The sequence below is a fragment of the Thermocrispum municipale DSM 44069 genome, assembly GCF_000427825.1.
GTDB classification, from domain to species: Bacteria; Actinomycetota; Actinomycetes; order Mycobacteriales; family Pseudonocardiaceae; genus Thermocrispum; species Thermocrispum municipale.
On sequence record NZ_ATYT01000009.1, the window covers coordinates 111,895 to 193,006 of the forward strand.

Sequence of the window (81,112 nt, forward strand, 5' to 3'; positions counted from 1 at the left end):
GCACCGTCGGCACGGCCGCCCCTCTCGGCCGTAGACCCACAGCGACCTGCGCCAGTCGCCGGTGGTCACGCGCTTTCCCGGACGGCGGTTCGCGCGCAACAACGTCCGCGATCGCTCGGCCATCGCACGCAGACGCTCGAACTCCAGCGTCCCGATGGACTGCATGGGGTTCAACCGCTCCAGGAACGCCACTTCGTTCTTGTAGACGTTGCCGACGCCCGCCATGACCCGCTGATCCAGCAGGAAGTCCGCAACGCTGATGTCCGGGCCTGCCTTCCGCGCGCGACGCTCGAAGTCGGTCCAGTCGAACTCGTCGGCGATCAGATCCGGGCCCAGCGGCTCGAGCACGCGAGCGTCGAGTGCTGGGGTGCGATCCGCCTCGACGTCCTTGGTCCCGGAAACGGTGACGATGCCCTGCTCGGTCACCAGCACCAACCGCGCCGGTCCGGGCCGTACCGGGCCGGACGAGCGAACGCGCAGTGTGCCGTTCATCGCCAGGTGAACGTGCACGCTGTAGCCGGAATCGAGATCGACGAACAGATGCTTGCCGTACGTGCGCACCTCGCCGACCGTGCTGCCCACGATCCGCGACGAGTAGCGGCGGATGGACGGCGCCGAGCCCTCGACCGCGACGATTTCCTCATCGAGCAGGATCGGACGCGCCGCGTACGCGGCATGCACGTACGAGTCACCCTCAGGCACGGGGACTCCACCGCATGCCTCGCGCCGTCGGGGCGAAACCGTGTTCGGCCAGCACGGCGGCGAAACTCGACTTGCTCACCGGCTCACCGTCGACCGTCGCGACGGTGAACCGCCGGGAGCGCCGGGCCAGCCCGGCCAGGGCGGCCGCTACCTGCTCATCCGCCTCCGGTTCGAGCCGCCGCAGCGTTCGGCCACCCCCTTCGGCGAACGCCACCAACCGGCCGTCGACCAGGACGACGTAGGCACCTGCCACCCGGGCCAGCCTGCCGGTGGACGCCGGCGGCCACTCGAGCGTGGCCCCGTACGGGTTCGCCGGATCGGTCGCCGCCAGCATCTGCACGGCGCTCTCCCCGCCCTCCGCCGATCGCAGCCGCCCCACGGCACCGGGCAGCGCGAACTGCGCGCCGCCGAGGCCCTCCACGAAATAGCCGCGCCTGGCCCGCCCGGTCTCCTCGAGCCGGGCAAGCACCGGGTACAGACCACTGAATCCGCCGCGCACGCCTTCCGCGGCCACTGCTGCGCGGGTGACGACGCCGTGACGTTCCAGCAATTGTTCCGTCCACGCCGCGGCGAACTGGGTCTGCGACGTCTCCGGGTCCCTCAGGTCGGCCACCAGCGTCCACCGCCCAGCGGCCTTCGGTGGGACGGTGCCTCGTCCCCGCCCGCGGACGGCTCGCCCGCGGGAAACGAAGGCTCGGACCGGCGCGAACGTGTCGTTGCTGACCACACCGGCCCACACCAGGTCCCACAGCGCCCGCAGGTTCTCTTCCTGATCACCGCCGACGGCCCGCTGCAACTGGGGGAAGAAGCTGGCGCCGCGATTGGTCAGGTGGCGCAGGATGGTCGCATGCGGCTCGCCCTCCGGGGGCTCACCCGGCGCAGCGAGCAGCACCTCCGCCTGATCGCGCAGGTACAAGGTCACTTTTCCGTCGCGCGAGCCCAGCGCACCGGAACCGACCCAGACCACCGCGCCCTCGGCCATCAGCGCATCCAGCGTCGGGGCCGGGTCCGCCACCCGGGCGGCCAGCACCTCCGACTCGAGCACCGAGGCGGGGATCGGCACCCCCTGCAGCTTCTCGATCGCCGCAAGCAGCGCCTCCCGGCCGGACGGCGGGTCGTCGCTCACGCCGTGCCACGCGGGCAGGAACTTGCCGAGCGTCTCCGCAGGTACCGGCTCGATCTCGCCACGGAGCGCGGCCAGCGAGCCGCGCTTGATCCGACGGAGAACCTCGGCGCCTGCCCACTGTGCTCCGTCGCCGCGCGGGTCGAACGCACCGCGGAGTACCGCGCCGGCGGTGGCGAGCCGCTCCAGCGTCGACTCCACCACCGCAACGGGTAGGCCAAGGGCTTCGGCCGCGTCCGTCACCGCGAAGGGCCCGTGGGTACGCGCGTAGCGGCCGACGAGATCACCGAGGGGGTCGGGCACGGGCTCCAGCAGCGCCTCCGGCACCCCTTGCGGCGGCTGAATGCCGAGCCCGTCACGCAGGCGCGCGATGTCTTCCGCGGCCGCGATGTGGACCTCGCCGCCGATGCGCACCTCGTACACGCGTCGCGCGTCGAGAAGCTCGCCGATGTAGGTGTCTGCCGCGGGCTCGGCACACCGCACGGCGATCGCCTCCGGCGTCAGTGGACCGAGGTGCCGCAGGAGGTCGGCGACATCCTCGGCCGAGCGGGCCTTGCGTTCCTCGGTCAGTCGCTGCAGATCGCGTTCGACGTTGGCGATGACCTCCGCCGACAGCATTTCCCGCAGTTCGGACTCGCCGAGCAGCTCGGCCAGCAACTCTCGATCCAGCGTCAACGCCATGGCTCGGCGCTCGGCCAACGGCGCATCGGCCTCGTAGAGGTAGGCGGCGACAAAGGCGAACAGCAGCGACGAGGCGAACGGGCTCGCCGACGGCAGTTCGACGTCGACCAGTTTGATCCGCCTGCTCTGCATCTCGCCGAGGATCTCCAGCAAAGCGGGGAGGTCGAAGTCGTCCTGCAGGATCTCCCGGTAGCACTCCAGCACGATCGGAAACGAGCCGAACTGTCGTGCGACGTTCAGCAGGTCGGCGGCCCGGCGGCGTTGCAGCCACAGCGGGGTGCGCGAGCCCGGCCTGCGGCGTGGCAGCAGCAACGACCGACCCGCGGCCTCCCGGAAGCGAGCGGCGAACAACGCTGTGTCGGCCAGGTGGTCGATCAGTAGCTGTTCGACCTCGTCCGGCGCCAGCTGCAAGTCCTCCAGCGACGGCACCTCGTCGGAATCCGGGAAGCGGAACGCGATGCCGTCGTCGGAGTAGATCATGTCGACGTCGTAGCCCAGGCGGCCGCGCAGCCGCTGGGTCAGCGCCATCGCCCACGGCGCGTGCACCTTGGCGCCCAGTGGCGAGAGGATGACCACCCGCCAGTCGCCGATCTCGTCCCGGAACCGCTGCACGACGATCGTCCGGTCGTCCGGCAGCACGCCGGTGGCCGCCTTCTCCTCCGCCAGGTAGGCCAGCAGGTTGGCCGCGGCGTACTCGTCCAGGTGGTACTCGTCGCGCAGCAGCGTGGCGGCCTGCTCGGCGGACAGCGATCCCAACTGCCGGATGAAGCGGCCCACCGCGCGACCGGCCTCGATCGGACGCCCGGGCTGGTCACCGTGCCAGTACGGCAACTGCGCCGCGGGCTCTCCCGGCGCCGGGGTGACGACCACGGTGTCCGGCGTGATGTCGGCGATGCGCCACGACGTGGAGCCGAGGACGAACACATCGCCCTGGCGCGACTCGTAGACCATCTCCTCGTCGAGCTCGCCGACCCGGGCTCCGTCCGGCAGCGTCACGCGATACGTGCCGCGATCCGGAATCGTGCCCGCGTTCGTACTGGCCAGCACGCGGGCTCCCGGGCGGGCGGTGACCGCGCCGGTGATCCGGTCCCACACCACGCGCGGCCGCAATTCGGCGAACGCATCGGACGGATAGCGGCCGGCGAGCATGTCCAACGTGGCCTCGAACGCTGCGCGCGGCAGCTGCGCGTACGGCGCGGCGCCGCGAACGAGGTCGTAGAGTTCGTCCGCGGTGAACTCGCCGGTGCAGACGATGGCCACCAGCTGCTGGGCCAGCACATCGAGGGGATGCCGCGGGATGGTCGTGCGCTCCACTGCGCCCTCGGCCATCAGCTTGCCGACCACGGACGCCACCAGCAGGTCACCGCGGTGCTTGGGCAGGATCTTCGCGCGGGACACCTCGGCCACCTGGTGTCCGGCGCGACCGACCCGCTGCAGACCGGACGCCACCGACGTGGGGGCCTCGACCTGCACCACCAGATCGACCGCGCCCATGTCGATGCCCAGCTCGAGGGAGGACGTCGCCACGACCGCTTTCAGTTCACCACGCTTGAGCGCCTCCTCGATCTGGATGCGCTGCTCACGGGCGATGGAGCCGTGGTGCGCGCGGCTGACCTCCTCTCCGGCCAGCTCGTTGAGTTCGCCGGACAGCCGCTCCGCCTGCCGGCGGGAGTTGACGAAGACGATGGTGGACCGGTGCGCGGCGATCAGGTCGAGGATGCGCGGGTGAATCGCGGTCCAGATGGTCGTGCGGCGGGGCGTTTCCTCCACCGGGGCGTCCGGATCGATCGGGGCGGTCATGTCCGCGACCGGGACGGTCAGCTCCAGCTCGAGTGACGGCGCGGCGCCGGCGTCGACCACGGTGACCGGGCGCGGCTGCCACATCCCGGAGTCGTTCAGCTCGCCGCCGCCGAGGAACTCGGCGATCGTCTCGATGGGGCGCTGGGTCGCCGAGAGGCCGATGCGCTGCAGCGGCTCGACCGGGCCGGTTTCGCTGCGGCGACGGCGTTCCTCGAGTCGTTCCAGGCACAGCGCCAGGTGCGCACCTCGTTTGGTACCCGCGACGGCGTGCACCTCGTCGACGATCACCCACCGCACCGACTCCAGCACCTCGGCGGCTTGCGACGTCAGCAGCAGGTGCAACGACTCCGGTGTGGTGATGAGGATGTCCGGCGGCTGTCTGCGCATCCGGCCGCGATCCGCGGACGGGGTGTCCCCGGTGCGGACGAACGTGCGCAGCTCGGGCAACGGGCCGGCGCCCATGCGCTCCGCGGCGTGCCGGATGCCTTGCAGCGGGGCGCGCAGGTTGCGGTCGATGTCGTGCGCCAGCGCCTTCAACGGCGACACGTACAGCACGCGGCAGCGCTGGTCGTCGGGCACGGACGGCTCGGTGTAGAGGCGGTCGATCGCCCACAGGAACGCGGCGAGGGTCTTGCCGGAGCCGGTCGGGGCGTGGATGAGCGTGTGAGTGCCCGAGCCGATCGCCGCCCAGCCTTCGGACTGGGCTTTGGTCGGCGCGTCGAACGACGACCGGAACCACGCCGCGGTCGGCGCGGTGAACTGCTCGAGTACCTCCACCGACTCGAGACTACGGCAGCGGTACGACAGTTGCGCGGGGCGGAAGTTCGCTGGTCAACGCGGCGAACCCGGTGGGGCGGCGATGCGACCGGTGTGGCGCCGGCTCTGGTCGAGCTGTCTCGTGCTCGACCGCCCCAGCTCGCGTGGGTGCCGCCCGATGGCCCGTGCGCTCACGCGCTCGCGGGCGGCAGGACAGCGCGAAGCGCCAGAGCCGACGCGGCAGGCGGGGCGGCCACGCCCGAGCACGGCGCCACGCGGTCATGCCCGAGCACGGCGCCAGTTCGAGACGCCGGGGCCGAAGGCCTGTGCGCTCACCCATCCGCGGGCGCCAGCACGCGCAGACCGACACCCATGCCCACGCTCACCCATCCGCGGGCGCCAGCACGCGCAGACCGACACCCATGCCCACGCTCACCCATCCGCGGGCGCCAGCACGCGCAGACCGACACCCATGCCCACGCTCACCCATCCGCGGGCGCCAGCACGCGCAGACCGACACCCATGCCCACGCTCACTCACCCGCCGGCGGCAGAACCCGCGGACCGACGCCCATGGGTTCGCTCACCTACCCGCGAGCGCCAGCTCGAGCCGTCCAGCGCGGTGCAGTTTCAGCAGCGCGTCCACGGTGGCGTAACCCCGCCACTCCAGCGCGGCGATCGGCGAGAAGCTCGCGAAATCCACCGACCATCCGCCGTCGGAATGTTGCTGCTCGGCCAGCTCGTCCAGCTCGGCCTCGATGACGCCCTCGTCCAGCAGGCGGCTGGCAGGCGACCCCGGCACGGGCGCGAAGTCCAGCGCGCGCATCGTCTCGCCTTCACTGCCACCGGCAACCGGTACCCGGCCGTCGCGCGGGACGAACCGGGCCAGCCGGTCCAGCAGCTCCTCGGCCTGCGGATACTGCGGGACTGCCGCGTCGAGGAACCGCACGGTGAACGACAGCGCGATGGCGTGGGGCTGTTCGTCCAGGGCCTCCACCGCCGCGAAGCAGTACTCGCACGCGCGGCGCAGCCACGGGTGCCGTGCGACTGCGGGATCGTGTGCGGCGACGCGAAGCGCAGCGCCGGCGGCGAACGCGGTGCTCTGCAATGCGGACTTCGTAGGGTCGGCGTTCGCCCAGAACGGAGCTGTCGCCGCCGCGTCCTGCACCGGGAGCGCGAACGGCAATCCGCCGTCCGGCAGTGTGACCGACTCCAGCCAGTCGCACAGTTCGACCACGCGGGGGGACGTGTGCGGCGCGATGTCCTCGAACACCTCGAACGCGTGCAGGGCACCGCCCGGCTGGCTCTCCGCTGCGCGCAGGTCCGGCTCGAGGCCCCGGCCATAGCCGCCGTCGGGGTTGCGGTAGGCCTCCAGGGCGGCCAGCACCGCTTCTGCACTACCCCTGCCGACGAGCAGCTCGAACCGTCGCCGATCCAGCAGGCGCGCATGGCCGGCCATGAACGACGCGGCGAGCTCGAGATCGACACTCATGTGGGCAGTCTGGCACCGGGCCCCGACATTTTCGCGGCGCCGATCAGCCGGCGGGGCGCTCGGTACGTCCTTCAGCCGGATGCAGACCCAGCATGTCCAGCAGCATCGCGCACTCCTGCGCGTCGTTGGACAGCGCGGCGACCGCCCGGGTGGCCCGGCGGCGTTGTTCGGCGTCGATCGCCTCACCCGCACGAAGCACTACGTCCGAGAGGCGTTCCTTCGTCGCACTCATGCCGCCCGGCTACCCGCAACCGCGCGCACTCACACGTGCGACGGCGGCAGGCTTTCTCAGCCGTCGCTGACCGCGGACTCGACGATCAGCGTCCCGGCGTCGGCATCCATGGTGGCCATCGACCCCAACGGAATCGTCAGCTGTCCCGGACCGTGACCGAGTTTGAGCCCGCCCAGCACCGGAACCCCCAGCGCACCCAGTCGGTCCTGCAGCACCCCGACGGCGTCCCACTCTCCTTCGTCGTGCGAGCTGTCGGTGATCTGTCCGATGACCACCCCGGCCACCTTGGGCAGATCGCCACAGCGCAGCAGCTGCGTGAGCATGCGGTCGATGCGGTAGTTGGCCTCGCCGACCTCCTCGACGAAGAAGATCGCGTCGCGCAGATCGAGCTGGTCACGCGCCCCCACCGACGACGACACCAGCGACAAGTTGCCACCGAGCACCACGCCGGAGGCCTTCCCGGGCACCAGCACCGGAGCCGTCGTCTCCTCCGGATCACGCTCCAGCTTCACCTGATCCGTGCTCATCACCGCCGCGCGCAGCGCCTCGATCGACTCCGGCCCGGTGCGCTCGTCGTCCCAGTTGACCATCGGACCGTGCACGGTGGCCAGCCGGGTCGACTCCCACAGCATCGCTTGCAGGCTGGTGATGTCGCTGAAGCCCACCAGCACCTTCGGGTCCCGCCGCACCGCGCGCAGGTCGATCCCGTCGGCGATGCGCTGACATCCGTAGCCTCCCCGCGCGGCGAAGACACCACGCACCTCCGGGTCGGCCAGTGCCGCGTTCAGGTCGGCCAGCCGGTCCTCGTCCTTGCCTGCCAGGTAGCCGTACTCGTCGTAGACGTGCTCGCCGAGTTCGACGACGAGCCCCCAGCTCTGAAGGATCTCGATGCCGCGCGCCATGGACTCGCGGTCAGGCGTACTACCAGGAGAAACGACGCGCACCTTGTCGCCAGGACGCAGCTTCGGCGGGTGCACCGTGCGGCCTTTGCGCAGCCGGTTCAGGTGCTCGGGCAGCCTGCTCGCCGCGGTCTTGCCCGGTTCGGCCGCCCCCGCGACGCCCGAACCCGTCATGACCACGGCCGCTGCCGCCGCAGACGTGCCGATCAGTCTTCTCCGAGTGACCTTGCCCGCTGCCACACTCGCCATCTCTGGGCCCTCCCTTGACCGCCCGCCTTCGCACAGACGGCTGGACCCTACCGTCAGATCTCGCCGTGCGGCAGCCGACGAATTCAGGAGTTTTCCGCCGGGGCGTAGACCAGGTGCATGACGCCGGTGGAGAACGTCGTCGACGACAGCAGCCGCAACGGCACGGTCGGACCGTCGTCGAACAGCCGCTGCCCCTTCCCCACCACGATCGGGTGGACCAGCAGGTGCAGCTCGTCCAGCAGCCGCTGCTCCAGCAACCACCGCACCAGCACGACGCTGCCGGTGATGCCCAGGTTCATCTCCTGCTTGAGCTTGCGCAGCTCGTCGGCCACGTTCTCGTTGATCAACGTGGTGTTCTGCCACGTCGCCTCCGTCAGCGTGCTGGACACGACGTACTTGCGCGCGCTGTTCATCTGCTCGGTCATCGGGTCGTTCGGGTCGGCGTTGGGCCAGTAGTCCGCGAAACCTTCGTAGGTGACCCGGCCGAGCAACGTCGCGTCGGCGCCGCCCATCAGCTCGCCGACCACGGCGCCCATCTCGTCGTTGAAGTACGTCAAATGCCACTGCTCCGGCGACTCGACGACACCGTCGACCGAGACGAACAGGCCGGACTTGATCGAACCCATGATTTCTCCCTGCAATTCGGTAATTAGCGGATATTTCGTGCAAATCGACGGCCGACGGTACCTGAAAAACCCGGTCGCCACGGGCGGGATGGCTTCGTATCGTGGCGGGCATGCGAGCCGCCCTTCGTGCTGACCTGACCGCCGCGATCAAGGCCAAGGACCGCGTCGCCGTATCGGCGTTGCGGTCGGCCCTTGCCGCGATCGACGACGCCGAGGCGGTTGCGGCGGAACCCGTGACGGGCCCCGGTAGCGAGCACGTCGCGGGCGCCGCCGCTGGAGTGGGCTCGGCAGAGGTCGCTCGGCAGCAGCTCACTACCGCAGACATGCGCGCCGTGGTGGAACGGGAGCACCGGGAGCGCGTCGCGACCGCGCGCGAGTACGCCGAGCTGGGCCGGGAGGACGCCGCCGCCCGCGTCCGCGCCGAGGCCGGCGTCCTGGCCCGCTACCTCTCGTCAGACACCGGCCGATAAGCCAGGTACAGCACGCCGTTGTCGTAGACCTGCGCATCGCGCCGCTCGAGCTTTGCCGGCGGCACACCCTCGGGGAACAGCCGCGGCCCGGCACCCCGAGTCACCGGGAAGACGCACAGGTTCAACTCGTCCACCAAACCGTCGGCCAGCATGGCGCGCACCAGAGTCGCCGAACCACTGACGTACAGATCGCCGACCTCGTCCTTCAACGCTCGGATGCGCTCGGGGTCGTAGGGGCCGAGCACCTCGCTGTTCTGCCACGCGCTGGTGTCGGTCAACGTGGACGACACGACGTACTTCTGGGTGTCGTTGAAGAACGGGGCGCCCTCGTCGTCCTCGACCGTCCGCTCCCGCCAGGCGGGCGCGAACATCTCCCACGTCGTCCGCCCCAGCAAGATGCCCTTGCACGTGCTGAACACCGCACGCAGCGCGTCGCCCATCTTCGGATCCCACGGATAGTCGAACGTCCATGTCGGGGCGTCGATCACGCCGTCAAGGCTGACGAACTCGTGGACGTGAATCTCACCCATGGCCAACCTCCGTCACTCTGTCCAGTTCGCCGGATAGGACCGGCTCGGCATCACCAACTCATCGCCATCGGACAATCTGTGACTCACATCACAAGATGACCTCCGGTGACGGTCCGTCCGACCGCTGACGGCGGTGTGGCAGGCTGCGACCATGGCCATCCCCACGGTGATCGTCACCGGGTTTCTCGGCTCGGGTAAGACCACGCTGCTGAACCACTTGCTGCGCAATCGCCAGGGCATGCGGATCGGCGCCGTCGTCAACGACTTCGGCGCGGTCGGGATCGACGCCATGCTCGTCTCCGGCCAGGTGGACGCCATGGTGTCGTTCGCCAACGGATGCTTGTGCTGCGCCGTCGACGCCAGCGGCCTGGACGCGATGCTGGGCAAGCTGGCCGACAGCGGCGCGGTCGATCTGATCGTGATCGAGGCCAGCGGCCTGGCCGAACCGAAGGACCTGATCCGGCTGATGGCAGGCAGCCAGCACTCCGGAGTGGCTTATCAAGGCCTGATCGAGGTGGTCGACGCCGCGGAGTTCACCGCCACCCGCGAGCGCCACCCGCAGTTGGACAACCATCTCAAGGCCGCCGACCTGGTCGTGCTGAACAAGATCGACCGCGCCGAGGACCCGGACGGCATCACGGCCACGGTGCGGGAACTGGCCGCAGGAACGCCGGTCGTCCCCGTCGAGTACGGGCGGATCGACCCGCAGATGCTCGTCGACCTGCCTCGCCGGGAGGAACCCGACGAAAAGCAGCTGTCGTTCGCCGACCTGCTGGAATCCGAACCGGAGGACGACCACGACCACCTGCACGCCGGCTATGAGTCGGTCGAGGTCGTCACCGACACGCCGTTGGATCCGCGGGCGCTCATGGCCTTCCTGGAGGACCAACCCGCGGGGGTCTACCGGATCAAGGGGTTCCTGCACTTCGCCGTGCCCGGCCACGAGCAGAAGTTCACCCTGCACACCGTCGGCGGCTTCGTCCGCCTCGAGCGGGAGAACTGGCGGCGCGACGAAGATCCGCGCACCTCGCTGGTGGTGATCGGCGCCGGGATGGACACCATGGAGGTGCAGCAGCGACTGCGGGCGTGCGAGCACCACGGCGCCTGCGCGGTCGACGAACAGGGCATGCTCGGCATCCTGCGCTTCCTGTGAGCCGACAGGGCGGACTGTGAGCCGACAGGGCGAAGCAATCCCGTCTCCTGGCGAGCCCATCCGCGGTCCACGAGCGATGCTGCCGGGACTCCTGCGCGTCCTGTGAGCAGGTGGGTCGCAGTGAGGCTCGTGCCGAACCTTCCGGCCGCGGGGCTCAACCCCGTCGCACCGAATGAGCCCGGCCGGGGTACGCCCGGAACTCCGGCGACCTCAGCCGCGGCCGACCGACCGCCCGGAGAAGGCGGCGATCCGCTCGTAGATGTCGGCGTCGGCGGGCGCCTGCTGCTCGGGACCGAACGCGCTCCCCCGCCGCTCCGGCGTCAACGCGCCCCGCATCGCCTCGAACCCGCACTCGGCCACCCAGGGATCCAAGTCCGACGTGCCGCGGCCGAGCGCGCGGGCGAGATCCCACGAATGCACCGCGAACTCGGCGGCTTGGAACCCGGCCATCGGCGGCACCTCACCGGCCGACGGCAACTGCGACCGCAGTTCGTCGGCGCCGCGGCGGTAGGCGGCCAACCAGTCGTCGTGGCGCGGGGTCGACGACCAATCGACTTCCTCCCCGCGCATCATCGTGGCGAAATTCGCCGGGGCCTCCACCACGTGGTCGACCAGATCGCGCACCGTCCACTCCGCGCACGGCGTCGGATCGTCGAATCGCTCCGGCCGGACTTCGGCCAGGAGCGCCTCGAGCTGGTCGAGCCCGCTCAGTACCGCATCACGCACACTTTTCTCAGTCACCTGGGCCACCTAACCACGCAACACCGACAGTTACGAGGCCCCCGGCAGCTGCGAGCGGACCGCGACGGTGCTGTCGATGCTCAGCTGCAGGAAACGCATGATCGTGGCGCGCTCGTCGGCGTCGAACTCCGCCCAGGCCCGGGAGTAGGCCTCGCCGAGCGGCCCGAACAGCTGCTCCCCGAGGCGCGCCGTGCGTTCCGGCATCACCAGGTGCACCCGCCTGCGGTCCGTCAGATCGCGATCCCGGCGCAGGTGCCCGGCGTTCTCCAGCCGGTCCAGCACCGCCGTCGTCGCCGAGGCGCTCAGGTTCAGCGCCCGCGCCAGCTGCGTCGGAGAGATCGACTCGCCGCGCCGGCTCGCGTCCATGATCACAACCAGCGCGTTCAGGTCGGTGCGGTACAGGCCGTGCGCCTCGCCGAACATCTCCGCGAACCGATCCAGCTCGATGTTGAGCTGACGGATCAACCGACCCAGTTGCCGGTCGGACTCGGCCTGCTCCGGCTGCGCCCCCGGCTGAGACGCCCGCGACAACCGCGACACCCGCATGAACCGAGCCTAACCGGTGTAGGTAGTTTGAACATCGAATAATTCGGGCAGTCGCCATATCTCGTCACTACTCGGGCGGCGCACATTCGGAGGGACAGTGGGCGCACAGGACACGCGGCGGCCAAGCAAGGCGCGATGGCTACTGCCGGCACTGTTGGTCATCGGGTGGTTGCTCATCGGCGGCGTCGGCGGCCCGTACGCGGGCAAGCTGAGCGAGATCGCCGAGAACGGCAACGAGGCGTTCCTGCCGGAATCGGCCGAGTCGACCGACGCCAATGCGTTGGCCGAACAGTTCTCCGACTCCAACTCGATCCCGGCATTCGTCGTGGCCGAGCGCGAGGGCAAGGTGACCGAGGCGGACCGGGGCTACCTGGCGTCCGTCGGGCAGCAAGCCAAAAACATCGACGGCGTCGAGCAGTCGTCTCCGCCCATTCCGTCGAAGGACGGCGAAGCGCTGCAGATGATCGTGCCGATCGCGGCCGACGGGGACTTCACCAACGCGGTGGACGAGCTGCGTGAACTGACCGAGCAGAACCGGCCGCCCGAGTTGACCGTCAAGGTCGCAGGCCCGGCCGCGCTCGGCGCCGACGTGCGCGAGGCGTTCGGCGGTATCGACGGGTTGCTGCTGCTCGTGGCCGGCTCGGTGGTCGCGGTCATCCTCATCCTGGTCTACCGCAGCCCGCTGCTGCCGTTCCTGGTGCTGCTCTCCGGTGTGTTCGCGCTCGGCCTGGCCAGCCTCGCGGTCTACCTGCTCACCGACGCCGACGTCATCGACCTGAACGGCCAAAGCCAAGGCATCCTGTTCATCCTGGTCTTCGGCGCGGCCACGGACTACGCGCTGCTGTTGGTCTCCCGCTACCGCGAGGAACTGCGCGACACCGAGGACCGGCTCGCCGCCATGCGGACCGCGCTGCGGGCGACCATCGAGCCGATCGCCGCGTCCGCAGGCACGGTCATCGCCGGTGTGCTGTGCCTGCTGATCAGCGACCTGCGCTCCAACTCGGGGCTCGGGCCGGTCGCCGCCATCGGCATCGCCTCCGCGCTGCTCGCCTCCGTGACGTTCCTGCCCGCGCTGTTGGCCTTGTTCGGGCGGGTGGCGTTCTGGCCGTTCCGCCCGACGGTCGGGTCGCCGCACCCGGAGGCCGGCAGCCTGTGGGGCCGGATCGCCCGCGGCGTGGACAAGCGACCCCGCGCGGTGTGGGTGGCGAGCACGCTGGTGCTGCTCGTCGCCGCGGCCTTCCTGCCTCAGCTGAAGGCGTCCGGCACCGCGGAGACCGACATCTTCCTCAACGACGTCGACTCGGTCGCCGGCCAGCAGATTCTCAACGACCACTTCGTCGCGGGCAGCGGCAACCCGACGGTGATCATCGCCGACGCGGACCGGGTCGACGAGGTCACCGAAGCCGCCAAGGTCGACGGCGTCGCCGAGGTGCAGCCGGTGACCGAGCGGAACGGTCAGCCTCGGGTGGAGAACGGCCTGGTGATGCTGGAAGCCACGCTGACCAGCCCGCCGGACTCCACGCAAGCGGTCGACACCGTGGAGCGCCTGCGCGAGCAGGTGCACGCGGTCGATGGCGCCGACGCCAAGGTCGGCGGCCGGACCGCGGTGCTGCTGGACACGCAGAACATCAGCAGCCACGACCGGACGGTGATCATCCCGCTGGTGCTGCTGGTGATCTTCCTGCTCCTGGCGGCCCTGCTCCGGGCGCTGCTGGCTCCCCTGCTGCTGATCGCCACCGTGGTGCTGTCGTTCGCCGCCACGATGGGCATATCGGCGCTGGTGTTCAACGAGATACTGGGCTTCCCCGGCGCGGATCCGGTGGTGCCGCTGTACGGTTTCGTCTTCCTGGTGGCGCTCGGTATCGACTACAACATCTTCCTGATGACGCGCGTCCGGGAAGAGACGCTGCAAGTAGGGAACCGAGAGGGCGTCCGGCGCGGACTCACCATCACCGGCGGTGTCATCACCTCCGCGGGCGTGGTACTGGCCGCCACGTTCGCCACGCTCGCCGTGCTTCCGTTGCTGTTCCTGGCGCAGCTGGCATTCATCGTGGCCTTCGGCGTCCTGCTCGACACGTTCCTGGTGCGGTCGCTGCTGGTCCCGGCCCTGACCTTGGACATCGGCCCGAAGATCTGGTGGCCGTCCCGCCTGGCCCGCGCTGGGCAGCCGGAGCGTCCCGAGCCCGAGGAGGAAAAAGCCGCCGCCGGCGAGACGTCCCGTTGACGGGTGCCCCGACCGGCGGCGGCTGAGGTCGTTCGATCAGCGCCCGGTGGCGTGCAGCTCGGCCACCTCGCGGTCGGACAGCGCGCGGTCGTAGACGTGCACTTGGTCGATCGCGCCGCGCCAGTGGTCGACGTGGTCACCGCCGAACTTCGCCCGGCCGATCACCGTGTTCCCGGTCGCCTCACTGCCGGTGCACGCGCTCGCGGTGCCCGCGAGTTGGCCGTCGACGTACAGCTTGATCGTGTCCGACTTGCTGTCGCGCACGCCGACCAGGTGGTACCAGCGTCCGGTCTCCGGCTGCTGGTCGGCCAGCGCCCGCACGCCGACGAAGCTGAACGCGAACCGGCGGTCCTCCAGCGAGTACTGCAGGAAGAACGCGCTGTCGGTGGCGCCGTCCTGGCTCACCGCGGTGGCCCAGTCGTCCAGCGAGTCCAGCTTCACCCAGGCGGCGACCGAGTAGTCGCCGGTGGTGTCCAGCAGCGACCGCCCGGTGTCCACGTAGGCCTCGCCGCCGAACTGCAGCCCACTGCCCTGCTTGCCGGTTGTCCACGTCGGCCCGTTGACCAGCGTCGCGTCGGCCGGGTTCTCCCGGCCTGCTTCGTCGGCGGTGGTCGAGCCGGAGCCCTCGCTGAACGGGTAGTAGTGGATACCGGTCAGGCCGGGCGTGCCCGGCGAAGGATCGTCGCCGTCACCGGAGCCGTCCGCGCCCGCGATGATCTCCTCGTTGATCTTGCGTGCCTGCGCGAAGTCCATCTTCTTCACCTGTCTGTCGTAGGTGAAGAAGCCGTTGACCTCGTGCTCGACGTCGGTGATCTGGGTGTAGACCGATCCGGAGATGCCGCAGCTCTGTGCGGACGCCAGCACGTCACGCTGGTTCTCCACGTAGCGGCGGGTCAACGTGGCCGAGTCCGGCGTCATCTCGTACGCGTGGCCCTCGCCGAACCACATGTGACCCTCGACCTCCAGGCCGAAACCACCGTGCTCACCGTCCACCGCCACGCGGTTGTCGTCCGGAGCCACCCGGGCCGGACCGACGTAGGCGTGGTGGTCGATCATGTCGCCGCGCCCGGAGTCGCCCTTGGAGAAGCAGCAGTTCACGCCGCTGTGCGCGTTCACCAGCCGGGTCGGGTCCTGCGCTTTGACCTCGTCGGCGATGCGGCCGGTCTCGGCGCGGTCCCATTCGCCCCAGCCTTCGTTGAACGGCACCCATACCACCACCGACGTCCACGCGTCGTTCTGGTCGATGATCCGGTGCAACTGCCGCTCGAACTCCGCACGGTCCTGCTGCGGCGGGACCTCGTTCTCCACGTTCTTCATCGACGGCATGTCCTGCCACACCAGCAGCCCGAGCCGGTCGGCGTGATAGAACCAGCGGTCCGGTTCGACCTTGATGTGTTTGCGGACCGCGTTGAAGCCCAGTTCCTTGTGCTGCTCCAGGTCGAACGCCAGCGCCTCGTCGGTCGGCGCGGTGTAGATGCCGTCCGGCCAGTAACCCTGGTCCAGCGTGGCCAGGTGGAACAAGATCTCGCCGTTGAGCGTCATGCGCAGCTTGCCGTCGGCGCCCCGCTTCGTGCCGATCTCGCGCATGCCGAAGTAGGAGTCGACCTCGTCCACCGTCTCCTCGCCGTCGAGTACTCGCACCTTCAGGTCGTAGAGGAACGGCGAGTCCGGCGACCACAGCTTCGGGTTCGGCACCGGCAGTTGCAGCGGGCGGTTGGCTTGGCCGCGTACCGATCCGACCTCGGCTTGCCCGTCGTAGGCGATCGCCTCGACCGTGGCGTCGCTGGGCGTGTGCACGGTCAGCTCGAGGCTCTCGTCGGCCGGCTTCGGGGCCATGTCCAGCTCGGTGACATGGTTGGCCGGCACCGGCTCGAGCCACACGGTCTGCCAGATGCCGGAGGCCCCGGTGTAGAAGATGCCGCGGTCGGGCACCTGACGCTGCTTGCCGACCGGCTGCCAGGTCTCGTCGGCCCGGTCGGCGACCCCGACGATCAGCTCCTGCGGTCCCGAGCCGGTCAGCGCGTCGGTGATGTCGACGGAGAACCGGTCGTAGCCGCCGCGGTGCGTGGTGACCTGCTCGCCGTTGACCCAGACCGTGGTGTCGTAGTCGACCGCGCCGAAGTTGAGCATCAGCCGCCGGCCGCCACCGACGTTCCAGTCCGCGGGCACCTCGAACGTCCGCCGGTAGAACATCTGATCCTCGTTGCGCTGGATCCCGGACAGCGCGGACTCCACCGGATACGGCACCAGGATCCGCTCGCCGAGCGTCTGCCCGACCGGCGGGTTCGACAGGTCGCTCGCGGAGGCGAATTCCCACACGCCGTTGAGGTTCTGCCACGCGTCGCGCACCAGTTGCGGCCGCGGGTACTCGGGCAGGGCGTTGTCCGGGCCGACCTGATCGGTCCACGGCGTGGACAGTGGTGGATCACCCGGCTGCCACCCCGGATCGGCCTGCGCCGGTGCCACCGCCAGCGCGGCGACGACGATCGCCGCGCCGATCACCCCGAGCAACTTCTTCGACTTCCCCACGGGCCGACCTCCTTGTGGCGCGCGTGATCGCAATCGATCAAATTCAGTCACCCGCGAAAGAAATCTGTCAAGAAATGTCACGCACGCAGCGCAATCGGTGAGTCAGGAACGGCCCTTGTGGGCAGATTTGACCTGCGCGACGTGCACTTCGACACCCCGCTCGCGCAACGCGGCGAGCTCGTCGGGGTCGGCCCGGTCGTCGGTGACGAGATGGTGGATGTGCTCCGTCGCCACGGTCTGCAGCAGCGCGTCAGCGCCGATCTTCGTGTGGTCGGCCAGCACCACGACCTCGGCCGCGGCGGCGGCCATGGCACGGTCGACCCCGGCGACGGCGAGGTTCGGCGTGGACAAGCCGCGCTCGGCGGTGAGCCCGTTGCCGGACAGGAACGCGCGGGTACCCCGCACGCGGCCGAGCGTCTCCTCGGCCGTCGTGCCCACCAGAGCGTGGATCGAGCTCCGCAGCAGCCCGCCGGTCATCACGACGTCGACACCGCCGGCGCCCGCCAGGCTTTCGGCGACCCGCAGCGAGTTGGTCACCACGGTCAGCTCACTGCACCTGCGCAACCGGGCGGCGAACGCCCGAGTGGTCGTCCCCGCACCGACCACGATCGCGTCACCGTCGCTCACCAGCTCGGCGGCAAGACGGCCGATCGCCGCCTTCGCGTCCGCCGCGACCAGCGATTTCTCCGAGTACGACTGCTCGTGTGCCAGGCCACCCGGCACGACCGCTCCGCCGTGCCGCCGGTCCAGCATGCCTTCGGCCTCCAGGGCCTTCAGATCACGCCGCACGGTCACGTCGGACGAGCCGACCTCCTCGGCCAGCTCACGCAGCGAGATGGCGCCGTTGGAGCGGACCAGCTCGAGGATTCGTTGCCGTCGTTGCGCCGCGAACACGTGACGAATCTAGCGCCGATCCCGCCGACAGGCGGTGGCTCGGTTTTGCCCGGCGCCTCGTCGAGGGGATCGAACGGACGTGGGCTGTGTCACGATAGGGCCGTGACTGCACCGACGTACCCGAGCACGGTGGGCCGCATCCTCGAGCGAACTGCTCGCCGCCTACCGGACAAGCTGGCCCTGACCTTCGCCGATCGCCGCTGGACCTACGCGCAACTGGACCGAGCCGTCAGCCGTGTTGCGGCCGGCCTGCTGGCGCAGGGGCTCTCCCCTGGCGATCGGGTCATCGCGTTCGGCAAGAACTCCGACGCGTACTTGCTGTCCTATCTCGGCTGCGCCCGCGCCGGCCTGGTGCACGTGCCGATCAACTTCAACTCCCGGGGCGAGGAGCTGGCGTACCTGCTCACGCAGTCCGAGCCGTCGCTGGTGCTGGTCGACCCGGCGCTGGAGCCACTGGTCGACGAGGTGGCCGATCAGATCGGGTCGTTGCGCCGCGGCACGCTGCGGGACGGCGACGGTGAGATCGACCTGCTGCGCTGGGCGTTGGACGACAACGCGCCCGAGCACACCGAAAGCGGCGTCGACGACGACGATCTGGTCCAGCTGCTTTACACCTCGGGCACGACGTCGCGCCCGAAGGGTGCGATGCTGACCCACCGTGCGCTGGTGCACGAGTACGCCTCCAGCATCGCCGCGCTCGACCTGCGCCAGGACGACGTGCCGTTGCACTCGATGCCGCTGTATCACTCCGCGCAGATGCACGTCTTCCTGATCCCCGGGCTGGCCGTCGGCGCCACCAACCACCTGGTCCCGGCTCAAGACCTGGACGAAATCTTCCGCCGGGTGCCGCAGGACGGGATCACGTCGTTGTTCTTCCCGCCGACGGTGTGGGTCGGCATGGCCAATCACCCGGGCCTGACCACCGCGGATCTGAGCAGCCTGAGCAAGGCGTACTACGGCGCGTCCATCATGCCGGTGCCGGTGCTGCAGAAGCTCCAGCAGGTGCTGCCGGACGTGGGTTTCTACAACTGCTTCGGCCAGTCCGAGATCGGCCCGCTGGCGACCGTGCTGCGGCCGGAGGAGCACGAGAGGCGGCCGGACTCGATCGGTCGTCCGGTGCTGTTCGTCGAGGTCCGCGTGCTGGACGAGAACGGCAAGGACGTCGAGCCCGGCGGGCGCGGCGAGGTCGTCTACCGCTCCCCGCAGTTGTGTCGCGGCTACTGGGGCAAGCCGGAGGAAACCGCCGAGGCGTTCACCGAGGACGGCTGGTTCCGCTCGGGCGATCTGGTCCGGGTCGACGAAGAGGGCTACCTGTACGTGGTGGACCGGATCAAGGACGTGGTCAACACCGGCGGCGTGCTGGTGGCCTCCCGCGAAGTGGAGGAAGCACTCTACGGCCACCCGGCGGTCGGCGAGGTTGCGGTGATCGGGTTGCCGCACGAGCGCTGGATCGAAGCCATCACGGCGGTCGTGGTGCCCAAGGCCGAGGTCGGGCCGGACGAGTTGATCGCTTACGCCAAGGAGCACCTGGCGCCGCACAAGGTGCCGAAGGCGGTCTACCTGGTCGACGAGCTACCCAAGAACCCGTCGGGCAAGTTACTCAAGCGCGAGCTGCGGGCGAAGTACGGCGGCTCGCCGGACGCGGTCGGCTGATCCGCCACCCGGTCGTACGAGAAGTGCCCGCTCACCGGACTGGTGAGCGGGCACTTGTCTGCCTGGGATGTCTCAGTCGGTCTTGACGGCCGAGATCTCGAACTCCAGCACGACCTTGTCGCCGACCAGCACGCCGCCGGTCTCCAGCGTGGCGTTCCAGGTGATGCCGAACTCCTTGCGGCTGATCGTGGTGCTGCCCTCGAAGCCGATCCGCTTGTTGCCGAACGGGTCCAGTGCCGAGCCCTCGAAGGTCAGCGGAATGGTCACCTGCTTGGTGACGCCCTTGATGGTCAGGTCACCGGTGACGTCGAAGGTGTCCTCACCGGTCTGCTTGATCTCGGTGGAGGAGAAGGTGATCTCCGGGTACTTGTCCAGCTCCAGGAAGTCACTGCCGCGCAGGTGGGCGTCACGATCGGCGTTGCGCGTGTCGATGCTGTCGGCCTTGATCGTCACCGAGGCGCTCGACTTGCTCGGGTCGGTGCCGTCGATGGTGGCGGTGCCGGTGAACTCGTTGAACGCGCCGCGGACCTTGGTGACCATCGCGTGCCTGGCCACGAAGCCCAGGCGGGTGTGCGTGGGGTCCAACTGGTAAGTGCCGGTCAACTCGGCCCGATCGATCTGCGTTGCAGTCATAGTGTGGTGTCCTCCAACTCGTTGATGCGTCATCTACATTACGGCCAACATTGGTGACACGTCAACTATTTCGCTACACTGGATCGTGTGATGGCGAAGACACGGTGGCTCACCGACGAGCAGCAGTGCGTGTGGCGCACGTACCTGCTCATGAGCAAGCGGCTCAACGCGGCGTTGGTGCGGCAGATGCAGGCCGACTCCGAGTTGTCCATCGCGGACTTCGAAGTGCTGGTCGCGCTCACCGACACGCCTGAAGGCCGCGTGCGGTACGCGGAGCTCGCCCGCATCCTGACCTGGGAGAAAAGCCGCCTGTCTCACCAAGTCGCGCGCATGCAGAAGCGCGGGTTGGTGGAACGGCGCGCGTGCACCGAGGACGGGCGCGGCGCGTACGTGGCCATCACCGAGCGCGGCAGAAAGGCGATCGAGCAAGCCGCGCCCAAGCATGTCGAGACGGTGCAGCAGCTGGTGTTCGACAAGCTCAGCGACGACGAGGCCAAGCAGCTGCAAGCCATCAGCGCCCGGATCCTGGAGGGCCTGGACTGCCCCGACTGAGCGGGCGTCACAGCGAACGGACCGGGATGGCCGTCGCTGTTCGCCGAATCCGGGAGTCGGCCGTCGGGGTCCGGCCGGAGGGCCGGCGTGGGCGAGCGCCGCACGCCGACCCGTTCGCCGTGACGAGTCAACCGATCCGGTCGTAGGCCGGCAACGTCAGGAAGTCGACGAACTCGTCGGCGAGCGCGACCTGTTCGAACAACTCGATCGCAGGCTGCACCAGCTCCGCGGGCACCTGACCGTCCAGTTCGGACTTCACCTCGGCCAGCACGTCCCGTACCAGTCGGGCGGTGACCTGCGTGCCGTCGTCCAGCCGCACGCCGTTGTTCACCCACTGCCAGATCTGCGACCGGGAGATCTCCGCCGTCGCGGCGTCCTCCATCAGGTTGTGGATGGCGGCTGCTCCGTTGCCGCCGAGCCACGAGGCGATGTACCGCACGCCGACGTCGACCGCGCCCCGCAGGCCTTCCGCCGTGGCCGAGCCCGGTGTCGACGCCACGTCGAGCAGCTGCTCCGCGGTCACCGACACGTCTTCGCGTAGCCGCTCGAGCTGGTTCGGCCTCTCCCCCAGCACACCGTCGAACACCTCGGCGCACACCGGCACCAGGTCCGGGTGGGCCACCCAGGATCCGTCGAAGCCGTCGTTGGCCTCGCGGGTCTTGTCGTCGCGGACCTTCGCCAGCGCTTGCTCGGTGACCTCGGGGTCACGCCGGTTCGGGATGAACGCCGCCATGCCGCCGATGGCGTACGCGCCGCGCTTGTGACAGGTGCGCACCAGCAGCTCGGTGTAGGCGCGCATGAACGGTGCCGTCATCGTCACCGCGTTGCGGTCGGGCAACACGAACTTCTCGCCCGCGTCCCGGAAATACTTGATCACGCTGAACAGGTAGTCCCACCGTCCTGCGTTCAGGCCCGAAGCGTGGTCGCGCAGCTCGTAGAGGATCTCCTCCATCTCGAACGCGGCCGGGATGGTCTCGATCAACACCGTGGCGCGCACCGTGCCGTGCGGAATCCCCAGCTCACGCTGCGCGAACGTGAACACGTCGTTCCACAGCCGCGCCTCCAGGTGCGACTCCATCTTGGGCAGGTAGTAGAACGGGCCCTCGCCGCGTTCGGCCAGGTAGACGGCGTTGTGGAAGAAGTGCAGGCCGAAGTCGACCAGCGCGCCGACCGCGGGCTTGCCGTCGACGAGCAGGTGCCGCTCCGGCAGGTGCCAGCCGCGCGGACGGACGACCACGGTCGGCAGCGACGCATCGGTGCGCAGCTCGTAGCGCTTCTGCCCGGTGTCCAGCGAGATCGTCCGGCGAGCGGCCTCGAACAGGTTCAGCTGCCCGCCGACCACGTTGTGCCAGTGCGGCGTGTTGGCGTCCTCCAGGTCCGCCAGCCACACCTTGGCGCCGGAGTTCAGCGCATTGATGGTCATCTTGCGTTCGGTGGGTCCGGTGATCTCGACCCGGCGATCCCGCAATGCCTCGGGGGCCTCGGCCACCCGCCACTCCCCGGATCGCACGTCCGCCGTCTCCGGCAGGAAGTCCAGCCTCCCGGTGCGCGACGCCTCGGCCCGCCGTTGGGCGCGGGCGGCCAGCAACTCGTCCCTGCGCCGTGCGAACTGCTCGTGCAGATGGCCGACGAAGCCGAGCGCCTCCTCGGTGAGGATCTCCTCGCCGCGCTCGACGTCCGGCCCCACAACCTCAATTTCCGCCATGAACCCCACTCCACTCGAGTTCGCCAGCACAATCAAGCAGGCTGTGCCCACCATGCCTCATCGCGTCCGGCGCTCGAAATCACAGTCCCGGCTTGTGCCCCTGATGTTGTCGTGCGCAGCGCGTATTGGCAGGGTGTCACCGTTCTGACTGCGGAGGTGTGGGCATGGCGGTGAACCAACGGAGGGGTCAGCGGACGGGCGGCATGCTGGACCGGTACTTCCGGCTGTCCGACCACGACACGACGGTCGGGCGCGAGCTGATCGCCGGCCTGACCACCTTCCTGGCGATGGGCTACATCCTGTTCGTCAACCCGCAGATCCTCGGCGAAGCGGGCATGGACCGGGAGGCCGTGTTCGTCGCCACCGGTCTGGCCGCGGCGCTGAGCACGTTGGTGATGGGTCTGTGGGCGCGCTACCCCATCGCACTGGCGCCGGGCATGGGCGTCAACGCGTTCTTCGCCTTCACCGTCGTGCTGGGCTTCGGCATCCCGTGGCAGACGGCGTTGGCAGGCACGCTGGTCAGCGGGTTCCTCATCTTCGTGCTGGTGCTCACCGGGCTGCGCGAAGCGATCATCAACGCCATCCCGATGCAGCTCAAGCTCGCCACCGGAGCGGGGATCGGGGCGTTCATCGCGTTCGTCGGGCTGCGCAACGCCGAGATCGTGGTGGCTGACGACTCGACGTTCGTCGCGCTCGGCGATCTGGGTCGCGCGGAGACCGTGCTGGCGTTGTTCGGGCTGGTGGCCACCGCGTTGCTGCTGGTGAAAGGTGTGCGCGGCGCGGTGTTCTACGGCATGGTGCTCACCGGCCTGGTCGGCGTGGTGCTGGGGGTGATCGAGCCGCCCTCCGGCGTCGTGGCCGGGGTGCCGAGCCTGGCGCCGACGTTCGGCCAGGCCATCACCAGCTTGCCCGACCTGTTCGTCGGCGAGATGCTCGTGGTGATCTTCACGATGATGTTCGTCGACTTCTTCGACACGTCGGGCACGCTGATCGCCATCGCCGGCCAGGCGGGTCTGCTGCGTGACGGCAAACTCCCCAGGGCGCGCGCTGCATTCGTGTCGGACTCCGTCGCGGCGATGGGTGGCGCGGTGCTGGGTACGTCGACCACCACCGCATACGTGGAGTCGTCCGCGGGTGTTGCCGCGGGCGGGCGCACCGGGTTGACGTCGGTGGCGACGTCGGTGCTGTTCCTGCTCGCTCTGTTCTTCTCCCCGCTGCTGGGTGTCGTGACACCTGCCGTGACCGCGCCCGCGCTGATCATCGTGGGTGTGTTGATGGCACGCGGGCTCGGCGAGGTCGACTGGAGCAAGATCGAGTACGCCATCCCGGTGTTCCTCACGGTCATCGCGATGCCGCTGACGTACTCGGTGGCCACCGGCATCGCCGTCGGACTGTTCTTCTATCCGCTGGCCATGGCCGCACGCGGGCGGTGGCGCGAGGTCCACCCGGTGGGCTACGTGCTGTTCGCCGTGGTCTGCGCCTACTTCATCTGGCTGGCCTGACAACTCACGCCCCAGCTCGGGAGACAGTTCGGGAGACAGTTCGGAGACAGTTCGGGAGACAGTTCGGAGACACTGTGACCATGTCTGATCACAACGGTCGCGTCCTTGTCGTCGGCGCGTTGCCGCCCTGGTTGCAGGCGGCGGTGAACGAGCACGATCCGCTCGTGCTGCCGGGGGAAGGCGAACGCGACGCGTTTCTCGCCCAGCACGCCGAATCCGTGCACGTCGCCGTGACCACCGCGTTCGCCGGGGTGGGCAGCGAGCTGATGGCGGCGCTGCCGAACCTACGGGCCGTGATCAACTTCGGTACCGGGTGCGACAGCACCGACCTGGCGCAGGCGGAGCGGCGCGGGATCGGGGTCAGCAACACGCCGGACGTGCTGACCGACTGCGTGGCCGACACCGCCGTGGCGCTGCTGCTCGACGCGATGCGCGGGTTCGCCGCGTCCGACCGGTATGTACGGCAAGGCCGGTGGGAGACCGAGGGGCCGTTCCGGTTGACCCGCAAGGTCGGCGGGTCGCTGGTCGGGATCTTGGGTCTCGGCCGCATCGGGCGCGCGGTGGCCGCCCGGCTCGAGCCGTTCGGTTGCCGGATCGCGTACCACAGCCGTCGCCGCGCGGACGACGTCGACTATCCGTACTACGACTCCCCTGCCACGTTGGCCGAGGCGGTCGACGTGCTGGTCGTCGCGGTGACGGGTGGGCCGGAGACGGTGAACTTGGTCGACCGTTCGGTGCTCGAGGCGCTTGGGCCTCGCGGCTACCTGGTGAATGTGTCGCGCGGCAGCGTCGTCGACGAGGACGCGTTGGTGGAGCTGCTGGCCACAGGCGGTCTCGCCGGCGCCGGGCTGGACGTCTACGTCGACGAGCCGCACGTGCCGCAGCGGTTGCGCGAACTGGACAACGTGATGCTGCTGCCGCACGTCGGCAGCGGGACCGTGGAGACGCGCAAGGCGATGTCCGACGTCGCAGCGCGCAACCTCGAGCAGTTCTTGCGGGACGGCACGCTGGTCGATCCGGTGGTCGAGCCGCGGCGCTGACCAGCTGGGGCGAGCGGGGGACGCCCAGGCACTTCCGCCTAGCGCGATCGCCCCCGCCGGATCACCCGGCCAGAATCCGGCGCCCTTCCTCGGGCAGCCGCCGCCACCAGTGGTGGTACCGCCGGTACAGGGCAGGCTCCCGATGACCGAGCAGCTCCAGCAACCGCTCGGCCTCCTCGGTCAGCCCGCGCCATGCCGAGGAGGGCAGCGGCTCGAACGGGGTCGCCTCCACCTTGCCGTCCACGACCCGCCACACCCCGACGACCTTTCCGTCGACCAGCAACGTCGGCAGGCAGTCGCCGTTCACCCGGGTCACGATCTTGCGGTACTCCGCAGGGATCACCCGGCTGCGGTCGGCGTACGCCAGCAGGAGGTTGTCCCACATCGGCAGCAGCCGAGGCGGCACCGGCACGTCCGGCGCGGGAATGCGACCCTCGGGCACGTCGTGGAGCACCGATCCGTCGGGCCCGCGCACGGTGATCAGCTCGTCGCCGAGATCCTGCACAGCCTTCTTCACCCGGGTCCGCTGCATCCCCACGAACTGTGCGATGTCGGCAATGCTCGCCGGACCGAACGCCGACAGGTAGCACTGCACCACCGCCTTGCCGGCCTCGGCGCTCCGCTCCGGGTCGGCCGAGCCCGCGATCTCGGTGGCGGCGCGAAAGCTCGGCCGGTTCCCGAACGCCCACCCGCCGCCGGTCGGCTCGTGCACCAACGGCGCGATCACCCGCAGCGCGCGCCACACCCCCGGAGGTGACTCGCCACCGAACCGCTCGGCGATCCACCGCTGCAGCTCCTGGCTCGTCCGCGGCGTCGCGGCGAACTCGATCAACGCGGGCACCATGGCGTCGACGTCCTCGGGGCGCAGGCCGGACGGCGTGAACTGCCTGTCGAATGCGACGGGGCGAATCGTCGGCAGAGCGGCCGTCCGCAGCGTCGCGTGATCCTCCTGGTGAACCGCATGCAGCGTGATCCGCAACAGCGTCCCCTTGACCACGGTGAACTGCGCGAAGGCCGCGTCCAGCTCCGCCGGATCGAAATCGGCCAGCCTGCTCGCCAGCGCCACGTACACCGATTCGGGCTGCTGAGCCTGCACCGCGATCAGCCGCCGCACCGCGTCCGCGACGTCGAGCCGCTCCCGCTCCAGCAGGAACTGGCGGCTCAGCGTGGCACGGTTCAACTGCACGGCCGACACTTCGGCCACCGAGCTGGTCATGGCGCGAGCTTAGCCACGCCCACCGACGTTCCCGGACGAAAAATTCCCACTCGCTGGACTCCGCGCGGCCTGCCGAGCACGCTATGCCTGTGCTGTGTCGGCCGTACCCGGCCGAGCCCGAGAAAGGATGGGGATGAGACGCCGAAGCTTCTTGGTCGGAGCCGCCGGTGCGGCCGCAACTCCGCTCGTCACCGGCGCCGCTCCCGCGGTCGCCGCACCGTCCGGCACCGCCGCCTCGCCGCATCACCGAGTACTTCCCGGCGCGGACGTGATGGCGGCCGAGAACTGGGCCGACCTCGCCGGGCAGAAGGTCGGTGTCATCACCAACCCGACCGGGATCACCACCGCGCTGACCAGCATCGTCGACCAGATGCACGCCTCGGGCTCGGTCGACGTCGTGGCGGTGTTCGGACCCGAGCACGGATTCCGTGGCACCGGACAAGCCGGTGACGGCGAGGGCGACCACGTCGACCCGCGCACCGGGATCATGGTCTACGACGCCTACGGCGCCGACGCGACGAAGTTCCGCGAGCTGTACCGCAAATCCGGCGTGGAGACCGTGGTCTTCGACATCCAGGACGTCGGGGCCCGCTTCTACACCTATATATGGACGATGTACGAGGCGATGGCGGGCGCGGTCGGCTCGGACATCCGGTTCGTGGTGTTCGACCGCCCGAATCCGGTCGGCGGGCACGTGCGCGGGCCGATGCTCGTCGACGGCTTTCAGTCCGGCGTCGGCAAACAGCCGATCCTGCAGCAGCACGGCATGACGGTCGGCGAGCTCGCGCGCTTCTTCAACGGCGAGCTGCTGCCCGAACAAGCAGACGGGCAAGTCGGTCAACTCGATGTGGTGCAGGTCCGTGGATGGCGCCGGAGCATGCTGTTCGCCGACACCGGCCTGCCGTGGACGCTGCCCAGCCCGAACATGCCGACCGCGGACACCGCTCTGTTGTATCCGGGCACGTGTCTGTTCGAGGCCACCAACCTGTCCGAAGGCCGAGGGACCACCCGGCCGTTCGAGCTGATCGGCGCGCCGTACCTGGACCACCGCTGGGCGCACGCCCTGGAGGAGCTCGACCTGCCCGGGGTGCGGTTCCGCGAGGCGTATTTCGTGCCGACCTTCAGCAAGCACGCCGGCGAGGTCTGCGCGGGCGTCCAGGTGCACATCGTCGACCCGCAACGCGTAGAGGCCATCGAGGTGGCCACGCACATGATCGTCACCGCCGCCACGCTCTACGACGAGTTCGACTGGCGGGCCGGGGACGACCCGCACGGCCGGTGGATCGACCTGCTCACCGGGTCGGACCGGTTCCGCACGATGCTGGCCGCCGGCGCATCGGCTGAGGACATCGTCGCGGCGTGGCACGATGAACAAGCGGCGTTCGACCGGCAGCGCCGTCCCTACCTGCTCTACCGGGGTTGACGCGATGCGCAAATCAGTAGTGGTGCTGGCGGTGGCCGCACTGACGTTCGGGGGAATGACCCCGGCGCACGGCGAGTCGTTGCCCGGCGATGCCGGCCGCTACGACCACCCGCGTCCCGGTTTCTCGCCGCCGAACACCACGTTGGCCGAAGCGCCCCCGGAGTCGGTCGGCCTGGATGCGGAGCCGATCAAGACAGCGCTTGCCGCGGTCCGCGACGCCACGAAGCCCGCGGGCGACGAGCTCCCTCTGCTGCCCGGCGCGGTCACCGTGTTCGGCCACCACGGCAAGATCGTCGCCAAGGAGGCCACCGGCTGGGCGCTGCGCTACGCCGACGCCGACGGCACCGAGCTGCCCGCGAACGAACAGCTGCCGATGCGCACCGACACGATCTTCGACATGGCGTCGGTGTCCAAGCTGTTCACGTCCATCGTGGTGATGCAGCAGGTGGAAGCGGGCAAGGTCGACCTGGACGTCCCGGTGGCGCAGTACGTGCCGGAGTTCGCCGAGAACGGCAAGGAGTCCATCACCGTCCGGCAGCTGTTGACCCACACCTCCGGTCTGCCTGCGTGGCTGCCGTTGTGGTCGGACTACCCGGACCCCGAGTCGCGCCTGCACGCGGCGTTGACCGCCGAGTTGGCCAACGAGCCGGGCAGCACGTACGAGTACTCGGACCTGAACCTGATCACGCTCGGCGTGCTGGTCGAGCGGGTCAGTGGCAAGTCGCTGGACGAGCTGGTGGCCGACGGCATCACCAGCCCGCTCGCCATGGCCGACACCGGTTACAACCCGAGCCCGGCCAAGCGCGACCGCATCGCCGCCACCGAGTATCAGGCAGCGCCGCCGCGCGGGATGGTGCACGGCGAGGTGCACGACGAGAACGCCTGGTCCCTGGGCGGCGTCGCGGGCCACGCGGGCGTGTTCTCGACGGCCGACGACATGGCGGTGCTGGCGCAGGCGCTGCTCAACGGCGGCAGCTACGACGGTGAGCGGATCCTGTCCCGCCGCAGCGTGGAGCTGATGATCACCAACTTCACGCCCGAGTTCCCCGGCGACGACCACGGGCTCGGGTTCGAACTCAACCAGCGCTGGTACATGTCCGGGCTGGCCGGGCCGCGCACCGCGGGCCACACCGGCTTCACCGGGACGTCGCTGGTGATCGACTTCCCGTCCCGCTCGTTCGCCATCCTGCTGACCAACCGGGTCCACCCGACGCGCACCCGCGGCAGCATCAACCCGGTGCGGCAAGCCGTCGCGCAAGGGCTGGCGGAAGCCTTGGCCGTGCGACCTCGGCACGGTGACGACGCGTGGTTCTCCGGTGTGCAGCCCACTACGACGGCGACGCTGGATGCGCCGGTGAACGTCCCGGCAGGCGGGGCCGAGCTGACGTTCGACCTGTTCGTCGACCTGGAGTCCACCGAGTCGCTGTATCTGGAGGCGTCCGCCGACGGCGGCAGGTCGTGGTCGCCGGTTCCCTTCGAGGTCCACGACCGAGGCGACGTGACGCGCACCGACGGGTCGTACACCGATACCGGGAAACGACGCTGGATGCGGGCCGTTGCCCAACTCGAGCCCGGTGCCCTGTTGGTGCGATGGCGATCGGTGACCGACGCGACGCAGGCCGGACGCGGTGTGTTCGTGGACGGCATCCGCGCCACCGCGGGCCCGCGGCTGCTGCTCGACGCTGAACGCCACCCCGAGCTTCTGGATGCGGACGGCTGGGAGGCCGTCGAGCGCTGAAGGACCACCTAGGAATTCGGTGCCCGAGGACGGGCGGGCGCCGATACCGCCTGTTTTCCCAGCAGGTGAATCACATCACGCCGGGAAACCCACCCTGAGCAGCGGTTTCACTATAAGACAGGTCTGTCTCTTATCTGGACAAACTGGTCTGTCTCTGCGACCCTGGACGTCGCGGTTGAGCACCCAGCCGCCCCCAACGCGACAGTGCACCCGACAAGGCGGCATCTGGTGGAGGCACCGCACACGAACGCGACAGTCACGGCACCCACTCCCACACGGGCGCGGCACAACCGCGCCGGGGAAGGCGAGTACGACCAGTTCGAGGCGCTGTTCGCCCGCCTGAGCCAGCTGGACGCGAACACCGAAGAGCACGCGCAACTCCGCGAGCGGCTGATCACCGAGCACTTGCCGGTCGCCCGACACATCGCCCGACGGTTCGCCGGCCGCGGCGAGCCCGACGGGGACCTGGTCCAGGTCGCAACCATCGGTTTGATCAACGCCGTCGACCGGTACGACCCGGGTTACGGACGCGGGTTCCTGCCGTTCGCGGTCCCCACCATCAAGGGCGAGGTCCAGCGGCACTTCCGGGACGCCACGTGGGCCATGCGAGTTCCGCGCCGCATGAAGGAACTCCATCTGCAGCTGGTCAAGGCCGGCGGCGTGCTGGCCGACGAGCTCGGCCGATCCCCGCGCCCCAGCGAGCTGGCCGAGCACCTGGGCATCAGCCGGGACGAGGTCATGGAGGGCCTGGCCGCCGCGGCCGCGTACCGGCCGGCCTCACTGAACCGGCCGATCCGCAAGGACGAAGCCACGTCCGACGACTACGGTGAGCAACTCGGCGACACCGACGACGCACTTGATGTCATCGACGACGCCGAGTACCTCCGACCTGCCCTGCGCAAGCTGCCCGAGCGGGAACGCCGAATCATCGCGCTGCGATTCTTCAGCCACATGACACAGAGCCAGATCGCCCACACCATCGGCATTTCGCAAATGCACGTTTCGCGATTGCTGGCCAGGTCGCTGGCCAGGCTGCGAGCGGAATTGGGCGAAAAGCCCACGAGCTGACCACCGCCATTCACTGCCGGCAGGAGACTGGACCGACGCGCGCGGTTTCGGTTTCGCCAGCACGCTGCGATCGACCTGACGTCGACTTTTCCGCCAGCCGGAATCCGCGCGCTCGAATTGCCGTGGAAATGATTCCCGCACTGTGGAATCTGTCTTGACCATACCGCCGAACGGAGCAAAGATCTACGCCATGGTGGCGTGCGTTCTCCTGACCAAGCGGCTACACATCGACCTGCAACGCAGTTCGAGCGCACTCCCCCGGCTCGCAGCCGACGTCGGCTGATCGGGTCGAGTAGTACTCCTTCTCGCTAGCCGGGCGCGGTGAACCCGCGTTTCGGTCAATTCATGCTGCGCATTTTCCCGTCCGCGGGTCGATGCGCGTCTTTGGCGAGGGCACATCATTCTCTCACTGACGGAGAAAACACATGGCGAAGAAGAAATGGCGCGGACGCACGCTGGGCAGTTTCCTTGCCGTGGTCGCGCTGTCCGCCGGGCTACTCGGGGCTTCCGGCCTGAGTAACTCCGCATACGCGGACGTACAAGTGGTGGAAAGCGCCGTGCAGGCGGCGGACGGCGAGCGGTACTGGGTGCGCAACCACCTGGTGCCGGATCTGGCCACGAAGTCGACCGAGGACGGCAAACGGAAGAAGTGGCTGTTGGTGTGGGCGGGCGACGAGAACATCGCCGACACCGTGGTCAAGGACGTCAAGAACCTGCCGGGCACGCTCGGCGGGGGCCTGAACAAGGTGAAGAACGCCCTGCCCGGTCCGGACTTCCTCGCGGTCATCGACGCCACCGAGGGCTCCCCGACCTACGGCAAGGTGGTCAACACCGCCACGGTCGGCCCGCTGGTGGAGAACGAGCCGCACCACATGCAGTACGTCTGGCACAAGGGCGACACCGTTTACGCGGGTGCGCTGTTCGCCGCGGCCACGTACGCGTTCGACGTCTCCCAGCTGCCGAAGCTGAAGCTCAAGGGCGTCAGCTTGCCGACGCAGACGCTCGGCGGCTCGGTGCCGGACGCCTACTGGACGCTCAAGGACGGCACGGCGTACGGCACGTACATGGGTGGCCCGGTGGTGCCCGGCCCGTACACGTACAAGAACGGGCAGACCGTGATCAGCAACGGTTTCGCAGGCAGCCCCGGTGCGGTGATCCGGTTCGACCAGAACGGCAAGGTGCTGTCGGAGACGTCGGCGGCCACTCCGCAGGGCGACAACGCCAAGCTGTGCGAGAACCTGCCGACGCTGGGCAAGCCGACGTGCGCCAACCCGCACGGCATCCAGGCGCGTGAGGACCTGAACACGCTGGTGACCAGCGACTACGCCGAGCCGAGGAACATCATCCTCGACCCGGTGAAGCAGCCGTCGCCGTACTTGCGCAGGCCGACGGTGCGCACGTGGGACATCTCCGACCGCAACAACCCGAAGCTGCGGGCGGTCTCCTACCTGCCGAACGGTCCACGGGCCAAGGACTACGACCCGCTGTACGCCGAGAGCCGCGCGGTCATGGAGACGACGGTGACGAACAAGCCCGAGCACAAGGGCGCGTTCGCGCAGACGATGCAGGGTGGGGCGGTCTTCTACACGCCGGACATCACCGCCAAGCGGCCCAAGTGGACGCAGGTGTTCGACGACGGCGCGGCTGCGGGCAAGATCTTCCCGGGCAACGACGCGATCGGCGCCAGCTCCAACGGTGGCTGGATCCAGACCAGCCCGGACGACCGCTTCCTGTACCGGGCGATCACCGGGCGCCAGCCGGGAACGCTCGGCAAGGACGACCCCGGTACCACCGGCGGCGTCTACGTGCTGGACATCAGCAAGCTGGTCGATGCGGGCACCGACTTCAAGTGCAGCATCGACACGAAGGCGGAGTCCGAGAACGGCGGCCAGGAGGACGACTGCCCGACCGTGGCAGGTGCCGCGCCGATCAACCCCGGCGTCTCGGGGGCGGGCCCGCACTGGGGCGCGTACGACAACTTCGTGCTCGACTCGGGCAGCGGCAAGTACGTGGAGACCGAGTCCCCGACCCGGCTGGCGGTGTCGAACTACTTCGTCGCACGGTCCGGCCTGGACGGTGACCACAAGGTCAACATCGTCAAGCTCGCCGAGGACGGTTCGGCGACGGTGGACAAGAACTTCCGCGACGAGTTCACCGGCCAGGTCGGCATCAACTTCAACCGCAAGTCCTGGCCGCACGGCAACTTCGGCAATGCCAAACCGCACTCCGAGTTGTTCGTGATCGCCGAGCGCGACCTCGAGTAGTCACCCGTCCCCGATGAATCCGGGTGCAGTGGCCGGTGCCGTCCGCACCGGTCACTGCACCCCTGACCAGGGAGAACGTCGATGGTTCACGATCACGTCGCCGATGTGGCCGGTGGCGCGGGCGGCTCGTGGCAGGACATCGCACTGCGGTTGATGCTGCTGTGGCCGGCTGCCGTGGTCGCCGGGATCGGCCTGTTCATCCCGTGGCTGCGCAGCTCCGGCGGGGTGTCGCCGCTGCCGCGCCGACTGCTGCTCGGCGCCTGGATCGCCGGGGCCGGTTCGGCCCTGCTGGCCGTGCTCTCGGTCCTGGTTTCGGACGTGAACCCGATCGGCGGCGGGGTGCACGCCGTGCTGGCGCTGGCGGTTCCCACGCTGCTGCGCCGGCCGGTGCTTGCGCGCTGGGCGGCCGCTGCGCTGCTGGTGTTGCTGGTGGTCGAATCCGTCTCCGGCCGTTCCGGGTTGGATTTCGCTTTGGACACCGCCTACGTCGCGGCGGCGACGATCTGGTTCGGTGTCGCCGCGCTCGCGTTGACGGCTCCGGCCGATCGGTGGCGTCCGGCGACGGTCCGGCTCGACTCGTTGGCGATCTCGCTCGCCGTGCTGTTGACCGCGGTCGGCGTGGTACAGGTCGGGTTGTCCGGGATCGGCTTCGACCGTCGGCTCTTCTCTTCCGCTTTCGGCTTGACGCTGCTGGCGGTCGTACTGCTGCCCGCCGTCGCCACGGTCGTCGTCCTCGCCGTCGCGCGGTCCGGGCGCGCCCCGAGCGCGGGATTCCGGGCCGGCGCAGGATTCGTGGCCGCGGCACTGCTGGCATGGACCGCACTCGTGGCCGTCCCCAAGCCGCCGGATCTGCCGGTGCCGGGTGTCCCGCTGCTGGCGTCGGTCGACCTGAACGAGCTGGAGGTCCCGGTCCTGGTGAGCCCGCAGCGCCCCGGCCCCAACTTGGTACACCTCCCCGACATCGGTGGTCCGCAGGTCACGGTGACCGCGGGCGGCAAACGCGTCGCCGCCACCACGCGGCCCGGCGCGCAAGGCCTGTGGGCGGAGGTCGACCTGCCTCGCGGTCGCAGCGACCTGGTCATCACCCGCGGCGAGAGCAGCGACGAACTGGGGGTCGAAGCCGGTGAGCTGGCACCGCGTCCGCTGCCCGCCGACGACGGCCCGGAGTGCGCCGCGGCCGCGCTGGGCAGCCTGGTCGCGGAGCGGCAGCAGGCGGTGGATCGCTGCCCGTCGGAAGTACTCACGTCGGATGACGAGGAAGCGTTGCGGAAACTGGTGCGCTTCCTGAACAGCAAGCACGTACCGGCGATCACCCTGGTCGCGGATCGGTCACCGCGCGGACGCGCAGCTGACGCCGCGGTGCGTGACGAGGCCGGCCGCGCCGAGATCCGGGTTCTGCGCCAGCCGGCCGCGGATTCGGCACTGCTGGTCGTCTCCGGCTGGCGGGCGGCGCATCGAGCCACCACCCACGCGGCCAAGGCGCAGGCGGAGAAGCCGACGTACTCCCGGGGCATCTACCTGGCGCCCTGGCTGCTCAGCGCCCCGATCGCCACGTCGGTGGCCAGCGCGTCGGTGCCGTTGCGGTTCGACCCACGACAACCCGCTGCCGTCGACTTCACCGTGGCCGTCGGTGACGCGTTCGGCAGGCAAGGCCCGACCGTCGGCGCCTACCACGAGTACCTGCGCGCCACCGGCAGGCAGGCTGACGCGGCAGACGCGGTACGGATCTTCGCGGTCGCCCAGGTCAACGTCATGGCGATGTCCCCGACGGCAAAGCACGCGCCCGGCATGGCCACCGCCGGCGAGGGCCCTGGTCACTGGATTCCCCGCAGCACGGTCATTCCCGTGACGCTTCCGCTGGCGGACGCCAGTGGCTGAGCGCTCGGCGCCGCTGGCCCCCGACGTTCTCGTCGGCCGACGCGAGCGGCAACACCGGAAGCATCCGCCGACCGACGTGAGCGACCGACGCAGTGGACCACCCCGGCTCCTCCGCCGACCGACGTGAGCGCAGCGCAGGCGGCGCACCACCCCCCGACTCTTCCGCTGGCAGGTGACCAGCGGTGACCACCCCACACGCGAAGGAGGTGAAGACATGAAGACATCCCTGAAGCGGGCCGCGGTGCTTGGTGCGACCGTGATCGGGCTGTTCGGTCTGTCCGGCGGGATCGCAGGCGCGGCCGAGACCCCGGTGTGGGTGCTGCCCGGCGTGGACGGAGGGGCCCTCATCGGCCCGATCAGCCAGCTGCCGACGCAGGCGCTCGCGCCGGTGTACGACGTCCTGACCCTGCTCGCCGGGTGAGCAGGCCGCCCCAACCACAGAGAGGTCAACTGCCATGAAGAGAACCCTGCTGCGCGGCACCGTCGCCGCCGTGATGACCGGCGCCGCGTTGTTCGCGTCGGCGTCCCCGGCGCTGGCCGACGAGCCCGAGATCGTCGACGAGCCGGACACGTCCAACTACCACGACAAGTACACGTTCGCGCCGTTGGGCGTGCCGGTCATCGGACTGATCCAGTCACTGAGTGCCGCGCCGGGAAAGATCATCCCCGGCGCCTGATCCCCGATCAGCAGAGGCCCGGCCCTTGGTTGGCCGGGCCTCTTGCGATGTTCGGACCTGCGATCCGCCAGCCGTACCGGCGAAGGTCCCCGTGGAGTCGGCGGTCACGCCATGTGCCGGGGAGTGTTCGCCGAGCCCGGCGGGCTCCGCGCGGGTCGTCGGTGCGAGCCGCACTGCGGCCAGAGCCGCACGGGTATTCGGCGCGAGCCGCGCGAGCCTTCCGGGAAAGGCCGTGCGAGTCCGAGTGGGTGCGGCCCCGCGAGTTCGCCACGACGTCGGAGCCCTCACTACCTGGTCGGATGCGCCGCGAGAGCGTCCCATCGGCCCCGCTCGGAGCGCGGCATTCTCCATGCAACTGAAGAAAGGCCCGGCCGCGGCGGCCAGGCCTTCCTTGTTCCTTCCTGCTGTCAGCAGATGCTGTCGGTGGGCTTCGGATTGCCGAGACCGAACAGCGGTCGCAGCTTGAGGCCGACCCACGTGCCGCCGAGCGCGGCCACGCCCCACAGCCAGCCGTACACGTTCCCGGTGGAGATGCCGCCCAGGTAAGCGCCGATGTTGCAGCCACCGGCCAGCCGGGCGCCGATTCCCATCAAGATGCCACCCAGCACCGCGGCCAGGGCGGTCTTCCACGGAATCTCGGCGCGGAACTTCCACGCGCCCGCGGCCGCCGCAGCCAGCGCGGCGCCGATCATGATGCCGATGTTGGTCAGGCTGGTGCCGTTCTCGAAGATCGAGGAGTCCAGCGCCTGCGCGTTCTTGGCCTGCTGCCAGAACTCCCACCCGTGCACGTCGACACCGACCAGCTCGAGGAGCTTGGCGCCCCACAGCGCGAACGCGAACGTGACCCCCCAGATACTGCCGGAGACCAGGAACACCGCAGCGGCCAGCACACCGAGCACCACCGCCCCGGTCAGCAGCGGCCACGAACCCCGGTAGATCCTCGCCAGCCCCTGTGCGCTCGGCGGCGGGGCCACCGGCGGCGGGTTGCGACGCGCCTGCACCACCCGGGTCAGCACCACGATCAGCAGCAGAGCGGCGATGGTGATCGTCCACGAGCCGAACCAGCCGACGTGCTCGGACAGCACCAGGCCAGGCACCTCGGGCCAGCCGGTGAACAGCGGATAGGCCCACGTGTAGAACACCGAGCCGGCGATGAACCCGAACAGGGTCAGGAAGATGGTCGACTGACCCGCGCCGACGGCGAACAGGGTGCCGGAGGCGCACGCCCCGCCGAGCTGCATGCCGATGGCGAACAGCGCCGCGCCCGCGAACAGCGGCAGGCCGATCGGACTGGCCTGCACCGACAGCTCGGAGTCGAACAGGAACGACCCGGATGCGGCGATCAACGCGATCAGCGTGGTGGCGGTGCCGATCAGCAGGGTGTGCGCCCGCAGCCCCGTGCCGTTGCCCACGGCGATCAACTGGCGCCACGCCGAGGTGAACCCGAAGCGGGAATGGAACAGGGCGACGCCGAGACCGAGGCCGAGGACGAGCAGCACGCCGAACTTGGTGCCGTACTGCGCGCCGACGTAGATGCTCAAGCCGATGGCGAGCACGGCGGCCACGACCAGCGGCGGCACCCGCACCGGGTCTTCCGGCTGCGGTCTCGGCGGCGCGCACGAGGTCGGCGAACTCAGCAGGAACTGCTTGGTATCCGGTTTGGCGGCAGGGTTGGCTGTCACGGTGATACTCCGTCGAGAGGCATACGCTGAGGGATTGCGATCTCGACCAGGCTAGCCAGCAGCCCACTATCTGATAACTAGTTCCACACTATGGAAACAGCGGACATTCGGGTCCGGAACCGACACTAGCCGCGAAAGGCCCGGCCGGAGCAAACTAGCGGACCATGAGCAACCTGGCCGACGAAGCGGAACGCCTCAGCCTCGACGAGCTGCGCGCGCTGCAACTGCGCCGCCTGCAGTGGACGCTCCAACACGCCTACGACAACGTGCCGTTCTACCGGAAGTCGTTCGACGCGGCGGGCGTCCACCCCAAGGACTGTCGCTCGCTGGAGGATCTGCGGCACTTCCCGTTCACCACCAAGCAGGACCTGCGGGACAACTACCCGTTCGGCATGTTCGCCGTGCCCCAGGACCAGCTCGCCCGCGTGCACGCCTCGAGCGGGACGACGGGCAAGCCGACGGTCGTCGGGTACACCAAACGCGACATCGACACGTGGGCCGAGGTGGTCGCCCGCTCGATCCGGGCAGCCGGCGGGCGTCCCGGCGACAAGGTTCATGTCGCCTACGGCTACGGCCTGTTCACCGGCGGGCTGGGCGCGCACTACGGCGCCGAGCGGCTCGGCTGCACCGTCATCCCCGCCTCCGGTGGCATGTCGGCCAGGCAGGTGCAGCTGATCACCGACCTCAAGCCCCAGGTGATCATGGTGACGCCGTCGTACATGCTCACGCTGCTCGAGGAGTTCGAGCGCCAGGGCGTCGACCCGAAGAGCACCTCACTGCGGGTGGGCATCTTCGGCGCCGAGCCGTGGACCGAGCGCATGCGCGCCGAGATCGAGAGCCACACCGGCATGGACGCGGTGGACATCTACGGGTTGTCCGAGGTCATCGGCCCCGGCGTCTCCCAGGAATGCGTCGAGACCAAGGACGGCCTGCACATCTGGGAGGACCACTTCTACCCGGAGATCGTCGACCCGATCACCGACGAGGTCCTGCCGGACGGCGAGCACGGCGAACTGGTCTTCACCTCGCTGACCAAGGAAGCCATGCCGATCATCCGCTACCGCACGCGCGACCTGACGCGACTGCAGCCAGGGACCGCGCGCCCCGCCATGCGACGGATGGAGAAGGTCACCGGCCGCAGCGACGACATGATGATCGTGCGCGGGGTGAACGTGTTCCCGACCCAGATCGAGGAAGTCATCCTCGGCATCGCCGAGCTGGCTCCGCAGTTCCAGCTGGTACTGACCCGCGAAGGGCACCGGGACGAGCTGACCGTGCGAGTGGAAAGCCGACCCGACGTGCCCACCGACCGGCGTTCGGCCGCAGCCGAGCAGCTCCGCACGCGGATCAAGGAATCGGTCGGCATCACCGTGCACGCCGAGGTCATCGATCCGGACACGCTGGAGCGGTCGATCGGTAAGGCACGCAGGGTGGTCGACCAGCGCGAACTATGACGCCCGCACGATCTGCACGGCCTCGTTGAGGCCGGTCAGCCGCTGCGCGACGGCTTCGGTGGGCACCACGACGACGACCCGCTCACCGGCGCCGTCCGCAGCGTGCGCGACCGCCTCCAGCGCCTCGGCGACCCCACCGTCGATCGTGTCCACCTCGGCCAGGTCCAGCACCAACGGGACGACACCACCGCAGGTCGCGGCGAGCAGCTGCCTGCGCAGATGAGTGGCCGCCATCGGGCGCACGGAGCCGCGCAGCCGCGCCACTGTGGTGTTTCCCACGGTGCGTACGTCCAGGCGGTGCCGATCACCCTCCGGCTCGACGGTGTCCGCGATGTCCGGCACGCGCTGAGCGGAGGCACGCAGCGTCACGGTCGTCCCGTGCGCACCACGCTCGATCCGCACGTCGTCCATGGATTCCTGCATGATGAGCACGCCGCGGCCGCCCGGACCCTCGCCAGGGTGCGCCGGCTTCCACGTGCCCTCGTCGGAGACGGTCACCACGACCGACCGGCCGTCGGTTTCCGCACGCAGGTGCACCGGGCCGGACTCGCTGTCCCGGTAGGCGTGCACGATCGCGTTGGTCGCGGCTTCGTTCGCGGCCAGCACCAGCCGATCGGCCAGTTCGCCGGGGATCTGCGCTTCGACCAGCCAATCGGTCAGCCGCCCCCGCAGTTCGCCCAACCGCCGGGGATCCGCATCGACCCGTACATCCAATGGGTCGCGCTGCGTTGAGACCATGGGCGGGGGCTCCAGACGGTGTCGGCGACACGATTGTAGAGGTCGTTGAGACGTTTCCCAGCCGGAGAAGGTTTCAAACGCCTCGCCGAGCCCCGCGAGACAGGTTCGTCTTGAGGATTGCCACGAAACACGGCTAGGGTCGGTTCCGGCAACAGGAGGTGGCATGACCAAACCGGAGCCGAACGCCGACGCCGATGTGGCGCGGCTGGTGTCCATCACCCCAACGGACTCAGGCCGCGACGGCGTGGTGGTCCTCACCGTGTCCGGCGAGCTCGACATGCTCAGTACGGACGCGCTCACCGAACGGCTCGACGAGGCCCTCAAGCCACCGAACCAAGCCGTCGTGCTGGATTTGTCCGGCGTGCGCTTCCTCGGGTCGGCGGCGCTGTCCGCCCTGCTCAAGGCGGCCGAGTCGGCGAAGTCCACCGACATACGACTGCTGCTGGTGGCCAGCAACCACGCCACCCTGCGGCCGTTCGAGGTCACCGGCATCAGCGACAGCTTCACGATCCGCCCGACGGTGTCCGAAGCACTCGCCTTGCTCGACTGACCGCTAGGCGTCGGCCAGCGCCTCGTCCACCGAGCCGTAGCGGGCCAGGTCGAGGTCGGCGCCGCTGAGCTTGAGCGAACGGAGCACGGCATTGCCTTTGACCACCACGGCGAATCTCGTGCGGTCTCCGGCCGATTCCCGCGCCGTGACCAGCGAGGACACCCCTGCCGAGGCGAAGAAGCGCACGCCGGAGAGGTCGACCACCAGCACGCGCGGCGCTTTGCTCAACGCGCTGTGCAGACCTTCGGTGAACCGGGCCGCGGTGGTCATGTCGATCTCGCCGGTCACCCGCAGCACAGCGGTGGAATCGCGCCAGTCGACGCGCACGGTGACATCGCCCGCGGAGAAAGCCGAGCCCGGGGTGGACGAAGAGACCGACATCGCGCCCCCTTCCGGACATTGCGCCACGACACGACCATTTCACCAGGTGGTAGCGACAGCCTACGGACGCGATGTGCAGCAAGGCAATCAGCTGATCGGACGGAGGGTGATGGCCCCACCTGGTTGATCAGGGCGCTGACGGGGTACATCGAGAGCACGTCCGGCTCATCCACGCGATGAGCATGTGAGAGGGAGAGGAACTTGGTGGACGGAGCAGACCATCGCCCCCCGGCGATCGCCGCCCGAGACGACGTGGAAATCCGTTTGGGCGCCAAGGCGGTGCACCTGCCGGTGGTGCGGGCGGTGGCGGTGAACATCGCCATGCGCGCCGACCTCGACCTCGATGCGATCTCGGACCTGGAGCTGGCCGTCGACGAAGCGTGCTCGTCTCTGATCGTGCTCGCCGAGCCGAACTCGATCCTGATCTGCCGGTTCACCGTGGGCGACGAGGAGATCGTCTTCCGCGCATCGGTCGACTCCACCCAGCAGGCGCCGAGCACCGGCACGTTCGGCTGGCGGGTGCTGACCACGTTGACCGACCGGGCGCGCAGCTGGTCGGACTCCGGGCAGGTGCACATCGAGGTCGCCAAGGCCAAACCGGTCGCGCACGCCGACCGCCGCGAAGAGATTCGGTGATCGCCTGACGGGGTATTCGCCGGTCACGTCACCGACGAAAGGCCGAGCATGACCGCCACCGAGGACCCCGATCTGGTCGACCTGATCATCGCCGATCACCGCGATTTCGAGCGCATGTTCGTCGAGTTGCAAGAAGGCGTGCAGCCTCCGGAGTACCGGCGCAGACTGCTCGACCACCTGATCGCCGGCCTGATCCGGCACGCCGTCGCCGAGGAGCAGCTGGTCTACCCGACCGCGATCGACAAGGCCGCCGACGGCAAGGACATGGTCGAGCACGAGCTGGAGGAGCATTCCGAAGCCGAGCAGCTGATGAAGGATCTGGAAGCGGTCGAGCCGACCGATCCGGCGTTCGACCGGCTGGTCGGCGAGCTGATCGACGACCTGCGGCATCACTTCGAGGAAGAAGAGGGCAAGCTGCTGCCCGCGCTGCGCGAGGCGTGCGACCGCGACGAACTGGTCACACTCGGCAAGTCCATGGCGCTGGCGAAGAAGATGGCGCCGACGCGGCCCCATCCGTCGGCCCCGGACACTCCCCCGGCCAACCTGGTCGTCGGCCCCGGGCTCGGCCTCATCGACCGCGTCCGGGACGTGCTGGGTAACCGTCCGAGCTAGTCATGCATGACCCGACGCCGCCGAACCCGGTGCCGCGCGACCCGGACCCGCCACGGCCGAACCCGGACCTGGACCCGCCACTGCCCGAGCCGGACCCAGTACCACCGCGGCCGGACCCAGTACCACCGCTGCCGGTGCCGGACCCGGTACCGCCGCGTCCCGACCCACAGCCCGGACAGCCCATTCCCGATCCGCAGCGGCCCCTGCCCGAGCCGGATCCGCACCCCGAGCCGCCGCGGCCGGATCCTCACCCGGAGCCGCCGGATCCCGGGCCGCACCACCCAGGGCCGCACCCGGATCCGACCCACCCTGGTCCCGGCCGCGAACCGCCGAATCCCGAGCCGTTCCCGAAGCCACCGCATCCCGGGCCGCTGCCGACACCGCCGCACCCCGGGCCGTTCCCGGAACGCCCCGAGCCCTGGCCTCACCCGGACCCGACGCATCCCCGACCGGACCCTCCTGCCGGTCCGCCGCGGCGGTGACGCCGCGGACGGCCGGCGGCCCCGACGCCTGAAGCAGCATCCACCAGGCGCCGGGGCCGTTTGTCGTCGGCTAGCGCACCGGCGGCATGTCGGACTCCGGCGAGTCCAAGCCGGGCCGCGACTTGGCCCAGTGCCCGCGGGTGAAGTCCGGCACCTTGACCGGGCGTCCGCCCCGCTCCAGCGACATCGCGCTCAACGGCACGGCCGAGCACCACACCGCCGAGTCGTACACGTCGATGTCGGGCACCAGCCCCGCCCGCATCTGCTGCACGATGCGCCACTGCAGCACGTAGTCCATGCCGCCGTGACCACCGGGGTTGTCCGGGTTGTCGCCGACCTTCTTCCACAACCAGTGGTCGAACTTGTCGCGGTAGCTGTCGAAGCTGCGCCACGTGTGGCCGCTGTGGTCCGGCTCGAAGTAGGCACGAGCACCGGACTCACCGTCACCGACGTAGTCCTCCACCAGGCCGCGGCTGCCCGCCAGCGAGTTGATCCGGCTGTACGGGCGTGGCGAGCTCACGTCGTGCTCGGCCCGCACGATGCGACCCTTCTCCGTCTCCAGCAAGCACGTGACCAGGTCACCGTTGATGTAGGTCTCGTCCCAGATCGGGTCGTCCTTCGGGATGAACCGCTCGCGGTAGTCGTAGAGCCCCTTCGGTTCGGTGGACGTGGCGCGCAGCGTGACGAACCGGTCGCCACGGTTGATGTCCATGCAGGCCGCGATCGGGGCCAGTCCGTGCATCGGATACAGGCTGGCGATGCTGCGCATGTGCCACTTCCGCCGCCACGCGTCGGTGTAGTACGTCGGCGAGAACAGCAATTCGCGCAGGTCGTGCAGGTAGCCGCCGTGACCGTTGGTGATGTCGCCGAACAGGCCTTCGTGGGCCATGCGCAGCATGGCCAGCTCGTTGCGGCTGTAGCTGCAGTTCTCCATCAAAAACAGGTGCTTGCGCATCCGCTCGCTGGTGTCCACCAGGCTCCACAACTGGTGCAACTCGGTCGCGATCGGCAGCTCGACCCCGACATGCTTGCCGGCGAGCAACGCCGCCCGGCCGTGCTCGTAGTGGAACTCCCACGGGGTGGCGACGTAGACGAAGTCCACGTCGCTGCTCGAGACCAGCTTCCGGTACGAGTCCGCGGACCCGCCGTATTCGGCGGGCCGGTCCTTGCCCAGCTCGACCAGCTGGTCGGCGGCCTTCTTTGCGCGGTCGGCCCGGATGTCGCACACCGCGGTGATCTGGGCGCCGGGCACCGCTGCCCAGCCGGGTAACATCCCCATCCCGCGGTTGCCGAGCCCGATCAGGCCGATGCGGACCACATCGTGCTCCTCGAACGGCACGCCGATCATCGACTTCTGACCGGGCTTGCGCGCCGGGACCACGTCGTCGCGCTCCGTCGCGGCCGCGGTGGTCGACGAGGTCGCCGCCAGCAGGCCGCCGGCGAGGGCGCCACCCAGGACGGACCTTCGGGTTGTCGGTGGCAGGTCAGGCATGGTGTGACCACTCCTTGCGTTCGCCAGCAGGGGCACGTAGGTCGATCAACCGGAACAGACTGTCCAGCGACGATGTGACGAATGTCAATACTTGCGCGAAAAGGTGCGCAAACACGCAGAAATGATCAACAGGATTGATCGTTTGATCGACGCACCGCAGTCGGTGGTTGCACGCGGTAATCGGTCGTTGACGCAGCTCGACCGTTGCATGACAGATCCGCGTGTGCCTCTTCCGCTCAGCCGCGCAGTGCGACATATTGAGCGGGTTCGAAGGGCCTTCGGATAGCAGGGAAAGGATGGCCATCACGGTGCAGCGGGCGGTGGAGGACGTGTCCTCTCCGACGGTTCCGGCGAGCCCGGTGTCACCGTCGCGCCCACCGCGGGTGCGACGTCGCAACGCACTCACCAGAGCATGGGGGTGGACGCCGGGCAGGCTGGCTCTCATCATGGCGGGTTTGCTCGGCCTGATGGCCGTGCTCGGCTTCGTCACGGTGACCACGGCCAACACCAAGTCAGACGCCACCTGGGAGCTCGCCGAGCAGCACGAGCCGACGGCGGCCGACGTGCAGCGCCTGTATCGCGCCTTGTCCGAGGCGGACGCCACGGCAGCGAGCACGTTCCTCGCCGCCCAGAACGCCTCGATCGAACTGCGCAAACGCTACGAGGACGACATCGCGGTCGCCGGGCCGACGATCGGCCTCGCCGCGGTGGACCGGGCCGGGGACCCGCGGGTGGCGCGCGAGATCGAGGTGATCGGCCGCCAGGTGCCGGTCTACGCGGGCCTGGTGGAGGCGGCGCGGGCGAACAACTTGCAAGGGCTGCCGATCGGCGCCGCGTACCTGCGCGAGGCGTCGCACCTGATGCGGACCGAGATCCTGCCCGCCGCAGAGCGGCTGTACGACATCCAGACCGAGCGGGTGGCGCAGGAACGGGACGACGCCATGCGCTTCCCCTACCTGGCCGCGGGCCTGCTGCTGATCACGCTGATCGCGCTGGTGGCGACGCAGATCTACCTGTGGCGCAGCTTCGGACGACGCCTCAACGTCGGCATGCTGATCGCCACCGGCGCGCTGGTCGTCGGGTTGATCTGGAGTTCGGTGGCGTTCGTGCTGCACGCAAGCAACGCGCAGTCGGCGGAACCGGAGCGGGTGGCCGCGCTGGCGCAAGCCAGGATCACCGCGCTGCAGGCACGGGCGAACGAGCTGCTCACCCTGGTCGCCCGCGGTAACGGCGCACAGTACGAGGAGCAGTTCGACAAGCTGACCACCGAGCTGGCGGGCAAGGACGGCTCGTCGGGCACGCTGGCCACGGCGCGGGAAGGCGCCGAAGGCGAGGTGGCGGCCGCGTTGGCGAACACCGCGGGTGCCACGCGCAGCTGGCTCGAGGGTTACCGCGAAGTGCGCGAACTGGACAACAACGGACGCTACGACGAGGCGGTGGAACGGGCCGTCACCGAAGGTGCCACCGGTTCGACCGCGCCGGCGTTCGCCCAGCTGGACGCCGGCCTGGAACGGGCGCTGGCAGCCAGCCGTGACCAGTTCGTGGACGACATCGTCGCGGCGGCCCGTTCGCTCACCCTGCTCACCACCGGCTGGGCGGTGCTGACCGTGGTCGCGGCCGGTGGAGTTGCCTATGGACTGCGTCAACGGTTGCGGGAGTACCGATGATGCGAAGCCGAATCCTGAGCGTGCTGTCCGCGTGCCTGGTCGCGGCCACCGTGGCGGCCGGGTGCGGCGCCGATGTCGCACCTGGGTCGATGGTTCCGGTGCGTCCGGCCGAGCGCCCGTTGCCGGGTGGCGTCAAGCTCGACCCCGAGGTGCCGAAGGAGAACAAGGACAACGACTGCGGCGATCCGACGGCGAGCCTGGCGCCGAGCGGAACCTCGGTCCCGTCCGGCTCCACGATGGACGAGATCCGCAAGCGCGGCAGGCTGATCGCGGGCGTGGACCAGAACACCTACCTGTTCGGCTTCCGCAACCCGACCACCGGTGAGCTGGAAGGCTTCGACATCGACATCGTGCGGGAGATCGCCGAGCGGCTGCTCGGTGACCGCAGCAAGGTGCAGTTCAAGGCGCTGCCCGCCAGCCAGCGGATCGACGCGCTCAAGGACGGGTCGGTCGACCTGGTGGCCTACACCATGACGGTCACCTGCGAGCGCCGCAAGGACGTGGAGTTCTCCAGCGTCTACTTCGAGTCCGGCCAGCGCATCCTGGTCGCCAAGGGCTCGGACTACAAGAAGGTCTCCGATCTGGGCAACAAGCCGGTGTGCGCGCCCGCGGAATCGACGTCGCTGACCAACCTGGCCAAGGAGGACCCGCCGCCCGACCTGATCGCGGTGGACGACCTGGCGGACTGCCTGTTGTTGCTGCAGCAGCGGCAGGTGGAGGCGGTCTCCACCGACGACTCGATCCTGGCGGGCATGGCCAAGCAGGACCCGAGCGTGCACGTGGTCGGCGAGCAGTTCAGCAAGGAGCCGTACGCGATCGGCATCCCCAAGGGCAACACCGACATGGTCCGCTACGTCAATGCGGTGCTGGACGACATTCGAAACGACGAATGGGACCAGCTGTACGGCAAGTGGCTCGAGCCGGTGCTGGGTCCGGCGCAGCCACCGGCGCCGAAGTACCGGTGAGCGCGGCTAGTCCGGCTCGGGCAACGTCACCGCGCGGCGTGACACCGAGCAGACTTCCCTCGTGCGGTGCCGCGGCAGCCGAAGGGTGATCACGGCGCGGCCGGGCAGCTGCTGAAGCACTTCCGGCGGGCCGACGTTGATGGTCGTGACGCCGGCGCGGCTCGCCGCGAGCCCTTCCTGATTGGCGTGGATGCTGGCCTTGGTGGGCAGCTCGGTGGTCACCGCGCGGTACAGCTCGACGTCCTCCCGGGCTTCCTCCTCGGTGGAGACCAGCACGGCCACGTCGAGGCCGAGCATGTCCGCGGCGTAGAAGACCGGGATCACCGACACCAGCGAGCGGTCGCGACGGGTCGGCAGCAGTCCGCTGAGCCGAGCGATCTTCTTGTCCGACCGGCGCGGGTTCCTCCGGTTCATCTGCTTGTGCACGGCCAGCGCGGTGGCCAAGTGAGCGTCGCCGAGGGTGACACCGACAGATCGGCGGATCATCTCCGCCATCAAGGCGATGATTTTCGGCTGTGTGCGGCATCGACCCTCCCTCGTGTCCCCCTCGATGGTCATGCGGGCGTGCGGCTGCCGGTGCCCGTGACAGCAACCTGCCGCGTCAACCCGAACGCCGCTTCCGCCTGACGCCCAACCACCGGAAACCCTGCGTGAACTCCGGGGCGCGCACGGCGTCGTACAGCGCGGTCAGGTCGGTCCGCACGGCAGCCAGCCGAGGGTCCGCAGGCAGGCTGACCGGCTCGGGCTCTTGCTCGGCACGCACGGCTGCCGCGATTTTCCGGACCGCGCCGGTTACGGTCTCCGCATCCTGCTGCCGCACCGGGCTCGCGCCGCTCTGGGACAGGTCGACCGCCACGCGCGTGACGGCGTCGGTGAGCCGTTCCAGGCCGACGATGGCGGGCCACCACGCGGTCGCCGCGCGCCCCGCCGGAGACGGCTCGGAGATCAGCCGCTGTGCCTGCAGGCGGAGGTCGGACAGCTCACGGTAGGTCTTGCGGCGCAGCGCCGAGCGGCCCGCCGGATGCTCGGCCAATGCGCGGGCGGTGTAGTCGGCCAGGGTCTCGACCGCCTCGGCCAGCTGACCGGCCAGGCGCGGCGCGCGACTGCCCGGCCAGATGAGGTAGCCGAAGATCAGCACCACGCCACAGCCGACCGCGGTGTCGACCAGCCGGGTTCCGACCAGTTCCCACTCGCCCGCGTTGGTGATGTCCAGCTGCATGATCACCAGCGGTGTGACGAACGCCGAGAACAGCCCGTAGTTGCGGGCCAGGCCGATGGGCAGCAGCCCGGCGAGGCAGGCGACGAACAGCATCAGCGCCCATGCGGGCGGATCGACGAGGATCACCAGCGCGCCGATCAGCACGCCGAGTGCGGTGCCCGCCGCACGCTGGACCGCACGCGCGAACACCGAGCCGAAGTCGGGCTTGAGGACCAGCGCCACCGTGAGCGTCACCCAGTACGACCGGTCCAGGTTCAGCTGTCTGGCCAGCGCCTCGGCGATCCCCACGCACAGGGCGAGTTGCGCGGCGAACAGCCACGTCGCACGACCGGTGATCAGCGCGTCGAGGTGCTCGGCCAGCCGCTCCCGCAACGAGGGGTGGCGCCGCTCGACCCGATCACGCGGGCCGTCGCGCAACACACCTGCGACCACGCCCAACGCGGCCGCCAGCGGACCTCCGCCGCGGCTGTCCAGGTCCGGCGGGGCGGAATCGGCTCGGATCGCTTCACCGACTTCCCGTACCGCCGCGATCATCTCCGGCGACGGACGAACGTGCGCGTTGTGCAGCGCAACCCCGGCCTCGACCACCGGCGTGGTCTCCAGCAGGGCGACGAACAGCTTGTGGTAGTGGGCGTCGCGACCCTCCAGCCGGGATCGCGCGGCCAGCAGGACGTCGTAGGCCTCGTTCATCGCGCCGGTCAGTTCCCGACGGGCCGGGCCGGCCGCACGGGTGCCGGAGACCTCGAGCAGGTCGGCGAGCTTGGTGTAGACCGCGGCGAGGGTGGCGCGCTCCGGCAACGTCGCCCGCACCGGCCAGGCCGCGATCGCCAGGGTCAATGTCCACCCGGCGCCGACGGCGAACCATCCGGTCGCCTCCACCGGATCCCACACCTCACCCTGCCCGGCGCCCACGACACCGAACACGATCAGCATCAGCCCGGCGGACGATCCGGTGGCGCTGATCCCGGACAGCAGCGCGGACGCCGCGGCCAGCAGCACCATGACGACGCTGGTCCACCAGCCATGACCGGCTGACAGGCCACCCGCGAGCAAGCCGACGGTGCCGGCGAGTGAGGAGTAGCCGATGCGCCGCAGCCGGAACAAGTAGGGGCCGGGGCGGGCCACGAACGTGCCGCACAGCGCGCCGAGCGAGGTCTGCATACCGATCACGACCTCGCCGACGGCAATTCCCACGGCCGCGGGCACGGCGACGGCCAGCGCCGCCCGGAAGGCCAGCCACCAGGGCACGGGCGCGGGCCGAACCCGCACCAGCTCGCTCAACCAGTGCGGTGCGGGCACCTCCCGCAACGGCCGCGGTGGTGCCGGCCCTCCCGCCGCATCCCGGTCCACGATTTAGGCTAGCCTAACTTTGCTCCAGATCGTACGCTCGGCTTATGACCGCAGCTCTCCGCAAGATCGACCAGGCGCCGTTCTCGCAGCAGCTGCGGGAGGCCACACGCGAAGATCATGACCGCGCCAACAAATCGGCTTTCGTGACCAAGATCCTGGATGGCTCAGCGCGATTGTCCGCCTATACGGCGCTGGCAGTACAGCATTTCCACATTTACACCGCACTGGAGGAAGCAGCCCGGGCGCTGGCCGACCATCCGGTGGTGAGCCGGTTCCTCATCGACGGATTGGAGCGGGTGCCCGCGCTGACCACGGACCTGCGGTTCTTGCTCGGGCCGCGCTGGCGTGAGCTGGCGATTCCCCGGCGGACCACGGTGGAGTACTGCTACCGGATCACCGAGGTGGCCCAGTCGTGGCCAGGCGGGTTCGTGGCCCACCACTACACGCGCTACCTGGGTGACGTCTCGGGTGGCCAGGTCGTCCGGTCGCGGCTGCGCACCCGCTACGACGTCGACGGGGACGGCGCGCGGTTCTACGACTTCAGTGCGCTGGGCAGCCCGGCGGCTTTCCGACGTCGCTATCGGCAGCTGCTGGACACCGCGGAGTGGGACGCGGCCGAGCGTGAGCGGATCATCGCCGAGGCACGGGTGGCGTTCCAGCACAACATCGCCGTGCTGGACGATTTGGACTGCGTCGCGGGTGGTTGAAGCCGCTCGCCCCTGTTCGTTGTCAGACCCCCGCTCTAGTCTTGCGTGGTTCACATCACATCGACGCAAGGAGGATGGCCATGGCCATCATGCTCAACCCCTACCTCAGCTTCGAGGACACCGCCCAACAGGCGATGGAGTTCTACCGGGACATCTTCGGCGGCGAGCTGACCGTCAACAAGTTCGGCGAGTACGGCATCGAGGGCCCGAAAGCGGACCAGGTCATGCACGCACATCTGAAGACGGCGAACGGCATGACCTTGATGGCGTCCGACACGCCGCCCGGCGTCGAGCACAGGAGCGGCTCGTCGATCACGATCTCGCTCAGCGGGGACGATGCCGGCGAACTGCGCGGGTACTGGGAGAAGCTGGCCGACGGCGGCAAGGTCGACGTGCCACTGGAGAAGCAGGTGTGGGGAGACGAGTTCGGCCAGCTGGTCGACCGGTTCGGGATCGCCTGGATGGTGGATATCGGGCCGGAGGGCTGACGGCGACGTAGTCAGGTGATCGGGCGCAGAGCCAGGTGACGGCACGGCGGAGCCAGGTGACGGCGCGGCCGGCATCCTGCGCCCGCCTGCCGGAAACAGCTCGCACAAGCCGAGGCGATCTCCCCGTGCGCTACGCGGCAACCAGTACGTGGCACGCACGCGAAGCCCACCCTACGAAACGGCATCTGTCGCGGCGTCGATCAAGCAGGTCTCACAATCCGAGCGAGTCTCCGTGTGCCACACGGCCATCCAGCAGCGTGGCGCGCACCCTGAGCTCACCCAACCGCGCGGTGTCCACGGCCCGCGGGTCGGCGTCGAGCACCACCAGGTCGGCTCGCTTACCCGGGGAGATGGAGCCGATCCGGTCCTCGGCGCGACAGGCCCACGCCGCCGTGGCGGTGTAGGCCTGTAGCGCGTCGAGCACCGTGATCGACTCGTCGGGCCCCACCGTCAGACCCGCGGCGGTGCGCCGCTCCACCATGAACTGCATGGCGCGCAGCGGCGCACCATCCGTCACGGGACGATCCGAGCTGCCTACCAGCGGCACGCCGGCGTCCAAGAACGCCTTCCCGCGATACAGCCAGGGCGCACGACTCTCGCCCATGACGGCCGCGTAGTCGTCGCCGAGATAGGTCAGGAAGTTCGGCTGCACCACGGCAGCGGCTCCCAGCGCGGCCAAACGCGGCAGCTGGTCCGGGCGCACCAACCCGGCATGCTCGATGCGGTGGCGCGCTGCCGCGCGAGGGTGCTCGGCCTGCGCGCGTTCCAGACCCGCCAACGCGAGGTCGACGGCTCGGTCGCCGATGGCGTGCACCGCGAGCTGCCAACCCGCTCGGTGCCCGTCGACCATCTGCTGAACGAGCACGTCCGGGTCCCGGTAGAACTGGCCGCTGTGGTCGAGCCCGACGTACGGCTCGGTCAACGCGGCGGTGCGCGGCATCATGCCGCCGTCGGTCCAGATCTTCAGCGGGCCGATGCTGAGCCGGTCGCCCCCGAAACCGGTGCGCAGGCCCAGATCAAGGGCTCTCGTCACGCCGTCGGCGGGATGCGCGGCGACCTCGTGCAGGGCGTCGGCCGCGATCATCAGCTGCACCCGCAGCGGCAACCTGCCCTGCTCCTGGGCACGCTGATACGCGTCGAGTTCGACCCCGCTGTGACTGATCAGGCCTCCCCCGATGCCCGCTTCGGCGACCGTGGTGATCCCCTCGGCCAGGCACTGCCTGCCCGCCGCCTCGATGGCATCGACCAACTCGTCGAGCGCGTACGGCTGGCGCAGCTCTCGCACCGCTGCCATTCCGCTTTCCGCGAGGACGCCCTGGTGGTGCTCCACGTCCACCGGCAGCATCCGCAGCACGGCACTGCTGACCACGCAGGCGTGGCCGGAGTCGTGCACCACGAACACCTTGCGTCCGCCACCGGCGGCATCCAGTTCGTCAACGGTCAGGTGTCTGCCGAGTGGGCGCTGGTCGTACCCGACGACGTCGAGCCACTCGTCCTGGCCGCGCTCGCCGGCGGCCTTGGCGATGACTCGCAGAACGTCCTCGATCCGCTCGCACGAGCCGATGCTCACGCTGCGCATCCCGGTGCCTGCCCACGCCAGGTGGACGTGCGCATCGATGAACCCGGGCACCACCGTCGCTCCACCGAGATCGACCTCCTGGCGAGCGGGCAGCTCCGTGACCGCGTCGTCAACGCCGACGACGAGGCCGTTCCAGATGCCGACCGTGGTGGCCACCGGGTGCCGCGTATCCATCGTCAGGACCGTGGCGTTGGTCAAGCGAGCATCGAGTTTCCAGGTCACGTGGTTAGAGTAGCCTTACCTAATCTTTCGTCGCGGGAGGTGCTAGGTGGAGGCGACGGGACGGTCGGTCCTGCGGTCCGCCATCCATGGTCAGCGCCGTTTCGTCGCAGGCGCCGCCGCGCTCGCCGCCGGTCACCAGGGCTGTGAGGCCCTGGTCCCGGTGATCATCGGGGTGGTCATCGACACCGCCGTCTCCTCCGGCTCGCTCCCGCGACTGTTGACGTGGCTGGGGATTCTGGCCGTCATCTTCCTGGTGCTGTCGCTGGCGTATCGGTTCGCCGAACGCAACGCCCAGCGCGCGGGCGAGCAAGCCGCGCACGAGCTGCGGCTGAAGCTCACTCGTCGGGTTCTGGATCCGCACGGCGGCGCCGACGGGCTGCCGGGCGCGTTGGTCAACATCGCCACCGGCGACGTGAAGCGGGTCGGTGACATGGTTGCCGCGGTGCCGTATGCCTTCGCGGCACTCACCGCATTGACGGTCAGCTCGGTGGTGTTGCTGACCAGCTCGATACCCCTGGGGCTGTTGATCTTGCTGGGCACGCCGCCGGTGCTGTGGCTGACGCACCTGGCCGGTCGCCCGCTCGAGCGGCGCAGCCACCACGAGCAGGAACGAGCGGCCGAGGCGTCCGGGGTGGCCGCCGACCTCGTGGCGGGCCTGCGCGTACTGAAGGGCATCGGAGCGGAGCGGGCCGCGGTGCAGCGCTACCGCCGCACGAGCAGACGATCGCTGAATGCCGCGGTCCGGGCGGCGCGTGCCCACGGCTTGCACAACGGCGCGGTGATGGCCGTGACCGGGGTGTTCCTGGCGCTGATCGCGCTGATCGGAGCGCACCTCGCGCTGGCGGGCAGCATCACCGTCGGCGAGCTGGTGGCTGCCGTCGGCCTCGCCCAGTTCCTGCCGACGCCGTTTCACATGATCACGTACGTCAGCAGTGAGCACGCCAGGGCACGGGCTTCGGCGGAGCGGGTGGCGGAGGTGCTCGAAGCCGGCCCTGCGGTGACACCCGGTGCGGCACGGCTACCCGCGGAGCCGGTCGGTGAGCTGCACTTCGCCGGCGTGAGCCACGGTCCGCTGCGCGCAGTGGAGCTGCGCGTCGAGCCCGGCGAGTTGCTGGGCGTCGCCTGTGATGATCCGGCAGCGGCGAAGGCACTGCTGGAACTGGTCTGCCGGGACGCCGATCCGGAGCAGGGCCGGGTGATGGTGGACGGCGTCCCGATCGACGGCCTGGCACTGTCCGAGCTGCGGCGGGCGGTGCTGGTCGCCGAGCACGATGCCGACTTGTTCGAAGTCAGCGTCCTGGACAACGTCGTGGTGGACGCCGCCCGGAGCGACGCGGCGTCCCGAGCCATCCAGGCGGCCACGGTTGACCTGGTTGCCGAGACGCTGCCGGACGGCCTGCACACGGTGCTGGCCGAGCGGGGCTCGTCGCTGTCCGGTGGTCAGCGGCAGCGCGTGGCCTTGGCGCGTGCTTTGGCCGCGGACCCACCGGTGCTGGTGTTGCACGATCCGACGACGGCGGTCGACCCGGTCACCGAGGCGGCCATCGCGTCCGGCATCGCCGAGCTCCGCAAGTCCCGGACCACGGTTGTCGTCACGACCAGCCCCACGCTGCTGGCGGCGGCCGACCGGGTCGTCTTCGTACGCGACGGCGCCATCGCGGGCTGCGGCTCGCACAGTGACCTGGCGAGCGATCCGGACTATCGGGCGGTGGTGTTCTCGTGAGGCGCGAGCTGCTTCCCGTCGCCACGCCGGCCCGGACCGCCGCGGTCATCGGTGGCCTGCTGCGGCGGCGGTGGAGGCTCACGGTCACCGCCGGGCTGACTCTCGTCGGCGCGGCGGCGTGCGGCCTGCTCCCGGCTCCCCTGCTGGGCAGCATCGTGGACGTCGTCGCGCAGCAGCGGGATGCCGGGGCGCTGACCTGGCCGATCGTGTTGCTCGTCGTCGTCGCCGGAGCGTATGGCGCCTTGACCGCAGCCGGTATCTCACTGACCGGGCGGCTTGGTGAACACGTCGTGGCGTCCCTTCGCGAACGCTTCGTCGAACGGGCCTTGCACCTGCGGCTCGATGCTGTCGAGCAAGCCGGGTCGGGCGATCTCACCTCGCGGGTCACCAGCGACGTCACGTTAGTGACCAAGGTGGTGCGCGATGCGCTGCCGCAGCTGGCGCACGCCGCGCTGACCATTGCGCTGACCATGGTGGGCCTGGCCGTGTTGGATTGGCGGTTCCTGCTGGCTGCGCTGGTGGCGGCACCGATCCAGGCCTACACCGTGCACTGGTACATGCGCCGGGCCCGCTCGATCTACACCGCGCATCGGACGTCACTCGGCGCTCTGCAGCACCAGTTGCTGGACACCGTCGGCGGCGCTCGCACGGTCCGGGCGTTTCAGCTGCAGCGCACGCACACCGCCAAGGTCGAGGACTCGTCGCGTGACACGGTCGGGATCGCGCTGCGCGGCGTGCGGCTGCTCACCCAGTTCTTCGGCAGGCTGAACCTGGCCGAGTTCGTCGGGCTGGCCGCGATCCTGGCGATGGGTTTCTGGTTGGTGTCGATCGACGCGGTGAGCCTCGGTACGGCGACCGCGGCCGCGTTGTACTTCCACGGCCTGTTCAACCCGATCAACATCGCGCTCATGCTGGTCGACGACGCGCTCTCGGCCGGCACGAGCCTCAACCGCATCGTCGGCGTCACCGATCTCCCGGCGGCGCCTCAGCCGTCGCGCCGCGGCCAGGCCGCCGACGGATCGGTGAAGTTGTCGAGTGTGTACCACGAGTACGAGCCCGGCCACGAGGTGCTGCACGACGTGGATCTGCAGGTCGCCGAGGGCGAACGGATCGCGTTGGTGGGCGCCAGCGGGGCAGGCAAGTCGACGGTGGCCAAGCTCGTCGCGGGGATTCACCGCCCGACGCGTGGCTCGCTGGCGGTGGGCAGCCTCGATCTTGCCGAGTTCGGATCGCCGACGGCCAACGGGCTGGTCGCACTGGTGAGCCAAGAGGTGCACGTCTTCGCCGGGCCGCTCGCCGAGGATCTTCGCCTGGCACGGCCGGACGCCTCTGACGACGACTTGCGTGCGGCACTGACCACGGTCGGCGCCTGGGAGTGGGTGCAGGCCCTGCCCGAGGGATTGGACACCGTGGTCGGCAACGGAGGCCACCGGCTCAGCACCGCGCAGGCGCAACAACTGGCACTGGCCCGGTTGGTGCTGGCCGACCCGCGGATCGCGATCCTGGACGAGGCCACCGCCGACGCGGGCAGCGCCGGGGCGCGGGCGCTCGAGCAGGCGGCCGATGCGGCGCTGCGCGGCCGGACCGGGCTGATCGTCGCGCACCGGTTGACTCAGGCGGAGGCGGCCGACCGGGTGGTCGTGCTGGACAACGGGCGCGTCGTCGAAGTCGGCACGCACGAGGAGCTGATCTCCCGCGGCGGCCGGTACGCCGAGCTGTGGCAGGCGTGGTCACGCAGCCGGGAAGGCTGACACGACCGGAGAGCCGCCACGGCCGAGAACCACAGCGGTGGCCGCGCGGCCGGAGAGCTGACGCGCCGCGAACTCGTCAGCCGAAGAACTCCGACGCAGCACTCACCCCGGCGGCGAACCTACGCGCGACTCTCAGCCGGAGCGCTGACGCACTACCGATGCCGAGCGCCCCGTGCCCGTGACCGACGGCGTCAGTCCCGATCGGCGGCGACGAGGCTCGCCGGGCGCATGTCCGTCCAGTTCTCCTCCACATAGGCCAGGCACGCGGCCTTGGTCTCGGGGCCGAAGACCGACCGCCAGCCGGCCGGGACCTCGGCGAACTCCGGCCACAGGGAGTGCTGGTTCTCGTCGTTCACCAGCACACGGAAACGGCCGTCCTGGTCGTCGAACGGGTTGGTGCTCACGTCTGATCCTCTCCTTCGTGCGGGTCGGTGTGGACGAAGTCGGTCAGCTCGGACAGCGGCCTGCTCGGATCCTCCGCGGCTGTCCGCAGCACGGCCAGCAAGTCGTCCGCCAGCCGCTGCACGGTGTCCGGCTCGAACAAGTCGTCTGCGTAGACCAGGTGGCAGTCGACCGGCCCGGCGCCGCGCGGCTGGTAGAAGCTCAGCGTCAGGTCGGCCTGCAACGCGCCGGTCGGCACCGCCTCGAGCGCACCGATGTCGCCCTCCAGCTCGGCCACGTCCGGCTGCTCGTGCTGGACGAGGAGCACCTGCAGCCCGGTCAAGCCGATCGCCTGCGCCACCTCGTCGAACGGCAGCTCGGCGGCGTCGAGCGCGTCCAGCGTGGTCTCCCGGACGCGGGCCAGCAGCTCGTGGAAGCTGGGATCGCCGCTGGTGTCGGTGCGCAGCAGCACGGTGTTGGCGAAGCAGCCCACCAGGTCGGCCAGCCGGTCGTCCGTCCGCCCGGCAACCAGCGATCCGATCGGCAGGTCCGTGCCGGCGCCCCGCGCGGTGAGCACCGCGGCCAGCGCGGCGTGCAGAATCATGAACATGCTGCTGCCCGTCCGGGCGGCGAGCCGTTCGACGTCGGCGCGCAGGCGCTCGTCCAGCTCGAACGCGGTGAGCGCGGCCCGCCCCACGGTTTCCGGCCTGCGGATCCGATCGGCGGGGAGCCGCAACCGGGGCGGCATGCCGAACAGCTGCTCGAGCCAGTACTCGACCTGCTCGGCGGCACGGCTGTCGAGGGCTTCCGGATCACCGAGCGCGTCGATCTGCCGGCGCGCGTAGTCGCCGTAGGTCGTCGGCAGCGGCGACCAATCGGGCTCCTCCCCGGCCAGCCGAGCCTGGTAGGCGAGGTTCAGATCGCGCAGCAGCGGCACTACCGACCACTCGTCGACACCGGTGTAGTGCAGACACAGCAGGAGCGCCTGCGACCGGTCGGGCCCGGTCAGCAAGGCCGCTCTGATCGGCGGTTCTTCGGTGAGGTCGACCGGCTCGACGGCCAGCTCGGCCACCCGGGCGTCGATGTGCGCGCTGAACTCCTCGGTCAACTCCGGTGGGTCCGTGGCGACGCGGGCCGTGCCGTCCTCGGTGAAGATCGTCCGCAACGGCTCGTGCCGCTGCACCACGTCGGCGAGCGCTCCGGCCAACGCCTCGGCGTCCAGCGGCCAGGCCGAGCGCAACACCAACGCGTGATCGAACTGCTGGTGCCGCTGATGCAACCGCAACGGCCACCGCTGCGCGGGCGCCACCGGAAGCGAGCGTTCCGACATCACCTCGAACCGGTGCAGCTCCGGTTCCGCGGAGCGCTCGCTCGCACTCAGCCTCTCCGCCAATTGCTCCACGGTCGGCGCGTCGAACACGTCGCGGATGGTCAACTCGGCGGACAACCGCGACCGGATGCGGCCGAGCAGCCGCATCGCCGCCATCGAATGCCCGCCGAGGAGGAAGAAGTTGTCGGTGATCCCGACGTCGTCCAGCTCGAGGGTCTCGGCGAACAGCTCGGCCAGCACCCGCTGCTCCGGCGTGCGCGGCGCGACCGAGGAGGTCATGGCCGCCCAGTCCGGCGCCGGGAGTGCGCGCCGATCGAGCTTGCCGTTGGGCGTCAGCGGCAGCGGGCCGTCCAGCGGCACGATCAGCGCGGGAACCATGTACTCCGGCAACTGGGCGGCGACGTGCGCCTGCAACTCGCCGGGCTCGGCCGATCCGTGCACGTAGGCGACCAGGCGCACCAGGTCACCGTTGGCGTCGGCGACCACCGCGGCCTGTCGGACCTCGGAATGGCTGGTCAGCACGGCTTCGATCTCGCCGAGCTCGACGCGAAAACCGCGCACCTTGATCTGCGAGTCGACCCGGCCGAAGAACTCGAGCGTGCCGTCCGACCGCCACCGGGCCCGGTCACCCGTGCGGTACATGCGAGCGCCGGGTGCTCCGAACGGGTCGGGCACGAATCGCTCCGCGGTCAGCCCCGGCCTGCCCAGGTAACCCCGCGCCAGCCCGCGACCGCCGACATACAGCTCGCCGACCACCCCGGGCGGCACCGGCCGCAACGCCGAATCCAGCACGTAACAGCGGGTATTCGGGTCGGGCACGCCGATCGGTACCGGCCCGGTGAAGCCGGGCTCCGGATGCCACAACGTGGAGTTCACCGTGGCTTCGGTGAGACCGTAGGCGGCGATGAGGTTGGTGCGCGGGTGGCGCGCGAACAACTCCGGCGGCACGGTCTCGGTACCGACCAGGCATGTCGCGCCCGCCGGCAGCTCGCACTCCGGCGGCAGCGCGGACACCAGCGACGGCGGCAGGATCATGTGCGTGATCGCGTGCTCGTCGAGAAATTCCGTCAGCTGCGGGCCCGCGACCCGAGCCTGGTCGGAGATCAGCACCAGGCGCCCGCCGTACCCCAGCGCCATACACAACTCGAACACCGCGACGTCGAACCCGATGGAGGCGAACTGCAGCACGTGCGCGTCACGCCGCAAGCCCATCCGGTCGACCGCGGTCGCGATCAAGCTGCCGATGCCCTCGTGCGAGACGACGGCGCCCTTCGGTTTGCCGGTCGAGCCGGACGTGTAGATGACGTACGCCGCTTGATGCTGATGCACCCGGAGCTCGATCGGCCGGTCATCCAGCGTGGCCAGCTCCGCGGCGACCCGCGGCTCGTCCAGCACCACCGGCAGAACGTCGGGCACCGCGGGCAGCTTGCCTTCCGCTTGTTCGGTGGTCAGCACCACGGTGGCCGACGAATCGGACAGCATGTACGCCAGCCGGTCCGCCGGGTGTGCCAGATCGAGCGGCAGGTAGGCGGCGCCGACCTTGAGCGTGCCGAGGATCGCCGCGACTTGGTCGACCGACCGTGGGATGGCGATGCCGACCACGCTCTCCGCACCGACCGACCGCGCGGCCAATAGCCGGGCGATCCGATTCGCGCGCGCGTCCAGGTCGCGGTAGGTGTACTCGTGCCCGCCGTCCACCACGGCCACGGCGTCGGGCTGCTCGGCCACCAAGCGCGCGAACAGCTCGGGCAAGGTGGCCTCGTCGACCTCGCGAGCCGTGTCGTTGAACGCCTCCAGCACGCGCTCGGCCTCGTCCCCGACGAGCACGTCCACCGAGTCGATGGACCGATCGGGGTCGGCGACGAGCGCCGCCAGCACGGTCTGCAGGCGCCTGCCGAGCAACGCGATCGTTTCGTGGTCGAACAGCTCGGTGGCGAACTCCACCGTGCAGCTCATCCCGGCTCCGAGCACCTCGGCGAAGCTGAACACCAGGTCGAACTTCGCCGTGCGGGCATCGGACTCGACCGGCTCCGCGGTCAATCCGGGCAGCGTGAACGCCTGGTCGGTTTCCCTGGCGTGGTAGCCGACCATCACCTGGAACAGCGGGTTCCGGCCCGGGCTGCGCGGCGGATTGACCCGCTCCACGACCCACTCGAACGGCACGTCGGCATGGGAGAACGCCGCCAGATCGAGGTCCTTGACCCGCGCGAGCAGCTCGCGGAAGCTCGGCCCGCCCGACGTGTCGGTCCGCAGCACCAGGGTGTTCACGAAGAAGCCGACAAGATCGTCCAACGCGTCGTCGGTGCGTCCCGCGATCGGCGCGCCGAGCGGGAGGTCGTCGCCCGCGCCCATTCTGGTCAACAACGCCGCCACGGCGGTGTGCACGAGCATGAACATGCTGGTGCCGGTCTCGCTGCCGAGGCGCTTGAGCCCGCGGTAGACCTCCGGGTCGATCTCGACCGTGTGCTCGGCGCCTGCGAAAGACGGCCGAGCGGGCCGCGGCCGGTCGGTCGGCAGGCTCAGCTCGTCCGGCGCGCCGTCCAGCGTGCGCTGCCAGAAGTCCAGCTGGCGGGCAGCCCTGCTCTGCGGATCGTCCGGGTCCCCGAGCAGCTCCTGGTGCCAGAGCGTGTAGTCGCCGTACTGCACCGGCAACGGCTCCCAACTCGGCTCGTTGCCTGCGGACCGCGCGGCATAAGCGGTGGCCAGGTCACGCAGGAACGGCCGGTCGGACCACTCGTCGGTGGTGATGTGGTGCAGCACGACGGCCAGCACGTGCTCTTCCTCGCCCGCCGGGAAGACCGTGGCACGCAGCGGTAGCTCGGTGGCCAGATCGAACGGCCGGTGCAGCTCGTCGGCGATGGCTTCCGGCGCCGCGTCGTCGGCCACGCGCAGCGTCGGCCGCGCCTCGTCGGCATCGAGAATTCGCTGGTAGAGCACACCTTCGCGGTCCACGAACAGCGTGCGCAGCGACTGGTGCCGCCGCACGACGTCCGTCAACGCGGCACGGAGCGCCGCGATGTCCAGCCGGCCACGCAGCTTGGTCAACAACGGGAAGTTGTAGGCCGCCGAGTCCTTCTCCAGGTTCTGGATCAGCCAGAGCCGTTGCTGCGCGGCGGACGCGGGCAGCTCGGCCGGGCGCGACCGGGGACGTAGCGGTGGTCGCTCATCCGTCCCGCCGTCGAGGCGCCGGGTCAGCTCGGCGACGGTCGGCGCCTCGAACAGGTCGCGGATGGCCAAATGCACCCCGAGCACGCTGCGAGCGCGCGCGATCAGTCGCGTCGCCAGCAGCGAGTGCCCGCCCAGGTCGAAGAATCCGTCGTCCAGGCCGACGCTGCCGTCCGGCAGGTCGAGGGTCTGCTCGAACAGGCGGCACAGGGCGCGCTCTTGCTCGGTTCGTGGCCGGCGCCGCTCGGCCGAGGTGAACGCCGGCTCCGGCAGCGCGGCCACGTCGAGTTTGCCGTTGACCGTGAGCGGGATCGTCTCGACCGGGACCAACGCCGAGGGCACCATGTAGTCCGGCAGTCGCTGTTTGAGGTAATCCCGCAGGTCATCGGCCTGGCCGGTAAGCACGACGTAGCCGACGAGCCGCTTGGCGTGGCCGCTGCCGCGCGGGACCACCACCGCCTGGCTGACCGCGGGATGCTCGGCGAGCACACTGGCGATCTCCCCCGGCTCCACCCGGTAGCCGCGCACCTTGACCTGGTCGTCGGTGCGGCCGAGGAAGTCGATGTTGCCGTCCGGTCGCACCAGCACGAGGTCGCCGGTGCGGTACATGCGCGAGCCGGGCTCACCGAACGGGTCGGCGACGAACCGTTCCGCGGTCAGCCCCGGCCGGTTCAGGTAGCCGCGTGCCAATCCGACGCCCGCGATGTAGAGCTCGCCCGGGCAGCCCGGGGGCACCGGGCGCAGGGCCGCGTCGAGCACGTAGGCACGGGTGTTGAGGATCGGCTTGCCGACGGTCGGTGTGGCGCTTTCCGCGGTGGAGGCGCCGAGCGTGTTGATGGTGTACTCGGTCGGCCCGTAGAGGTTGTAGCCGTAGGTGTGCTCGGTCGCCCGCAGCGTCGACCACACCGAATCCGGCACTGCCTCGCCGCCCAGCAGCACCAGCGGAGGCCGGTGTGCTTGTGGCCCGGACTCCAGCAAGCCCTCCTCGATCAACAGCTGGGCGTACGTGGGCGTCACGTTCACCACGTCGATGCGGTGTTCGTTGCAGTAGGCAACCAAGGCTTGGGCGTCCCGGCGCAGTTGCTCGTCGCAGACGTGCACCTCGTGGCCCTCGACCAGCCAGAGCAGCTCTTCCCACGACATGTCGAAGGCGAACGACACGGTGTGCGCGATCCGCATGCGACGACCGCCCGCCGAGGCAATTGCCGGGCCGAAGATCTCCACCTGGTGGTTGAGCTGCATGTTCGTCAGCCCGCGGTACGGCGTGACCACGCCCTTCGGCCGCCCGGTGGAACCGGAGGTGTAGATGACGTACGCCGGGTATTCCAGCCTGTTCGGCACGCCCGGAGCGAATGCCGGATTGTCCTGCTGGGTGATGGGCGAGCTGGAACAGCGATCCAGCAAGCCGGGCTCGTCGAGGCAGATCGCGTCCTCGGTGAGCCCGACGTCCGAGGTCGACAGCACGCACTGCGGCCGCGCGTCGGCGAGCATCTCGCGCAGCCGGTCGTGCGGGTGGTCCAGGTCGAGCGGCAGATAGGCAGCGCCGGTCCGCAGTACCGCGAACAGCGCCACCACCATGTCCAGCGATCGGCCGAGTGCCAGGCCGACGATGCGCTCCGGACCTGCGCCGTGCGCCAGCAGGAGCCGGGCGAGCTGGTTGATGCGGGCGTCCAGCTCCCGGTAGGTCAGGCGGTGCTCACCGAACACCACGGCGATCTCGTCCGGGGTCCGCGCCGCTTGCGCGGCGAGCAGGTCCGCGACCGTCGCGTCCGGGAGCGGCCGCTCGCTCGAAACCAGTGGCTTCGCCTCGCCGGGCAGCGCCGCAGGCAGCCTGCCCACCGGTGCCTCCGGACTCTCGACCATGCGCTCCAGCACGGAGAGGTAGCGCTGCACGATCCGGTGCGCCTCGCCCTCGGCGAAGACGTCCGGCCGGTACGACAGCGTCACCAGCGTCTGCTCGTCCGGGGTGATGATCATGGTGAGCGGGTAGTGCGTGGCGTCGATGTTGGAGAAGTCGTCGATGCCGTAGGTCTCGCGCAGCTCGCGGAGCTCCTGCTCACCGCCACCGGGTCGATGCACGAACACGGTGTCGAACAGCACCCGGTGCCCGGACTCCGCCTGCACCGTGCCCAGCCCGAGGTACTCGTACGGCATGACGGCGGCGCGCTCCTGCTGGTAGCGGCGCAGCATGTCGGCAACGGGCTCCGCCGGGTTCACCCGCACCCGGGCGGGCACCGTGTTGACGTACATGCCGATGGTCGATTCGACGTTCGGGATCGCCGCCGGGCGGCCGGCGGTCGCCATCCCGAACACCACGTCCGACGAGCCGGTCATGACCGACAGGACGTGCGCCCATGTGGTGGCGTACAGCGCGTTCGGCGTGACCCCGATGGACCGGGCCACCGCGGTGACCCGCTCGGTCAAGCCCGGCTCCAGTCGCACGTCGATGTTCTCCGGCAAGCAGGTCGCGCTGCTCTGCTCAGCGACCAACGTCGGCTCGTCAAGTCCGGCCAACGCCTCCCGCCACGCCGCAACCGCGGCTTCGGTGTCCTGGCCGTCCAGCCATTCCAGGTAGTCGCGGTAGCTGCCCGGGGCCTCGACAGGCACCGTCTGCTCGCCGTCGGCGGCATAGTGGGCGAACAGCTGACGCATGAACAGCATCGCGGACGGGCCGTCCCAGGCGATCATGTGCCCGGACAGCACCAGCCGGTCGCGCTCGGGGAGTCGCAGCACGGTCACCCGGCACAGCGGCGGCTCGTCCAGGGCGAACCGCCGCGTCCGGTCCTCCGCCAAGAACGCCTCGGCCTGACGCTGCTGCTCCGCCCGGTCGAGATCGCTCAGGTCGAGTAGCGTCAGCGGCACGGGTGGCTCTTCGACGATGAACTGCACCGGGCGGGAGACTCCCCGGCTGGTGAACCCGGCGCGCAGCGCCGCATTGCGCTGCATCACCACGGACAGCGCAGCGCGCATCCGCTCCATGTCGACCCGCCACGACAGGTCGAACACCGACTGCGACGTGTAGACGTCCAGTTCTTCGGTGTCGTAGCTGGCCAGGAAGAACAGGCCTTCCTGCAGCGGCGCGAGCGGCAGGATGTCCGACACCCGGCGCTCGGCCGTGATGCGGTCGATCTCGTCCTGCTCCAGCTGAACCAGCGGGAAGTCCGACGGTGTGTAGCCGCGGCCGGGGCCCGGCAGGTCGTGCGTCGCCAGCTCGGTGAGGGCCTGCTGCCATGCCTGCTGGAACTCGGCGATGTCGTCGTCGGTGAGCAGCTCGCCGGGCCAGGACAGCAACGCCTCCAGCCTGCCGTCGCCCTGGACCGCGGTGTTGATCTCCAGTGCGTGGCCCAGCGGCGTGCGCGGGTCGTTGCCGTGGCCCAGCGGCTCGGTCTCCGTCACCGGTGAGAAGTCCCCGCCGGAGTCGCTGTCGAGCGAGAAGCGGCCGAGGAAGTTGAACAGCACCTGGGCGCCGCCGCTTCCACCGATGCGGTCCCGCGTGGCCGCTCGAACGGCTTCCTTCACGCGCTTGACCGCGCGCTGCGGGTCGTTCCCGCCCGGGTCGAGGCGCACGGTGTGCAGACTGGTGAACCACCCGACGGTGCGGGTCAAATCGACCGTGGTTCCGGCCTGCCGGGCGATGTCTTCCTCGCGGCCGTGGCCTTCGAGGTCGACCAGTACCGGCTGGTCGGCCCACCGCCACCGCTGCAAGGCCACGGCCAAGGCGGTCAGCAGGACATCGTTGGCGGTCCCGTGGTAGGCGGCCGCAACGTCACCCAGCAGGCGGCTGGTGGCGTCCGCGGCCAGGCTGATCGTTGCCGTGCGGAGGGTGGCCGCGACGTCGCGGGTGGGGTCGAGCGGCGGCAGCGGCCCCTGCTGGACTTCTCCCTGCTCCGGCAATCGCGCATCGGCCAGTACCTGCGACCAACGCCGGAACGATGTCGGTACCGGCGGGAGTTCGACCGGCTGCCCCGCGCTCAGCTGCCGCCACCCGGTGGCCAGGTCGTCGCACAGGATTCGCCAGGACACCGCGTCGACCGCGAGGTGATGGGCCACCAGCATCAACCGGCCGGGCTGCCACACCGCGCGGAGCATGACGCCGTCCTCCGGGCGCAGACTCGCAGCCACCGCCGCCGGGTCCCAGACCTCGTCCCGCTCCCAGACGTCGGTGGCTCGTACCGAGCCGGGCTGCGGAACGTGCAAGCTCCACTCGTTACCGCGGACAAGTCGTGCCCGCAGCATGTCGTGCCGGTCGAGCAACGCTTGCACCAGCTTCTCGACGTCGGCGCGGCCGAGCTCGCGGGGAATCCGCAGCGTGACGGACTGAAAGAAGCGGTCGACCGGGGCGTCGCCTGCTACCCGCGCGAGCCAGCGGATGATCGGCGTGGCCGGCACGTCGCCGGTGCCGTCGTCCGGCGTCACCGCCTCCGGCCCCGATCTCCCTGCCACTTTCGCCAGCGCTGCGGCTGTGCGCTGCTGGAAGACGTCGCGCGGGGTGAGAACGAGATCGTGCTCACGGGCGCGCCGGGCGACGGTGATCGACTGGATGCTGTCGCCGCCCAGTGCGAAGAAGTCTTCGTCGGGCCCGACTTCTACCAGCCCGAGCACGTCGGCGTAGATCCGGCACAGCACGCGGGCACGTGGATCGGCCGCCTCGGCGACGGCTTCCCTGGTGATCTCCGGAGCAGGCAAGGCCTTCCGGTCGACTTTGCCCGCGGGGGTCAACGGGAACTCGTCGAGCACCAGCACGTGGTGCGGAACCACGGCGGCAGGCAGCGCGCGTGACAGGTGAGCGCGCAGCTCGGCCGGCTGCACATCGGCGCCGGTCACGTAGGCCACGAGCAGCATGACACCGCGCTCGTCCGGCCGCGCCTCGACCACGGCGTCCGTGACGCCGTCGGCCTCTCGCAGGACGGACTCGATCTCGCCCAGTTCGACGCGGTTGCCGCGGACCTTGACCTGGTGGTCGACGCGACCCACATAGGTCAGCACCGCGGCCTCGCCGTGCCGTTCCCAGCGCACCAGGTCGCCCGTCCGATACATCCGCGACCCTGGTGGCCCGAACGGATCGGCCACGAAGCGCTCCGCCGTCAGCCCTGGCTTGCCGAGGTAGCCGCGGGCGAGCTGCGCACCCGCGATGTACAGCTCCCCTGGCTGGCCAGCGGGTACGGGGCGCAGGGCAGCGTCGAGCACGCGGAACGCGGTGTTGTGCACCGGCACCCCGATCGGGATGCTGCCACTGATCTCCTCCGGCACGCGCCACGAGGACACCTGCACGGTGGCCTCGGTCGGACCGTAGGTGTTGTGCATTTCCACGCCGGTCAGCTCGCGCCAGCGCGCGGCGAGCCGAGCGGTGAGTTCTTCGCCGCCCGACAGCGCGACGCGCAGCGAGCGCCACCACGGCTGCTCCGCCGCGTGGTCGACCAGCGCCCGATACAGCGACGGCACCAGGTCCATGAAGGTCACGCCGGCCGTCCGCACCAGCTCGGTGAGATAGTCCAGATCGGTCTGGCCGCCGGGCCGCGCGACCACCACCGTCGCCCCGGCGACCAGTGTGGCCAGGACTTCCTCGATCGACGGGTCGAAGCTGGCCGAGCACTGGTGCAGCACGGTGTCGTCGGGGCCGAGCCCGAAGTGTTCGACCACCCACGTCAGCTGGCTGATCAGCGCGGCATGGTTGATCACCACGCCTTTCGGGCGCCCGGTCGAACCCGAGGTGTACATCAGGTACGCGGCGTCGGCGCCACGCAGGGCCACTGGCGTCGCCGGTTCGGCGGTCAGCGAGCGCAGGTCATCCGGCGTCAGCTCAACTCGGGCGCCCGAGTCCTGCAGCATGAACCGCCGCCGATCGGCCGGGTACTCCGGATCGACCGGCAGGTAGACACCGCCGGACATCAGCACGCCGAGCATCGCCACGACGGACTCCGCCGAGCGCGGCACGGACACCGCGACCACGCTCTCCGCGCCGACTCCGCGCGAGCGCAGCATGCCCGCCACGCGCGCCGCCCGATCGGCCAGTTCGGCGTAGCTCAGCTCGCCGTCGTCAGAGCGGACCGCCGTGGCCTGCGGCCGACGCTCGGCCTGGGCCAGGAATGCCTCGACGACGGTTGCCTCGCCGTGGTCTCGGTTCTCCCCGGACATCCCAGCGACGGCCTGGCGCCGAGCCGCGTCCGCGAGCAGGTCGACCTGACCCACGCGGCGATCAGGGTCGGCGGCGAATTGCTGCAGCACGTGCTCCAGCGCCGACCCGACGGCGCGTGCCCGGCGCTCCTCGAGCCGCTGTGGGTCGTGGTTGATCTCCAGGCGGAGCGTCTCGCCCGGCAACACGGTCACCGTGAACGGATAGTGGCCGGATTCCACGAAGCGGACGTCGGCGATCTCCACCGTGCCCGAGGGGTCACGGACCTCGTCGGGCATCGGGTAGTTCTCCACCACCACGAGCGTGTCGAAAAGGTCCCCGTCGGCCCCGGACAACCGCTGCAACTCCCCCAGACCCAGTTGCTGGTGGCCGAGCAACTCGGCCTGCGCGCTCTGCAGCTGCGCGGCCAGGTGGGCGAACGGTTGTCCGGGGTCGGTCTGGACCCGCACCGGCACGGTGTTGACGAAGAGCCCGACCATCGACTCGATCCCCGGCACGCCTGCGGCGCGTCCGGACACCGTGCTGCCGAACACCACGTCGGTCCGGCCGGTCAGCCTGCCGAGCACCACGCCCCACGCGGCCTGCACGACGGTGCTGAGGGTGAGGCCGCGTTCTCGGGCTCGTGCCTGCAGTGCCCGGCTGACGTCCGCGGGGAGGTCGATGACGAGGTGGCCAGTCGCCTCGGCAGGATCCGTGCCTGCGGGCGCCAGCAGGGTCGCTCCCGGCAAGCCGTCGAGCACACGACGCCAAGCGCGCCGCGCCACCTCGTCGTCCTGATCGCTCAGCCACGCGAGGTAGTCGCGGTACGACGAGGCGGGTGGCAGCTGCTGCTGGTCGCCCTCCGGGGCGTAGGAGGCGAGCAGATCGGAGAGCATGAGCGGCACTGACCAGCCGTCGGCCACGATGTGGTGCACGGTCAGGATCAGGTGCCCGCCGCCCTGGCCGGGGACGTACGCCGCGCGCAACAACGGCGGCTTCGCCAGATCGAACAGGCCACGCCGCTCGGCGTCGGCGACCGCATCGACCGGACCACTGGCCACCCGCCACGGGACGGTGACCGACGCAGCGATCACCTGAACCAGCCGCCCGTCGGCGAGCTGCCGGAAACAGGCGCGCAGCGGGGAGTGCCGTCGCACCATCGCCTGGACGGCACGGTGGAGCGCAGCCGCGTCGACCTCGCCGCGCAGAGCGACGATCTGCTGCACCACGTAGGTGTCGTGGTCGTCGACATGCGCGTGGAAGTAGAAGCCTTCCTGCAGCGGGGTCAGCGGCAGCAGGTCCTCGACCTCGAACTCGGTGGTGAGCTGGTCGACCTCGTGCTGCTCGAGGGCAACCAGCGGGAAGTCGGACGGGGTGTGACCGTTGTCGACCTCCAGGACGGCCAGCTCACCGAGCACGTGCTGCCAGTGCTGCGCGAACTCGGCCACCTCGTCCTCGGCGAGCAGCCGAGCGGGCCACGACACGGTGGCTTCCAGCCGGCCCGCCCGCACGATCGCGTTGACCTCCAGCAGGTGGGACAGCGGCATGCGCGGGTCTCGGCCGTAGCCGAGCGGCGTATCGGACGCCGGACCGAAGTCTCCGCCCGCACCGCCGAACCGACCGAGGTAGTTGAACAGCACCTGCCCGCCGCCCGGCGTGCCGAGCAAGCCCTCGTGCTCGACGGCCCGCAGCGACTCCTTGACCCGTTTCACCGCGCCCGCCAGGTCGTCACCCGCCTCGAGGCGCACGGTGTTCATGCTGGTGAACCAGCCGACGGTGCGGGTCAGATCCACCGGCTCGCCCCACAGCTGCCGAGCAACCTGTTCGTGCCGCCCGTGGCTCTCGCGGTCGACGAACACAGGACCGTCGGCGCCCCGCCACCGGTTCACCGCCACCGCCACCGCGGCCAGCAGCACGTCGTCCACCACGCCGTGGAACGCCGCGGGCAGCCGATTCAGCACCGCTTCGGTGACGTCGGCGGGCAGGCTCACCGTCAGCGAGCGCTCGGTCTCCGCGGTGTCCCGCTCGGGGTCCAATTCCTTGCCTGCCAGCAACGGCGGCGTATCGGCTCTGGTCTCAGCAGGCCCGGCAGCGATCAGCCGCGCCCAACGCCGGAACGACGTCGGCACCGGCGGCGAGGAGATCGGCTCGCCCGCGCTCAGCTGCCGCCACCCGGCGGCCAGGTCGTCGCACAGAATGCGCCAGGACACCCCGTCGATCACCAGGTGATTGATCACCAGCAGCAGCCGTCCGGGGCGCCACGCGCCGCGCAGCATGACGCCCTCTTCCGGCCGAAGCCGGGCCGCCAACGCGGCGGGATCGACGTCGCCTTCCTCGAGGAGTTCCGCCGCCGACACCGCACCCGGCCCGGGCACGTCCAGAGTCCAGGACTCACCGCGAGTCAGCCGAGCGCGCAGCATGTCGTGCCGGTCCAGCAGGGCCTGCACCAGTTGGACGGCGTCGTCGAAGCCGACCTCGAGGGGAAGCCGCAGCAGCATCGACTGGTGGAAGCCGTCGACCGAGGACTCGCCCACGGTGCGCGCGAGCCAGCTGATGACCGGGGTCGCGGGCACAGCACCGACCCCGTCGCCGGACGACTCCGGCAGTCGCGTGGTCACCTCGCTGACGGCGGCCAACGCGGCGACCGTCCGGTGCTGGAACACGTCCCGTGGCGTGAAGTGCACACCGCGTTCCCGAGCACGGTTGACCAGCGAGATCGCCACGATGCTGTCGCCGCCCAGCTCGAAGAAGCTGTCGTGCACGCCGACCGACGGCAAGCCGAGCACCTCGGCGAACAGCTCCGCCAGCAGCGCCTCGAGCGGCGAACTCGGCGCATCCGAACCGGCCAGCTCCGTCCACCGCGGCTCCGGCAATGCCTTGGTGTCGAGCTTGCCGTTCGGGGTCAGCGGCAGCGGGGAGTCCAACACCACGAACGCCGACGGCACCAGGTGGTCCGGCAACCGCTCGGCGAGCCGCGCCCGCACCTCCGCCACGTCGACCTGGCCGGAGAGATGGGCGACCAGCCGCTTGACCCCGCGGTGGTCCTCCCGGACACCCACCGCGGCCTGCGCCACCCCCGGGCAGGCCAGCAGGGCGCTTTCCACCTCGCCCGGTTCGATCCGGTGACCCCGGATCTTCAGCTGGGCGTCGGTCCGGCCGAGGAACTCCAGCGTGCCGTCGGCGGCCCAGCGCACCCGGTCACCGGTGCGGTACATCCGCGACCCGGGCGGCCCGAACGGATCGGCCACGAACCGCTCCGCGGTCATCCCCGGCTGCCGCAGGTAGCCGCGGGCCAGGCCTCGACCGCCGACATACAGCTCACCCTCGACCCCGACCGGCACCGGCTGCAGCGCCGAGTCCAGCACGTAGCAGCGGGTGTTCGGATCCGGCACTCCGATCGGCGGATTCCCCGGCCGCTGCGGGTCGGCAAGCCACAGCGTGGAGTTCACGCTGGCCTCGGTCAGCCCGTAGGCCACCACGACCCGCAACCGGCCCACCCACCGCGCGATCAGCTCGGCGGGCACGGCCTCGGTGCCCACGACCAGCACCGCACCCTCGGGCAGCGGGGCGTCCTCCGGCAACGCGGCCACCAGCGACGGCGGCAAGATCATGTGGGTGGCCCGGTGCTCGTGCAGGTAATCGGTCAGGGCACGCCCGGCGACCCGCCGCTCGGTGGGCACCAGGATGGCCGTGCCACCGACGCACAGCGACATGATCAGGTCCCACACGGCGACGTCGAACCCGATCGAGGCGAACTGCACCACCCGTGACTGCGCGGTGACCCCGAGCCGCTCGGTCGCGGTGGCGATCAGGCTGCCGACTCCGTCGTGCGTCACCACGACACCCTTGGGACGACCGGTGGAGCCGGAGGTGTAGATGACATACGCCGGGTCCTGCAGCCGCACCGGCACGTCGGGGTTCTTGCCGTCGAAGGCCGCCAGGGCGTCGACCACCTGCTCGTCGTCGATCACCAGGCACGCAAGCCCGCCGACCTCCGGTAAGTGTTCGACGAGCTCGCGATTGGTCAGCACCGTGCGAGCACCGGCGTCGTCGAGGACGTACGCCAGCCGTTCGGCGGGGTGGTCGGTATCCAGCGGCAGGTAGGCCGCGCCTGCCTTCAACACCGCGAGCAGCGCGATCACCAGCTCGGCCGAGCGGGGCAACGCCAGCGCGACGACGTCCTCACTGCCGATCCCGCGGGCGATCAGCAGCCCGGCGAGCCGGTTGGCCGCGTTGTTCAGCTCGGCGTACGTCAGCCGCCTGCCTTCGCAGACCAATGCCTCGGCGTCCGGTGAGCGCTCCACCTGCGCCTCGAACGCGGCCGGCCACGTGACGTCGGCAGCCGGATACTCGGCCGCACCGAGCGTCTCGATCAGGTGCTCACGCTCGGCCCGGGGCACCAGCTCCCACTGAGCGAGGGGACGCTCCGGCGCGGCGATCAGACCGTCGAGGGTCGCCAGCAGCCGGTCCCGGTGCTCGGCGAGCGCACGCTCGTCCACCACCGCGGCATCGGCGTCCAAATCCACCCGCAGCCCGGCCTCGTGCCTGTCGGTGACCGTGATCGTCAGATCGTTCAGCGGGCCGAGCCACAGCGGATCCCACGCCAGCTCCAGGTCGCCGAGGACGGGCTCGACGAACGGCAGCACGTTGACCGTCGGGCCGATCAGGTCGACCACGCCGTCCTGCCCGCCCAGCTCCTTACCCAGCTCCTCGCCGCGATAGCGAACGTGCGGCCGCACGGCGCGCACCGCCGCATCCGTCGCCCGGACCAGCTCGGCACCGGTCATCTCGGGCCGCACGGCCAGCCGCAGCGGTACCACGTTCGAGGCCATGCCAGGAACGGCCCGCTGCGGCTCGGTCAGCCGCGCGGTGACCGGCAACCCCACCGTCACGTCGACCGCGCCGGTGCGGCGATGCACATAGGCGGCGACCGCGGCGATCATCACCCGCGACGGACGGACCCCGGCCCGCTCCGCCGCCGACCGCACCACCGCCGAGCGCTCTGCGTCCAGCACCACCGAGGTGCGCAGGCCACGACGCACCGCACGCTCACCGCGCGGGACCAGCCGCGCCGGCTCCCCGACGCCGGAGACGTACTCATGCCAGAACCGCTGGTCAGCAACGAAATCCTCGGACGACCGGTACCGCTCGTCCTCCTCGTGCAGCCGCTGCACCGCCCATTCGGGGGCCGGGCCGGCGCTGTCCGGATCCGTGTACAGCGCGCCCGCCCGCATGGTCAGCAAGCCGGCGCCGTAGGCGTCGATCAGGATGTGGTGATAGCGCTGGTACCAGATCACCCAGTCGTCGGCCAGCCGCAGCAGGGCGTGCCGGAACAGCGGTGGCCGGGCCAGATCCACCGGCTCGTTCTGATCCCGCCGCATCAGTTCCGTGGCCGCCGAGGGCGGATCGTCCATCGCGCGCAAGTCGACCACGTCGACCGAAATCGGCAGCCGGGCAGGCACCAGCCGCGGCTCGTCGACCGTCCCGGTCAGCCGCTGGTGCAGGCAGTCCGCCTCCGCGACCGCCTGCTCGGCCGCGGCCCGCAGCCGGTCGACATCCACCGGGCCGCGCACGTCCAGCCGGAACGCGATGTTGTACATCGGGTTGTCCGGCTCGAGGTGCTGAGCCAGCCAGATCCCGGTCTGCGCGCCGGTGAGGGGCAGACCGGCACGCTCCGGCCGATCATCGAACATGAGAGCCTCTCCTGCCTTCTTACCGACTCGGCCGCGCCGCGCAGCGGGCAGCACGAAACGACGGTCATCCCATCGAACGATGCGGTGGCGGTCAGCGGGTGCCCGCCGTGCTGAGCACACTCTGACGAGAACTCATCCGGTGCACCAGCGATTGCACGATCTCCCCCGCCCGCACGGCGTTGTTGGACAGCAGCGACGAGGTGATCCCGTGCGTGTGCTCGGTGCTACCGCCTTGCAGGTATATCGCAGGGGTCAGACATTCATCGGTCACCACGCGATAGTCGCGCGCCACTCGCAGCCTGCCGCACTCGTCCCGGTGACAGCGCCGGGCCAGATCCCCCAGCAACGGCAACGAATCGTCGCACCGATAACCGGTGGCGAAGACGGCCGCGTCGACGTCGAGCACCGTGCGCTCACCGGTGAGCATCGACTCCACGGTCACCAACGCGCCCCGCCCGGTGTCCACCACGTCGACGGTGCGGCTGGCGTTGAACCACCGCAGCCGTTGGTTGCCGAGCACCTTTTCCCGATAGGACCGCCGGTACAACTCCTCGATCAGGTCCAGATCGACCACCGAGTAGTTGGTGTTGGCGTGGTAGTCCATCAACTTGCGCTTCATCGGTTCAGGGGCGTAGTAGAACTCGTCCACCGTCGCCGGGTCGAAGATCCGGTTGGCCAGCGGGCTGTCGTCGGCCGGGCTCATCCCGTAGCGGGAGAACACCGAGCACACCTCGGCGGTCGGGAACTTCTCGTGCAGGAACGCGGTGACCTCGGCCGCGCTCTGGCCGGCGCCGACCACGACGAACCGTTTGGCGTCGTCGGCGTCGATGCCGTCCACCTGGTGCAGCAGCTCGCTGCTGTGCCAGATGCGCTCCCCGCGGGCCACACCGTGCGGCAGCGTCGGGATCAGCCCGGTGGCCAGCACCAGATTCCGGGCCCGGTAGACGTCGCCGGCGCTGGTGACGACGTCCAGGTAGCCGATCTCGCCGTCCTGCTCCACCGGCCGCACCGCGGTGACTTCCCGGCCGTAGGCGACCTGGTCGGCGACCGCTTCGGCGCACCAGCGGAAGTAGTCGTTGAACTCCACCCGCAGCGGGAACAGGCTTTTGTGGTTGACGAAGTCGACCAGCCGGTCGTGCGCATGCAGATAGGACAGGAAACTGAACCGGCTGGCCGGATTGCGCAACGTGACCAGGTCCTTGAGGAACGACACCTGCATCGTGGCGTCGTCGATCAGCATCCCGCTGTGCCAGGCGAAGGACTCCTGCCGCTCCAGGAAGTGGGCGGTGAGCACCGGGTCTTCGGGCCGGCGTTGCTCGTCGTACTCGGCGAGCGCGATGGCCAGCGCCAAGTTGGCCGGGCCGAAACCCACTCCGACGAGGTCGTACACAGGCACAGTAGGTGACATATCAAGTCCGCTCCGTAGCCGGTCCGCTCAACGGAGGTTACCCTAACCTAAGTTAGGCTAGCCTTCATTACGGCGAACGGGGTGACGTTGATCTCCCCACCCTGCGCCACGCCCTGACCAGCACAAACAAGGAGGACCGCCGATGCGGATCGTCATGTTCGGGTACCAGACGTGGGGGCATCGCACGCTGCGCGCCCTACTGGACTCCGAGCACGAAGTGGCGTTGGTGGTCACCCACCCCGCGTCCGACCACGCCTACGAGAAGATCTGGTCGGACTCGGTGGCGGACCTGGCGGCGGAGCACGGCGTGGAGGTCGTCCTGCGGAATCGCCCGGACGACGACGAGCTGTTCGGCAAGCTCAAGGAGATCGACCCGGATCTGATCGTGGCCAACAACTGGCGCACGTGGATCCCGCCGCACGTGTTCGAGCTGCCCCGGTTCGGCACGCTCAACGTGCACGATTCGTTGCTGCCCGCCTATGCGGGCTTCTCCCCCATCATCTGGGCGCTGATCAACGGGGAGAAGCAGGTCGGCGTCACCGCGCACATGATGAACGAGGAGCTGGACGCGGGCGACATCGTCGTGCAGAAGGCGATCGACGTCGGCCCTCGGGACACCGCGACGGACCTGTTCCACCGCACCGTGGACCTGATCGAGCCGGTGGTCGGCGAAGCGCTCGACTTCATCGCGTCCGGCCGCCGCGACTTCGTCCCGCAGGATCGGTCCAAAGCGAGCTTCTTCCACAAGCGCTCGATCGAGGACAGCCGGATCGACTGGACCTGGCCCGCGGAGGACATCGACCGCCTGGTGCGCGCGCAGTCCGACCCGTACCCGAACGCGTTCACCTACCACAAGGGCAAGCGGCTGCGGATCGTCCGCGCTTCGGTCTCGCAGGGCCGCTACGGCGGGACACCCGGCCGCATCTTCATTCGAGAAGGCGACGGGGTCGTGATCGTCGCGGGCGCCGACGCCCGCTTCGGCCGTAACCATGGTCTGCGCGTCGAACGGGTCCGCACCGAGGACGGCACCGAGCTCGCCGCCACCGAGTACTTCCGCAGCATGGGTGGATATCTGACCGCCCATCCGTGAACTTGGCCGAATTTTGTTGCTGCGCACCCTTGCCACGTGTGGTGGAGTGGGAGCACCTACGGCGAGCTGTGAGGAGGCGTTCGACGTGCGTGTCCCTTTGACCATCGCAGACTTCCTCGATCGTGGTGAGTTCGGCTTCGGCCATCGCACGGCCGTGGTGGACGAACCACAACAGCCGGCCGATCCGGTAGCCGAGACGACGTATGCCGAGTTCGGTCGCCGGATCCGGGCGTGGCAGGCGGGACTCGACGAGCTGGGGATCGGCGAGGGGGAACGGGTGGCGGTCGTCAGCCACAACTCCGCCCGGCTGCTCGAGCTGCTGTTCGCGGTGCCGAGCAGCGGCCGGATCTGCGTGCCGATCAACTTCCGGCTGCGACGCGAAGAGGTCGACTTCATCCTGCAGCACTCCGGCGCGTCCGTGCTGCTGATCGACCCCGAGCTGGAGGAGACCCTCGACGGCATCGGCCCCAAGCACCGATTCGTCCTCGGCAGGCAGACCGAGGAGGAGTTGATGCGGTTCGACGTCGAGCCACGTCCGTGGTCCGAGCCGGACGAGGACGCGACGGCGACGATCAACTACACGTCCGGCACCACCGCCAGCCCCAAGGGTGTCGAGCTGACTCACCGCAACATCTGGATCGACGCGGTGACGTTCGCGATGCACGTGCGCGCGTGGGAGCGCGACGTGTACATGCACACGCTGCCGATGTTCCACTGCAACGGGTGGGGCATGCCGTTCGCCCTGGCCGGTCTGGGTGTCAAGCAGGTCGTGCTGCGCAAGGTCGACGGGACCGAGATCCTGCGGCGCGTGCAGGAGCACGGCGTCACGCTGATGTGCGGTGCTCCGGCGGTGTGGAACATGGTGCTGGACGCCGCGCGCGACTGGGAAGGCGAGATCCCCGGCCGCGATCGGGTGCGCATCGTGTGCGCCGGCGCGCCACCGCCGTCGCGCACCATCCAGCGCTTGCAGGAGGAGCTGGGCTGGGAGTTCCTGCAGATCTACGGCCTGACCGAAACGGCTCCGCTGTTGACGTTCAACCGCTCGCAGCCGGAGAGCGACGAGCTGCCCGGAGAAGAGCGCGCTCGCAAGCTGTCGCGCGCCGGCCTCCCGGCGCTGGGGGTGCGGCTCAAGGTCTCCGACTCCGGCGAGGTGCTCGCCCGCGCCAACGTGGTGCTCAAGTCGTACTGGGACAACCCGCAGGCTACCGAGGAGGCACTGGCCGACGGCTGGTTCCACACCGGTGACGGCGGCTCGTTCGACGAGGAGAACCACCTGGTCATCTCCGACCGGAAGAAGGACGTGATCATCACCGGTGGTGAGAACGTCTCGTCGATCGAGGTGGAGGACGTACTGTTCAGCCACCCGGCGGTGGCCGAGGTCGCGGTGATCGGTGTGCCCAGCGAGAAGTGGGGCGAGACGATCAAGGCGCTGGTGGTGAAGGAGAACGGCGCCGAGGTCACCGAGGAAGAGCTGATCAAGCACTGCAAGCAGCGGCTCGCCGGTTACAAGGCACCGACGTCGGTGGAGTTCCGGGACAGCATCCCGCGCACGGCGACCGGCAAGGTGCAGAAGTTCAAGCTGCGTGAGCCGTACTGGAAGGGCCGCACCCGCCAGGTGAACTGACCCGCAGACCAGGGTGCACGGCCCACCGGGAGCAGGGAACCCGGCGGGCCGTGCAGGTCACGGGGCCGCGGGGAGCGCGGAATCCGGAACCTCGTCCGGCTTGGCCTTGGCCAGGTTGCTCGCGAACGTCTCGTCGGAGATGCCGAGCGTGGCCGCGCCGAAGTCGGCAGCGACGAGCTGGTCGCGAATGCCGTCCGGGAAGCCGTCCCAGCCGACCAGCGCGGGGTAGTGCCAGCTGCCGTGGTGGTTCTCCGGCTCCTCGTCGGCCCGGGCCAGCCGGAAGCAGTGGGTGCTGATGCCGTCCTTGTGGTAGACGACCTTGGCGTGGGTACCCTCCCAGGCCACGTCCGAGGCGGGGTGCACCGCGTAGTTGCCGTGTTCCGACGTGGCGACGTAGCGGGCCTGGTCGTCGTGCACCCAGACCACGACGTGCTCGATGTCGTGCCGGTGGCCGCAGCAATCCCAGCCCGGCACGGCTTGGTCCTTCTCGAAATACAGGTCGTAGAGGTAGGCACACCAGCCGCTGGCGTCGTCGCAGTGCGCCCGCGAGTAGGCGTTGCTGTTGTCCAGGTCCCAGCTGTCCCGGCACTGGCCGTTGAGCGCGCCGGAGTTGTTCAGGCCGGGGTTGAGCGTGCCGTCGGGGCCGATCGCCGGTGTCGGATAACAGCCGTCCTTGTCGTAGTCGAACGCCGGCTGCCACTTGCCCTCGGCTTCGGTGTGGTTGGCCGGGAGAGCCTGAGGCGGGTCGGCCAGGGCGCCCGGGGCAGGCGCGAGAAGGACTGCCGCTGCCGTTGCCGCTGTGACAGCCAACCCCCGCTTGAGCATCGCCGCGCCTTTCGATCTCCCCGGTCGAAATGCGGTGACCGTAGCAACGGCGACGGGCGCAACACAGCCTCCGGAAGTCGGATCTTGCCCGTCACCCGGCAGCGGCGGGCTCGCGGGCACACACCGCGGTGGCGATCCGCACCAGCGGTTCCACCAGAGCGGCACCACTCGGTGGCCAAGCGAGCACCGTGGTGATGTGCGGAGCGTCGACGACCGGCCCGGCGACATGCTGCGGCCTCGAAGACGATGCTGAACGCGATCACGACCCAGGACGCGCGCAGGCTCGCCGACACCAACGTCATCATCAACGCCTGCTGCCCGGCTAGGTCGCCACCGACTTCACCGGCCACCAAGGGACGCGCACACCGCAGCAGGGCGCGGCGATCGCGATCCATCTCGCCACGCTGCCGGACGACGGGCGGCGGGGCAGCTTCTGCGACGACAACGGCGTCGTGCCCTGGCAGCGGTCAGTGAGCCGCCGATCGCAGGCCGTCGAACGCCACCTCGACCACGACGTCGGCCAAGTCGTCGGCGGCCCACTCCCGCTCCGGGCGGTACCACTCGATCAGCGAGTTGACCAGGCCGAACAACAGCCGAGCGGCCGTCGCCGGGTCCAGATCGGAGCGCACATCGCCCTCCGCCTGCGCCTGCTTCACCAGCTCGGTGACGCGCCGGTCGAACCGCCGCCGGCGATCCAACGCTTCGCGCTCGACCGTGGTGTTGCCCCGCACCCGCAGCAACACCGTGACGAACGGGAGCCGATCCGCCAGCACGTGCACGGCGCCCCGCACGAGGCGCTCCAGCCGCTCGACCGCAGGCCCTTCGGCGTCGCGCACCTCGTCGGCAATCGCGAACAATCCTTCGAGCGCGCGATCGACGATCAGCTTGAGCAGTTCCTCCTTGCCCGCGACGTGGTGGTAGATGGCCGCTTTCGTCAAGCCGAGGCGCTTGCTCAGCTCCTCCATCGACGTGCCGTCGTACCCGCGCTCGTAGAACAGATGCGCGGCGACCTCGAGCACCTGCTCCAGGTCGTACCCGGGACGGCCTCGCCTGCCCTGTTTGCGCGGCGCGGTCGTCGTCATTGCCCGTTGACCTGCACGACTCTGCTGCGTCCGCGGAACTCCGCCACCACCGGTCCGTCGATCGCACCGCGGCGCACGGTGACGTCGTAGATGCCGTTGCGTCCGTACCGGGTGCGTTCCTCGGCCACCGCGAACAACTCCTCGCCCTCCTTTGCCGGGGCGACGAACGTGATCTCGGCGCCCGAGGCGACCGTGGTCGGGCCGTGGCTGTTGCACGCGCAGGCAAAAGCCGTGTCGGCGAGCATGAACACATAGCCACCGTGCGCGATGCCGTGGCCGTTGACCATCTGCTCCGTCAGGCGCATGCGCACCACCGCATGGCCTACCCGCAGCTCGACCAGTTCCATCCCCAGTGCCGTGGAAGCGGTGTCCGCCTCCAGCATGCGGCGTGCGGCGGTTTCCGAACCCATGCGGACACGCTATCATTAATTACTAAACGAGCGGTAGGTAATTCGACCTGATGGGAAGGTCTTGCGATGACACCCTTGCGCAGCTACGTGTCCGGCGCCTGGTTCACCCCGAGCGACGAAGGGACACCGCTGCGCGACGCGGCGACGGGCGAGGAAGTCGCGCGGATCTCCACCAAGGGCGTCGACATGGCCGCCGCGCTGGAGTACGGCCGCACGGTCGGCGGCCCCGCGCTGCGCGAGCTGACGTTCCACCAGCGGGCCGCGCTGCTCAAGGCGCTGGCCTCCTACCTGCGGGAACACCGCGAGGAGCTCTACCAGCTCTCCTACCGCACCGGCGCGACGCTGGGTGATTCGAAGTTCGACATCGACGGCGGGATCGGCGTGCTGTTCGCCTACAGCAGCAAGGGCCGCCGGGAGATGCCGAACTCACACGTCTACCTCGACGGCGGGCTCGAGCCGCTGAGCAAAGGCGGCACGTTCCACGGCCAGCACATCGCCACCCCGATGCGCGGCGTGGCGGTGCAGATCAACGCGTTCAACTTCCCCGTCTGGGGTCCGCTGGAGAAGTTCGCGCCCGCGTTCGTCGCCGGGGTGCCGAGCTTGATCAAACCTGCCAGCCAGACGGCGTACCTGACGCATCGCCTGGTGGAGCTGATCGTCGAGTCGGGCATCCTGCCCGAGGGGTCGATCCAGCTGGTGTGCGGTTCCGCAGGCGACCTGCTGGACCACCTGACCGAGCAGGATCTGGTCGGTTTCACCGGCTCGGCCGCCACCGCGCAGAAGCTGCGCACCCACCCGGCGATCGTGCGTAACAGCGTGCGCTTCACCGCCGAGGCCGACTCGCTGAACCTGTCCATCCTCGGCCCGGACGCCAAGCCCGGAACCACGGAGTTCGACCTCTACGTCAAGCAGCTGGTCACCGAGATGACGGTAAAAGCGGGCCAGAAGTGCACGGCGATCCGCCGCGCGTTCGTCCCCGCCGACCTGATGGACGCGGTGGCGGAAGCCGCGTCCGAGCGGCTGGCCAAGGTGACGGTCGGCAACCCGGCCGCCGAGGGCGTTCGCATGGGCGCGCTGGCCAGCTTGGAACAGCGCGAGGAGGTACGCCGCTCGCTGAAGGCGCTGACCTCGGTCGCCGATGTCGTCTTCGGTGACCCGCAGCATGTCGACGTGGTCGACGCCGACGCCGAGCGCGGCGCGTTCCTCTCCCCCGTGCTGCTGAAGGTCTCCGATCCCGAGCTGCGTGAGCCGCACCAGGTCGAGGCGTTCGGCCCGGTCTCCACGCTGATCCCCTACACCGCCACCGAGCAGGTCATCCGGCTCGCCGCGCTGGGCGAGGGCAGCCTGGCCGGGTCGGTGGTCACCGCCGACGAGGACTTCGCCCGCGAGGTGGTGCTCGGTGTCGCGCCGTGGCACGGCCGGTTGCTGGTGCTCGACGCCGAGGACGCCAAGGAGTCCACCGGCCACGGTTCGCCGCTGCCCGGCCTGGTGCACGGTGGCCCGGGTCGCGCGGGCGGCGGCGAAGAGATGGGCGGCGTGCGCGGCATCCTGCACTACATGCAGCGCACCGCGGTGCAGGGCAGCCCGAAGATGCTCAGCGCGGTCACCGGCACCTGGGTGCCCGGCGCGCCGCGCAACACCGATGTGCACCCGTTCCGCAAGTCGCTGGCCGAGCTGCGGGTGGGTGACTCGGTGGTCGCGGGTCCGCGCACGGTCACCCGCGAGGACATCGACCACTTCGCCGAGTTCACCGGCGACACGTTCTACGCGCACACCGACGAGGAAGCGGCCGCGGCCAACGAGCTGTTCGGCGGCATCGTGGCGCACGGGTACCTGGTGGTGTCGTTCGCCGCGGGCCTGTTCGTCTCCCCCGAGCCCGGGCCGGTGCTGGCCAACTACGGCCTGGAGAACCTGCGGTTCCTCACGCCGGTCAAGCCGGGCGACGAGCTGACCGTGACGCTGACCTGCAAGCAGATCACCCCACGGGAGAACGCCGACTATGGCGAAGTGCGGTGGGACACCGACGTCACCAACGCGGCTGGCGAATCGGTCGCCAAGTACGACGTGTTGACGCTGGTCGCCAAGGAATACCCCGCCACCGACGCGGGAGGGCAGCAATGACGCAACTGCAAGAACACTTCGAGCGCACCATCGAGCGTGATCAGCGCATCGAACCGCGCGACTGGATGCCCGAGGGTTACCGCAAGACGCTGATCCGGCAGATCGCGCAGCACGCGCACTCGGAGATCATCGGCATGCAGCCGGAAGGCAACTGGATCACCCGCGCGCCCTCGCTGCGCCGCAAGGCGATCCTGCTCGCCAAGGTGCAGGACGAGGCCGGGCACGGGCTGTACCTGTACTCGGCCGCCGAGACGCTGGGTGCCGACCGGGGAGAGCTGACCGAGCGGCTGATCAACGGGCGGCAGAAGTACTCGTCGATCTTCAACTACCCCACGCTGACGTTCGCCGACGTGGGCGTGATCGGGTGGTTGGTCGACGGCGCGGCGATCTGCAACCAGGTGCCGCTGTGCCGCAGCTCGTACGGGCCGTACGCGCGGGCGATGATCCGCATCTGCAAAGAGGAGTCGTTCCACCAGCGGCAGGGTTACGAGCTGCTGATGACGATGATGCGCGGCACCGAGGAGCAGCGGCAGATGGTGCAGGACGCCACCAACCGCTGGTGGTGGCCGTCGCTGATGATGTTCGGCCCGCCGGACGACCAGTCGCCGAACACCGCGCAGTCGATGGCGTGGAAGATCAAGCGGCACACCAACGACGAGCTGCGGCAGAAGTTCGTGGACATGACGGTGCCGCAGGCCGAGGCACTCGGTGTGACGCTGCCGGATCCGGACCTGAAGTGGAACCCGGAGCGCGGCCACTACGACTTCGGCGAGATCGACTGGGCGGAGTTCAAACGGGTGCTGGCCGGCAACGGCCCGTGCAATGCCCAGCGGATCGCCACCCGTCGGCGCGCGCACGAGGAAGGCGAATGGGTGCGCGAAGCCGCTGCTGCCCACGCGCGCAAGCAGCGAGAGCGGCGGGAGGTCGCTGCCTAATGTGTTTGTCAAGCAGCGGTAGCCGTGTTTCGCCGGTAGTCGGGTTGGTAGGGCTGGCGGGNGCGCAGCAGTGCGTGCAGGACGTTGATGCGTCGTCGGGCCAGCGCGATGAGGGCCTGGTGGTGTCGTTTGCCCTCGGCGCGTTTGCGGGCGTAGAAGGCCTTGCTGGCCGGGTCGCGCTGGATGGCGCAGAACGCCGACTGGTAGAAGACGAACTTGAGGGTCTTGCTGCCGGCGGTGGCG

The 81,112-nt window shown here is 69.7% G+C and carries 56 protein-coding genes and 1 pseudogene (1 of these 57 cut by a window edge); 29 read left to right on the forward strand and 28 right to left on the reverse strand.

Features of this window, described 5'->3' with window-relative positions:
• The 6 genes from YWM_RS0111350 to YWM_RS0111375 form a co-directional block, all read right to left on the reverse strand.
• Window positions 1–702 carry the 5' portion of a DNA-formamidopyrimidine glycosylase family protein gene (locus YWM_RS0111350; RefSeq protein ID WP_028850826.1) on the reverse strand. 84 nt of this gene lie to the left of the window's left edge, so 702 of the gene's 786 nt are visible here — the first part of the coding sequence; the start codon lies at window positions 700–702; its stop codon lies off the left edge, out of view.
• The gene (locus YWM_RS0111355; RefSeq protein ID WP_043660671.1) at window positions 695–5,083 is read right to left on the reverse strand and encodes an Lhr family helicase; all 4,389 of its coding nucleotides are present in this window, start codon (window positions 5,081–5,083) and stop codon (window positions 695–697) included. The genes YWM_RS0111350 and YWM_RS0111355 overlap by 8 nt, the downstream gene beginning before the upstream one ends.
• Before the next feature lie 561 nt (window positions 5,084–5,644).
• Window positions 5,645–6,553, reverse strand: a complete 909-nt coding sequence (locus YWM_RS0111360) for a hypothetical protein (protein ID WP_028850828.1) — start codon at window positions 6,551–6,553, stop codon at window positions 5,645–5,647.
• A gap of 43 nt (window positions 6,554–6,596) precedes the next feature.
• Window positions 6,597–6,785 carry a hypothetical protein gene (locus YWM_RS25680; RefSeq protein WP_084612337.1) on the reverse strand — a complete coding sequence of 63 codons (189 nt, stop codon included), beginning with the start codon at window positions 6,783–6,785 and terminating at the stop codon, window positions 6,597–6,599.
• A gap of 56 nt (window positions 6,786–6,841) precedes the next feature.
• On the reverse strand, window positions 6,842–7,933 hold the full coding sequence (locus tag YWM_RS0111370; protein ID WP_245566006.1) for a S66 peptidase family protein: 1,092 nt from the start codon (window positions 7,931–7,933) through the stop codon (window positions 6,842–6,844).
• 83 nt (window positions 7,934–8,016) lie between these two features.
• Window positions 8,017–8,559, reverse strand: a complete 543-nt coding sequence (locus YWM_RS0111375; protein ID WP_028850830.1) for a dihydrofolate reductase family protein — start codon at window positions 8,557–8,559, stop codon at window positions 8,017–8,019.
• A 110-nt stretch (window positions 8,560–8,669) separates the two neighbouring features.
• Between YWM_RS0111375 and YWM_RS0111380 the strand changes: the two genes are divergently transcribed.
• Complete coding sequence (locus tag YWM_RS0111380; protein WP_043660672.1) at window positions 8,670–9,029, forward strand: GatB/YqeY domain-containing protein; 360 nt, start codon at window positions 8,670–8,672, stop codon at window positions 9,027–9,029.
• Here YWM_RS0111380 and YWM_RS0111385 read toward each other — a convergent pair.
• The gene (locus tag YWM_RS0111385) at window positions 9,002–9,559 is read right to left on the reverse strand and encodes a dihydrofolate reductase family protein (protein ID WP_028850832.1); all 558 of its coding nucleotides are present in this window, start codon (window positions 9,557–9,559) and stop codon (window positions 9,002–9,004) included. The two genes, YWM_RS0111380 and YWM_RS0111385, sit on opposite strands and share 28 nt — an antisense overlap.
• A gap of 151 nt (window positions 9,560–9,710) precedes the next feature.
• Here YWM_RS0111385 and YWM_RS0111390 point away from each other — a divergent pair, with 151 nt between their 5' ends.
• Window positions 9,711–10,712, forward strand: a complete 1,002-nt coding sequence (locus YWM_RS0111390; protein ID WP_028850833.1) for a CobW family GTP-binding protein — start codon at window positions 9,711–9,713, stop codon at window positions 10,710–10,712.
• A 210-nt stretch (window positions 10,713–10,922) separates the two neighbouring features.
• Here the strand turns inward: YWM_RS0111390 and YWM_RS0111395 are convergent, their stop codons facing one another.
• Together YWM_RS0111395 and YWM_RS0111400 are read right to left on the reverse strand one after the other, a co-directional pair.
• A complete protein-coding gene (locus YWM_RS0111395) occupies window positions 10,923–11,453 on the reverse strand; it encodes a TIGR03086 family metal-binding protein (RefSeq protein ID WP_169720983.1) in 531 nt (176 codons plus the stop codon).
• 30 nt (window positions 11,454–11,483) lie between these two features.
• Window positions 11,484–11,999 carry a MarR family winged helix-turn-helix transcriptional regulator gene (locus YWM_RS0111400; RefSeq protein WP_052344797.1) on the reverse strand — a complete coding sequence of 172 codons (516 nt, stop codon included), beginning with the start codon at window positions 11,997–11,999 and terminating at the stop codon, window positions 11,484–11,486.
• Between the two features lie 97 nt (window positions 12,000–12,096).
• Between YWM_RS0111400 and YWM_RS0111405 the strand changes: the two genes are divergently transcribed.
• On the forward strand, window positions 12,097–14,223 hold the full coding sequence (locus tag YWM_RS0111405; RefSeq protein ID WP_028850836.1) for an MMPL family transporter: 2,127 nt from the start codon (window positions 12,097–12,099) through the stop codon (window positions 14,221–14,223).
• Window positions 14,224–14,259: 36 nt separating this feature from the next.
• On the opposite strand, the gene YWM_RS0111410 is transcribed toward YWM_RS0111405, so the two are convergent.
• Together YWM_RS0111410 and YWM_RS0111415 are read right to left on the reverse strand one after the other, a co-directional pair.
• Complete coding sequence (locus YWM_RS0111410; protein ID WP_245566007.1) at window positions 14,260–16,752, reverse strand: LamG-like jellyroll fold domain-containing protein; 2,493 nt, start codon at window positions 16,750–16,752, stop codon at window positions 14,260–14,262.
• A 102-nt stretch (window positions 16,753–16,854) separates the two neighbouring features.
• Entirely contained in the window at window positions 16,855–17,646 is a 792-nt protein-coding gene (locus YWM_RS0111415) for a DeoR/GlpR family DNA-binding transcription regulator (RefSeq protein ID WP_028850838.1), read from the reverse strand.
• 102 nt (window positions 17,647–17,748) lie between these two features.
• On the opposite strand from YWM_RS0111415, the gene YWM_RS0111420 reads away from it, so the two are divergent.
• Window positions 17,749–19,299: a fatty acyl-CoA synthetase gene (locus YWM_RS0111420; protein ID WP_028850839.1), complete on the forward strand. Its 1,551-nt coding sequence runs from the start codon at window positions 17,749–17,751 to the stop codon at window positions 19,297–19,299.
• A 72-nt stretch (window positions 19,300–19,371) separates the two neighbouring features.
• Here YWM_RS0111420 and YWM_RS0111425 read toward each other — a convergent pair whose 3' ends face one another.
• Window positions 19,372–19,932: a YceI family protein gene (locus tag YWM_RS0111425; RefSeq protein ID WP_028850840.1), complete on the reverse strand. Its 561-nt coding sequence runs from the start codon at window positions 19,930–19,932 to the stop codon at window positions 19,372–19,374.
• 90 nt (window positions 19,933–20,022) lie between these two features.
• Here YWM_RS0111425 and YWM_RS0111430 point away from each other — a divergent pair, with 90 nt between their 5' ends.
• Window positions 20,023–20,484 (forward strand): MarR family winged helix-turn-helix transcriptional regulator, encoded by a 462-nt coding sequence (locus YWM_RS0111430; RefSeq protein WP_028850841.1) that lies wholly within the window; start codon window positions 20,023–20,025, stop codon window positions 20,482–20,484.
• A 127-nt stretch (window positions 20,485–20,611) separates the two neighbouring features.
• Here YWM_RS0111430 and aceB read toward each other — a convergent pair whose 3' ends face one another.
• Window positions 20,612–22,189 (reverse strand): malate synthase A, encoded by a 1,578-nt coding sequence (aceB, locus tag YWM_RS0111435; RefSeq protein ID WP_028850842.1) that lies wholly within the window; start codon window positions 22,187–22,189, stop codon window positions 20,612–20,614.
• 164 nt (window positions 22,190–22,353) lie between these two features.
• Here aceB and YWM_RS0111440 point away from each other — a divergent pair, with 164 nt between their 5' ends.
• Together YWM_RS0111440 and YWM_RS0111445 are read left to right on the forward strand one after the other, a co-directional pair.
• Window positions 22,354–23,691: an NCS2 family permease gene (locus tag YWM_RS0111440; protein ID WP_281168818.1), complete on the forward strand. Its 1,338-nt coding sequence runs from the start codon at window positions 22,354–22,356 to the stop codon at window positions 23,689–23,691.
• Between the two features lie 80 nt (window positions 23,692–23,771).
• On the forward strand, window positions 23,772–24,731 hold the full coding sequence (locus YWM_RS0111445; protein ID WP_043660769.1) for a 2-hydroxyacid dehydrogenase: 960 nt from the start codon (window positions 23,772–23,774) through the stop codon (window positions 24,729–24,731).
• A gap of 61 nt (window positions 24,732–24,792) precedes the next feature.
• Here YWM_RS0111445 and YWM_RS0111450 read toward each other — a convergent pair whose 3' ends face one another.
• Window positions 24,793–25,947, reverse strand: a complete 1,155-nt coding sequence (locus YWM_RS0111450) for a winged helix DNA-binding domain-containing protein (protein WP_028850845.1) — start codon at window positions 25,945–25,947, stop codon at window positions 24,793–24,795.
• A 127-nt stretch (window positions 25,948–26,074) separates the two neighbouring features.
• Between YWM_RS0111450 and YWM_RS0111455 the strand changes: the two genes are divergently transcribed.
• The 8 genes from YWM_RS0111455 to YWM_RS0111485 all read left to right on the forward strand — a co-directional run bounded on the left by YWM_RS0111455 (window position 26,075) and on the right by YWM_RS0111485 (window position 34,995).
• Entirely contained in the window at window positions 26,075–27,370 is a 1,296-nt protein-coding gene (locus YWM_RS0111455) for an exo-beta-N-acetylmuramidase NamZ family protein (RefSeq protein WP_028850846.1), read from the forward strand.
• A gap of 4 nt (window positions 27,371–27,374) precedes the next feature.
• Complete coding sequence (locus YWM_RS0111460; protein WP_028850847.1) at window positions 27,375–29,108, forward strand: serine hydrolase domain-containing protein; 1,734 nt, start codon at window positions 27,375–27,377, stop codon at window positions 29,106–29,108.
• A 228-nt stretch (window positions 29,109–29,336) separates the two neighbouring features.
• Entirely contained in the window at window positions 29,337–30,176 is an 840-nt protein-coding gene (locus YWM_RS23250; RefSeq protein ID WP_084612340.1) for a SigB/SigF/SigG family RNA polymerase sigma factor, read from the forward strand.
• A gap of 190 nt (window positions 30,177–30,366) precedes the next feature.
• Window positions 30,367–30,459 carry a putative leader peptide gene (locus tag YWM_RS27180; RefSeq protein WP_425426543.1) on the forward strand — a complete coding sequence of 31 codons (93 nt, stop codon included), beginning with the start codon at window positions 30,367–30,369 and terminating at the stop codon, window positions 30,457–30,459.
• Window positions 30,460–30,601: 142 nt separating this feature from the next.
• A complete protein-coding gene (locus YWM_RS0111470) occupies window positions 30,602–32,440 on the forward strand; it encodes a hypothetical protein (RefSeq protein ID WP_052344798.1) in 1,839 nt (612 codons plus the stop codon).
• An 81-nt stretch (window positions 32,441–32,521) separates the two neighbouring features.
• Entirely contained in the window at window positions 32,522–34,318 is a 1,797-nt protein-coding gene (locus YWM_RS0111475) for a hypothetical protein (RefSeq protein WP_028850849.1), read from the forward strand.
• Between the two features lie 214 nt (window positions 34,319–34,532).
• The gene (locus YWM_RS0111480; protein WP_052344799.1) at window positions 34,533–34,739 is read left to right on the forward strand and encodes a hypothetical protein; all 207 of its coding nucleotides are present in this window, start codon (window positions 34,533–34,535) and stop codon (window positions 34,737–34,739) included.
• 34 nt (window positions 34,740–34,773) lie between these two features.
• Complete coding sequence (locus YWM_RS0111485) at window positions 34,774–34,995, forward strand: hypothetical protein (RefSeq protein WP_028850851.1); 222 nt, start codon at window positions 34,774–34,776, stop codon at window positions 34,993–34,995.
• A gap of 407 nt (window positions 34,996–35,402) precedes the next feature.
• Here the strand turns inward: YWM_RS0111485 and YWM_RS0111490 are convergent, their stop codons facing one another.
• Window positions 35,403–36,677: a YeeE/YedE family protein gene (locus tag YWM_RS0111490; protein WP_028850852.1), complete on the reverse strand. Its 1,275-nt coding sequence runs from the start codon at window positions 36,675–36,677 to the stop codon at window positions 35,403–35,405.
• A 164-nt stretch (window positions 36,678–36,841) separates the two neighbouring features.
• On the opposite strand from YWM_RS0111490, the gene paaK reads away from it, so the two are divergent.
• Window positions 36,842–38,131, forward strand: coding sequence for a phenylacetate--CoA ligase PaaK (gene paaK, locus YWM_RS0111495; RefSeq protein WP_028850853.1), 1,290 nt, complete (start codon window positions 36,842–36,844; stop codon window positions 38,129–38,131).
• On the opposite strand, the gene YWM_RS25225 is transcribed toward paaK, so the two are convergent.
• On the reverse strand, window positions 38,126–38,869 hold the full coding sequence (locus tag YWM_RS25225) for an ATP-binding protein (protein WP_169720984.1): 744 nt from the start codon (window positions 38,867–38,869) through the stop codon (window positions 38,126–38,128). The two genes, paaK and YWM_RS25225, sit on opposite strands and share 6 nt — an antisense overlap.
• Before the next feature lie 163 nt (window positions 38,870–39,032).
• Here YWM_RS25225 and YWM_RS23260 point away from each other — a divergent pair, with 163 nt between their 5' ends.
• Complete coding sequence (locus YWM_RS23260; RefSeq protein WP_052344801.1) at window positions 39,033–39,419, forward strand: STAS domain-containing protein; 387 nt, start codon at window positions 39,033–39,035, stop codon at window positions 39,417–39,419.
• A gap of 3 nt (window positions 39,420–39,422) precedes the next feature.
• Here YWM_RS23260 and YWM_RS0111510 read toward each other — a convergent pair whose 3' ends face one another.
• Window positions 39,423–39,800: an STAS domain-containing protein gene (locus YWM_RS0111510; protein WP_052344802.1), complete on the reverse strand. Its 378-nt coding sequence runs from the start codon at window positions 39,798–39,800 to the stop codon at window positions 39,423–39,425.
• 204 nt (window positions 39,801–40,004) lie between these two features.
• Between YWM_RS0111510 and YWM_RS23265 the strand changes: the two genes are divergently transcribed.
• Both YWM_RS23265 and YWM_RS0111520 read left to right on the forward strand, forming a co-directional pair.
• Window positions 40,005–40,436 carry an ATP-binding protein gene (locus tag YWM_RS23265; protein WP_043660675.1) on the forward strand — a complete coding sequence of 144 codons (432 nt, stop codon included), beginning with the start codon at window positions 40,005–40,007 and terminating at the stop codon, window positions 40,434–40,436.
• A gap of 48 nt (window positions 40,437–40,484) precedes the next feature.
• Window positions 40,485–41,048 (forward strand): hemerythrin domain-containing protein, encoded by a 564-nt coding sequence (locus YWM_RS0111520; RefSeq protein ID WP_028850855.1) that lies wholly within the window; start codon window positions 40,485–40,487, stop codon window positions 41,046–41,048.
• Window positions 41,049–41,600: 552 nt separating this feature from the next.
• Here YWM_RS0111520 and YWM_RS0111530 read toward each other — a convergent pair.
• Entirely contained in the window at window positions 41,601–43,022 is a 1,422-nt protein-coding gene (locus YWM_RS0111530; RefSeq protein WP_028850857.1) for a Gfo/Idh/MocA family protein, read from the reverse strand.
• Window positions 43,023–43,318: 296 nt separating this feature from the next.
• Between YWM_RS0111530 and YWM_RS0111535 the strand changes: the two genes are divergently transcribed.
• Entirely contained in the window at window positions 43,319–44,689 is a 1,371-nt protein-coding gene (locus YWM_RS0111535) for a hypothetical protein (protein WP_156914749.1), read from the forward strand.
• Window positions 44,686–45,654, forward strand: coding sequence for a glutamate ABC transporter substrate-binding protein (locus YWM_RS0111540; RefSeq protein ID WP_028850859.1), 969 nt, complete (start codon window positions 44,686–44,688; stop codon window positions 45,652–45,654). Before YWM_RS0111535 ends, YWM_RS0111540 begins: the two co-directional genes overlap by 4 nt.
• 6 nt (window positions 45,655–45,660) lie before the next feature.
• Here YWM_RS0111540 and YWM_RS0111545 read toward each other — a convergent pair whose 3' ends face one another.
• Together YWM_RS0111545 and YWM_RS0111550 are read right to left on the reverse strand one after the other, a co-directional pair.
• Window positions 45,661–46,149, reverse strand: coding sequence for a hypothetical protein (locus YWM_RS0111545; RefSeq protein ID WP_028850860.1), 489 nt, complete (start codon window positions 46,147–46,149; stop codon window positions 45,661–45,663).
• 106 nt (window positions 46,150–46,255) lie between these two features.
• Entirely contained in the window at window positions 46,256–48,223 is a 1,968-nt protein-coding gene (locus YWM_RS0111550) for an FUSC family protein (RefSeq protein WP_156914750.1), read from the reverse strand.
• A 44-nt stretch (window positions 48,224–48,267) separates the two neighbouring features.
• On the opposite strand from YWM_RS0111550, the gene YWM_RS0111555 reads away from it, so the two are divergent.
• Window positions 48,268–48,930: a biliverdin-producing heme oxygenase gene (locus tag YWM_RS0111555; RefSeq protein ID WP_028850862.1), complete on the forward strand. Its 663-nt coding sequence runs from the start codon at window positions 48,268–48,270 to the stop codon at window positions 48,928–48,930.
• An 80-nt stretch (window positions 48,931–49,010) separates the two neighbouring features.
• Window positions 49,011–49,418, forward strand: coding sequence for a VOC family protein (locus YWM_RS0111560; protein ID WP_028850863.1), 408 nt, complete (start codon window positions 49,011–49,013; stop codon window positions 49,416–49,418).
• 211 nt (window positions 49,419–49,629) lie between these two features.
• Here YWM_RS0111560 and YWM_RS0111565 read toward each other — a convergent pair whose 3' ends face one another.
• Entirely contained in the window at window positions 49,630–51,219 is a 1,590-nt protein-coding gene (locus YWM_RS0111565) for an amidohydrolase (RefSeq protein ID WP_028850864.1), read from the reverse strand.
• A 46-nt stretch (window positions 51,220–51,265) separates the two neighbouring features.
• Between YWM_RS0111565 and YWM_RS0111570 the strand changes: the two genes are divergently transcribed.
• Both YWM_RS0111570 and YWM_RS0111575 read left to right on the forward strand, forming a co-directional pair.
• Window positions 51,266–52,942 carry an ABC transporter ATP-binding protein gene (locus YWM_RS0111570; RefSeq protein ID WP_028850865.1) on the forward strand — a complete coding sequence of 559 codons (1,677 nt, stop codon included), beginning with the start codon at window positions 51,266–51,268 and terminating at the stop codon, window positions 52,940–52,942.
• The gene (locus YWM_RS0111575) at window positions 52,939–54,693 is read left to right on the forward strand and encodes an ABC transporter ATP-binding protein (RefSeq protein WP_028850866.1); all 1,755 of its coding nucleotides are present in this window, start codon (window positions 52,939–52,941) and stop codon (window positions 54,691–54,693) included. The genes YWM_RS0111570 and YWM_RS0111575 overlap by 4 nt, the downstream gene beginning before the upstream one ends.
• Before the next feature lie 191 nt (window positions 54,694–54,884).
• On the opposite strand, the gene YWM_RS0111580 is transcribed toward YWM_RS0111575, so the two are convergent.
• From YWM_RS0111580 to YWM_RS0111590, 3 genes are all read right to left on the reverse strand, one after another.
• Window positions 54,885–55,097 (reverse strand): MbtH family protein, encoded by a 213-nt coding sequence (locus tag YWM_RS0111580; protein WP_028850867.1) that lies wholly within the window; start codon window positions 55,095–55,097, stop codon window positions 54,885–54,887.
• On the reverse strand, window positions 55,094–71,374 hold the full coding sequence (locus tag YWM_RS23275; RefSeq protein WP_052344805.1) for a non-ribosomal peptide synthetase: 16,281 nt from the start codon (window positions 71,372–71,374) through the stop codon (window positions 55,094–55,096). The genes YWM_RS0111580 and YWM_RS23275 overlap by 4 nt, the downstream gene beginning before the upstream one ends.
• A gap of 91 nt (window positions 71,375–71,465) precedes the next feature.
• Window positions 71,466–72,782 carry a lysine N(6)-hydroxylase/L-ornithine N(5)-oxygenase family protein gene (locus tag YWM_RS0111590; protein ID WP_028850868.1) on the reverse strand — a complete coding sequence of 439 codons (1,317 nt, stop codon included), beginning with the start codon at window positions 72,780–72,782 and terminating at the stop codon, window positions 71,466–71,468.
• A gap of 142 nt (window positions 72,783–72,924) precedes the next feature.
• Between YWM_RS0111590 and YWM_RS0111595 the strand changes: the two genes are divergently transcribed.
• Window positions 72,925–73,872, forward strand: a complete 948-nt coding sequence (locus tag YWM_RS0111595) for a methionyl-tRNA formyltransferase (protein ID WP_028850869.1) — start codon at window positions 72,925–72,927, stop codon at window positions 73,870–73,872.
• 85 nt (window positions 73,873–73,957) lie between these two features.
• Window positions 73,958–75,496: an AMP-binding protein gene (locus YWM_RS0111600; protein ID WP_028850870.1), complete on the forward strand. Its 1,539-nt coding sequence runs from the start codon at window positions 73,958–73,960 to the stop codon at window positions 75,494–75,496.
• 57 nt (window positions 75,497–75,553) lie between these two features.
• Here the strand turns inward: YWM_RS0111600 and YWM_RS23280 are convergent, their stop codons facing one another.
• The 3 genes from YWM_RS23280 to paaI form a co-directional block, all read right to left on the reverse strand.
• On the reverse strand, window positions 75,554–76,321 hold the full coding sequence (locus YWM_RS23280; RefSeq protein ID WP_052344806.1) for an NPP1 family protein: 768 nt from the start codon (window positions 76,319–76,321) through the stop codon (window positions 75,554–75,556).
• Window positions 76,322–76,788: 467 nt separating this feature from the next.
• Window positions 76,789–77,403 (reverse strand): TetR/AcrR family transcriptional regulator, encoded by a 615-nt coding sequence (locus YWM_RS0111610; RefSeq protein WP_028850871.1) that lies wholly within the window; start codon window positions 77,401–77,403, stop codon window positions 76,789–76,791.
• Window positions 77,400–77,813 carry a hydroxyphenylacetyl-CoA thioesterase PaaI gene (gene paaI / locus YWM_RS0111615; protein ID WP_028850872.1) on the reverse strand — a complete coding sequence of 138 codons (414 nt, stop codon included), beginning with the start codon at window positions 77,811–77,813 and terminating at the stop codon, window positions 77,400–77,402. The genes YWM_RS0111610 and paaI overlap by 4 nt, the downstream gene beginning before the upstream one ends.
• 66 nt (window positions 77,814–77,879) lie before the next feature.
• On the opposite strand from paaI, the gene paaZ reads away from it, so the two are divergent.
• Window positions 77,880–79,934: a phenylacetic acid degradation bifunctional protein PaaZ gene (gene paaZ, locus YWM_RS0111620; protein ID WP_028850873.1), complete on the forward strand. Its 2,055-nt coding sequence runs from the start codon at window positions 77,880–77,882 to the stop codon at window positions 79,932–79,934.
• Window positions 79,931–80,869 carry a 1,2-phenylacetyl-CoA epoxidase subunit PaaA gene (gene paaA, locus YWM_RS0111625; RefSeq protein ID WP_028850874.1) on the forward strand — a complete coding sequence of 313 codons (939 nt, stop codon included), beginning with the start codon at window positions 79,931–79,933 and terminating at the stop codon, window positions 80,867–80,869. The genes paaZ and paaA overlap by 4 nt, the downstream gene beginning before the upstream one ends.
• 8 nt (window positions 80,870–80,877) lie before the next feature.
• Here the strand turns inward: paaA and YWM_RS26870 are convergent.
• Window positions 80,878–81,112 (reverse strand): annotated as a pseudogene (locus tag YWM_RS26870) (IS110 family transposase); the annotation flags it as partial.

What these genes read in the sequence shown, in the direction of transcription:
- paaA (WP_028850874.1), top strand. Translation starts at nt 79,931, where the DNA reads ATGACGCAACTGCAAGAACACTTCGAGCGCACCATCGAGCGTGATCAG.
- YWM_RS0111385 (WP_028850832.1), bottom strand. Translation starts at nt 9,559, where the DNA reads ATGGGTGAGATTCACGTCCACGAGTTCGTCAGCCTTGACGGCGTGATC.
- YWM_RS0111450 (WP_028850845.1), bottom strand. Translation starts at nt 25,947, where the DNA reads ATGACCAGCTCGGTGGCCGAAGTGTCGGCCGTGCAGTTGAACCGTGCC.
- YWM_RS0111475 (WP_028850849.1), top strand. Translation starts at nt 32,522, where the DNA reads ATGGTTCACGATCACGTCGCCGATGTGGCCGGTGGCGCGGGCGGCTCG.
- YWM_RS0111485 (WP_028850851.1), top strand. Translation starts at nt 34,774, where the DNA reads ATGAAGAGAACCCTGCTGCGCGGCACCGTCGCCGCCGTGATGACCGGC.
- YWM_RS0111560 (WP_028850863.1), top strand. Translation starts at nt 49,011, where the DNA reads ATGGCCATCATGCTCAACCCCTACCTCAGCTTCGAGGACACCGCCCAA.
- YWM_RS0111590 (WP_028850868.1), bottom strand. Translation starts at nt 72,782, where the DNA reads ATGTCACCTACTGTGCCTGTGTACGACCTCGTCGGAGTGGGTTTCGGC.
- YWM_RS0111470 (WP_052344798.1), top strand. Translation starts at nt 30,602, where the DNA reads ATGGCGAAGAAGAAATGGCGCGGACGCACGCTGGGCAGTTTCCTTGCC.
- YWM_RS0111595 (WP_028850869.1), top strand. Translation starts at nt 72,925, where the DNA reads ATGCGGATCGTCATGTTCGGGTACCAGACGTGGGGGCATCGCACGCTG.
- YWM_RS23260 (WP_052344801.1), top strand. Translation starts at nt 39,033, where the DNA reads ATGACCAAACCGGAGCCGAACGCCGACGCCGATGTGGCGCGGCTGGTG.
- YWM_RS0111445 (WP_043660769.1), top strand. Translation starts at nt 23,772, where the DNA reads ATGTCTGATCACAACGGTCGCGTCCTTGTCGTCGGCGCGTTGCCGCCC.
- YWM_RS0111460 (WP_028850847.1), top strand. Translation starts at nt 27,375, where the DNA reads ATGCGCAAATCAGTAGTGGTGCTGGCGGTGGCCGCACTGACGTTCGGG.
- YWM_RS0111535 (WP_156914749.1), top strand. Translation starts at nt 43,319, where the DNA reads ATGGCCATCACGGTGCAGCGGGCGGTGGAGGACGTGTCCTCTCCGACG.
- YWM_RS0111360 (WP_028850828.1), bottom strand. Translation starts at nt 6,553, where the DNA reads ATGAGTGTCGATCTCGAGCTCGCCGCGTCGTTCATGGCCGGCCATGCG.
- YWM_RS0111610 (WP_028850871.1), bottom strand. Translation starts at nt 77,403, where the DNA reads ATGACGACGACCGCGCCGCGCAAACAGGGCAGGCGAGGCCGTCCCGGG.
- YWM_RS0111400 (WP_052344797.1), bottom strand. Translation starts at nt 11,999, where the DNA reads ATGCGGGTGTCGCGGTTGTCGCGGGCGTCTCAGCCGGGGGCGCAGCCG.
- YWM_RS23275 (WP_052344805.1), bottom strand. Translation starts at nt 71,374, where the DNA reads ATGTTCGATGATCGGCCGGAGCGTGCCGGTCTGCCCCTCACCGGCGCG.
- YWM_RS0111545 (WP_028850860.1), bottom strand. Translation starts at nt 46,149, where the DNA reads ATGGCGGAGATGATCCGCCGATCTGTCGGTGTCACCCTCGGCGACGCT.
- YWM_RS0111480 (WP_052344799.1), top strand. Translation starts at nt 34,533, where the DNA reads ATGAAGACATCCCTGAAGCGGGCCGCGGTGCTTGGTGCGACCGTGATC.
- paaK (WP_028850853.1), top strand. Translation starts at nt 36,842, where the DNA reads ATGAGCAACCTGGCCGACGAAGCGGAACGCCTCAGCCTCGACGAGCTG.
- YWM_RS25680 (WP_084612337.1), bottom strand. Translation starts at nt 6,785, where the DNA reads ATGAGTGCGACGAAGGAACGCCTCTCGGACGTAGTGCTTCGTGCGGGT.
- YWM_RS0111455 (WP_028850846.1), top strand. Translation starts at nt 26,075, where the DNA reads ATGGGGATGAGACGCCGAAGCTTCTTGGTCGGAGCCGCCGGTGCGGCC.
- YWM_RS25225 (WP_169720984.1), bottom strand. Translation starts at nt 38,869, where the DNA reads ATGGTCTCAACGCAGCGCGACCCATTGGATGTACGGGTCGATGCGGAT.
- YWM_RS0111530 (WP_028850857.1), bottom strand. Translation starts at nt 43,022, where the DNA reads ATGCCTGACCTGCCACCGACAACCCGAAGGTCCGTCCTGGGTGGCGCC.
- YWM_RS0111425 (WP_028850840.1), bottom strand. Translation starts at nt 19,932, where the DNA reads ATGACTGCAACGCAGATCGATCGGGCCGAGTTGACCGGCACTTACCAG.
- YWM_RS0111370 (WP_245566006.1), bottom strand. Translation starts at nt 7,933, where the DNA reads ATGGCGAGTGTGGCAGCGGGCAAGGTCACTCGGAGAAGACTGATCGGC.
- YWM_RS27180 (WP_425426543.1), top strand. Translation starts at nt 30,367, where the DNA reads ATGGTGGCGTGCGTTCTCCTGACCAAGCGGCTACACATCGACCTGCAA.
- YWM_RS0111375 (WP_028850830.1), bottom strand. Translation starts at nt 8,559, where the DNA reads ATGGGTTCGATCAAGTCCGGCCTGTTCGTCTCGGTCGACGGTGTCGTC.
- YWM_RS0111440 (WP_281168818.1), top strand. Translation starts at nt 22,354, where the DNA reads ATGGCGGTGAACCAACGGAGGGGTCAGCGGACGGGCGGCATGCTGGAC.
- paaI (WP_028850872.1), bottom strand. Translation starts at nt 77,813, where the DNA reads ATGGGTTCGGAAACCGCCGCACGCCGCATGCTGGAGGCGGACACCGCT.
- YWM_RS23280 (WP_052344806.1), bottom strand. Translation starts at nt 76,321, where the DNA reads ATGCTCAAGCGGGGGTTGGCTGTCACAGCGGCAACGGCAGCGGCAGTC.
- aceB (WP_028850842.1), bottom strand. Translation starts at nt 22,189, where the DNA reads ATGGCGGAAATTGAGGTTGTGGGGCCGGACGTCGAGCGCGGCGAGGAG.
- paaZ (WP_028850873.1), top strand. Translation starts at nt 77,880, where the DNA reads ATGACACCCTTGCGCAGCTACGTGTCCGGCGCCTGGTTCACCCCGAGC.
- YWM_RS0111390 (WP_028850833.1), top strand. Translation starts at nt 9,711, where the DNA reads ATGGCCATCCCCACGGTGATCGTCACCGGGTTTCTCGGCTCGGGTAAG.
- YWM_RS0111380 (WP_043660672.1), top strand. Translation starts at nt 8,670, where the DNA reads ATGCGAGCCGCCCTTCGTGCTGACCTGACCGCCGCGATCAAGGCCAAG.
- YWM_RS0111540 (WP_028850859.1), top strand. Translation starts at nt 44,686, where the DNA reads ATGATGCGAAGCCGAATCCTGAGCGTGCTGTCCGCGTGCCTGGTCGCG.
- YWM_RS0111510 (WP_052344802.1), bottom strand. Translation starts at nt 39,800, where the DNA reads ATGTCGGTCTCTTCGTCCACCCCGGGCTCGGCTTTCTCCGCGGGCGAT.
- YWM_RS0111555 (WP_028850862.1), top strand. Translation starts at nt 48,268, where the DNA reads ATGACCGCAGCTCTCCGCAAGATCGACCAGGCGCCGTTCTCGCAGCAG.
- YWM_RS0111520 (WP_028850855.1), top strand. Translation starts at nt 40,485, where the DNA reads ATGACCGCCACCGAGGACCCCGATCTGGTCGACCTGATCATCGCCGAT.
- YWM_RS0111430 (WP_028850841.1), top strand. Translation starts at nt 20,023, where the DNA reads ATGGCGAAGACACGGTGGCTCACCGACGAGCAGCAGTGCGTGTGGCGC.